This window comes from Dietzia sp. CH92 (assembly GCF_032248695.1).
Lineage (GTDB): Bacteria > Actinomycetota > Actinomycetes > Mycobacteriales > Mycobacteriaceae > Dietzia.
Genome location: NZ_JAVHXC010000004.1, coordinates 1 through 114,520, shown reverse-complemented (window position 1 = coordinate 114,520; position 114,520 = coordinate 1). Strand labels below are relative to the sequence as shown.

Genomic DNA, 114,520 nt, shown 5'->3' with positions numbered 1-114,520 from the left:
GTCCTCGTGCGGGGAGTCGGCCGACGCGCTCGAGGGGGAGCGAGAGCTCTTCGAGGCCGACGGCGTGTTCCCGGCCGCGTTCATCGACGCCGTGCTCGACGGCCTGCGCGACACCGACGACCCGGCGGAGGGGGAGGCCGCGCGCGACGAGCTCATCCGCCGTCACTGGCACGTCGGCTGACGTCGCCGTGGGCGGGCTCGCCACCTCCCGCTCACCGGAACCGGCTCGGCTGTGCCGTCCCGGCCCGCTCTAGGGTCGGCGTCCACGGGTGTGGAGCCCGCCGGACGTGCGCCCTGCTCACGGGCGCCGGGAGTGAGGAGACAGGCGATGGCGCAAACCGCAGCAGGCTTCGACGAGGTCGTGGACGTCCTGGTCGTCGGGTCCGGGGGCGGTGGTCTGTGCGGCACGTACACCGCCGCCCGCGAGGGCCTGACCGTCACGATGATCGAGGCCAGCGACCGGTTCGGCGGCACCACGGCCTACTCCGCCGGCGGCGGCGTCTGGTACCCGGTCAACCCCGTCTATCAGCGCGAGGGGATCGACGACACGATCGAGGACGCGCTCGAGTACTACCGGGCGGTCGTCGGTGACCGCACCCCGGCCGACCTCCAGGAGACCTACGTCCGCGGCGGCGCCCCGCTCATCGAGTACCTCGAGCAGGACCCGCACCTGTCCTTCATGGCCTACCCGTGGATCGACTACTTCGGCAGCGCCCCCAAGGCCCGGCTGGACGGCAAGCGGCACATCATCCCCACCCCGATGCCCGTCGCCGAGGCACCCCACCTGCGCGAGGTGATCCGCGGTCCGCTCGACACCGATCGCCTGGGCGCCGCGCATCCCGACGATCTGTTCATCGGGGGCCGGGCCATGGTCGCGCGGTTCCTCACCGCGATCGAGGCGTATGAGAACGCGACCGTGCACCTCAACACGACGCTGCGCGAGCTCCTCACCGACGACGCCGGCCGCGTCGTGGGCGCTGTGGTCGAGCGGGACGGTGCCCGACTGCGCATCCGCACCGACCGCGGCGTCCTACTCGCCGCCGGCGGCTTCGAGGCCAACCAGGACCTGCGCACCGAGTACGGCGTGCCGGGCGAGGCCAAGGACACCATGGGCCCGCCGACCAACGACGGGTCCGCGCTGCAGGCCGCCCTGGCGGTGGGCGCCGACACCGACCTGCTGGACCAGGCGTGGTGGTCTCCCGGACTCATGCACCCGGACGGCCGCGCCGCGTTCGCGCTGGGCATCGTCGGCGGGATGTTCGTCAACCAGGACGGGGAGCGCTTCGCCAACGAGTCCGCGCCCTACGACTCGCTCGCGCGCACCATGCTCGACCAGGTGGCGGCGGGAAAGCTGACCGCGCCGTACTGGCTGGTCTACGACAACACCGGAGACGGCAGGCCCCCCGTCCTGGCGCCCAACGTCTCGATGGTGGAGACGGAGAAGTACCAGGAGGCCGGGCTCTGGCGCAGCGGGGAGACCCTCGAGGACCTGGCCCGCGAGATCGGTGTGCCCGAGGAGTCCCTCGTCGCCTCGGTCCGCCGCTTCAACGAGTTCGTCGCCGCAGGCCAGGACGCGGACTTCGGGCGCGGCGACGAGGCCTACGACCGACTGTTCAGCGAGGGCGCCGCCCCGTTCGCGCCCATCGAGTCCGGCCCGTTCCACGCCGCGGCCTTCGGGTTCTCCGACCTCGGCACCAAGGGCGGCCTGCGGACCGACGTCCACGCCCGCGTCCTCGACGCCTCCGGTGAGCCGATCCCCGGCCTGTATGCGGCCGGCAACACGATGGCCGCGCCGAGCGGCGAGGTCTACCCCGGCGGTGGCAACCCGATCGGGACGTCCGTGCTGTTCAGCCACCTCGCCGCGCGGCACATGGCCGGCTGAACACGCCGCGCCGCCCCCTCGCGCACGCGTCGGCGGGCGCGCCGCGGAACTCCGGCGGCGCCGAGGTCGTTGAGCCCCCTGAGATCGATACCGGGAGGCGCGAAGTGGGCGAGGGGCACGGACGTAGGGCGGCGGCCGACGCCGCGATCAGCGGCGCGACGATGGCGGCCTGGTACGCCCTGCCGGACGTGGTGGGCTCGCGTCGGGCGCGCGGGTGGGTCAAGGCGGGTCTGCTGCTGGCCAACGTGGGAGTGGCGGTGTGGTCGGCCAGGTCTGACGACGATGACGACGACTCCGTGAGCTCCGGCCGGGACACGACGGATGCCGAGGTGGACCTCAGTGGGATCGCCCAACTGGCCGCCGTCGCTCCCGTCATCGACGCCGACGCCCTGGGGCTGACCACCGCGGAGCCGGGTCGGGCCGCGAGGATCAGGGCCACCATCACCGCGCTGGCCGCGGTGACCGTGCTGGGCGCGCTCGGAGTGGCCGGGACGGTCGCGGCCGAGCGGGCGATCTTCCGCTGGGGCGAGCGTCGCGCGGCGCGAGGCGTCCGTGGCGCCCATACCCGGACCGGGGTGGTCGCCGGCGTCGCGACGGGAGCCGCCATCTGGCTTCTGGAGCGAAAGGCCCGGTCGACGGGAGGGTAGCCGGCGAGGACGGTGCGCCGGCCCTCACCACGCCGCGGTCAGCAGCAGCTCGACCCGCCGGACGAGGTGAGGGTGATGAGCTGCGGTGCGGCGGGCGCGTCGCACGAGCCCCCGAGATCGGTCGAGCACACCCCGGTCTCGGGCAGTTCGAGTCTGACGTCATCGGCGGCCTCCCGGTCGCCCGCCAGCGCCGCGGCGATCGAACGCACCTGCTCGTAGCCGGTGGCCATGAGGAAGGTCGGTGCCCGCCCGTAGCTCTTCATGCCCACGATGTAGAAGCCCGGCTCCGGGTGGGCCAGGACGCGCTCGCCGTGCGGTTCGACGCTGCCGCAGGAGTGGAACTCCGGGTCGATGAGCGGGCCGAGCTGGTGGGGGGCTTCCACGGCCGGGTCCAGGGCGAGCCGGAGCTCGGACAGGATCGACAGGTCGGGGCGGAAGCCGGTGGCGGGGACCAGCAGGTCCACGGTCACCTCCTCCGGCCCGGAGGGGGTGTCGGCGTGAACGGTCAGCCCTGAGTCGGTGGACGTGAACGATGCGATAGTGAACGAGGTGAGCGCATCGATCACACCGGACTCCACCGCCTCGCGCAGGCGCGTCCCCAGCGCCCCGCGTGCGGCCAGCTCGTCGCGGTCACCTCCGCCGTAGACGCCGGACAGGTCCACCGAGCGCACTGCCCAGCTGATCCGGGTACCGGGCACCTCCCGGGCGAGGTCGACCAGTTCGAGCAAGGAGTTGGCCGCGGAGTGCCCGGCGCCGACGACCAGGACATGGCGGCCGGCGAAGTGGTCGCGGTCGGAGCCGGTGATGTCCGGGAGTGGTGCGGTGATCCGGCCGCGGGCGGCGGCCTCGAGCTCCCCGGGCGCGGGCAGACCCGAGCGCCCGAGGGGATTGGGCTGGCCCCACGTCCCGGAAGCGTCGATGACCGCCCGGGCGAACACGTCGGAGGCCGGCCCGTCGGCCCACTCGACGCGCACGAGGAACGGGGTCTGCTCGCGTCCCGCGGAGCGGGTCTTGTCCATCCCGGCGCGGGAGACCGCGACGACGCGGGCGCCGGTCCGGACGTCGGAGTTCAGAAGGCTGGCCAGCGGCTCGAGGTAGGCGTCGGCAAGCTCATGGCCGGTCGGCAGCGATTCCGGGTCGGGGGACTGCCACCCGGTCGGCTCGAGGAGCCGTCTCGCGGCGTCGTCGATGTTGTAGCGCCACGGGGAGAACAGGCGGGTGTGCCCCCACCGGCGGACGGCGGCCGCCGCCGTCGGACCGGCCTCGAGGACCAGTGGAGTGAGACCCCGCTCGCGCAGGTGGGCGGCGGTGGCCAGGCCGACGGGGCCCGCGCCGATGACGACGACGGGCAGATCAGTCGCAGCAGTGGTCACTGATGTGCCTCCGAGTCGACCAGTTCGGCGATCAGCGCGCGGACCCGGCGGTCGATGTCATCGCGGACCAGACGCATCCGCTCCAGCCCCTCGATGCCCCGGTCCGAGGGCTCATCGGTCCGCCACACATCGACAGCGGTGACCTCGTCGTCGTCGCCGATCTCCCCGGCGGCCTCGGCGCCGAGCACCACCACCCGGTCCACCCGGCGCATCAGTTCGGGGTCGAGCGCGGTGGGCGCCTCGCCCGACATGTCCGCACCCACCTCGGCCACCGCCTCCGCCGACAGCCCGTTGATCTTCGACCCGGGTTCGGTGCCGGCGGAGTGGACCTCGACCGCGTCGCCCGCGTGCAGGCGCATCAGCGCGGCGGCCATCTGGGACTTGCCGCCGTTGCGCACGCAGACGAACAGGACGCTGGGAGTGCGGGCGGATTCGCTCATGAGCCGGCTCCGGGGGTCGGGGTGGTGGAGTGGGGTGGCGTGGCGGAGGGTGTCGGCGTGGCGTGGCGGCCGGGGCGGTCAGGCAGCGTGGGGTCGCCGGGGAACAGGCGCGGGCCGAGCCACAGCGCGACGTAGACCAGCCCGACCAGGACGGGCACCTCGATGAGCGGGCCCACGACCCCGGCGAGCGCCTGGCCCGAGGCGATGCCGAACGTGCCGATCGACACCGCGATCGCGAGCTCGAAGTTGTTGCCCGACGCCGTGAACGCCACCGAGGTGGACTTGGCGTAGTTGAGGCGGACGGCCCGGGAGACGAACAGGCTGAAGAAGAACATCAGCACGAAGTACAGCAGCAGGGGTACCGCCATCCGCGCCACGTCCAGCGGCCGGGAGGTGATGGCCTCGCCCTGCATGGCGAACAGCAGGACGATCGTGAAGAGCAGCCCGTACAGCGCCCACGGTCCGATCCGCGGGAGGAAGGTCTCCTCGTACCAGGTGCGTCCGCGCGCGCGTTCGCCGAGGACGCGCGTGAGGAAGCCGGCCAGCAGGGGGATGCCGAGGAACACCAGCACCGACGCGACGATCGCCCACACGGAGAACTCCGCGGTGGTGGTTTCCAGGCCCAGCCAGCCGGGCAGGACCTGCAGATAGAACCAGCCCAGCGCCCCGAACGCGACCACCTGGAACACCGAGTTGATCGCGACCAGGACGGCCGCGGCCTCACGATCACCGCAGGCCAGGTCGTTCCAGATGAACACCATGGCGATGCAGCGGGCCAGGCCGACGATGATGAGGCCGGTGCGGTACTCCGGCAGGTCCGGCAGGAAGATCCACGCCAGCGCGAACATGAACGCCGGACCCAGGATCCAGTTGAGGATCAGCGAGAGGGTGAGCAGGCGGCGGTCCCCGGTCACCCGGTGGGTCTCGTCGTAGCGGACCTTGGCCAGGACCGGGTACATCATCACGAGCAGGCCGACGGCGATTGGGACGGAGATCCCGCCGACCTTCCCCGCGTCCAGCGCGCGGTCGAGGCCGGGGACGAACCGCCCCAGCAGGAGGCCGGCGGCCATCGCCACGAGGATCCACACCGCCAGATATCGGTCGAGGAAGGACATCTCCTTGGCGACCGGCGCGGCGGCGGGCGCAGTCGGGGGTGTGCTCATCAGCGCGGCGGATCCTTGGGTCGGCGAATGTCTACGGAGCGAGGCTAGGCTGACGTATCGAAGGGTGTCAATGTATGGCTCGGCCGGAAGGGGTGGCGATGACGGCGAGGGATCCGGGTGGGACGGTCGCGGTGCGCGACACCTGCTGCTCGATGTCAGCCGGACCGCTCGACGTGCCCACCGCGGAACGCATGGCGGTCAGGCTCAAGGCCCTGGCCGACCCGGCGCGCCTGCGGCTGCTCTCGCACATCGCAGCGCAGGGGTGCGAGTCGGTGTGCGCGTGCGACCTGATCGACGTGGTGGACCTCAGCCAGCCGACCGTCAGCCACCACCTCAAGAAGCTCGTGGACGCCGGCCTGCTGTCCCGCGAGCAGCGCGGGAAGTGGGCGCACTTCACCGTGGTGCGGGAGTCGTTCGACGAACTGCGCGGCTTCCTCGACCTCACCTGACGGTCATCGGCGGCGACCGTACGGGTCGGTGATGCCCGCCGCGCGGTGTGCCCGCATGGCGTGGAAATGCTCGACCGCGTCGACCACCGACAACGAGCCCAGAGTCGCGGACAGGTGCCCGTCGGCCATGTCGCCGGCGGGGTGGACGGCGCGACGGAGCAGGTCCGCCAGATAGTCGGGCCGCCCGTACACGGACATGTGGCGCGCGGCGTGCGCTGCGGTCGCGTCGACGTCCGACCAGTCGACCGCCCACCCGGCGTGGCGGAACATCTGGTCGAAGAACACTCGCTGGGTGCGACTGTTGCCGTCGCGGAAGGGGTGGACCAGCGTGAGCTCGGACCAGTGCGACGCGATCGTGTCGGTGGCGTCGTCGGGCTCGGTGGTGCTGGGCGGGTCGTCCGCGATCCGGCGGAACACCCGGTCGAGCTCGTCGGCCAGGAACTGCGGCCGGGCGTGGGGGATGCCGAGCGCGCGGGTGTCGACCGTCCGCAGCTCGCCGGCCCAGTCGTAGATGTCCTGGAGGATGTACCGGTGGATCGCCCGGAGGTGGGCGAAGTCGAAGCAGCCGTCGACGGGGTGGAGTTCCAGCTCCACGACCCGGAAGAAGGCGAGGTCGCGTTCGTACTCGGCGAGCACGGCGGGGTCGGTGACGCCGAGGAGGTTACGCAGGACCCCCGAGGGCTCCCGATACGGATCCCGGGAGGCCATGCGTGCTCACCACGATCGGATCAGGCGGTGGCCCCGGCGGTGCGCTCGCGCACCGCGGCGCGGATCGCGGCGAGGGCCTCGTCGCGGCTGAGCAGCCCGTCGGCGAAGCGGCGGGTGATGTCGGCGGCCTCCGGGGACGGCTCCATGCCGGCCATTAGATGGCCGGCGGTCGCCCCGGCGAGGGCCTGATCGGTGGTCGGGCGGATGCGGGTGGACAGGGTGTCCTCCTTGCGTCGACGTCGGTCCGATTCTACCGGCTCGCCCCGGTGGGGGCCGCGTGGTGAGCGGTGCGGATCAGCCCCGGGAGCAGGTCCGACCCGAACCACCCCGGCGCGCGACCGGTGAACTCCGCCGGCGACAGGCCACCCGCGCCGGAGGGGACCCGGCCGAGTAGCGGCACGCCGGTCAGGCGCGGGAGGTCCTCCAGGTTGCACCGTTCGGCCAGGCTGGGGTCGTAGGGCCACGACCCGAGCACGATCCCCGCGCACCGCAGGCCCGCCGACTCGATCGCGCGTACCGCCAGCTCGGTGTCCGACAGGGTGCCCAGGCCGGCGCGGGCCACCACGATCACCGGGGCGTCGAGCGCGGTGGCCAGGTCGAGCACGGTGAGGTCGGTGCCCAGGCGCACCAGCACGCCGCCGGCGCCCTCGACGAGGTCGAGCCGGCCGGGGGCGGGCGCGGCGCCCGCCGGCGCGGCGAGCCAGCCGCGGATCGGCTCGACCAGGTCCGCCAGCGTGGACTGCGGCGCCCCGGTCACGCGGGCGGCGGTCTCGGGCGCGAGCGGATCGGGGAGCCGCCGCACCTCCAGCACGCGCCGCGCCCCCGAGAGGCGGGCGGCCTCGTGGGCGTCGCCGGGCTCGTCCGGCCCGACCCCGGTCTGGATCGGCTTGCAGATGCCCACGTCCCACCCGGCGGCCCGGGCGGCGGCGGCCAGCGCCGCGGTGGCGACGGTCTTGCCGACGTCCGTGCCGGTGCCGGTGACCACGACCGCCGCGCCCGTCATGTCGAGGCCCCCTCGAGCCGAGCGGCGGGCCGTTCGAGCCGCGCGGCGGGCTCGTCGAGCTGCGCAGCCCGCGGGGCCCGGCGGCCGTGCCGGTGCCCGTGCCGGTGCCCGTGCTCGGCCAGCGCCTGCACCAGCACGTCACCCGCCCGTGCGAGGTCGGCCGCGGACAGGTCCGCGCGGGCGGTGAGCCGCAACCGGGCCGTGCCGTCGGGCACCGACGGCGGACGGAAGCAGCCCACGCGCACGCCCAGTTCGAGGCACCGTGCGGCCGCCGAGACCGCGCGGGCGGGGTCGCCGAGGATCACCGACACCACCGCCGAACACGGTTGATCGGCACCCGTCACGGCGGCCAGGTGCTCGGCCACCTCGAGCGCCCGGGCGGCGCGGGTGGGCTCCTCGCGCAGGACGCCCAGCGCCGCGCGCGCCGCGCCCACCGCGGACGGGGCGAGACCGGTGTCGAAGATGAAGGTCCGCGCGGTGTCCACCAGGTGGTCGCGCACCCGCCCGGAGGCCAGCACCACGCCACCCTGCGAGCCGAGAGCCTTGGACAGTGTCGCCGTCACCACCACGTCCTCGTGCCGATTAAGCCCCAGCTCCGCCACGAGGCCGCGGCCGCCGGCGCCGCGCACGCCCAGGCCGTGGGCCTCGTCGACCAGCAGCACCGCGCCGTGCGCCCTGCTCGCGCCGTGCAGGGCGAGCAGCGGGGCCAGCTCGCCGTCGGCGCTGTACACCGAGTCGGTCACCACCAGGGCGCGGTCCTCGCCGCGCGTGGCCAGGGCCTTGGCGACCGCCTCGACATCGCCGCGCTCGACCACCACGACCCGCGCCCGCGACAGCCGGCACGCGTCGACCAGCGAGGCGTGCGAGCCCCCGTCGGAGACGATGAGCGACCCCCGACCCGACAGCGCCACCACCGCGCCGAGGTTGGCCGTGTACCCGGAGGAGAACACCAGTCCGGCGGGCTGGCCGCAGAACTCGGCGAGCTCGGCCTCGAGCGCCAGGTGCTCCTCGGTGGTGCCGGTGACCAGGCGCGATCCGGTCGCACCCGCACCCCACCGGCGCGTCGCCGCCACGGCCGCCTCCACCACGCGCGGGTCGCGACCCAGCCCCAGGTAGTCGTTGGAGGCCAGGTCGATCACCCCGTCGTCCGCCGCGCGCGCGGTCAGGGCCCGACGCACGTGACGGGCGGCCCTGTCGGCGGCGGCGTCGTCCAGCCAGTCCAGTGCGGGGGAAAGCTGCGCGGTCATCGGCCCGCCCCCGCAGCCGCCGCCCCGGCCACAGCGGCCGCACAGATCCGGTCGATCTCGGCGTCCGTGCAGGTCAACGGCGGCATCGTGTAGACGAGGTCCCGGAAGGGGCGTAGCCACACGCCGTGGGAGGTGATCGCGCTCGTCGTCGTCGTCATCTCCACCGGCGCGTCCAGCTGGATCACCCCGATCGCCCCCAACACCCGCACGTCCGCCACGCCTCGCAGCTCCCGCGCGGGCGCCAGACCGCGGCGCAGGCCCGCCTCGATGCGCGGCACCCGCTCGCGCCACTCGCCGGCCTCCACCAGGTCCAGCGACGCGCACGCCACCGCGCACGCCAGGGGGTTGCCCATGAACGTCGGCCCGTGCGCCAGGCCCCCGGCCTCGCCGGCGCTGATCACCTCGGCCACGTGGTCGGTGGTGAGCGTCGCGGCGAGGGTGAGGTAGCCGCCGGTCAGGGCCTTGCCCACGCACATCACGTCGGGCGCGACGCCCGCGTGGTCGGCCGCCCACAGCTCGCCGGTGCGGCCGAACCCGGTGGCGATCTCGTCGAATATGAGCAGCGCGCCGGTCTCGTCGGCGATCCGCCGCAGGTCGCGCAGGTAGGCGGGGTGGTGGAAGCGCATCCCGCCGGCGCCCTGGACGATCGGTTCCACGATGATCCCGGCCAGCTCGCCGGCGTGCGCGCGGAGCACCCGCCCCAGCTCGGCGGCGTACGCCGGGTCGTAGTGGCCGGGCGGGGTGGGCGCGAACACCTGCTCGGTCACCACGCCGCGCCACATCGCGTGCATGCCACCGTCGGGGTCGCACACGCTCATCGGTGCCAGGGTGTCGCCGTGGTAGCCGCCGCGCCACGTGGCCAGGCGGGTGCGGCGCGGGTGGCCGAGCGAGCGCTGGTACTGGATCGCCATCTTCGCCGCGACCTCCACGGACACTGAGCCCGAGTCGGCGAGGAACACCTTGTTCAGCGCGCCGGGCGCCATCCGCGCGAGGCGCGTCGCGAGCTCGACGGCCGGCTCGTGGGTGAGTCCGCCGAACATCACGTGGCTCATGGTGTCGATCTGTCGGTGCGCGGCGGCGTCGAGGTGCGGGTGCCGATAGCCGTGGATGGCCGCCCACCACGAACTCATCCCGTCGATGAGTTCGCGCCCGTCGGCCAGCCGGAGCCGCACGCCCTCGGCGGAGACCACCGGGAGCGGGTCGGTGCTGGCGGGGAAGCCGCCGTAGGGGTGCCAGACGTGTTCGGCGTCGGCGGCCAGGAGCGCGTCGGTGCGCGCCCGCGCGGCGTCGGCGGCCAGGTGCGCGGCGGGGTGCGCGGTGGGGTGCGCGGCGCGGTGCGTGCCCTCGCCGCGGGTGGTCGGGGAGGTCGGGGTGTCGACGACGACGAGGTCGTGCGTGCCGGGGAGGTGGACCGAGGCCGACATGTCAGGCGTTCGCGGGCTCGCTCGTGCCGGCCCCGCGCGTGCGGATGGCCACCTTCTCGTCCCGCCTCGCGGGGGCCGCGACGGGCGCGGCGGTCGCCGGGTCGGCCTGCACACCGGCGTGGGCGGGCTGGTCCCGCTGCAGGACCTCGAGGCCGGCGTCGGCGATCATCTGCAGGTCCTCGCCGCCCGGCTGGCCCTCGCTGGTGAGGTAGTCGCCCAGGAACAGCGAGTTGGCGACGTACAGCGCGATGCCCTGCAGGTGGCCCAGGTGCCGCTCGCGGCCGGCGGCCACGCGGATCTCGGTGTCGGGGGCGATGAAGCGGACCATCGCGAGGATGCGCAGGCAGTCGCGGGGGGTGAGCGTGTCCACGCCCTCGAGCGGGGTGCCGTCGAAGGGCAGGAGGAAGTTCACCGGGATCGAGTCGACCTCCTTGGCGCGCAGGTCCAGCGCCAGCTCGACGAGCTGCTCGCGGGTCTCGCCCATGCCGGCGATGAAGCCGGAGCACGCCGACAGGCCCGCGCCGTGGGCCTGCGCGACGGTGTGCTCGCGGTCGGCGTAGGTGTGGGTCGTGCAGATCTCCTCGTAGTGGCTCTCGGCCGTGTTGAGGTTGTGGTTGTAGGCGTCGGCACCGCTCGCGCAGAGCTTCTCGGCCTGCCCGTCCTTCAGCGCGCCGAGGCACGCGCACACCTCGACGCCCGGGGTGTCGCTCTTGATGGCCTCGATGATGTCGGTGACCTTGCCGACCTCGCGGTTGCTGGGGCCGGTGCCGCTGGCGACCAGGCACACCCGCGAGGCGCCGGCCGCGATGCCCGCCCTGGCCGCGGTGACGGCCTCCTCGGTGTCGAGCCACGTGTAGCGCAGGATGCCGGCGGTGGAGTTGAGCCGCTGCGAGCAGTAGAAGCAGTCCTCGGGGCACAGGCCGGATTTGAGGTTGACCAGGTAGTTGACCTTGACGGTGTTGCCGAAGTGCGCGAAGCGCAGCCGGGACGCGGCCGCGACGACCTCCATGAGCTCGGAGTCCGGCGAGTCGAGCACCGCCAGGGCGTCCGCCGCGGTGATGGCGCCGCCGCCGAGTACGTGGTCCGCGAGCTCGTGCCAGCGGGGAGTCGTGGTGGGCATGGCTTCCTCCTGAACGCCGTTCATTGAACGCCGTTCAAGCTAGCCCAGGAGTGCGGACTTGTACAGCGTTCAGGAGAAGTGCCTGTACGGCGTTCAGGTCGGTGCGGCGGGACCGGTAGGATCGGCCCTCATGGCCCTGACCACGACGGCTGTCGTCGATACCGCGCTCGACCTGCTCCGCGAGGCGGGGCTGCCCGGCATGTCGATGCGCACGCTGGCGACCCGGCTGGGCGTGCAGCCGAGCGCGCTGTACTGGCACGTGCCGTCCAAGCAGGCGCTGCTCACCGCCGTCGCCGAGCGCATCCTCGCGGCGATGGGCCCGGTCGATCCCGGTGCGTCCGCCGCCGACGACCTGCGGGCGGTCGGCGCGGCGCTGCGGGCGGCGGTCACGGGGGTGCCGGACGGGGCGGAGATCGTCGCGCTGGGCCTCGCGGCGGGGGCCACGAACCCGGTCGCGGACGCCGTCGAGGGGGCGTGCGCCCGTCACGGGCTGGGGGAGCGGGCACCGGGACTCACCACCGCGCTCACGGCCTACGTCGTGGGGCTGAGCCTGGAGGAGCAGACCCACCACAACCTCACGGTGGCCGATCCCGCCACGCCGCCGGTCGAGTTCGACGCGCGGTTCGAGCAGGGGTTGGCCGCGCTGCTCGCGGGCGTACCCGCCTGACGCGCGCCACGGCGCGGGGCGGCCGGGCGGGGCGGCGTCAGTAGCGGGCGAACACCTGGGTCGCGTAGAGCTTGCCGTCCGCGGCCACGGCGGCGCCCATGCCCATCGAGGTGTGGCCCGGGTTGAGCAGATTGGCGCGGTGGCTGGGGGAGTTCATCCACTGGTCCACCAGCTGCTGCGGGGTGGCGTGGGCGTAGTTCTGCAGCACGTTCTCGCCGAAGTGGCGCCAGCCACCGGGGATCTCGCCGCGCACGTTCGGGTTGTGGAACATGCGGTTCTGAGTGGCCTGCACGCCGCTCCAGCGGACCGCGACGTCGGTCAGGCCACCGTGGCTCTGCAGCGGCGCGAGGCCGTGTGCGGTGCGCGCGGCGTTGGTGGCGGCCTCGAGCTGGGCGCGGTACTCGGCGGAGGCCGGATCCAGGGTGGGCGCGCCGCCGGTGGGTGCGGGGGCGAACCCGATCGTCAGGCCGGGCAGGTGGATCTGCGGCAGCTGGGCCTGGGGCGCCTCGGCCGAGGCCTGGGCCGACGCCTGGGGTCCCGCGCCGAGGGCGACGGTGGCGGACGCGGCGGCGACCAGGATCAGGCCGCGGCGCAGATGGTGGAGGGCTCGGGTCACGGGTGTGGGTGCCTTTCGCGTGCTGCGACCCGACGGTCGGATCGCCAGCCGGCACGCTAGGGCCGGGCGGGCGCCCTAAGCTAGCCGTCATCACCCGGTGACCGTCCTGACCTGCGCCCGACCGTGTGCGGGCGCACCCCCACTGGACGGGTGTGTGGGTCAGCCGCGGGCGTAGTCCTGGACGACGAGCACGGTGCCGTCCTCGGCGGTCGCCACTCCCACGCCGACCCGCGTGAAGCCGCCGTCGAGCATGCGCTCGCGCATCTCGGTGTCGGTGAGCATCGCGGACAGGGTCTTCTGCGGGGTGCCGCCGGCGGGCAGGTTGACCACCGTGCGGTCGGCGTCGGGGTCGGCCTCGGCGTCGGCGTCCCCGGTCGCCTCGCCGGCGGGGGTGCCGGTGGTCGGGGCGTCGGCGGGGGCGGGGGTCTCGTCGGCCTCGGGTCCGCCGGCGGCGAGCTCGGCGGCGCGCTCCCGGGCGGATGCCTCCAGGGCCGGGTCGGTGACGAGTCGGTCGGCGCCCACCACGAGGCGGGCCTCGTTGACGGCCGCCACGACGCTGCCCTCGAACGCCATGAGCCGGACCTCCTCGGGCAGGAGATCGCCGGACGGGTCGCCCGCGACCGCCGCTGCGGGCTCGGGCGCCGCCGCCGGGGCGAGCGAGGACAGGCCGGGGATCACCAGGCCGAACGGCAGCGTGAACTCGAGCGAGCCCTGTGCGGACGCGGAGCCAGCGCCGGAGACGAGAAGCAGGGTCGCGGCGCCCGCGGCGATGGCGGGGCGGAGGTGACGACGCACGCGTTGGTCCTTTCCTCGGGCCGCGGTGGGTGCCGCGGCCGGCGTGTAGGGGAACGACCGGGCCGGGGACGTGATGCCGCACCCGAGTCACTCCTGCATCTGTCGTCACTCTAGTCACAGGCGTTACATCGCGGCACCCCACCGGAGACGGTGCCGCCCCCGACTCCGGGTGGGACGGCGTCGCCCCCGGCCCCGCCGGAGACGGCGCCGCCCCCGACTCCGCATGGGACGGAGGCGGGGGCGGCAGGTGTGGAGCCGTCCGTGGCTCAGCGCAGGGCGACGAAGTTCTGGGTGGAGTACAGCTTCCGGCTGTCGGCGACGTCGACGCCCACACCGAGGTGGGTGTGCCGCGGGTCCAGTAGGTTCACGCGGTGGGGTGGGGAGTTCATCCACTGCTGGACAAGAGCGTCTCCGGAGACGCCGCACCAGTTCTGCAGGACGTTCTCGCCGTAACTGCGCCACTGCCCGGGGAACGCGGCGGTGATCTCGGCCCGCACGCGTGGGTTGTGGTACATCCGGTCCCCGGCGGCCATCCGCTCGCTCCAGTTCCGGGCGATCCCGTCGAGGGTGTCGAGACGGGCGACGGGGGCGACCTCGGCCTCGGCGCGTCGGAGGTTGGTGTGCTCGTGGATGTCCGCGACCACCTGCTCGAGCTCGGCGGCGGTGGCCTGCTCGCACGGGGCGGGTGCGGCGAGGGTGAATTCGAGGGACTGGGCCCAGGTGGCCGGGGCGGCCAGGACGGTGAAGGTCGCGGCCGCGAGCGCGACGGCGCGGATGCGGAGCCTGACGATGCGTGTCATGAGGGGTCCTGAGGGATATGGGGGATGTGGACGCGGCGAGGGGGGCCGCGGATCTGACGGTATGTCCACCTCGCCGCTGGCCACCCGCGGTCACCCCCGGTGCCCGGGCGGGCTCGAGCCCGGATTATCGCTGGTCAGCCGGGTGTCGCGCTGATGCATCACATATACGATCGTTCAGTTTCGGCGCGCGTCGCGGCCGGGAAGGGCCTTGAGGCCCCGTGATCGGCCCGCATCGGCGCGGCGGGTCCGCGGAATCTGTGAGGGAAAATTCCCCTACTGCCGAGTAAGTTCGGAGGCCCGGCGGGCACAATCAGCCCCATGAGCCCGAGCCACCCCCACCTCCTGAGCCCCCTCGCCGTCGGGCACCTCACCCTGCGCAACCGCGTGGTGATGGGCTCGATGCACACGGGGCTGGAGGACCGCACCCGCCACCTGCCCGAGCTCACCGCCTACTTCGCCGAACGGGCGCGCGGCGGCGCGGCCCTGCTCGTCACCGGCGGCTACGCGCCGAACGTCGAGGGCTGGCTGCTGCCGGCGGGGTCGATGATGGCCTCGCGGCGGGTGGCCGACGCGCACCGCGGGCTCACCGACGCCGTCCACGCCGAGGGCGCACACATCCTGCTGCAGGTCCTGCACGCCGGGCGCTACGGTTACCACCCGCTGGTCCGCTCGGCTTCGTCCACCAGGTCGCCCATCAGTTGGTTCGGCGCCCGGGCCCTGAGCTCCCGCGGCGTCGAGCGGACCATCGACCACTGGGTCCGGGCCGCGCGACTGGCCCGACGCGCGGGCTATGACGGCGTCGAGATCATGGGCTCCGAGGGCTACCTCATCAACCAGTTCCTCGCCGCGCGCACCAACCACCGCACCGACGCCTGGGGTGGCACGGCCGACAAGCGGATGCGCTTCCCCGAGGAGATCGTGCGCCGCATCCGGGCCGAGGTGGGGTCTGACTTCCTGGTGCAGTACCGGATCAGCCTGCTCGACCTGGTGGAGGACGGGCAGACCTGGGACGAGACGGCCGAGCTCGCCCAACGCCTCGAGGCCGCCGGTGTGGACGTGTTCAACACCGGCATCGGCTGGCACGAATCCCGGATCCCCACCATCGTCACCTCGGTCCCGCGCGCCGCTTTCGCCGACGTCACCGCGCGGCTCAAGGGCGCCGTCGGGGTGCCGGTGATCGCCTCCAACCGCATCAACACCCCGGAGGTGGCCGAGCGGATCCTCGCCGACGGCGCGGCCGACCTCGTCTCCATGGCACGTCCGCTGCTGGCCGACCCCGCGTTCCCCGCCAAGGTCGCCGAGGGGCGGGCCGACGAGATCAACGTCTGCATCGCCTGCAACCAGGCCTGCCTCGACCACACCTTCGCGGGCAAGCGCGCGTCGTGCCTGGTCAATCCGCGCGCGGGCAGGGAGACCGAGCTGGTGCTCACCCCGGCGCCGGCGGACAGCCGTCACTTGCGTCAGCGTTTCCCCAGGACGTCCGACAGAAAAACGTACACAAGCGACGGCTCGCGGAATGGGCGAGCCGGGGCGCTGGCCGGGGCGCGGGCCGGGGCTCAGGCTGCGTGGGCAGGGGCGCGGGCCGGGGGGAGGGTCGCCGTGGTGGGCGCGGGACCGGCGGGCCTGGCGTGCGCGGAGGCCGCGGCGTCGCGTGGGCTGGCGGTGGAGGTGTTCGAGGCCACCGGCGCGATCGGCGGCCAGTTCCGCTACGCGATGCGCGTGCCGGGCAAGGAGGAGTTCGCGGCGTCGTTGGCCTACTTCTCCCGGCGGCTCGACGTGCTGGGCGTGCCCGTCCGCCTGGGGCACGCGCCCACCGCGGCGGAGCTCGCGGGGTTCGACCACGTGGTGGTGGCGACCGGCGTCCGGCCGCGCGACATCACCATTCCCGGCGCCGGGCACCCGATGGTGATGACCTATCCTGAGCTGCTCACCGGCGCGCGCACTCCCGGCCGCCGCGTCGCGGTGATCGGCGCCGGCGGAATCGGCGTGGACGTGGCGCAGTTCCTCCTGGCCGGTGGGTCGGGGCTGGCACTCGACGGCTCCCGCGCCCACGGCCACTCCACGGATGTCGAGGCGTGGCGTCGGCACTGGGGCGTGGCCGACCCGGCGCAGGCGCGCGGGGGACTGGGGACCGCCGTGCGCGACGCCCCGGCGCACGAGGTGCACCTGCTCCAGCGCAAGACCACCCGCATCGGCCGCGGCCTCGGGAAGACCACCGGGTGGGTGCACCGCGCCGAGCTCGAGGCCGGGGGAGTCCTGCAGTACACGGGCGTGACGTATGTGAGGGTCGACGACGACGGGCTGCACATCCTCGACTCCGACGGCCGTCCCCGGGTCGTGCGGGTGGACTCGGTCGTGGTGTGCGCCGGCCAGGAATCCGTGCGGGACCTGGTCGATGAGTTGTCCGATCAGCCGGGCGGCGGGGTGGGCGGCCGCGTCCACGTGATCGGCGGGGCGGACGTGGCCGCGGAGCTGGACGCCGAGCGGGCGATCAGGCAGGGCGTCGAGCTCGCCGCCCGCCTCTGAGCCGGATCGGCCGGCGGAGGACACAGACCCTCCCGCGCCGCCGCGCCGTGACCGGGCCGGCAGCCCCCTCGTGGGCGTCGGCGGCTCCCGGCAGCCGGGTCACGTCCAGCCCCGACCACTCGACGTAGTCCGTCCACGCGTCCATCGTCCCCCCTTGTCGACCAGAACCGCCCGCTGGCGGCGGGATGCCTGGAGGCTAGTCGACGCAGAGCCCCACAAGCGCTCCGGAGCAGGGGTTTTGGCGGGTGAACCGAGGGTGAAAAAGGGGTGAGGGGCGCCCGTCACGTCTCGCGGATCTCGCGCCGCCGGTCGACGATGCTGAACGCCAGCGCGCCCGCCGCGAGGGCGGCGATGAGGCCGATCGCCACCCGGAACGCCAGCAGCCAGTCCCCCTGGGACTCGACGATCCAGAACAGCACGCCCGGCACGATCGCCGTGCCCACCGCTGTCCCCATGCGCTGGCCGAGCGAGATGATGCTGCCCGCCACCCCGCCGTACGCCGGGTCGACCGCGCGCAGGGTGAGCGTCTGGTTGGGGGAGATGGTCATGCCCTGCGCGGTGCCCATCATCGTGGCCGGGACCATGAAGATCAGGTAGCTCACCGCGCCCGACTCGACGACTCCCGCGAGCAGGATGAAGGTGAGCAGGGCCGTGATGGTGATGCAGAACCCGGTGATCACCATGCGCCGGCCCAGCCGCAGTACGAACCGTCCCGCCACCTGGGCCGAGACGGCGGCGCAGATCGAGGCGGGCAGGCTGATGAGCGCCGAGTCGATGGGCGCGTACCCCAGGTGGAACTGCAGGTACATCGGCATGACGATCCACAGGCTCGTCCCGCCGACGAAGTAGATCGACACGATCACCATGCCGTTGCGGAACGCCCGGTCGCGGAAGATGTCCGGGTTGACCAGCGGGGGCCGGCCGAGGCGCTCGTAGCGTCGTTCCCACCACACGAAGGCGGCCAGGAACCCCAGCCCGACCGGGACCAGTGCCCAGTAGGCGGGGGTCCCGCCGCGGGTGAGGAAGGGAAGCATCAGCGACAGCACGGCCGCGCCGAGCAGGACGATGCCGACCGGGTCGAGGTCCAGCCGTGCCCGCCGGCGCGCCCGGGGCGGTCTCGGCAGAGCTGCGTTCACCGCGGCTGTGATCCGCGAGGCGCGGCCGGCTTCGTCGTCGTCGTGGTCGTCGTCATCACCGTGGGCCCGGTCCCCGCGCCCGTCCTCGTCCCCGGCCCCGCCACGTCCGGCGCCCCCGCGCGCGGCCTCCTCCCGCTCGGCGGCGAGGCGGGCCATGTCCCCGGCGCGCGCGGCGGACCCGCCCACGTCGGGGCTCTCCTCGCCGGGCGGCAGGCGGCGGTCGTCGGGCAACCACCGCCACCCCAGCACCATCGCCAGCACGCCCAGCGGCACGTTGACCAGGAACATCGCCCGCCACCCCAGGTCGTCGCCCAGGGCCTCGATGAGCAGGCCGCCGACGAGCGGCCCCGACGCCGTCGCGACGGACACGGTCGTGGCGAGCGTCGCGAACGCGCGCGCCCGTGCCCCGCCGCGGAAGTACTTCTGGATCAGGCCGAACGTCTGCGGGTTGAGCATCCCCGAGCCCACACCCTGGATGAGGCGCGCCAGGTTGAGCATCTCGATGGACTGCGCGAACCCGGCGACCACCGCCCCGCCCACGAACACCGCGACACCCGCGAGGAACAGGCGCTTGCGCCCGGTCGCGTCGCCGAGGCGACCCGACGGCACCAACAACAGCCCGAACGCCAGCGCGTACCCCGACACCACCCACTGCAGGCCACGCGAGTCCGAGTCCAGGGCCGTGCCGATCACCGGCAGCGCCACGTTGATCACCGAGAGCGCGAGCAGCGCCATGAACATCGGCACCATGAGGGTGGTGAGGACCCGGGCCGTACTCACCGGCCGCCGGTCGGTCGTCTCAGGCACATCGGTCACTCCCGCGATGGTATCCGCGGCCCCCCGGTCACCCCCGGACCCACTGTCGCGCACCCAATGTCACAGCCCCACAACAACCCGGTCACCGAACCCACGGGACGCTGTGACGTGGGTAACGTCGGGTCATGGCTGATGTCACCCGTACCGCGCACGTCGATCCGATCCCGCTGACCGACCTCGCCGAGCTGGGCACCAGTACCGGCCGGGCCGTGTCGATCTTCCTGCCCACCGCCCGCGGAGGCGCCGAGGTCCGGGAGAACCCCATCCGGGCCAAGTCGCTCATCAAGGAGGCCGAGGGCCAGCTCTCCGCCCACGGCGCGTCGGCGGAGGAGGCGGCCGGCATCCTGGGGCCGCTGGTCGCGCTGCTCGAGGACGACACCTACTGGCAGCAGCTCTCCGACGGGCTCGCGCTGTTCGCGACCGACGGGCTGTGGCGCGCCTACCGCGTCGCCACCGCGCTGCCCGAGGCGGTCCACGTGAGCGACCGGTTCGCGGTCCGGCCGATCGTGCCGGCGGCGGTGTCGGACGGTGAGTTCCTGATCCTGGCGGGCAGTCAGAACAAGGTCCGGCTCTTCGAGGGCACCGCGTCGACGGTCCGCGAGCTGGACCTGGGTTCCATCCCGTCGTCGGTGGAGGACATGGCCGGCGACGAGCAGCCGCCCGCGCACCAGCAGCAGCGCTTCAGCGCGGGCCCCACCGGCAACGGCGGTGGCGCGGGCGTCCTGCACAGTCACGGCACGGGCGCCGAGGTCGGCGACGTGCAGCGCGACAAGTTCCTGCGCCAGGTCGCGCAGGGCCTGCGGGAGCAGCTGGAGCCCAACGACCGGCGCCCGGTGGTCCTGGCCGCCGTGGGTGAGCACCTGCCGAGGTTCCGCGAGTACCTGGGCTACGAGCACCTGGTGGACGAGGTGGTCGCCGGCAACCCCGACGCCCTGTCGGCGGGCGAGCTGCACGAGCGGGCGTGGGCGATCGTCGGGCCGGCCCTCGGGCGCCGCGCGGAGGGCGACGCCGAGCGGCTCGGTGACGCGATCGGAGCCGGCCGGGCGATCGTCGGCGGCGGTTCCGAGATCCTCAAGGCCGCCAAGGAGGCCCGCGTCGAGAGGCTGCTGGTGACGCGCCGGCGGTGCGCGGCCGACCACGGGCCCGACGACCTCGACGCGGCGATCGGGCACGTGTTGGCGACGTCCGGGTCGGTGGTCGTAGTGGACTCGCTGCCACAGGATGTCGCGGAGGGCGCGATCCTGCGGTTCTGACGCACCCGGCGGCGGGCGGCGCGGGTGAAGCGCCGCGCCGCGCGCCGCGCTGTTCGAGCCCCGGGCGCGCCGCGCGCACAGCTCCCGCCTAACTCCGGTGTGTACCGTCGGCGTCTTCACGCACACGGACAACGTGAGGAGATCGAGTGCGCGCACGGACATGGAGGGCGGCGGTCGCCGCCGTCGGGACCGTCCTGGTGGTCGCGGGCTGCGGTGCCGGGGGCGACGACGACGAGGCCAGCGCCTCCGGCACCCCGGCCGCGGCCGAGCAGTCCGAACCGGCGGACGGGCAGGAGCCGGGCGGTGAGCAGGCTCCCCCCGGCCCCGATACGTCGGACATCCCGGACCCGGTCGCCGAGGTGAACGGGACGGAGATCTCGCGCGACGAGTTCCTGTCGGTGTTCGAGAACCAGTACCAGCAGATGAGCATGCAGGCGCAGATGACGGGCCAGCCCGTCGACGAGGCGCAGCTCAGAACGCTCACCACCGACGGGCTGGTGGGCACCGAGCTGCTCACCCAGGAGGCGGGCAAGCGCGGCATCGACGTCTCCCAGGACGAGGTCCGGGCCGAGCTCGCGGAGTTCGCCGAGCGTAACCAGGTGAGCACCGACGAGTTCCTCTCGGCGATGGGGGAGCAGGGACTGGACCGCGAGGCGGTGCTCGAGCAGATCGACAAGCAGCTGCGCGTGGAGAAGCTCATCACGGCCGAGTTCGGCGAGTTCGAGGCGAGCGACGCCGAGGTCGAGGCCGCGTACGAGCAGATCGGTCAGCAACAGGCCATGGCCGGTGGCGGTGCCGGCGGTGGCGGGCTGCCGCCGCTGGAGCAGGTCCGCGGCGAGGTCGCCGAGCAGGTACGCGTCCAGAAGGAGGCGGCCGCGATGGAGGAGTTGTCGCAGAAGCTGCGCGCGGACGCGGACGTCACCGTCCACATCTGAGCCGTCTCCGGCGCTAGACGGTGACGTCGGTGTGCGGCAGCTGCTCGGCCACCCACGGGAACACGACCTCCATGAGCGTGAGGAACACCGCGGCCAGCAGGGCCACCGCGAGGAGGATCTTCACGGGCCGCGGGCCGGGCAGCGCCCGCCACAGGTAGGCGTACATCAGTCCTCCAGTGCGGCCGGGCGGCCGTCGGTCTTGGCGGTGGTCTCGGCGAGCATCGCGTGGACGATCAGTCGCTCCGCGGCGGAGTACATCGGGTGGCACGTGGTGAGGGTGAGCAGCCGCTCGGCCTCGCCCGCCGCCGGTGCCGGGCCCGGTTGCCCGGGGACGGGGGCGATGACCTCGACCGCACGGGGCGTGGTGATGTGCCGCCCGGCCACGTGTGAATAGTCGCCCGCGGCGACCCGCTCGACCTGCGGGGGCGCGAGGCAGGCGGCCGCGGTCGCCCGGCGCTCGGGTTCGTCGGCTCCCGTCGGCAGGACGCGGTAGGTCATCCACTGCGTGGCCGTCTCGACGACGATCGCGTCGCACGCCTCGAGCCGGTCCAGGTGCTCGAACACGGCGCCGGAGCCGTTGCGGTGCCCGGCGAGCGCGGCGTTGCCGGGTTCGCCGGGCATCTGCGTGCCGGGGTAGTGGCCGGGGCCGGTGCGCAGGTCCTCGGTGCGGGTGCCCTCGACCACCGCGTAGTCCGCGTCCTCGCCGAGCGTCGGCAGGTGGATGCGGGCGAAGGGGGCGCCCATCGGCGGCGCGGCCGGGGGGACGGGCTCGGCGGCCGCGGCCACGGCGGGGGCGTCGCTCCACCGCTCCTCGAGTCCCGCGGTCGCCTCGGCCTGCAGCCGCCCGGCGGCCAGATTGGTCCAGAACGCCTCGTAGAACACGTAGAGCAGCAGGATCGCGCCCACGGTGAGCAGGAGTTCCCCGGCGATCCGGGCGGCGCCCGGGCGGGTGTGGCCTGCGCTCATCTGCTCGATCTCCTCGTGGTGACGCCGCTGGGTCGATGGTCTCACGGGCGGGCCGTGGGGCGTTTCGACCGGAGACGGAGCGGGTCGATCAGAATAGGTCGAGGCTCCTCGCCTTGGCGACCGCGGCCTCCCTGGTGGAGACGCCGAGCTTGCGGTAGACCGCGCGGATCTGGGACTTGATGGTGTTGGGGCTGACGTATCCCCGGGCCGCGATCTGCTTGACGGAGGCGTCCGTCGCGAGTTCCAGGAGGACTTCGCGTTCGCGTTTCGTCAGCCGGGCCTCGACAGGGCGGGGCAGGGGTTCTTCTGAGGTCATGAACTGCCAGTCCGCGTGAAAGGTGAGGGTCCCGAACCCGGGTCCGGTCGCTCGCGGGGGCGTGGGGAGATCGGGAGCCAGGCTGCCGAGGCGGTCGCCGACCGCGGCGGGGAGGGTGCGGAACGGGGCGTCCAGGCCCGACACGCGGTGGGTGAGGACGGCAGCCGAGGCGTGGTGCCGGGCCCGGGGAACATCTCCCGTGGCCAGGCTCGCGGCGGCGGCCACCAGTTCGAGTTCGAGGGACACCCTCGTCGTGCTCGCCGGGTCTCGCAGCGCCTCACAGGCGAGATCCAGCGCGGAGCGGGGGTCGTCGGTGAGGAGCAGGAGCCGTGCCCGGGCCGCGGACGTGAGCGGGTGCACGGAGCCGGAGAGCGCCGCGGCGGCCTCGTCGGGCTGGTGGCACGCCAGGTGGAGGTCGGCCCGCACCGCCTGCAGGAGTGGCACGACGACGGCGCCGTCCGTGTGCAGAGGGGCGAAACGGGGCTGATGAGCGTCGAGGAATCGCAGTCCCTGCCCGGGGGTGCCGGCCGCCAGGTGGAACTGTCCCCAGGCGTAGAGGACGAAGCCCCAGAACTCCTCGTGGTCGCCGGGCGGTCCGAGATCGCCCAGCACCCCGCTCGCGGTGTCCAGGTCGAACCGCTCCAGCGCGAGGAGTGCGGCCGCGGCGTCCCCCGCCGGCCGGACGAGGATCTCGGTGGCCGCGGGCAATGCCGGGTGGCGGCGTTCCTCGGTCAGGTTCTCGCGGGCGTCGTGGAGATCGCCGAGGACGGTGTGGACCAGTGCGAGCTTGCCCGCCACGTCCCGGTGGACGAGGGACTCGGTGGTCACGCGAGGGGCACGGCGCAGGGCGGCGATGGCGTCGGTGAACCGCCCGGTCATGATGTAGCTGATCCCGATGTGGGTGTAGGCGAAGCCGAGTGGGTCCCGGTTCGCCTCGGGGATCGTCTCGGCCTCCGGGGTCGGCCGGGACACGAGGTCGTCACACAGTCGGACGGCCCCGGCGTAGTCGCCCTCGATCCGCAGCTCGAGTGCGCGGATGATGGTCGTGGTCCATTCCCGCGTCTGCCCGTCCTCGTCGCCGGTGGTGGCCTGCCCGTCCGGCGGCAGGGGGGCCGGCAGCCCGTCCCTCGACGTCACGTCCGGGGGGCCGGAGAACGTGTGGTGGACGCGGCGCAGGCGCTCGAGGTCGGGTTCATCGGCGAGGAGATGCGCGGGGACCCGGGCGAGGACCTCGTCCGTCATGGTGACCGCGTAGTGGCGGGTGTAGAGGACGTGTAGGTTCTCGCGGGCGATCCGCACCACCAGCGGCCAGTCCTCGAGATCCCCGGCCACCGTCAGGGCGTGCGCGGGTGAGTCGGAGTCCAGCAAGTGGCGGACCAGCTCGAGCCGGTAGTCGTGCAGCTCGGTAGGAGCTTCCTCGCGGCAGGTCCGCAGCAGGGAGGACCGCACGGGGCGGGGGAAACGCCATTCCGGATCCCTGGGGCTGCCGGTGGGATGGGCGAACCCGCTCGCGTCGAGGAGTGAGAGGAACGCCCCGGGGTCGTCGACGAGCGGTGCCGCGGACGCCGCGGTCAGTGGTGACGCCGCAGCGGAGAGCGCGAGCGACCGCCGCGCGGGTCCCGGTCCGAAGGCGGTGTCGAGGGCGCGGCGGACCTCATGGTGGATGACCGCCTCGACGTGCTCGTCGAGGTGGGTGGGGGCGGCCAGGGCCGATCCCGGGACGGAGGCGCACACAGCCGCGACCAGGCCGGGTAACCCCTCGGTGAGTTGGTGGATGATCTCCGTGCTGCGCCGGTCGATGGCGGAGCGGGTGGCGTCGAGCAGCCCCGCGACCTCCGTGGGCTCGAACACCACCTCGGGCGCGGTGATGACCTTCTGGCCGGGCACCCCGGCGCCGCGGGCCGCCCAGGGGGCGGCCGCCCGCGTCGTCCCGAGGATCCGGAGTCCGCCGGCAGGTGCCGCGGCGAGCAGGTCACCCGTCCGACCGACGGGGTCGGAGAGCAGGTGGAGGTCGTCGAGCAGCAGGGTGAGGGGGCGGGTTCCGTGGCGAAGTGCGTCCAGGACGAGGCCGAAGGCGGCGTCCGGATCGCCCGGGGAGTCCGCGGCCCCGCCCCGCCCCGAGAGGGAGGGGAGAGCCGGCCGCGCGGACGCCGCCGCGACGAGGGCCTCGTGCACGCAACTCCAGTAGTGGGCCTCGCCGGCGGCGGGGTCGGGACCGATCAGGTGGGCCACCACGTGACCGTCGGGGGACCGGGTGTCCAGCCAGGAGCGCAGCAGGGTGGTCGCGCCGCCGAAGCGACCGGCGTGGACGACGACCAGGTTCTCCTGTCCCGACATCTGGTCGAGCACGCGTGCGGGCGCGAACGCGTCTGTCGCACGCGGGTACGGCGAGGTCCGGTATCGCGGAGGGAAGGCTGGCCCCGCGTCCGACACCGTGTACTCCGTCCACTACCGAGGTCCGATAGGCCGGACCTCTCACGAACGGTCTATCTCGTTATCAGACGGTGATGTTACGGGCCACCGCTGATGACTGTGTTCGAGACGGGGGAGGCCGGGCGGTGGTGGAATCACGCCATGGGTGTGTCGGGTAGTGGTCTGGCCGCGCTGGCGGCGTCGCTCGTCGTGATGCTCGGGTCCGTGGTGACGCCGGGGGTGGCGTCGGCGCGGTCGGCGGTGTCCCCGTCCGGGTTCGGACCCGCGGGCACCGCCACCGTCCACGGTGACGCCGCCTCGACCGACACCCTGCCGGGGCGTGGGCCCGGTGCGAATCCGGCGATCGCCTCGGGGCTGACGGGGGCCACGTGTTCGACGGTGTTCGTGGGCTCCGACGGGATGCCGGTCGCCCTGTGCACCGCCTACCTCGGCCTCACCCCGCCCACGCCTCTCGCGCCGACGGTCAAGCTGTTCCATCCCGACACCGCGGCGGTGCTGGCGGAGGTCCAGCTGACCAAGGGCGCCCTGCTGGGCGGGGTGTACGGCTACCTGGACGACCGTGACCGGGTGGTGGTCGCCGACGGCGATCGTCGTCTCCTCGCCGTGGGGCATCACCGGGCGCCGGACGGGACGTGGCGCATGTCGGTCGACGTCCTCGCGGACCTGGCGCCGGCCGTCCCCCACGGGGACGCGATCACCGGCCTCATGCCCGCCTTCGACGGGCGGGTGTGGTTCGCGACGTCCGGCGGGGTGGTGGGGACGGTGCGGCCGCGCGACGCCGGTGCGGGTGTCGGTGACGGGGGCGACGACGACGAGCTCCGCCACCTCGCCCTGCCTGCAGGGGAGAGGATCTCCAACGGGCTGACGGTCCGGCCGGGGGGTGCGTCGGTGATCACCACCCGCGCGCTCTACGAGATCGACTCCTCGGCGGACGGTACGCCGACCGTGCGCTGGCGGCACGGCTACGAGGTGGGGCCGGGGCGGAAACCGGGCCTGCTGGCGCACGGGTCGGGGACCACGCCCACCTACTTCGGTCCCGGTGACTCGCTGGTGGCGTTCACCGATGACGCCGCCCATCCGGACCTCGTCGTCCTGCGGCGTGAGGACGGGTCGCCGGTGTGCCGGATGCCGGCGTTCGCCACCACATTGCGCCCCGACTCCGCCGCTCCTGACGGCGTCGTGATCGAGGGGCCGGCGGCCACGGAGAACTCGATCATCGCGGCCGGTGCTGTCCCGTCGACCGGTGACCCTGCCGGGGAGGCGTTGATCCTGGTCAACACCTACGGCTTCGAGTACCCGCCGTTCGCGGTGGACGGCCCCGCGGTGCCGGCGTCGGCGCCGTACACCGGAGGGATGACCAGGGTCGACGTCGGCGCGGACGGCTCCTGTTCGCGGGCGTGGACGTCCCTCGCGCGCACGGCGTCGCTACCCAAGGCGACGACCGGCGACGGGCTCATCCACGCGCTGGCCTACGGCCCGCTCCGGGATCCGGCGCCCGGGTCGGCCGCGGCTCCGCTCGACCAGGGGCTGGCACAGAAGTTCGGGCCGGTGGACGTGACCTCGACGGAGGTGACGACGGGTCGGGAAGTGGCCCGCACGTTCATCGGCCACGGCCCGCTCGACGAGCCGATGGAGCTCACCGGGACGATCGTCGCCCGCGGAGACGGCCCGGGCGTCATGTGGCAACCCACCCTCACCCGGATGCTGCGGATCGGCCCGCCCTGACTCGCCGGACCGCTCGCCGCCGCCCGGCCGCCGGGCCGGGGAGTTGCCAGCCGCCGGACCGGGGGCGGTCTGCCGGCCGGTCAGTGCGCGTGGCGCACGACCGCGACCGCGCAGGGGGCGGTCTGGAGCAGGCGGCGGCTGACCGAGCCCAGGAGCAGTCCCGCGAAGCCGCCGTGACCGCGCGACCCCGTGACCAGTATCGACGCCCCGTCGGCCTCGTCGGCGATGGTGACCGCCGGCTCGCCCACGACCAGGATGAGCTCCACGTCGACGTCCGGGTGACGGGCCTCGTGCGGGGCGAGGGAGTCGAGGACGGTCTTCTCGTCCTCGGCGATCACGCTCTCCGCCAGCCGGTCGAGGTCGAACTGGGAGCCCCCCGGGAGCCTGGGCATCTCGACGGAATGGACCGCACGCAGCCCGGTGCCGCGACGCTCGGCCTCCGCGAACGCGAACGCGACGGCCTCGTCGCTCGCGCGGGACCCGTCGGCGGCCAGCACGACCGGTCCTTGCGCCGGGCCCGAGGGTGTGCGTGGGGTGATGACGATGACCGGGCGGGGCGCGTGTTCGACGACGCCCGCCGAGGTCGAGCCCATCGCGAAATCCTCGCGCGCGGTGAGGCCCCGGCTGCCCACGACGATCGCCGACGCGTCGCGCCCGGCTTCCACCAGCGCCCCGACCGGACTGTCGGCGATCACCCGGTAGGTCGTCGGGACACCACGGACGAGGTCGTCGAGCTGGTCGCGCATGGCGCCCTCGACGTTGGCGCGGGCCGTCTCGTCGAACGCCACGACGCGGCCGACCGCGCGGTCGGCGGAGATCACCTCGAGGGGGACCCCAAGCTCACGGGCACGCCCGGCCGCCCACGCCACCGCCCGCCGCGAGTCCTGCGAGCCGTCATACCCACACACGATCGGTCCGTCGGCGGCCTGGGTCATGGCGTCCTCCTGCGTGTTCTCGGGTCTGCGTCCAGCCTAGTCCGCCGCCCGGTGCCCGGCCCTCACATGCCGAGAAGAGTTCCCAGAACGGAACCGATCTTTTTCTGGACTAGTTCCAGAAAGTGGGTTAGGGTGAGTGCCATGACGACAGCAGAGGAACACGGAGAACTGCTCCGCCAGGCCGGGTTGAGGGTCACCTCGCCGCGACTCGCGGTCCTCGACGTCGTCGCCGGTCGTCCCCACATCGCAGCGGAGGACGTCGCCTCCCTCGTCCGGGAACGGCTGGGCGCGGTGTCCACGCAGACCGTCTACGACGCGCTGCGGGTGTGCACCGACGTCGGTCTCATGCGTCGCATCGAGCCGGCCGGTTCCCCGGCCCGCTACGAGCGCCGCACGGGGGACAACCACCACCACCTCGTGTGCCGGCACTGCGGGCGCATCGAGGACGTCGAATGCGCGGTGGGGCACGCACCCTGCCTCGACGCCGAGAACGACCGCGGCTTCCGGATAGACGAAGCCGAGGTCAACTACTGGGGAACATGTCCCGATTGCCGGGCGGATCGCCCCGCTCTCGTCTAAGACTGAGACCCAGATCACTTCCACTCCACACCACCCACTCGAGGAGCATCCAGACGTGACCGTTCACCCCGCCGACCGCGGCGTACGCGACTTCCAGCCCGGCCAGCACACCACCACCGACAGCGGCCAGCCCGTCCCGAGTGACGAGTTCAGCGCACAGGTCGGCCCCCAGGGCCCCCAGGCGCTGCACGACTTCTACCTCATCGAGAAGCTGGCGCACTTCAACCGCGAGAACATCCCCGAGCGTCTTCCCCACGCCAAGGGCTCGGGCGCGTTCGGCGAGTTCGAGACCACCGAGGACATCTCGGACATCACCTGCGCCGGCCTGTTCCAGAAGGGCGTCAAGACCCCGATGCTCGCCCGCTTCTCCACCGTCGCCGGTGAGAAGGGCAGCCCGGACACCTGGCGCGACCCGCGCGGCTTCGCGCTGAAGTTCTACACCGAGGAGGGCAACTACGACCTCGTCGGCAACAACACCCCGATCTTCTTCATCCGCGACGCGATCAAGTTCCCGGACTTCATCCACTCGCAGCGCCGCAAGAACGCCTCGGGCCTGCGCAACCACGCCATGCAGTGGGACTTCTGGACCCTGAGCCCCGAGTCGACCCACCAGGTCACCTGGCTCATGGGCGACCGCGGCATCCCCAAGACCTGGCGTCACATGGACGGCTTCGGTTCGCACACCTACCAGTTCATCAACGCCGAGGGCGTGCGCCACTGGGTCAAGTTCCACTTCAAGACCAACCAGGGCATCGACTTCCTCACGCAGGCCGAGGCGGACAAGCTCGCCGGCGAGAACGCCGACTACCACCGTGAGGACCTGTACGAGTCCATCAAGAACGGTGACTTCCCGTCCTGGGACCTGCACGTGCAGGTCATGCCGGTCCACGAGGCGGAGACCTACCGCTACAACCCGTTCGACCTCACCAAGACGTGGTCGCAGAAGGACTACCCGCTGCGCAAGGTCGGCACCATGACGCTGAACCGCAACCCGCAGAACCACCACGCGCAGATCGAGCAGGCCGCGTTCGCGCCGACCAACATCGTCAAGGGCATCGGCTTCTCGCCCGACAAGATGCTGCTCGGCCGCGTCTTCGCCTACCCGGACATCCAGCGCTACCGCATCGGTGCCAACTACCAGCAGCTGCCGGTGAACAGCCCGATCTCGCCGGTGAACTCCTACTCCAAGGAGGGCGCCATGCAGTTCGAGTTCCCGCACCCCGCGCAGGCCGAGTACCACCCCAACACCATCGGCGGCCCGTCCGCCGACGCGTCCAAGGCGTTCGACATCGGCTCCTGGGACACCAAGGGGACGGACATCTACCGCGGTGACATCAGCCCCCACGCCGACGACACCGACCAGGTGCAGGCCACGATCCTGTACCGCGAGGTCATGGACGACGCGGCCCGCGAGCGGCTGGCGGCCAACATCGCCGGCCACGTCTCGGCCATCCACCCGGACGAGACCGAGCTGCTCGACCGCGTCTACGCCTACTGGGCCGCCGTCGACGAGGGCCTGTGCCAGGCCGTCAAGGCCGGCGTCGAGGCCAGCCCGCGCGGTAACCACCGTCTGCAGGACTGACGGCAGTCAACAGAACGGGCATACTGGGAAGGTCCAGTGCACGATCCGATTCACTTCCACGGCCCGCACACCGGGTCAGAAGGGAGCCATGATGGCTGCTGATTCGAATGGTCTGTTCACCTCGTTCGTCCCCGCCGAGGCGCAGGAGGCGGTGACGAACGCCCTGCAGGAGTCGCTCGTCGACCTCATCGACCTGTCGCTCGTCGCGAAGCAGGCGCACTGGTCGGTCGTCGGCCCGCGGTTCCGCAGCGTCCACCTCGCCCTCGACGAGGTCGTGGCCGACGCGCGCGGTTTCGTCGACGAGGTCGCCGAGCGTGCCACCGCCGTGGGCGTCAGCCCGGACGGCCGTTCGAAGACGGTCGCCGCCGGCAGCGCCCTCGACGAGGTCTCGGCCGAGTTCACCTCGGACGACAAGGTCGTCCTGGTCATGACCGAGGCGCTCGAGGCCGTCATCAAGCGGCTGCGGGCGAACATCGGCCGGGTCGGCGACGACCCGGTGACCGAGGACCTGCTGATCGGCATCAGCGCCCGGCTCGAGCAGCTGCACTGGATGTGGCAGGCCCAGGCCGTCTGATCCGGCCCGCCTGACCTCCCGCCCCCGAGATCTGCTACTCCGCCTACGGATCCGCGCCCCTCACACGGGTAGCGGATCCCGGGGCGGGGTAGCGGATTTCGTGCGTTGCGGGGCGCTCAGCCCGAGCGGGCCACCGCCAGGGCGTCGTGATCGGCGATCGCCCGGCACGCGCGCCGCATGAGCAGGGAGAACATCTCGTCCCCCCGCGCCGTGCGGGTGCCGTACATCCAGCCGAAGATCCCGAGCACGGGCGTCTGCAGCAGGCCGTAGACGTAGTCGTCCCAGCACTCCGCGAGGGGGTACCCCGCGACGCCGTGACCGAGCAGCGCACGGTGATAGGCCGCGACGATCCCGCGTTCGGCCGCCCGGCGATCGCTCACCGTCAGACTCGACCCGAGGAACCCTCCCAGGTCCCGGCCAGGGAGCCCCACCGCCAGCGTCTGCCAGTCGCACGCCAGGGAGGGACGGTTCCCGGCGGGGTCGACCAACATGTTGTCGGCCCGGTAGTCGGCGTGCAGCAACGCGAACCGCTCGGCCCGCCCGTTGGCCCAGCCGGCGATCAGCGGGGCGATCCCCTCCATGATGCGGCGCTCGTCGTCGTCGAGCCCTCCCCCGAGTTCCCCGAGGAACGCCTCCAACGCCGGCCCGCCGAGTTCCTGCAGCGTGACGTTGTCCTCGACCGTCGGTGCCGACAGGCCCTCGATGTGGCGCAGTCCCGGATCACACCACCGGAGCCCGTGCAGGCCCGCCAGGTTGATCGCGCAGTCGCGCGCCTGCTCGACGGTCAGGCCCGTGAGCTGGTCACCCTGGATGAGCGGCGCGACATCGTCCAGCACGAGGGTGAACTCACCGTCGCGGTCACCGAGTGCGGCGAACCGGGCCCGCGGCACCCGCACCGCCACCGTCGGCGCGAGATCGCGGTAGAACAGCACCTCGCTGCGGTACACGCCGTGCAGCAGCGGACGCATGCCCTCGTCGGGGTTCGGCAGCTTAACGAACAGTGTCGGCGGGAGCCCGTCGCCGTCCACGTGGGCCCGCACGCAGCACCCGATCTGCCCCGTGCCCACGGGTTCCGTGCGCACCGAGCGGACCGGGGTCCCGAGCGCCTCGGACAGCCACCCGGCGGTGACCTCCTCCGGGGTGCCCACGACGGTGGCGTCGGGTCGGGTGCTGGTCATGATCGTGATTCCTCCTGCAGGTGGGGGAGGGCTCGGCCGGCCCGGGGGACGGCGTCGACGCGGGCGAACCGGCCGGGGTTGGTCCCCAGATGGGCGAAGCGCACCGGGTCCCGTCGGTCGCGCCACTCGGTGAGCACCGGCGCGAGCTCGTCCGGGGTCGCGCCGTGCAGCACCACCGAGTCCGCGCCCAGCGCGAACTGGCCCTCGATGCGGTCCGCGCAGTGGGCGGCGTCGCCCACCGCGGCGGTCGCGAGCCACTCGTCGGGCAGGACCCCGGCCGCGTGGCGCAGGAGATCGAGATCGTCGGTCGCGTCGAGCGCGCCGGCGTGGGCCGCCAGCCGCTCGTCGGACCGGACACGCTCGAGGCCGGCCGGGTCCCACCCGTTCACACGGACCAGCACGTCGCCGTACCCGGTGAGGTACGTCGCCAGGCGCCCGACCAGCTTGCGCAGGCGCGCCGCCTCGTCGAGGGAGTCCTCGATCGTGGCCATCACCGACCAGACCCGCACCCCGGCGGGATCCCGCCCGGCCTCCTCGGCCGAGTCGCGGACCAGCCGTACACACCGCTCGACCGCCGCGTCCGACATGAAGGTGTGCAGCACGACCCCGTCGGCGATCCGCCCGGCCAGCCGGAGCTGGTTGTCGCCCATCGCCATGAGCAGGATCGGGATGTCCTCGTCGAAGGACGCGTCCTGCACCAGGTAGGGGTACCGGCCGGCCGGGCCGTCGTGCCCGATCACCGCGCCGCCCGACCACAGCGTGCGCAGGATGCCGATCGCGTCCTCGAGCTGGGCCGAGGTGATGTGCGGCAGTCCCATGATGTCGAAGAGCATCGGGATGCCGCGCCCCAGTCCCAGCGCGTACCGGCCACCGGACATGCGGTGCAACGTCGCGGCCATGGTCGCGGTGACCAGTGGGTGACGGGTGTTGTGATTGGTCGCCGCCGTGCCCACGCCGATGCGGCTCGTCGCCGCCACCGCGGCGCCCGCCATGACGCCCGCGTCCTTGAGCGCGAACCGCTCGGACAGCAGCATCGACCCCAGACCCAGCTCCTCCGCCCGGCGCGCCTCCGCGATGAGGTCGGCGGGCGTGGCGCTGTGCCCGGCGAGGCCGTAGCAGGCGAGCTCGGGCATGAGCTCCGCGGCGGCGGGGATGTGGGCCATGGGCACCTCGGGGGTGGTGGACACGCCGGCCCGTCCGGCTGTGATGTTCGTCACCCTAGCGGGTGGGCGGCCCGGGCGGTTGCAGCGCGAGTCAGTCGCCGACGATCCGCGAGATCCTCCTGGTGAGTTCCCGCCACGCCGCCTCGGTGTCGAGGTCATCGGACAGGACGTGCAGAGCCGCCCAGCCCTCGCCCTCGTCAACCACCAGGGAACCCGGCATGAGGTTGACCATCCACAACGCCAACCGGCGCCCGGCCGGATGCCTGACACCGATCCGAACCCGGGTCACGTGCGGTGCGATCGGCATCGACGGGGCGAACGCCCGGCGCGCGACGTCGACGCCTCCACGGAGCGCCGACCAGAGGAACCACACGACGAGCGCCGGGATCTCCCACGGACGCGCGCGTCGCGCGCGCTCCGGGCGCTCCGCGCCGCGACGTCGGGCCGGTGGGAGGACGCGGACGCTCAGGGCGGTGGCCACGGCAGCCGCCCCCAGGCCGTAGTACCAGTAGGCGGGATCCCCGCCGGCCATGACCCACCACAACAGCAGGAAGCCAAGGAAACGCCAGATCGCGGACACGGCCCGGGTCATGACAGCACCCCGGCGAGGGCCAGCACGAGACCGAACAGCACCACGACGGCGCCACCGCCCGCCCGGGAGGACAGGCCCGACTCGAGGGCGTCGTAGGCACGGCCCGCCGCGGCGGACGGGATGACCCGCCGCACGTCGCGGTCGGCGCGCTCGCGGAGGCGGCCCCCGGAGACGACCGCCGACCGGGCCGCCGAACCAACCATGCGGGCCATGTGCTCCTCCGGCACGACGATGTCCCCCGGAGGGATGGCCCTCCCGTCCGCGCGCCGGACCCACCCCGGCAGGGACCCGCGGCGTCCCAGCGCGAGCGCCACCGCGGTGATCGCCAGCCCGAGCAGCACGGGCCAGGTGGCGTCCCACAGCGTCACGGGATCGAGGCCGGGGACCTCGGTCAGCGGGAGCCACCGGTCGGTGACCACCCAGGGCACGACGATCCCGGCGGCGACCAACACGAGCCACGCCCCGAGTTCGGCGTCGGCTCGCGAGCGGACGTCCGGCTCCCGCCGGACGAGCAGCCAGCCGGCGCGCAGCAACAGGATCGTGGAGCCGGTGGCGACCAGAGGGAGCAGGTCCACGAGGTCGACCCCACCCAGCTCCACGCCCTCCACGGCGTTCTTGGCCGCGTACTTGCCCACAGACCCCGAGGTGAACGGCGCGCCCGCGACCGCCAGCGCCGCCCCGCCGAGCCCGACGGCCACGACCCACCGGCGGGCCCCGTGTGCGTGATGCGACCACACCGGCACCCCGAGGAACAACGCCCCCTTGGCCAGCGCGTGGTGGACCGCATACGCCACCGCCGCCGGGACCACGGCCGCGGCGAGCTCGGGGGACGCCATCGCCACGCCCACGAGAGCGGCGAGGAACCCCATCTGGCTGATGGTCGAGTAGGCGAGGACCACCTTGGGCTCGCTCTGCAGTTCGCCGGCGGGCACGGCCAGGAACGCCCCCGCCAGGGCCACAACGACCAGGGTCAGGCCCCATCCGGGCAGCTCCGCCTCACCCAGGGGCAGGAACCGCAGCCAACCCATGAGTCCGGCCTTGACCATCGCACCGGACAGCACGGCGCTGGCGGCGGGCGGGGCGGCCGGGTGGGCGAGCGGCAGCCACACGTGCAGGGGAAGGGTGCCCGCCTTGACGCCGAAACCGACGAGCAGCAGCGCCACGATGAGCGCGGTGTGGTCGGATTCCGCGACGGCGCGCGGCGCGTCCTCGATCAGTGTCCCGCCAGCGGCGGTCACCAGCAGGAGCGCGGCCAGGACGGCGCCCTCGCTGAACACCGCCAGCACGATGTACACCCGACCGGCGCGCAGCGCCTCCGCGGTCCGCGAGTTCACCACCAGGCCGTACGCGGCGAAGCTCATGAGGCCGTAGCCGAGGTAGAACGTCGCCGTGTCGCCGGCGGTGAACACCACCGTGGTACCGACGTGGCACACCAGCAGGAACGCGACCAGGCCACGCCCGCCCCGGAAACCGGCCCAGGCGACCGCGGCGAGGGCGGCGGAATAGAGGAGCGCCGAGACCAGGACGAGGGGGCGGGCAAGGCCGTCGACCTGCAGGTGGGTGCCCACGAGTAACCACGGCACCGTCAGCGATGCGCCGGGGATCGCGGTGAGGGCCAGGGCCGGCAGCGCGGTGAGCGGTGCGATCAGGAGCACCAGGCGGCGGATCGGTGTGTCGGGCGCGGGCAGTGAGGTGTCGACCGCCGGGCGTGGGGGAGTGGCCGCCATGCCGATGAGCGCGGCGATCGTCAGCGGCAGGACGAGCGCCAGGATCCACAGTGTGGTGGTCACGAGGGGAACACCCCCCGGGCGATGAAGGTGGCCATCGCCATCGGCGAGTACGGGGCCGCGGCGATGATCCCCACGATCAGCGAGGCCGCCGCGGTGAGGACCGCCGGAAGGAGGAGGGCCGGCGGCGCCTCCGCCCTCCGACGTGCGCGCCCCGGGGCGCCCTCGTCCGGGTGGCCCCCGTCGGGTCGGCCGCCGTCCGGTTCGTCACCGTCCGGCCGCTCGACGAACCACATCGAGTACACGAGCGGCAGGAAGTAGGCGCTGTTGAGCAGGGCGCTGGCGACGAAGATCCCCACCACCCACGCGTGATCGGAGTCGAGGGCGCCCAACCCGAGCTGCCACTTGGAGACGAACCCCGCGATCGGCGGCAGACCGATCATCCCGAACGCGCCCACCGTGAACGCCGCACACGTCCACGGCATCCGCCGTCCGAGCCCCGCGAGCCCGGAGACCGTTTTGACCCCCAGGACCTCGGCGAACAACCCGGCGCAGAAGAACAGGGTGATCTTCATCAGCCCCTGGTGTACGAGGTGGGTGAGGCCGCCGGCGGTGCCGACCTCGGAGACCAACGCGATCCCGATCGTGACGTAGGAGACCTGGCTGACCGTGGAGTACGCGAGGCGCTTCTTGAGGTCGTCCTGCATCAACGCGCGCACCGAGCCGTAGATCACGGTGAACGACGCCACGACCAGCAGTGGCAGCAGCACCCCGAGCTCGTCCGCGACGCGGACGCCGTAGACGTCGTCCACCAGCCGGACCAGCCCGAACACCCCGGCCTTGACCACCGCGACGGCGTGGAGCAGCGCGCTGACCGGCGCGGGCGCGACCATCGCGCGCGGCAGCCAGCCGTGGAGGGGGAACAGGGCGGCCTTGACCCCGAGGCCGCAGGCGATGAGCGCGAAGATCGCCGTCGCGGTGGCGGGGTCGGTCGCGGCCAGCTCTGCCACCGCCGCCACGCCACCCGGTGCGAACTCCACGTCGCCGACCAGCGCGGTCAGCCAGGCCACACCCATCAGGACCGCGAGCCCTCCGCTCAGCGCGTACCGCAGGTACAACCGGCCCGAGGCGAAGGCCGCCGCCGTGCCGTTGTGCACGATCAGCGGGTAGGTCACCAGGGTGAGCAGTTCGAAGAAGAGCAGGAACGTCACGAGGTTCCCGGAGAACGAGATGCCCACGGTGGCCGTGACGCACAGGGAGAAGAATCCGAAGAACCGGGCGCGGTGCGGCCGCCCCTCGAGGTAGCCGATCGCGTAGATGGTGGTGAGCAGCCACAACAGCGAACTCAACCCGGCGAAGAGCAGGGACAGCGGTTCCACGCGCAGGATCAGGTCGACGCCGGGCAGCAGCGCGCTGCGCCACTCGGGGCGGGCGCCCCCGACGACGGCCGGGACGAGCGCGGCCACGATGAGGAGCTTGACCGCCGCGCCGGTGACGTTGACGGCGGTGCGCGGCCGGGTGCGGGGGTCGGGGATGAGGAAGACGACGACGGCGACGAGCGCCGACAGGACGAGGGGGGCCACGGCGAGCACGGAGGACTCGCCGACCCAGGACGGCGGGGTCATGACGCGCCTCCGAGGCTCATCCCGAGGACCGCGAGATCGGCCAACGGTCCGGATGCGACGATCGCGAGGGTGGCGAGCAGGGCTCCCGTGAGGGGCACGAGGGTGGCGGCGCGAGGGGCGGACCGGACGCCAGTGCGGTCGTCATCGCCGGGCCGGCGTCCGCTCGATTCCCCGGACAACAACGTCTGGACCGGCCGCAGCAGATACGTGGCCGCGACCAGGGTGCCCGCCACGGCGACCGCCGCCACCCACCACAGCGCGGTGTCGACGGCGGCGAGGAGGAGGTGCCACTTGCCGGCGAAGCCCAGCGTGATCGGCAGACCGGCGAGGCTGACCCCGGCGACCGCGACGGCCATGGTGACGATCGGCATGCGCGAGCCCTGGTCGGTCATCGCCGCGATCTCGTCGGTCCCGAGCCGGTCCTTGACCAGTCCCGCCGACAGGAACAGCGACGACTTGGCCAACCCGTGCGCGAACGCCAGCAGCGCCACGGCCACCCACGCGGCGCGCTGCTGCTCGGCCGTCTGCGCCGCGGCCGACAGTGGGAAGTACAGGAACAGATAGCCGATCTGCGAGACGGTCGAGTACCCGACCAGGCGCTTGAACCGCGGGGTCCGCGCGGCGGCCACCCCGGCCCACAGCACCGAGCCGGCCGCGGCGACGCCCAACGCCGTCCCCACCACGGGGTCGGGGCCGGTGACCTCGGTCCACACCCGGAACAGCACGACGAAGGACGACTTCACCACGAGAGCGGACAGCAGGGGGCTCACCGCGCCCGGCGCGCCGCCGTGGGCGTCCGGCAGCCACCCGTGCAGCGGGAAGAGCGCCGATTTGAAAGCCATGCCCGTCGCGGCGAGCGTGAGGATCACCGTCACGTGCAGGCCCGGCTCACCGGCGGCCAGCCGCTCGCCGGCCAGCCGCAGGTCCAGCGTCCCGGCCGCGGCGTAGACCAGCGTGAGCGCGATCAGGAACAGCAGCGACCCGGTGACCGTGACGATGAGATAGCGGAACGCCGCACGCCACGCGCCGCGCCCGCCGAGCGCCACCAGCACCACCGCGGCGAGCCCGACGATCTCGATGGCCACGTACAGGTTGAACAGGTCCGCGGAGAGGAAGACCGCCGCCAGTCCCGACCAGAGCAGGAGCCAGGCGGGCCAGAACCAGTCGCGGGCGCCCTCGTCGCCGGTCGAGCGGGGGTGTATCGCGGCGAACAGCGAGACCAGAGCGCCGACGACCGAGGTCAACAGCAGGAACAGAGCGGCCGGCCCGTCCGCGCGCACCGCGATCCCCAGCGGCGGGAGCCGGCCGGCCAGCGCCGCCTCGACCGGGCCCACGGTGGCGACGGCGACGGTGATCGCGATCCCCACCGCCGCGGCCGTCACGGCGCCGGCGAGGCCGACCGCCGCACGCGCCCGAGCGGGCGCGAGAACGCACAGCACGGCCCACGCCAACGGCACCAGCACGGCGGACGGCAACAGGACGGCGGCCCAGGCGGGCGAGGGGGTCACGACGGACCACCTCCGTCGGCGTCCGCGGAGTCGGCCGGCCCGGTGTCCGCGGCCTCGCCGTCGGCGACCTCGTCGTCGATCCGACGGGCGAGCACCACCCCGAACCCGGTGAACGCCACGGTGATGACGATCCCCGTCAACGCGAGGGCGTGGAGCACCGGGTCGGCGGTCTCCTCCCGCCCGGCGACGGACAGCAGCATGACCAGCGAACCGGCGGCGGCGACGTTGAGCGCCACCAGGCGGCGGAACCGGTCCGCGGCCACGAGCATCGTCACCAGGCCGAGCGCGAACAGGGCCGCTCCGACCGCGGCATACCAGGCGAGGGTGCTCACGGGCGGTCACCGCCGAGGACCTGACGCGGGCGCCGTCGGACGGTGAGGAACAGGGTCGCGAGCGCGGCGCCGATCGAGACCGCCAACACGGTCTCGACGGCAACGGTGGCCGGGGTCTCGATCCCGGCCGGCATGTGCAGCCAGTGACCCACCGATAGCACACCCGCACCGCCGGCGGCGAGGAACGCGAGGGGCCCGACCGTGACCATGGCCCGGCCGGGGAGTCCCTCGAGCAGCGCCGGGGCGGCCCCGGCCCCGGCTGCGAGGATCGCGGTGCCGGCGAGCATCGCCCCGCCCTGGAACGCGCCGCCGGGCTGGTAGGCGCCGGCGAACAGCAACCAGGCGGCCAGCAGGAGCAGGACGGGGGAGGCCACGCGGAGGAAGGCCACGAGCGTCGCGGGCGGGTGGGTGGCGGGCTCGGCGCCGAGCGGCGCCGGTGATGTACGCCCCGGTGCCGGCCGTGCGCCGGGCGCGGCTGCCGAGGCGAGCGCGTAGGCCCCCACCACAGCCACGAGCAGGACCGCCACCTCGAGCAGCGTGTCGTAGGCGCGGAAGTCCAGCAGCACCGCGGTGATGTCGTGTCCGACCGCGGCCGAGGGCATGGCCTCGTCGACGGTGGCGGTGAGCGGAGCGGCGTCACCGGAGACGTCGGCGGCGAGGACGCCCGCGACGAGCACGACGACGAGGCCGGCCCCGCCGGTGGCGGCCGCGGCCCACGCGACGACCCGTCCCCGGCCCCGCCCCAGACTCACGCGGGAGGACCGGCGATCGGCGAGGGCGTCGACGAGCAGGGCCGAGGTGACCCCGGTCCCGATCGCCGCCTCGGCCAGCGCCACGTCCGGTGCCCGCACCGACGTCCACAGAGCCGCCAGTAGTCCCCCGAGCAGGATGAACGTCACGACCGAGGCGAGCCGGTCACGCACGACGAGCGCCACCGCGGCGGCCACGACGACCGCGCAGCCCACGAGGAGTTCGAGGATCCCCGGGGCGCTCACGGTGACGCCTCGGGGTCGGAGCCGAGCAACGTCGCCGCGACCGCGGCCGCACCCATTCCAAGGACCCACACCAGCAGGAACGTCGCGGCGGCCCAGAGGCTGTCGGAGGCGAGAGCGAGGGCGAGCATCACGAACCCGAGGCCGAGCGTGTCGGCCTTGGTCACGGCGTGCAGTCGGCTGCGCAGGTCGGGGAACCGGAGCAGTCCGACGGTCCCGGCGGTGAAGAACACCAGTCCGGCCGCGGCCGACAGGACCACCGCGACGTCACGGACCACCTGCAGCGCGTCGGTCATCGCCGTCCCGACTCCGCCGTGACGATCGTGACCGTGACGACGAGCGCGAGCGCGACGAGGGCCAGCGCCGCTGAACGGACCGCGGGGGCGCCGGTCAGGACGGAGAGGGTGCACAGCAGCGCCGCGCCGGTGGTGCCCGCCAACACCACGCCCGTCACCCGGTCGCGGGGCGAGGGACCACGCACGACCCGCACGAGGCACGCCAGGATGTTGACGACGAGAGCGACGACGAGGAGTTGCAGAGCGACCTGCACACCGTCCACTGCTCGCGTCACCTCCCTCTCTCTCCTGCTTACAGCCCCAGGACCGCCCGCGCTATGAGGAAGTAGACGACCAGCCCCGTCGCGTCGACGAACGTCGTGATGAACGGGTTGGAGAACACCGCCGGGTCCGCGCGGACGGCCTGGGCGAGCAGCGGCATGAGCCCGCCGACCGTCGCGGCGATCGTGCACAATGCCAGCAGCGTGAGACCGATGACCAGGCCGAGGTCGGTGTCGTAGACGAACCCCGTGACCGCGAAGCCCACGGCACCCAGGATGAGCCCGAGGGTGAACCCGGCGCGGATCTCCTGACCGAGCACCCGCAGGGCGTCGCGGGGCCGGACGTCGCCGAGGGCGAGCGCGCGGGTCACGGTGGTGGCGGCCTGGTTGCCGGTGTTGCCGCCCGTGCCGATGATGAGCGGCACGAACAGGGACAGCGCCACCACCTGCTCGATGGTCGCCTCGAACACCTCGAGCACCTGCACCGTCAGGGCGGCGCCGAACGCCAGGACGAGCAGCCACACCACGCGCGAGCGCACCAGCGTTCGCACCGGTGTCGCCAGGTACGGCTGGCGCAGCGGCTCGGATCCGCCGGACCGGGCGGTGTCCTCGGTCTCGGCGTCCTCGAGCACGCGCAGGGCGTCGTCGAAGGTGAGGATCCCGACGAGGCGGTCCTCGTCGTCGACCACCGGCATCACGATGAGCCGCTCGTCGGCCGACCGGCGCGCGGCGGCCTCGGCGGACTCGCGGGCGCGGGCCGAGATCGCGTCGTTCATCAGCTCCCGCACCGGGGTGTCCGGCTCGGCACGCATGATCGCACGCAGCCCCACGATCCCGACGAGTCGCCGCTGGTCGTCGGTGACCGGGATCGCGTAGATGGTCTCCGCCTCGTCGATCCGCTGGCGGACCCGCTCGAGGGTCTGCCCGGCCGTCACGTCGGGGTGGGTGGAGATGTACTCGGGGCTCATCCGCCGCCCGACGGACCCGGTCGGGTAGTCGAGCACCGCGGCGGTGAGGGCCTGCTCGTCGCCGGACAGGTCGCGCATCAGCCGGGTGGCGACGTGGGCGGGGAGTTCGTCGATGAGGCCCGCGCGGTCGTCCGGATCCAGATCGGTGAAGATCTGGTTGACGCGGTCGGCGTGCAGGGCCCGGATCAGTTCGGACTGCAGCGGCGGGTCGAGGGCCTCGAAGACGACGTGCGCCGACCCCTTGGACAGCAGCCGGAACAGGACCGCGCGGTCCTTGGCGCCGCTGCGTTCGAGGACGTCCACGACGAGCCCCGGCGGCATCTGGTCGACCATGGCCGACGCGGCGTGCAGGTCGCCGGTGTTGATGAGGGAGTCGAGCCGCCGGGCGGCCTCGGCCGGGTCGCGGACGGTCACCGCTCCCGGCGAGCGCGCGTCGTCTGACCCGGTCATGTCACCCCTCCTCGGCGATGTCGTCGTAGGCGGTACGCGGGTCGAGCCGGCCGTCGGCGCGGTAGGCGGCCCGGGCGAGAGTGATGGAGGCGACCGTGGTGACCACCACCGTCGCGCCGAACGCCACCAACGCCATGAGCGTCGCCATCCAGCTGAACCCGGTGGACAGCTCGTGCACGTACGCGGACAGGATGAACAGCATCATCCCCAGGCCGGTGGCCACGGACAGGATGTTGATGCGGGTCAGGGCGTCGCCGGCGCGGGCCATGGTCACCGCGGCCACCAGGAAGCACAGTGAGCCGAGCAGGGCCAGACCGCCGATGAGCAGATCCGTGATCATCGAGGTCTCCATCGCGGTCACCGCTGTCCCCGGGAGAGCAACCGCGCGAGCGCGACGGTCGAGAGGATGCCGATGAGGGAGCCGAGCATGACCACGTCCAGCGCCACGGCGGACCCCTGGCGGATGACGAACAGGACGAAGAGCGCCACCGCACAGAAGTAGCTCAGATCGGCCATGACGGCACGGTTGGCGTCCCCGGGCCCGCGTACCGCCCGCACGGCAGCGACGACCATGCTCGCGACGACGATCACGGTCGACCCGGCCAGGAGGGAGGTCAGCAGCGGACTCACGCGTCATCACCTCGCAGCACGGACAGCACCCGGTCCTCCGTCTGGCCGAGCAACTCGATCATCTCCTCCCGGGGGCCGCCGAGCACGACGTGGACCCACAGCTCGTCGTCGCCGATGACCGTCACGAGCGTTCCGGGGGTGACGGTGATGGCCCAGGCGAGCGCGGTGATCTCCACGTCCGTCCGGCAGCGCATGGGGTACCGCACCAGCACCGGGGTCCCGATCGGACCGGGGGTGACGGCCTCCTTGGCGAGGGCCCACGAGGAGAGGACGACGTTCCACAGCAGCCAGCCCAGGACACGCGGGGCGCGGAGCACACGACGGATCACGGCCGCCCCCCGATCGTCGAGCCGGTCACGGCGTTCGGCCCGTCGAGGACGGTGGCGACGTACGCGTCGGGGTCCACGAGTCCGGCGACCGCACGGTCCACCTCCGGGGCGACGCCGCCGTAGCCGAGGAAGAGCGCCACCGACACGGCCGCGAGGGCGCCGCCGGGCACGAGTAGCGCCGCCGGCACGCGGGGGGTCGGGCGCTCCTCGTCGTCATCGTCTCCGCCCCACATGGTGCCGCGCCACAGTCGGAGCATCGCGACGAGGCCGATGAGCGAGGCGGCGAGGACGACCACGACGGTGCCGACCCCCCATGCGCCGCCCGTCCCCGTGGCGGCGTCGATGACCTCGAGTTTCCCGATCAGGCCCGAGGTGGGGGGCAGACCGACCAGCGCCGCGATGGCGATCACGATCAGCACGGCCAGCGGCCGCTCGCGGTACCAGAGCCCGGACAGCCCTCCGAGTTGGCCGCTGCGGTACACGTGCTCGGCCGCACCGAACAGCGTCACCAACGCGCCGATGGTCACCATGTGGTGGATCATGTAGACGATCGCGCCGCCGGGGGCCTGCGCGACGGCCAGGGCGGCGAGGATGACGCCGACCCCGGAGATCATCTGCCACGCGAGGATCTCGCGGGCCCCGACAGGGGACGCCGAGGCGATGGCACCCCACAGGGTGGTCACGAGGGCTACCACCAGCAGGACCCGACCCCACGCCGGGTCGAGGTCGAACACGGTCGCCCAGATGCGGATCACCGCGTAGAGGGCGACCTTGGTGTGCAGTGCCGAGAACAGCGCCATGACCCCGGATGAGGTCCCGGGGTAGGCCCGGGGGAGCCACCCGTGGACCGGGACGGCGCCGGCCTTGATGCACAGGGCGACCAGCACCACGCCCACCGCGGCGGCGACGCGTCCGTCCTCCTGTGCGGCCCCGGCGAGCACGGCGAGGTTGACGCTCCCGGCGGCCGCGTACACGAACCCGACACCGGCGAGCAGCAGCGTGGACGTGAGGAGGTTGATGACCACGAACAGTCGGCCCACGCCGAGGCGCCGCCACGTGCCCGTCATGGCGATGAGCGCGTACGAGGGCAGCAGCATGACCTCGACGAACACGAAGAGGTTGAACAGGTCGCCGGTGAGCAGGGCGCCGTTGGCGCCGGCGAGGAGCAGCAGGGCCAGGGGGGCGAAGTAGCGGCTGCGACCGAACTCCCCGGTCAGGTCGCAGAAGATCAGCGACGCCAGCGCGACCACACCCGTGGCGACGAGCATGAGGGCGGTGAAGGAGTCCGAGACGAACGGGATCGCGACGCCGGGGACGAACCCGCCGACCGAGCCGGCGATGACGGGCTCGGACCGGTGCTGCAGAAGGAGCGCGACACCCGCGACCGCGGTGGCCGCGGGGACGGTCAGGGTCACGAGTCGGCCGGCCGTGCGCGACGGCAGGATCGCGGTCACGGCGGCGGCCATCACCGGGATGGCGGCCAGCAGCGGCAGCAACAGGGCGGTCACGGCGCGGGCTCCTCACCGGTCGGCGGGACGTTGTGGGTGTCGTCGTCGCGACTCACCACGGCGAGGGAGAGCATGAAGACGGTCACCGCGAGGGTGATGACGATCGCGGTGAGGACGAACGCCTGGGGGAGCGGGTCGGCGGAGACGTCGAGTCCGTTGACGCCCTCCAGCGGCTCGGCACGCCACGCGGCGACCCCGGCGCTGAGCAGGGTGAGGTTGACGGCGTGGCTGATGAGCGCGAGCCCGAAGACGACGCGGACCATCCCGCGCTGCATCATCAGGTAGACGCCGCCCGCGGTGAGGACGCCGATCATGATCGCGATGGTCACGAGGTGACCTCCTCGGCGCAATGGCTGGCGTCGTCCTCAGCGTCGCGGCTCTCACCGCGGCCCCCGTCGACGCCCGCGCCGACGCCCGCCTCTCGCCGGGCCCGGCGCCCGCGCGCGCCCGCGCGCCGACCGGTGTCGGGGTCATCCGGGCCGGGGACGACCTCGATGGGCGCGCGTCCCGCCCCGAGCGTGTTAAACGCGGTCATGACGAGTCCGAGCACGCCGGCGAAGACACCGAGGTCGAAGATGAGAGCGCTCGACAGGTGCTGCCCGGCCACGTACCAGTGGGCGGGCTGGAGGAACTGCCCGAGCGCGTACCCGCCGATGCCGGTGAGGCCCGCGATCACGAGTCCGCCGCCGATGAGCGCGACCGGGGTGGACGGCCGGCTCACCGGGCGGTCCGACTCGCGGGCGAGATAGATCAGCGCGAACGCGCAGGCGGCGACGAGGGCCGCGATGAATCCGCCGCCGGGCTCGTTGTGGCCGCGCCACAGCAGCATGATCGAGACCACGGCGAGGATCGGGGTCACGCCCCGCGCCAGCAGCTTCAGCGGCACGGTGTTGCGGGTGGCGTCCTCGAGCGCCTCCGCGGCCGTCCCTGTGCTCTGCACGGTGCCCGGCAGCGGCTCGTCGGCGGGCGGCGGGTCGATGGCCAGGGCGGTGGCCCGGACCGAGCCGAGGACCCCGAGGATCGCGATGCCGGCGACGCCGAGCACGGCGACCTCGCCGAAGGTGTCGAGCGCACGGAACTCCACGAGGATCGTGTTGACCACGTTGCTGCCGCCGGTGATCTCCGGCCCGTTCTCCAATAGGTACATGCCGACCGGGGATCGTTCCCGGCGCCCGGTGAAGACGAGGACACCGATGGTGGCGGTGACGCCGGTGAGCACGGCCAGGACGATGGCCGCGGTGTTCCTGGGACGCGAGGCGGCGATGAAATCGCGGGGCAGGCGCCGCAGGACCAGCACGAACATGATGACGGTGAGGGCCTCGACCAGGAGCTGGGTCATGCCGACGTCGGGTGCCCCGAGGCCGAAGATCTGTATGGTCACCGCGATGCCCACCGCGGACAGCAGCACGGCCGCGGCCAGACGGGAGTGCGCGGCGCACAGCCCGAGGACGCCGACGATCACGACGATGAGCAGGACGACGTCGATCGACCTGTCGAGCCCACCGACGCGTGGTGGGATCGTCGTGCCGGTGGCCAGTGCCCATCCGCCGACCCCGACCGCGTAGACGGTGAGGACGGCCAGCAGCGCGCCGGCGTGACGAGCGGGTGAATCCGAGGCGGTCGGGCGGACGAGGGCGCGGCCTGCGCGGGTGAGTGCCGAGGTCAGGGACTCCAGCACGGAGGCGCCGGCGAACGGCAGCAACTCGCGGTCCAGCATCCGGTCGACCGCGCGGCGCCTCCACACCAGTAGGGCCCCGACCACGAGGATCAGGGCGGTGAGCCCGACCTCGAGGGTGAGCCCGTGCCACAAGACGAAGTGGGCCTCGTGGGTGAGATCGTCGATCGTCCCGGCGGGCGGGGTGCCATAGACGACGCCGACGCCCGGCTCGTGTGGCGGCCAGCCGAACGGCCCGGCCGCGGCCTCCGCCACCGCGGACATCGGCACGTCGAAGATCCACACCACCAGCGCGAGCGGCAGCCCGATCGCGGCGGGCAGGGCCGCGGGCAGCCACAGGCGGACCGGCGCCTCGTGGACCTCGTCCACGTCCTTCGCGGGACGGGAGGGATCGCGGTAGGCGCCGAGCAAGCCGCCCAGGACGATGCGCGCGCAGTAGAGGAAGGTGAGGATCGCCCCGATGACCGCGCCGGCCAGCAGCGCGGTCACCGCGACGGGCTGCCCGCCGGCGACGTCGCCGAACGCGATGAGCATGGACTCCTTGGACACGAAGCCCAGCGTCGGCGGGACGGCGGCCATGGCGGCCGCGCCCAGCACGGTGGCGCCGAACGCCCACGGCATGCGCCGCCACAGCGGGCCCAGGTCGCGGATGTCGCGCGCGCCGGCCTCGTGGTCGATCACGCCGACCAGCATGAACAGGCCGGACTTGAACAGGGCGTGGGCGACGGTGTGCAGCGCGGCGGCGGCGAGCGCCTCCTGTGTTCCCACGCCGATCGCCGCGGTGATCCAGCCGAGCTGGCTCACGGTGGAGTACGCCATGAGCTGCTTGAGGTCGGTCTTCTGCAGCGCGAACACGGCCGCCATCACGGCCGTGCCCATGCCCACGGACACGAGCAGGGCGTTCCAGACGGGGACGTCGTGGAAGGCGGGGGAGAAGCGCATGAACAGGAAGATGCCGGCCTTCACGACCGCCGCGGCGTGGAGATACGCGCTCACGGGGGTCGCCGCGGCCATGGCGTCGGGCAGCCAGAAGTGGAACGGGAACTGCGCGGACTTGGTGAACGCGGCCACCGCGACCGCCACGGCGACCGCCGCGGTGAACCCGGGATCGGTGTACCAGACGTCGTGGGACAGGGCCTCGGAGATCGAGGTGGTGCCGGTGCGGATCCACATGGCCACGAGCGCGCCCAGCAGCACCAGCCCGCCGACGACCGTCACGGTGAGCGTGCGGAAGGCGGAGGCGTACGCGGGGCGGCCCGAGTTGGCGATCAGCGCGAACGACGCGAGCGACGTGAGCTCCCAGCACACGTACAGCAGCACCATGGAGTCGGTGAGCACGAGTCCCAGCATCGAGACCGTGAACAGGGTCATGAGCTGGAAGAAGCCGTAGTGCTGTGGGCCGCGCGTCCGGGCCCGGCCGTCGCCGTGCGCCTCACCGCCGGACAGGTACGACGACGAGTAGATCAACACCACAGCGCCGATCACCAGCGCGAGCATCGCGAAGAGCAGCCCCGTGGGATCGGCGAACAGATCCAGGGTCCAGTCGCGGGCCGGCACCCAGGGGATGCGCACGACCTCGGTGGGCATCCCAGACAGGGCCAGCGAGAGCGGCGACAGCAGGGCGAACGCACCCAGGAGGTAGAGCACCGCGAGCGGCCATCCCGCGCCACGTCCTAGCCACCTCGTGAGCGGCCACGCGAGGAGCGTCGCCAGACCTGCCGAAGCGATCGCGAGGACGGGGCTCATGGCTCCTTCCTGCGCGGCGCGGTAGAGGTCGCTGTGCGGCGGGGTGTGCGTGAGGGCTGCGGTGGGCTCTCGGGTGAACTCTCGGGTGAGGTCCACCGTGAGGGGGACGCGGTTTCCCGGGGAATCCTACCAACCGCCTCGGACACCGATACGGGGGCATGCCGAGTGACCTGCGGGAACCCGCGCGCCACCGGATTACGATCCGGCCATGACCACCTCGGATTCCCCCTCCGGCCCCTCAGCGGACACCGACGTCCTCCCCCCGGTCGGTGACCCCCCGTCCGCCGACGGGCGCGGGCCGGGCGGCGCCGCCGAGCCCGAGGCCGTACCCGCCCCCGCGCCCGCGACCGGGCCTGCGCGCGGGCCGGGTCCGTTCCGCCGGCTCGCGGGCCTGGTGCTCGTCATCGCACCACTGGTGCTCGCGGCGCTGTGGGCGGTGGTCGGCCCGACGCCCCAGCAGGACGAGGCCGCGCCCGGCGCCGGCGGGCCCCTGCGCTCCGCGCTGTCCGAGGCGTCGGCCAACTCGTCCTTCACCGTCGCCGGTGCCGAACAGCTGCGCTCCGGCTCCGCCGAACTCGCCGACGGGGCCGGGCAGCTCCGCGACGGCTCGGCCGAGCTGGCCGCCGGCATGGAGCAGCTCCAGGCCGGCATGGGGCAGGCCGGAACCGGCGCCGACGAGGTCGCCGGCGGCGTCAGCCAGGTCGTCGGCGCCGTCCGCGGCGTCGCCGTGATCCAGGGGCAGGTCTCCACCGCCATCGAGGACGCCCTCACCCGCCTGCAGGGCGACGCCCCCGAGGTCGTCCAGGCCCGCAACGCCCTCATCGGCCTGCGCGACCAGCTCGCCGCCCAGGGGCTCGACCAGAACACCCTGAGCAACCTCGACCGGCTCGACTCCGGCGCCGCCGAACTCGCCCGCCAGCTCTCCCAACCCGGGGCGGACCTACGCGACGGCGTCTACGAGGCCACCCGCGGCGCCCGCGAGCTCGCCACCGGGGCCGGCGAGCTCTCCACCGGCGCCGACGCCCTGCGCGACGGCGCCTCGAGCGTCGCCGACTCCGCCGGCCGCACCCAGGACGCCATCGGCAGGACCGGGCGCGCGCTGGCCGCCGAGCAGGGCGAGGCCGCACCGGCGGCAGCCGCGGCCGCCGACGACGCCCAGCGGCGCACCTCCGCCGGGATCCTCGGCGTCGCCGCCGCGGCCGTCCTCGGGGCCCTGCTCGTCCAGCTCGTCCGCCGGCCCGGCTCGTCGCGGGCCGAGTCCGTCCTCGCCCTGACCCTGCTCACCGCGGGCCTGTCCGCGTGGGCGCTGGCCACCGCGGACGGCCTCTCCGCGGCCGGGGTGGCCGCGGTCGTGGCGGTGGTCGCCCTCGTCGTCGTCGCCTCTTCCGCCCTGTGGCGCGCACTGGTCGCCGTGCTCGGCGCGTGGCCCGGACGCATCGTGGCGGCCCTCCTCGCCGCCGCGGCGGCCGGCGCGGCGTGGTGGGTGTGGGTCGCTGGGGGCGCGCCCTCCGCGCTCGTCACGGCGACCTCCGCCACCACCACGGGGCAGGCCACCGCCGCGCTCGACGCGCTGCTGCTGGCCGGACCCGCGTCGGTGGCGTGGACCGGCGCGGCTGTCCTGGCGGCCGTCGCGGTGTGCTCGCTGCTCGCGGTGCGCCTCGCCGGACGGCCCCGGGCCCGCCGGTAGCTCTCGCGCCTGGCCGCGCCGACCGACGTCCGCCTCCGGCCGGGTGGCGTCCGGCCGGACCGTCCTGCCGCGGCGGACCCGGGCCCGCCGCAACGAGAAGAGCGTTCCGCACACCTCCCTCTCGGGAAACGTGTGCGGACCGCTCTTCTCGATGAAGGGGTCGCGCGAGGTCAGTCGGCCAGACCGGCGACCTCGTGCTCGTCGGCGGGCTCATCGCTCAACGTGTCCACGCCGCCGTCGGTGAGCATCGGCACCTCGAACACGAACTCGGGGATCGCGAACGCGTCGACCAGCGTGCGCGCGCGACCGGCGAGCTTCGTGCACAGGCGGTTGCGGGCCGCCGTCGCCGCCTTCGTCCGCTCCGTCGTGAGGCGGTTGTGCTCGAGGAACCACCCCTTGTCCTGGTCGACGATGTCCAGCACGTACAGGTCGCACAGCATCCCCAGGACCTCCCTGGCCTCCGGGTCCTCGCACGCGTCCACGGCCTCGGCGAAGCGGGCGAACACCCAGCTGTCCATGTGCGCGCGCCCCGCCTGCAGCAGGTGGTCCTGCGCCGAGTTGAACACCTTGAACGCCGCCGAGCCGTCCTTGCCCTGCGCCTTGCGCAGCCGGCGGGCGACCGTCTCGAGCAGGTGCTGTTCGCGGTCCACCAGCAGCTCGAGCTGGTTGCCCCGGTCGAGCAGGTCCGTGTGCTCGCGGTCGGTCACCGCGTCGACGAGCTTCTGCCACAGCGTCGAGGCGCGCGCCTTCTCCTGCACCACGTCGACCGCGGTGTTCAGCGCGAACGCCACCGTCTCCCGCTGGTCCATGTCGCCGAACTCCGCCGCGTACGCGGAGAGCAGCTCCTTGCCCACGAGCTGCGTGAGCACCACGTTGTCGCCCTCGAACGTCGAGAAGACGTCACAGTCCTTGCGCAGCTCGGTGATCCGGTTTTCCGCCATGTACCCGGCGCCGCCGCATGCCAGGCGGGCCTCGACGATCGTGTCGTTGGCGAACGCGGTGACCGTGGCCTTGATGCCCGCGGCGTGGGTCTCCATCTCCCGACGCTTGACCTCGTCGAACGCCTCCGGGTTCCGCTCGAACTCGTCGAGCTCGGCGATGATCGCGTTCTGCGCGCACGCGTAGGCGTAGGCGCGGGCGACCCGCGGCATGAGACGCCGCTGGTGCTCGCGGTACTCCAGCAGCGGGATGCCCTTGCCCGTCTCCGGGTGGTCGAACTGGCGGCGGACCAGCGAGTACCGCACGGCCATCGCCAACGCCGTCCGCGCCGCCGCACCCGAGGCCGCGCCCACGGACACGCGCCCACGGATGAGCGTGCCCAGCATGGTGAAGAAGCGGGCCCCCACGGAGTCGATGGGGGAGGAGTACCGGCCGTCGACGTCGACGGCGCCGAAGCGATCGAGCAGCGCCTCCCGCGGCACGCGCACGTCGTCGAACCAGATGCGGCCGTTGTCGACGCCCTGCAGGCCGCCCTTGTGGCCGTGGTCCGTGGTCCGCACGCCCGGCAGGTCGTTGCCCGCCTCGTCCCGGATCGGCACCAGCAGGCAGTGCACGCCGTGGCGCAGCTCCTCGCCGTCCTCGTGGGTGATGAGCTGAGCGAACACGGCGGCCATCCGCCCGTCGCGGGCGGCGTTGCCGATGTAGGCCTTCTCCGCGCTGGGCGTGGGGGTGGTGACGACGAACTCGCCGGTCTCCCTGTCGTACGTCGCCGTGGTCTCCAGGTTCTGCACGTCGGAGCCGCCGCCGATCTCGGTCATGGCGAAGCAGCCGAGCAGGTCCAGTGACATGACGTCCGGCAGGTACTTCTTCCGCGTCTCGGCGTTGCCGAGGTTGGCGATCGCGCCGCCGAACAGGCCCCACTGCACGCCCGACTTGACCATGAGCGACAGATCGAGGTGACCGAGCATCTCGAACGACGTCAGCGCGCCGCCGGTGTCGCCGGTGCCGCCGTCCTCCTCGCGGAACCCGAGCTTGGGCATGCCCGCGTCGGCGAGTCGCTGGAGCTGCGCCAGGACGTGGTCGCGGTGCTCCTCCATGGACAGCCCGACGGGGTTGAGCATGTCCGGGGTCATGGAGTCCCGGGTGAACTCGCGGGCGTCCGCCCAGGCCCCGTCGAGGACCTTCTGGAGCGCGGCCGCGAGCGCCGGGTCCCCGGCGCCGGTGGTGGTGATGCGGCCGAAGTCAGGGTGCACGGGTGTGTCGTTCCCGGGCGTGGAATCCCCGGAAGTGGCGGCGTTCTGGACGTCGGTCTCGGAGGTCATGCCACGAGAATACGGAGACCGGGCGCCGCTGTGCACCGGTAGCCGGGCGGCCGGAGATGAGCGGAGGGCCCGGACCACTGACGTGATCCGGGCCCTCCCATTGTCGGGGTGGCGGGATTTGAACCCACGGCCTCTTCGTCCCGAACGAAGCGCGCTACCAAGCTGCGCCACACCCCGGTCGACAACGAGGGATACTCTAGCGCCCCGTCGCCGGAATCGCGAAACCGGGTCAGGCGGGCAGGGGTATCCGCTCCCGCCGAGGGGGCACCGGGACGCCCTGATCCTCGCCCCCACCACCGGGAACGGCGACCAGTTCGAGCAGCGTGGCCTCCGGCCGGCAGAACGTCCGGATCGGCACATACGGGGAGGTCCCGAGGCCGGCGGACACGTGCAGGACGAGGTCCCGGCCCCACGCGGAGAGCCCCTGCGCGCGCGAGCGGTCGATACCGCAGTTGGTGATGATCGGGCCGGTCGGCAGCCGGAGCTGACCGCCGTGCGTGTGCCCGGCCAGGGCCAGGTCGTACCCGTCGGCGTCGAAGCGGTCCAGCACGCGGGGCTCCGGCGAGTGCAGCAGCCCGAGCCGCAGGTCGAACGCCGGACCCGCGGGCCCGGCGATCTCGTCGTAGCGGTCGCGCCCGATGTGCGGGTCGTCGACTCCGGCGACGAGCACGCGACGCCCGTCCACGGCGACCTCGGCGCGGCGGTGGGTGGCGTCGACCCAGCCACGCTCGGTGAAGGCGGCCTTGAGGTCGCGCCACGGCAGGGGGACGGCGGAGTGCTTCTTCGCGCCGATCCCGAGGTACGACAGGGGGTTCTTGGGCACGGGTGCGAAGTAGTCGTTCGAGCCGAACACGAACGCGCCCGGCCGGTCCAGCAGCGGGCCGAGGGCCTGGACCACCGAGGGCACCGCCTTGTCGCTCGACAGGTTGTCGCCGGTGTTGACGACCATGTCCGGCTTCAGGGCGGCGAGCGAGGCGACGAACTGCTGTTTGCGCTTCTGGCCCGGCATCATGTGCAGGTCCGAGACGTGCAGGACGGACAGGGGCTCGGAGCCGGGGGCGAGCAGCGGCACGGTGTGGCGGCGCAGCGTGAAGGCGTTGCGCTCCCAGCCGCTGGCGTAGACGGTGCCGGCCACGGCGGCGCCGGCGAGGACGGCGGCCGCACGGGCGGGGGAAGCCGGCGACACCTGATTCTTCCGTGGGGGACGACGCATCGCCCCAGACTACCGACGACCGCAGGGGACGCCGCCCCGCGCGAGGGCGCCGTGAGGGTCGCTACCGCGGCGGCGAGATGGTGATGGGTGCCAGGCCGGGGACGTTGATGACGAGGGGCTGGTCGCCGATCGCGGCGCCGGGCCCGGAGGCGCCCTGCCCCGGGGCGCCCGTCGTGCCGCCGCGATCGCCGGATCCGTCGGAGACGCGCAGGGTCACCTGCGAACCGGGGATGCCGGTGCCGCCGTCGAGCCCGATGACCGTGCCGTACGGGCGGCCGGTGCCGGAGACGAACTGGGTGTTGACGACGAAGCCCGCGTTGGTGAGCAGGGAGGTGGCGGCGGACTGGCTCATACCCTCGACGTCCGGGACCGACTCCCCGCTGGTCCCGGCCTCGTACGCGGGGTCGGGGGCGGGCAGCTGGACCGGACCGTAGACCTCGGCGATGGGGGAGAAGGCCGAGAACCAGGTCTGGGCGGGCTCGAGGCCGCCGAAGAGGTTGCCGTACGAACACTGCCGCAGCGGGCTGGTGCACAGCTCGGTGGTGGTGGTGCCGTCGTTGAAGGCGTAGACGGCCGCCGAGTAGTTGTTGGTGAACCCGAGGAACGCCGACGAGCGGTTGGCCTCGGTGGTACCGGTCTTGCCGGACACGGGCAGGTTCCAGCCCGCGCCCGCCGCGGCACCGGCGGCGGTGCCGGCGCCGACGGCGTCCTTGGACATGGCGACGGCGAGGGTGTTGGCGAGCCCCTCCTCGACCACCTGCTCGCACTGCGGCTCGTTCAGCTCGACGGGCTTGCCGGTGCGGTCGGTGATGGACTCGACGGGACTGGGCGGGCACCACACGCCTCCGGACGCGAGGGTGGCGCCGACGTTGGACAGCTCCAGCGCGTTGACGGCGGTGGGGCCGAGCGTGAACGAACCGAGGTTGTTCTTCTTGATGAACCCGCTGATCGAGTCGCCCCCGGCCGCGGTGCCCTTGCGCTCGTAGGAGCGCATGCCCAGGCGGACCGCCATGTCGACGGTCGGGGAGACCCCGACGTCCTTGATGAGGTTGACGAAGGTCGTGTTGGGCGACTGGGCGAGCGCGTCGGGGACGCGGAGCGAGGCGGGGTAGGAGCCGGCGTTCTCCACGCAGTACTGGCCGGCCGGGCACCCGGCCGCGCCGCCGGAGCCGAGGCCGGCCACCTGCACCCGGCGCGGGACCGGCAGGGAGGTGTTGGTGCCCATGCCCTTCTCCATCGCCGCCGCCACGGTGAAGACCTTGAACACCGAGCCCGCGCCGTCGCCCACCAGCGAGAACGGCTGCGGCTGGACGGTCTGGCTGTCGCCGAGTTCGAGCCCGTACTGCCGGCTCGACGCCATGGCGACGACCTTGTGGGCGTCCCTGCCCGGCCGGACGACGCTCATCACCTCGGCCACCCCCTGCGCGGTGGGGTTGCCGTAGGTGTCGACCGCGCGCTGGACGTTGTCCTGCACGGTGGGGTCGAGCGTGGTCCGGATCGTGTACCCGCCCTGTTCGACCATCTCGCGGCTGAGCCCGCTCTGGTCGAGGTACTGCATCACGTAGTCGCAGAAGAACCCGCTGTCCCCCGCGGTGATGCAGCCCCGGGGCAGCGAGTTCGCGCGGTCCAGCACCCCGAGGGGTTCGGCCATGTACCGCGCGCCCTCGGCGGCGGTGACGGCCCCCGTCTGGATCATGGTGTCGATCACCGTGTCGCGGCGCTGCCGCGTGTCCTCGGGGTTGGTGAACGGGTTGAAGCGGCTGGTCGACTGCACCATCCCGGCGAGCATCGCCGCCTGCGGGACGGTGAGGTCCGCGGCGTCGACGCCGAAGTAGGTCTGGGCGGCGACCTGGACCCCGAAGGCGCCGTTGCCGAACGAGACCAGGTTGAGGTACTTGGTGAGGATCTCGTCCTTGCTCAACTCCTTGTCCAGGGTGAGCGCCATCCGGATCTCTTTGATCTTGCGGGCGGGCGTGGTCTCGACGGCGGCGCGGCGTTCCGCGTCGTTCTCCGCGGAGACGAGGAACTGGTAGTTCTTCACCAGCTGCTGGTCGATGGTCGAGGCGCCCTGCTCGACCTCCCCGGAGGTGGCGTTGGTCAGGGCGGCGCGCACGGTGCCGCGCCAGTCCACGCCGCTGTGGTCGGCGAAGCGCCGGTCCTCGATCGCGATGATCGCCAGCTTCATGTTCGGTGAGATCTGCTCGCTGGGCACGATGACGCGCTGCTGGTCGTAGAGCCACGCGATGGGCTCGCCGGCGGCGTCGGTGACCGTGGAGATCGAGGGCAGGTCACCCTTGATGAGGTCCGCGGACGTCCCGGCCAGGGAGTCGGCCATCTTGTTGGACGCGAGTCCGGCTGCTCCGGCGATGGGGAACAGCGAGCCCGCCGCCACCACTCCGGCGGCCACACAGGTCGCGACCAGCTTTCCCAGCGAACTCATAGCCGACACGGGCCCAGAGTACGTGACGACCCCGTCGGCCCACCCCCTCGCAGAGGTTCCGCTGTCAACTCTTTACTTCTGTTGTGTGACTACGGTAACAATATGGGGGAACGCGGGACGTTTCGGACCGAAGCTGGTCGAACCCTCCGGCCCCGGTACGGGCGCACCGCGGACACAGTGGGTCCGCCGCGCCGGGCGGACCCAGAAGGCCGGAGGCGTGAGCGGGGAACCCGTCCACGCCTCCACACAGATTAGGGGTTTTTCGATGACGGCCACGCTTCCCGGGACCACCCGCACCTCCGGTAACGGGGTCCGCCCCGGTTCAAGCAATCCCCTCGGCTCCGAAGAGGTCATCATCGGGGAGGGGCGTCAGGAATGGGTCGCCCAGGCCCGGTGCAAGGACATCGACCCGGACGAGTTGTTCGTCCGCGGGGCCGCGCAGCGCAAGGCCGCCTCCATCTGCCGCCACTGCCCCGTGCTGCTGCAGTGCCGCGCCGACGCGCTGGACAACCGCGTCGAGTTCGGCGTGTGGGGCGGCATGACCGAGCGTCAGCGGCGGGCCCTTCTCAAGCAGCATCCCGAGGTGCGGTCCTGGGCCGACTTCTTCGCCCAGCAGATCGAGCGGCACACCGCCGTCTACTGAGCCCGTCGCGCGCCGGGTGATCCCGGCCGACGAGCGTCCACACCCTCCCCGACGTCCCGACGCGGTCCGCGGCCTCTCCGCCGCGGGCCGCGTTCGCCTTGTCGGCGACGGTGCGGATCAGCCGCAGAGCTGGTCGCCCACCGAGCGCAGCGCCTCGAGGTTGGAGATCTCGAACGGCAGGGACGGTACGCCGACGATCCGCACGTCGGGGTGGGTGTCGGTGAACGACTCGAGCAGCCGTAGTTCCTGCCTGGCCGTGCCGGCCCGGTCGGCGTGGATGCGCAGCACCGCCTCGGCCTCGGTGTTCTCGCCCGCCAGGCGGTCGGCGGCCGCGCAGGCCTGCTCGGCGCTGAGGTCGGTCAGGCGCGGGTGGGTGCGGTTCACGACGACGCCCGCGAGCGGCATGCCCTCCTCGGCGAGGCGCTCGGCGAAGTAGGCGGCCTCCCGCAGGGCGGGGCGTTCCGCGGAGGAGACCACGAGGAACTCGGTGCCCTTGCGGCGCAGGATCGCCTGGGTGCGGGCGGCGCGAGTGGTGAACCCGCCGAAGGTGGAGTCCAGTGCCACGACGACCTCGGAGGCGTCCTTGAGCATCGACGACCCCACCACGGCGGAGACACCGCGCATGGCGGTGCTCATCGCGCCGGAGACCAGGCGACCCACGCCGCGGCCGGGGGTCGACAGCAGGCGCATGAGACGGCTGTCGAGGAACGCGCCGAGGCGACGCGGGGCGTCGAGGAAGTCCAGGGCGTTGCGGGAGGGAGGGGTGTCGACGACGACGAGGTCCCACGCCGAGTCGTCGAGCAGCTGCCCGAGCTTCTCCATGGCCATGTACTCCTGGGTCCCCGCGAACGAGGTGACCATGGTCTTGTAGAAGCGGTTGTCGAGGATCGCGCGGGCGTTCTCGGGCGACGTGTTGGCCACGACGAGCTCGTCGAAGGTGCGACGCATGTCGAGCATCATCGCGTGCAGCGACCCGGCGTCGGCGGGGGTGTCCGGTCCCAGCCGGACGGGGGCGGGCTCGTTGGAGAGCTCGTCGATGCCGAGGGCCTGGGCGAGTCGGCGGGCGGGGTCGATCGTCAGCACGACCGTGTCGCGGCCGAGTTCGGCGGCCCGCAGCGCGACCGCGGCGGCGGTGGTGGTCTTGCCCACGCCGCCGGCGCCCGTGCACACCACCACCCGCGTCGCGGGGTCGGTGAGCATGGCCGTGATGTCGAGGCGACGTGTCATATCAGTGCACTCCCTGGTCGACGAGGGCGGAGGCGAGGTCGTACAGGTCGGCGACCTCCACGCCGTGGGGCAGGGCCGGCAGGACGAGGGTCGGGCAGGCGGCCGACGTGAGGGTCTCGCCCGCCCGGAGCTGACCGCGGGCGACGCGGGCGTGCTCGATCGCCTGGACGAGCAGGCCCTCGAAGCCCTCGTCGTCGACCTCCACCCCGGTCGCGTCGAGTCCGGTGCGCACGGCCTGGGCGTCGATGTCCTCGTCGGCGATCCGCGCCAGCGCCTCGTCGTCCAGGTGCCGCGTCTCGGCGCGGTTGATGAACACCTGCCCCATGCGCAGGCCGTGGCCCTTGAGCTCGTCGATCGCCTCGAGGGTCTCCTGCACGGGCAGCGACTCGAGCAGGGTCACCAGGTGCACGACCGTCCGCGGCGAGTGCACGAGCTCGGCGACGGCCTCGGCCTGCCGCCGGATGGGCCCGCCACCGCCGGCGAGGTCGGCCATCGCGGTGGTGACGTCGAGGAACTTGCCGATCCGGCCGGTCGGCGGTGCGTCCACGACCACCGCGTCGTAGACGGATTCCCGCTTGGCGTGTTCGCGCGTGACGACCTCGTAGATCTTGCCGGTGAGCAGGACATCCTTCAATCCGGGCGCGATGGTGGTGGCGAACTCGATGGCGCCCACCGACTTCATCACCTTGCCCACCACGCCGAGGCGGTAGAAGGTGTCGAGGTAGTCGAGCATCGCCGCCTCGATGTCGATCGCCAGCGCGTACACCTTGCCGCCCCCGTCGACGCGGGCGACGAGTTCCTCGCTGTAGGGCAGCGGTTCACGGTCGAAGGTCCGGGCGATGCCCTGACGCTCCTCGACCTCCACCAGCAGCACGCGTTTGCCGGTCGAGGCCAGGGCCAGGGCGAGGGACGTGGCGACGGTGGTCTTACCGGTCCCGCCCTTCCCGGAGACGTAGTGCAGGTCGGCGCGCGTCGAGCTCTCGGACCACCCCGTGGACAGCGCATCGGCGATGGTCGCCCGCGTCGACGGCGTTCCCTGACTTGTCGTGGACGGCATGGCCTCCACCCTAAGCGCTCGCACCACCGCGCGCGGGACGCTCCTGACTTACCTAGAGTGGGGTCCATGAGCGAATCCACCGGAGCAGACCGGTTCGAATACGTCACCGTGCCGTTGCTGACGCACGCCACCAAGCAGATCCTCGACCAGTGGGGTGGCGACGGATGGGAGCTGGTCTCCGTGCTGCCCGGCCCCACGGGCGAGCAGCATGTCGCCTACATGAAGCGTCGGCTCTGATGACGGAGCCGGAGCCCACCGGCTACTGGAGCCGCAAGCTCGAGCAGCTCGGTGTGGAGCTGCCGACGGTCGTCCCGCCGGTCGCGAACTACGTCCCCGCCGTGCGGGCCGGCACGTTCGTCTACACCTCGGGCCAGCTGCCCATGGTCGACGGTGCGTTGGCCGCCACGGGCAAGGTGGACTCCGAGGTCAGCCCGGAGCAGGCCGCGGACCTGGCGCGCACGTGTGCGCTCAACGCGCTGGCGGCCGTCGACGCGCTCGTCGGTATCGACGCCGTGGTGCGGGTCGTCAAGGTCGTCGGGTTCGTCGCCTCCGCGCCCGGGTTCAACGGCCAGCCCGCGGTGATTAACGGTGCGTCCGACGTGCTCGGCGAGATCTTCGGCGACGCCGGGGTGCACGCCCGTTCGGCCGTCGGCGTGTCGGAGCTGCCGCTCGACGCGCCGGTCGAGGTCGAGCTCATCGTCGAGGTCGAGGTCTAGCAGCGGTGTCCGCCGGCCTGACCCCGATCAGTTTCCCCGCCTACGAGACGCTCCGGCCCGTCACGGAGCTGTCCGGGGTCATCCTCTGCGACAACCCCTCGGAAATGACCTTCGAGGGGACCAACACGGTCGTGCTGAGGGCGCCGGGGTCGCCCACCTGTGTGGTGGTGGATCCCGGGCCCGACGACCGCGCGCACGCCGAGCGGATCGCGGCGATCGTGGGGGAGATCGAGCTCGTCGTCGTCACCCATCGCCACGGCGACCACACCGACGGCATCGATCACCTGCGCGCCTTCACCTCCGCCCCGGTCCGGGCCGTGGAGGAACGGTTCTGCCGCGACGCCGCACCGTTGGTGACCGGGGGTGACGACGACGAGGTGATCCACGCCGCCGGACTGGACATCACCGTGCTGGGCACCCCGGGGCACACGGCCGACTCGGTCAGTCTCGAGGTGCGGCCCGCAGGCGCCGGGTTCACCGCCCGGCCCGACTGCGTGGTCCTCGGGGACACGATCCTCGGCAGGGATTCGACCGTGCTCGACTCGACCGACGGCGATCTCGGCGACTACCTCGGCAGCATGGACCTGCTCGCCGCGCGGGCCGACGGCGTGATCGGCATCCCCGGCCACGGGCCCGACGTCGAGAACACCGGCCGCGCCGCGCAGGTCCTCGGGCAGCACCGGCGCGATCGGCTCGAACAGATCGTGGCCGCCCGGGCCGAGCTGGGCCGCGATGCCTCCGCCGAGGCGATCACGCAGCACATCTACCGCGACGTGACGCCGTTCCTGCTGAAGGTGGCCGAGCAGTCGACCGAGGTGGCGCTGCGCTACCTCGACCGCCTCGACCGCCCTGACGCGGACGCCTGAGCCGGGACGGCGCCGGCCCCGGCCGGCCCGCCCTGACCAGCCCCGCCCCGCCCCGCCCTGCCCAGCCCCGCACAGCCCGAATCCGCTACTCCCGCTCGGGATCCGCTACCCGCACAGGAGTAGCGGATCCCGAGCGGGAGTAGCGGATCTCGGTGGGGGGCGGGGTCGTAGGCCCAGCCGTGGGATCCGGACCGGTCATGACGACGGGGTTCTCCACAGGGGCCGTGCGCCTCCACAAGCAGCCTGCCCGCGAGGCCCTGAACCACCGGGGTGTGCCGGCACCGGCGGGATGATCCCGGCATGAGCACCTCGAAACCCGCCGAGAACCGCCCCGCCCGCCTGTCGACGTACGCCGATCTGGCGCGCGGAGGGTTGACCCACGACGACATCGCGCGACTGATCGCGAGTGGCGAGCTCAGACGCGTCCGCACCGGGGTCTACGCCCACGCAGCGGATGAGGGCGCGGGCGGCGGGCGGCCCGGCGAGCCGACCTACGAAAGACGTCGTCGGTTATTCGTCGAACGCACGGTGGCCGCAGCACACACCGTGGAGGCGGGGACCGTCTTCTCGCACGCCTCAGCACTCGCCCTGCACGGTCTGCCGCTCCACGGGTTGGATCTCGAGCGTCCCACCGCCACGCGTCACCGCGCGGGCGGGGGGAGCCGCCGCAGCTCCGCGCTCACCGTTGCCAACCTGCCGCTCGACGGGGTGGTGCAGATGCTCGACGGGATCCCCGTGACCGCACCGGCCCGGTCGATCATCGACGTGGCACGGACGGCCGGCCTGGAGAGCGGGGTGTGCGCGGCGGACCAGGCGATCCGTCGTGGACTGTGCACGCGGCGCGACCTGCAGGCGGAGGCGGACGCCGCGAAGGGCAGGACGGGCGTGGCCCGGGCGCGGGCCCTACCCGAGCGGACCTCCGGATTGTCCGAGTCGGTGCTCGAGACGCTGATTCGGCTCATCGTGGTCATGGCGGGGCTGCCGGAACCTGAGCTGCAGGTGCGGCTGGAGGTACGCGGCGGGAGCAGATTCAGGGTGGACTTCTACTGGCCGCGGTGGCGCCTGGTCGGAGAGGCGGACGGCTTCGGCAAGTACGGAACCGGACCGGACGAGATCCGCGAGAACTGGGTGGCCGAGCGGCGCCGCCAAGCCCAACTGGAGGAGGCCGGGTACGTCGTGATCCGGTGGACGTGGGCGGATCTCGAGGACCCGGGCCGTATCGTCCGGCGCGTCCGCGAGGAGATGCGACGGCAGGAACGGCTCGGCCTGGGCCCGGCCGCCGCCTGAACCAGGAAATCCGCTACTCCGCCTCCGGATCCGCTACGCCCACTGGGGTAGCGGATCCGGAGGGAGAGTAGCGGATTTGGGGAGGTGCTGGACGGGGGAGCGGACTCGGGGAGCTCGGCGCGGGGAGGTGCTGGACGGGGCGGTTGAGTCGCGGAGTCCGGCCGGCGTCAGCGGGCGCGGCGGGCCAGGCGCTCGGTGTCCGAGATGATGACGCTCTTGCCCTCGAGCCGCAGCCAGCCACGGTGCGCGAACTCGGCCAGCGCCTTGTTGACCGTCTCGCGGGAGGCGCCGACGAGCTGGGCGATCTCCTCCTGCGTGAGGTCGTGCGTCACGCGGATGTTGCCGCCCTCCTGCGTGCCGAAGCGCTGGGCCAGCTGCAGCAGGGCCTTGGCGACGCGACCGGGCACGTCGGTGAAGATCAGGTCGGCCAGGTTGTTGTTGGTGCGGCGCAGGCGGCGGGCCAGCACGCGGAGCAGCTGGTCGGAGATCTCGGGCCGCTCGGCGATCCACCGCTTGAGCGCGGACCGGTCCATGGCCTGGACGGTGACGTCGGTGACGCACACGGCCGACGAGGTCCGCGGGCCCGGGTCGAAGATCGACAGCTCGCCGAACATGTCCGACGGACCGAGGATGGACAGCAGGTTCTCGCGACCGTCGGGCGCCTTGCGGGACAGCTTCACCTTGCCGGAGGTGACGATGTACAGGCTGTCGCCCTGCTCGCCCTCACGGATGATCACGTCACCCTTCGAGTACTCCTCACGGGTCAGATCGTCACGCAGAGCGGAGACGGCGGACGGCTCCACACCCTGGAAGATTCCGGCTCTGGTGAGGACGTCGTCGGCAGACTGGTCCGTGCGGCGATCAATCGTCACAGTCTGTGACCCTCCGTTCGGGGCGGGGACATGCTCGTCCGCGCCATGGCGTGCGTGTGGCGAAAGCCACTGTAGTCGTTCACGCGTCGAGGTGGGGTCGACGCGCGGTCAGCGGGTTGGTTCAGGTGTCGATCTGTTCCGGCTCCGCCAGGATGGCGTTCTCGAATCGGTCCATGAGAAGCGCGAACCCGGCCAGGAGGACCGGCACCAGGACGACGAGGATTCCCTGCATGCCACGATTATCCACCGTCGTGCGTGCGCGCGCACACGAGCCCGCCGTGGTGGTGCACCCGCCCCCACCCGGAGCGGTTGGAGTGCGGTGTCCGCGGGTAGCCGTAATGTGGACTCATGCCCGACCCCGCTCCAGCCGTGACGCGCCGCAGACGAGGGGTGGCCGCGAGGGGGGTGGAAACCGACCTCGGGCGCACCCGCCGCGCCAGGCGCATGCTGCGCACCCTCGAGACGGCGTTCCCGCACGTCTACTGCGAGCTCGACTTCAGCAACCCCCTCGAACTCTCCGTCGCGACGATCCTGTCGGCGCAGTGCACGGACAAACGCGTGAACGAGGTCACCCCGGCGCTGTTCGCCCGCTACAGGACGGCCGCGGACTACGCGGGGTCCGACCGCGCTGAGCTGGAGGAGTTCATCCGCCCCACGGGCTTCTACCGCAACAAGGCGCGGAGCATCCAGGGCCTCGGGGCGGCCCTGGTGGAGAGGTTCGACGGCGAGGTGCCCCCGCGGCTCGAGGACCTGGTCACCCTCCCGGGATTCGGGCGGAAGACGGCGAACGTCGTGCTCGGCAACGCCTTCGGGGTGCCGGGGCTGCCCGTCGACACCCACTTCATCCGCCTGGTCAACCGGTGGAGGTGGACCGAGGCCACCGACGCGGTCCGCATCGAGCGGGAGGTCTCCCAGATGATCCCGCGCGCCGGCTGGACCGACGCCAGCCACCGGATCATCTTCCACGGCCGCCGGGTGTGCCACGCGCGGACCGCGGCCTGCGGGGCGTGCGTCCTGGCCGACGACTGCCCGTCCGCGGGGGAGGCCGGCCCGCTCGACCCGGTCGCGGCCGCGCGCCTCGTGGCGGGACCCGAGCGCGAACACCTGCTCCAGCTGGTGGGACTGGGGGATCTCGCGTGAGCGCGTCAACCCGGTGGTCGCTCGTCGCCCTCGTGGCGTTGGTCGGCGTCGTCGTCGCCCTCCTCTCCACCTTCGGGGACTCGGGCGACGGTTCCGGCGATCCCACCGCTGCCCCCGGCGCGCCCCCCGCCGGGGCCCCCGGCGCGCCCCCCGTGGGCGGCCCGGCCGCCGACGAGCCGCACACGGTCGTGGACGCCGACACCCGCGCCACCGCCGACCTGCCCGCCTGCCGCGACAGCGCCGCACCCGCCACCACCTCCGGGCCCGTCGCCGGCCTCATGGTCCGGTGCATGGACGACGGCTCCACCACCACGCTCGGCAAGATCCAGGCCGGCAAGCCCATGGTCGTCAACATGTGGGCCTACTGGTGCGAACCGTGCCGGCGCGAACTCCCCGCGATCCGCGACGCGGCCGCCACGCTCGGCGACGACGTGCGGGTGGTCATCTCCCACACCGACCCGTCCGAGACCAAGGGCTTCGACACCCTCGCCGCGCTCGGCATCGACGAACTCGTCTCGGTCTCCGACCACGACGAGGAGCTGCCCACCGTCCTCGGCGCCCCGCCCGTGCTGCCGCTCACGCTGTTCGTGCGCCCCGACGGCACGGTCGCCCACGTGCTGGTGCAGCCCATGGACAGCGAACAGGACGTGCTGGACGCCGTCGCCGAACACCTGGGGGTGACCGCGTGAGCCCGACCGCGCACGACCCGGCGGACCGGCCCGTGCCACGCCCCGGTGACATCACCGGGGTGCCGCATCCCGGGTGGATGGACCCGCTGATGTCGGCGTGCACGGACGGCAGCTTCGACGGGCTCCTGCCCCAGCGCAAGCCGCCCGCCCACCGCGGACCAGACGAGGCCGGTCGACCGCACCGCGACGCCGCCGTGCTGGTGCTACTCTCCGGCTCGCCCGACGCCCCCGGGCCGCAGCCGCCCGAGGACGCCCGCGTGCTGCTCACCCACCGCGCGCCGACCCTGCGCAACCACTCCGGGCAGATCTCCTTCCCCGGCGGCGGGGTCGACGACACCGACAGCGGGCCCGTCGAGGCCGCTCTGCGCGAGGCGTGGGAGGAGACCGGCCTGGACCCGGCCGGCGTAGACGTCCTGGCGGTGCTGCCGGAGCTGTACATCCCCGTGTCGAACTACTCGGTCGCGCCCGTCCTGGGGTACTGGCGTGAGCCGATGGAGGTCGGCGTGGTGGACCCGGGCGAGACCGCGCGTGTGATGACCGTGCCGGTCAGCGAACTGCTCGACCCCGCCAACCGCTTCCTGCTGCGGCACACCACCGGCTGGACCGGTCCCGCGTTCCAGCACGACGATCTGGTGGTGTGGGGCTTCACCGCCGGAATCCTCGCCGCGATGTTCCACTCCGCCGGCTGGGATCTGGAATGGGACACCACCGACATCCGTGACCTCGAGAAGACCCTGGCGGCCTCCGGCAACGGCGAACAGCACCGCATGTCGGCCGAGGAGGCCCGCCGCGAGTCCGCTGATCCGCTGGCCGACCGCACCGTCGCCGGCGTGCCCGGACTGAGCGCCGGAGCCGGCACCGCCGAGCCCGCGGACACCCGTGACGCCGGTGACGCGGCACCCGACGGCGAGGAGCCCCTCGACCTGCCCGCCGACAATCCGCGGAGGGGGCTTCGGTGACGGGGTCGCAGTGGCTCGACCTCGCCCTGTTCGCCCTGGCCGCCGCCGCTGCGATCTCCGGCTGGATCAACGGCGCCGCCGCCTCCGGGTTCGCCCTCCTCGGCGTGGGGATCGGCGCGACCTCCGGGTTGCTGGTGGCTCCACACCTGGTGCGCGAGGTCGACGAGCCCCTGGGCCGCCTGGTGGCCGGACTGGCGATCATCGCCGTGATGGTCATCATCGGGCAGGTCGCCGGGGTGACGATCGGTCGGGCCGCCCGGCGCTACATCTCCGGCACCGGCGCGAGGCTTCTCGACAGCACCCTGGGCGCGGTGTTCCAGTCCGCCGCCATGCTGCTGGTGGCATGGCTGGTCGCCGTGCCCATCGCCGCCCAGGAGGGCCCCGGGCCCGGCAAGGCGGTGCGGGGCTCGACGGTGCTGGCCAAGATCGACGACGTCGCACCCGAGCAGCTGCAGCGCATCCCGGCGGCGTTCACCCAGGTCCTCGGCACGACCGGGTTCCCGGACATCCTCGGCCCGTTCGGCACCACCCCGCTCCAGGAGGTCCCGCCGCCCGACCCGGTGCTGGCGGGGTCGGAGGTCGTGGCGCGGGTGAAGCCGTCGGTGCTGAAGATCCGCGGCCGCGCCGAGTCGTGTAGTCGGGCCCTGGAGGGCTCCGGCTTCGTGGCCGCCCCGGGCCTGGTCATGACCAACGCGCACGTGGTGGCCGGCACCGGCTCGGTCACCGTGGTCGCCGGCGACGGCGAACTCGACGCCGAGGTCGTGGTCTACGACTCCTCGGTGGACGTGGCAGTGTTGCGCGTGCCCGGGCTGCAGGCGCCGGTCCTGCCCTTCGCCGAGAACCGCGCCCGTACCGGCGACGACGCGATCGTCGTGGGCTATCCCGGCAACGGTCCCTACCGGCCGGACGCGGCCCGGATCCGCGAGCGGGTGACCCTGCGCGGACCCGACATCTACCGTCAGCAGACCGTGGAGCGCGAGGTCTACATCCTGCGGGGCAGCGTCCGCGAGGGGAACTCCGGCGGCCCGCTGATCACACCCGACGGGAAGGTCGTGGGCGTGGTGTTCGGTGCCGCGATGGACGCCGCCGACACGGGTTACGCGCTCACCGTCGAGCAGGTCCTGCCGCAGCTGCAGGCGGCGGTCGACGCGCCGGGCGCGGTGCCGACCGGCCCCTGCGTCGGCGTCCGCTGACCGGACCGGGGCCCCGCAGCGCCGGGGGTCCGGTACCCGCCGTCGGTGGGGGCCGGTGCCTGCTGTGCGCGGGCGGCGCGGGGCGGCCCCGGTCAGGCCGGGGTGACGCGGCGCGCGAAGTCGACGATGAGGCGGGACGTCTCCGCCGGGGCCTCCATCGCCGGGAAGTGACCGGCGCCAGGGACGAGCGCGGTGGTGAAGTCGCCGGCCCAGGCCGAGGACGCGCGGACGGTCGCCGGCAGGATGAAGCGGTCCTCGGCACCGCTGATGCCGAGCACGGGCTGCGGCAGGACGCCGGAGACCGCGCGGCGGAAATCGCGCCCGTCCGGCCGGAGCTGGCTGCGCACCATCCAGCGGCGGCTCTCCAGCGACAGGTGGGCCACCTTGGGGATGAGCATCGCCCGCCGGAGCAGGTCGACGGTCTCGCGGAAGTCGTCGGTGCCCGGCCACGCGGGGCCCGAGCGACTGCGCAGCATCTCCTCGACGTCCGCGGCCCCGTCGCGGGTGAGGCGCCTCTCGGGTAGGCGCGGAACCTGGTCCGCGAGTAGGCGGGGCACGAGCGCCCGCCGTTGGTGTCGGTCGAACAGTGCGGCGCGACGCGTGGCGAGCGGGTGGGGGGACCCGACGACGACGAGGCCCCGCACCGCGCGGGGCCGGCGGTACGCGGCGGTCCAGGCGATGAACCCGCCCTCGCCCTGTCCCACGATGACGGCGGAGGAGTGCCCCAGCGCCCGCACGAGGTTCGTGATGTCCGAGGCGAGGGTCCACGCGTCGTAACCGCGCGGGGGCTTGTCGGAATCGCCGTGCCCGCGCAGGTCGACGGCCACCGCGTGGAAGCCCGCCTCGGCGAGGGCGAGCATCGGCGCCCGCATCGTCCACCAGATCCCGCTGAGCCCGTGCACGAGCAGGGCCAGCGGCGGCAATTCGCCGGCGACGACGTCGGCGGGGAGGGCCTCGGCCACGTGCAGCCGGATGCCGTTGGCCGAGACGTCACGATGCCGCCACGACCCGTCGATCCTGACGATCGACGGGTCGGGCGGCCTGTGAGCGGGCGTTCTCAGTCGCGCGTTCAGTTGCGCACGGGGGGTTCGGGCGTGCTGGTGATCCGCACCGTGTGGGGACGCTGCGGCTCGGAACCCTTCGGCATGGCCAGCTTGAGATCCGACACCGAGTCGATGGTGCGCTGCGGCTTACGGATCTTCTTGACCTTGCGGTACCCGAGCAGGCCACACACCGCGGCCAGCAGGACCAGGACCACGAACACGATGAGGAAGCCCATCCAGTCCCAGGTCTTGGTGCCGAACCACAGTGAGATGAGCTTGGCCCACATGAACACGAACGGGAAGAAGGACATCAGGAGGAACACGAGCGCGGCCACGAAGAACCCGGACCCGGTGGCCGCCTTCTTCACCTGCTCGGTGATCTCGGTCTTGGCCAGTTCGATCTCCGCGCGCATGAGCGTCGAGACATGGGTCGAGGCGTTCTTGACGAGGGTGCCGATGCTGGCGTCGCCCCGGCCGATCGAGTCCGCGTCGTGCAGCGGGATCGAGGCCTCGGTCGGCTTGTGCGTTCCCTGGGCGTGGCTCACGGTTGTTCCTCCATTGTCCGGCGACGGCTGCACCGTCGTCCATCGTGCCACGACACGTGGCGGCCTTCACCCGCTACCCGGTCATCCGCGCGTCCCCTTCTCGCGGATCTGGTCCATGATCGTCGGGTCCGCCAGGGTCGACGTGTCGCCGCCCTCGCGGCCCTCGGCCATGTCCTTGAGCAGTCGGCGCATGATCTTGCCGGAACGGGTCTTGGGCAGTTCCGGCACGATCGTGATGTCGCGCGGCTTGGCGATCGGGGAGATCTCCCGCGACACCTCGGCCCGCAGTTCGTCGATGAGCTTCTGGCGGTCCTCCTCGGCGTCCACGTTGCCGCGCAGGATCACGTAGGCGACGATCGCCTGCCCGGTGGTCTCGTCGTTGGCCCCGACCACGGCCGCCTCGGCGACCGCCCGGTGGCCGACGAGCGCCGACTCGACCTCGGAGGTCGAGATGCGGTGGCCGGAGATGTTCATGACGTCGTCGACGCGGCCGAGCACCCACAGGGCGCCGTCAGAGTCCCACTTGGCGCCGTCACCGGCGAAGTAGTACCCCTCCTCGGCGAAGCGCGACCAGTAGGTGTCGCGGTAGCGCTCCATGTCGCCCCAGATGCCGCGGAGCATCGCCGGCCACGGCTCGGTGAGGACCAGGAAGCCCTGCTCGTCCGCGGGGACCTCCTTGGCGTCCCCGTCGACGATGGCGGCCGAGATCCCGGGGAGCGGCCGCATGGCCGACCCCGGCTTGGTCTCGGTGACGCCCGGCAGCGGCGAGATCATGATCGCGCCGGTCTCGGTCTGCCACCAGGTGTCGACGATGGGGGCCTTCCCGCCGCCGATGTTCTCGCGGTACCAGCGCCACGCCTCCGGGTTGATCGGCTCACCGACCGAACCGAGGAGACGGATCGACGACAGGTCGTGGGCGGCCGGGATCTCCTTGCCCCACTTCATGAACGTGCGGATGAGGGTCGGCGCGGAGTAGTAGATGGTGACGCCGTACTTCTCGATGATCTGGAAGTGGCGGTGCTCGTCGGGGGAGTTGGGCGTGCCCTCGTAGACGATGCACTCGGCGCCGTTGGCCAGCGGGGCGTACACGCCGTAGGTGTGGCCGGTGACCCAGCCGACGTCCGCGGTGCACCAGTAGACGTCCTCGCCGGGCTTGTGGTCGAGGACGTTGTGGTGCGTGTAGGCGGCCTGCGTGAGGTAGCCGCCGGAGGTGTGGACGATGCCCTTGGGCTTGCCGGTGGTGCCGGAGGTGTAGAGCAGGAACAGCGGGTGCTCCGAGTCGAACGCCTCCGGGGTGTGCTCGGTGGACTGCTCGGGGATGACCTCGTCCCACCAGACGTCGCGGCCCTCGGTCCACTCGACGTCGAGGCCGGTGCGACGCACGACGAGCACCTTCTGCACGGACTCCGCGCGGCCGTCGACGCCCTCGAGGTTCCCGGCCAGGGCGTCGTCGACGCCGGCCTTGAGCGGGGCGGGCTTACCGCGGCGGAACTGGCCGTCGGCGGTGATGACGAGCTTGGCCTCCGCGTCGTCGACCCGCGAACGCAGCGCCGCGGGCGAGAAGCCGGCGAAGACGACGGAGTGGGTCAGTCCCAGCCGGGCGCACGCGAGCATCGCGATGTAGACCTCGGGCAGCAGCGGCATGTAGATCGCCACCCGGTCGCCGGCCACCAGGCCGAGCGTGCTCAGGTAGTTGGCGGCCCGGCTGACCTCGTCCTTCAGTTCGGCGTAGGTGATGTCGCGGGAGTCGTCGGTGGGCTCACCGATCCAGTGGATCGCCACCCGGTCGCCGTTGCCCGCCTCCACGTGCCGGTCGACACAGTTGTAGGCGACGTTGAGCTTGCCCCCGACGAACCACTTGGCGACGGGGGCGTCCGACCAGTCGAGCACCTCGGACCACTCGGTGTCCCAGTCGAGGCGACGGGCCTGGTCCTCCCAGAACGCCAGTCGGTCGGCCTCGGCGCTGTCGTACAGATCTGCCTGCGCGTTGGCGTTGGCGGCGAAGTCGGGATCGGGCGCGAAAGACGGGGTGTGCTCGGGAGCGGTCATCAGCGGCTCTCTCTCGGGGATGAGTTTCACGGACGGCCGGGATCGCCGCGGCGGACGTGTCCGGACCGATGCATGTGAGCGTAGTCACATGGGGCCGACCGTGTTCGGCAACCCACCCGTGGGGGTGCGACGGGGGAGTCCGGCCCACCCGGCCTCAGTCGCGGCGCGGCGCGGGGTCCTTTCCGCCGGCCTCGTCGGACGGACCGGCAGCCGGGGTCGCGGGTCCCGGGCCGGAGGACTTCGCGGGTGCGGGGGAGTCGGCCGCCGTGTCGCCGTCTGTCGACTTCGTCGTCGTCGTCGCTCCCTTCCCGTCCCCGCGCGCCGCCTGCGCCGCCGCGGCGGAGGCCTGCGCTGCGGCGCCGGACGTCGGCGCCCCGCCGTCGCCGCCCCTGTCGTCCTCGTCGTCCTTGCCCGGGGTCTCCCCGGCCGCGGCGCGCGTCGCGTCCTTCGGCGCGGCGGAGGGCGTGCGCGTCGCACCCGCCGGCCCGGGCTTTCGAGGCCCGGCGTCCTTCGGGGCGGACGGCTGGGGTCCCCCGTCCTGCGGCGCCCGCGGCGACGGTGACGGCGCGGGATCCTGCGCGGCGGTGCCCCGGAGCCGCGCGGGGGTCTCGATGCCGTAGTACTCGAGCAGCTTCGCCTCCTGCTCGGGGGTGAGGCCGTCCTCGGTGTCGTCCGGGCGCGGGGAGTCGCGGATGACGGCGCGGGTGTGGTCGACGTGCAGCTCGTCGTCGAGGAGCCGCGCGCCGTGCAGCGGGACGATCGCGTCGGCGGAGAAGAGCCCGGTCGATACGGTCGCGAAGGTGATCTTGCCGCTGGCGTCGTCCACGAACACCTGGCGCACCGCGCCGATCTTGGCCCCCGTCGAGTCGAAGGCGGTCGCGTCGAGCAGAGCGTCGAGCTGTTCCTTGAGGTTCACGTGGATCTCCGGAGGTCGAGGGTGGGCGGGCGGAGACGGCGCGGGCCCCGACCGGTTGGGGTGATTACACCAGCTCGACACCGGTTGAGGCAGCTGAAAATCGCCTGTGTCGGCCGATTGTGGGCGGGTGGGTAACCTCGACCCGTGACCCCCGCAGCTGCCGACCCGCTCGCCCCGCTGACCGCCCTGCCCGGCGTGGCCGAGGCCGCGGACACCGCCCGCGACGCCCTGGCCGCGGTGCACCGACACCCGGCCAACCGCCGCGGATGGCCCACCACCGCCGCCGAATCCGTGCTGCGTGGCGCCCGCGCGTCCGCCGGCGTCGAGGGCGCCTCCGTCCGGTTGGACGGCGACGGTGAGCCCGACGAGACCCTCGCCGGCGCCCTGCGCGTCGCGGGCGAGCTCACGGGCGAGTCCCTCGACCGCGCCGTGGCCGTGTGGACCCGCTCGCCGCTGCAGGAGCTCGCCCACTTGCACCTGCTCGCCGCCTCCGGTCCCGGCGTCGACCCGCAGACGCTCGGGCGGCCGCGGTCGGAGCAGGGGGTCGCCGAACGGCTCCAGGGGCTGGCCGGGCTGGTCACCGGAGGCACCCGCGTGCCCGCGCCGGTGGTCGCCTCGGTCGTGTTGGGCGAACTCTCCGGACTGGCGCCGTTCGGCTCGGCGGACGGGATCGTCGCCCGCGCCGCGTTCCGCCTGGTCGCCGTGTCCACCGGCCTCGATCCTCACTGCCTGGGGGTGCCCGAGGTGACCTTCTACCGCGATCCGGACGCCTACCGCTCCACACTCGCCGGCTACATGACGGGCGGCGCGGACGGTGTCGCGGCGTGGATCCTCTACTGCTGTCGGGCCCTCGAGGCGGGCGCGCGGGAGGCCACCTCGATCGCCGACGCCGCCGGGGCCTGAACGCGTGAATGGCGGGCCGGCCAGAGCCGACCCGCCAACTCACTGCGGTCCATCGAGAGATCCGGGTCCCAGGCGTCCTGTGGTCCGCCGTGTCGCCGGCCCGGGACAACCGTCGGTGACGGCTGGCGCGGACCCACGGCTGGTATGCCTCTCGGGCGTTATCCGTCGCGTGGAGTTCCGAATGTCGATGACGGTGGTGGGGGCGGGGGGCCGTGACTTCTCTTCCGTCCCGGTCCTGGCGTCCTCGCCACCGTGCCTAGAGCATGCCGTGGATCACAGTCCCGGTGCGATGGTGGGAACCCCCAAATAACGCGGCGGGTCGTAGGTGGGTCCGGCTATCGCCTCCGGTGCTGGCCGCGGCCGAGGATGGACGATTGGGCGCGCACCGCCGGCCGGTGTCTACAGCCCCGGCGTTGGCGACACGAACACTGTCGACCGGCGTCCCAGCTCCGGCCGATGCCGTCAGCGCGCCGCTCGCCGGGCGCCGCGCGCGAACGACACCGCGGCCGCCCCCATGGCCAGGACGATCGCCCCGACCCCCACGATCGGCCCGGTGGCGCGCTCGAGGGTCGGCAGCAGCGGCGTGGGGTTGGAGAAGGTGAGGATCGGCCAGCCGCGCTCGAGTGCCTCGCGGCGCAGCGCGCGGTCGGGGTTGATGACCGTGGGATGGCCCACGAGTTCGAGCATCGGCATGTCCGTGGACGAGTCGGAGTAGGCGTAGGACGCCTCGAGGTCGTAGCCGTAGCGTTCGGCGAACGCGCGGATCGCCTCCGCCTTGCCGGGGCCCTGGCAGTAGAACTCGATCTCTCCGCCGTACCGGCCGTTCTCGTCCCTGTTCATGCGGGTGCCGGCGTAGTGGTCGACGCCGAGCATGCGGGCGATCGGCGCGACCAGTTCCTCCCCGGACGCGGACACGATCACCAGGTCGTGGCCCAGCGCGCGATGCTCGGCCAGCAGATCCTGTGCCTCCGCGTACACGGTCGGGGAGACGGTCTCGGTGAGCGCCTCGGTGACGATCCGCTCCACCTGCTCGGGGGCCCACCCCTTGGTGGCGGTCGCCATGGCCTGCCGGACCTTCTGCATCTGCTCGTCGTCGGCGTCGGAGAGGCTGAAGGCCAGCTGCGTATAGGCGAGGTCGATCACCGAGCGCCGGGACAGCAGACCCTCGCCGAGGAACGACTTGTTGAACGCGAACACGGACGAGGTCGCGATGATCGTCTTGTCGAGGTCGAAGAACGCGGCGACGCGGCGCGGACGGTGCGAGATCCTGGGGCCCGGTGGGCGGGGGGCGGACACGGTCCCCACGATACGGTTCTTGTGCTGGGATCGCAGATGGGTGATACTGACTGTGCCCTTAACGGGGCATCCCCCTATAGGTGCTCAGTTCATCCCCCCCGAGAACTGACGCTTTGAGAAACCGCGGCACCCCCTGCCGCGGTTTCTCGCATTTGTGCCACGACCGCGGTCCCGCCGAGGGGTGTCCCGCAGCCGCTCCCGGGCCTGGCGTCTCGCCCCCGCGGATGTACGGCGAATCCGCAGTCGCTCCCGACGATGGCGTCTCGCCCCCGCCGCGGTGCGCGCGAGACGCCATGTCGGCGTGCGGCTGTGGCGGGGCGGGGCGGGGCGGGCGGATGTGGCGGGCCTCGCCCGTTCTCCACAGCCGCCGTCCTCCTCCACAGGCCTGCCGCGGTGGGCCGTCGTCGAGCCGGGTGACGCCGGGTGCGTGGGCCAGGGTGGGCGGCGTGGACACGACTACGAGAGCGCGCACCGTCGCGGTGGAGATCACCGATCCCGACCTGGACGCCGACGTGCGCGCGGTGCTGGCCGCCCTGGCGATGGAGCCGGGCGACGGGCCGGCCGACGTGACGGTCACCGACCGCGACAGCGCGGCCGGCGGCGGGGGCGCGGCGACATCACCGGGGCTCGGCCCCGCACGCGTCGTGCGGGTCGGTGCGGACGGAGACGGTGCCGGTGGCGACGACGACGACGTGATCCGCCTGCCGTCCGGGACCGGCGACCTCGTGGGCGCGCTGCTCGCACCGGTGCCCGCGCGGTCGGGTGCGTCGGTGGTGGTCGTGGGCGCGGTCGGCGGGTGCGGGGCCAGTACCCTCGCGGCGGCTCTGGCGGTGCGGGCCGCTCCGTCCCACCGGACGCTGCTCGTGGAGACGGACCCGCGCGGGACGGGTGTCGACCTGATCCTCGGCACGGAGGACCGCCCGGGCCTGCGGATCGAGGACGTGCGCGCCGATCTCGGCGGTCCCGACCCGGACGCCCTGTGGGGCGCCGCCCCCGAGGTGCTGCCGGGGCTGCGGGTCCTCGCGCGATCCCGCACCGGTCCCGCGGACGCCGACCCCGCCCGCGTCCCCGATGGCGGTCCGGGCGCCGTGCGGGCCCACCGGGCGGGTGGCGGCCTCGCGGTGAGCGATCGCGGTGGCGTCGACGACCGCGGGCCGGCGTGCGGGGAGGCGGATCTCGTCGTCGTCGTCACCAGGGCCGACCTCCAGGGCGCGGTGGCCGCGGGCCGCGTGGTGCGACGGTCTCCCGGCGCGGTGCTGGTGGTCCGCACCGGGCGCGGAGACCCGCTGCACGCGGCCGACATCGCCGGATCGGTGGGGGCCGGTCGGTGGCACGTCCTGCCCGACCTCCCCGGCGTGCGACGCGCGACCGGCGCCGGCGAGCTCGCCGAGGCGTTGCGACGCGGACGATCCGGCGGGATGCGGCGCCTGTGCGCGCTCGCCGACACCCTCGTGGACGAGGTGGTCTCCCGTGAGCGCTGACGAGACCGCCCCGCCGGCCCCGCCGCCCGACCTCGTGGACCGCGTCCGCGCGCGGCTGGCCGGCCTGGGCGTCGATCCGGAACCCGACGAGGTGGTCCGTGCCGTGCGCGCCGAGTCCGGTGTCCTGCACGGGCACCTCGACCTGCTGCGCACCGCCCGCCTCGTCCGCGAGCACCTCGCCGGAGCCGGGCCGCTCGAGGCGCTGCTCGCGAGCCCCGGCGTGACCGACGTGGTGGTCGACGGGCCCGGCCCCGCCCTGGTCGACCGCGGCCGCGGGTTGGAGGAGACCGACGTCGTGGTGCCGACCGAGGCCGAACTGCGCGCGCTCGCGGTGCGGCTCGCCGGGCGGGCGGGGCAGCGACTCGACGACGCGCGGCCCTGGGCGGACGGTGTGGTGCGCTCCCGCGACGGGATGGCGTGGCGGCTGCACGCGGTGCTCCCGCCCGTCGCCGTGGACGGGACCTGCCTGTCGCTACGGGTGTCGAGGCCCGCGCAGTCGACGTTCGACCGACTCGTGGCGGCGGGCACCGTGCCCGGCGACGCCGAACCGCTGCTGCGGGCGCTCGTCGCCGCCCGGGTGGGCTATCTCGTCGTGGGCGGCACCGGCTCGGGCAAGACGACGCTGCTCGCCGCCCTGCTCGGGCTGGTGCCGTCGTCCGAGCGGGTGCTGTGTGTGGAGGATTCGCCCGAACTGCGGCCCGCCCACCCGCACGTGGTGCGGCTCGTGGTGCGGCACGGCAACGTCGAGGGCGCCGGCGAGGTGACGATGGCCGATCTCGTCCGGCAGGCGTTGCGGATGCGGCCCGACCGGATCGCCGTCGGTGAGGTCCGCGGCGGCGAGGTCGCCGACCTGCTCGCCGCCCTCAACACCGGGCACGACGGAAGCGCCGGGACCGTCCACGCCAACTCGCCCACGGAACTGCCCGCCCGGCTCGAGGCCCTGGGCGCGCTCGGCGGCCTCGACCGCTCCGCCCTGTCCGCGCAGGTCGCCGCGTCGCTGCGGGTCGTGGTGGGGATGCGCCGCCTGCCCGACGGTCGCCGTGAGGTCGAGTCGATCGGGGTCGTGCGACGCGCTGAGCACGGGATAGTCGTGGACCCGGCGTGGCGTGCTGACGGGGGAGCGGTCCGCGGCCGGGCCGCCCTGGACGCGATGTTCGCGGAGCGGGTCCGGTGACGGCGGCGGTGCTGCTGGTGGCGGTCGCGGTGCTGCTGTGGCCGGGCGGCGCGGCGAGCGCACGGTTGCGCGCGCTCGGCGGTCCGGAGTCCGGCGCGCACGGCGGCCGGGGCCGCGGCGGAGCGGCCGCCCACCCCTCCGGGGCGTCCGCCGCGCGCACGCCCGGGGTCGTCTCGCGTGTCGGTGCGCTGGGCGGTCTCGTCCTGCGGGTCCCGGCGGGCGTGCTGTGGCCGCTCGTGGGGGCGGTCGTCGGACTGCTCGGAGCCGGGCCGCTGCACGCCTGCGCGGGCGGGGTGCTCGGGGGCGTCGCGGCTGACCTCTACGCCCGCGCCGGCGGACGCCGCCATCGGCTCACCCGGCTGGGGGCGTGGGAGCGCGCACTGGACGACGCCGCGTCCGCCCTCCGCGCGGGTGCCGACCCCGGCGCGGCTCTCGGCCGGGCCGCGGAGGCGGCCGCCGCCCACGACGCGCAGGTCGCCGCGCTCCTCGCCGCCGCGGGGTCACACGCCCGCCTGGGCGGCGACGTCACTGCGGCCCTGCGCCCGGTCCCGGCCGGAACGGTCCCGGCCGGCATGACCCCGGCCGGAACGGCCCCGACCAGCATGACCCCGGCGGCCGACCCGATCTGGGCGGCAGCCGCCGCGGGCAGTCAGGGCGACCGGGTCCCCGGCGAGCTCGCCGGCGCCTGGCTCCTCGCGACGCGCCACGGCGTCGAGCTGGCGGAGGTCGTGGACGGGCTCCGCGCCGACGTGGCCTCGCGCCGCGAGCGCGCGGTCCGGGTGCACGCCACGCTCGCCGGCCCGCGTGCGACCGCCGTCATCCTCACCGCGCTGCCCGCGCTCGGGGTCCTGCTGGGCTCGGGCTTCGGCGCCGACCCCCTCGGCGTCCTTCTGGGCGGGGCGCTCGGAGGTGTCCTGTGCCTGGCCGGTGCGGTGCTCCTCGCGGCCGGACTGCTCTGGACCGACCGGATCGCGGGCGGGGCCGACCGATGACATCGACCCTCCTCGTGCTCGCGGTCGCGCTGTGCATCGCGCCGTGGCGGCCCCGGGCCGCGGAGAGGCTCCACGCGCTGCCGCCCGCCCCCGGTACGCCGACCCGCCCGGCACCCGGCCCGCTGTCGCCGCCCGGACACCTCGCCGCCGTGCTCACCGCGCTCGCCGCGCTCGCCGCGCTCGCCGCGCTCGCCGCCCCGCTCGCCCGACTGTCGGTCCCGCTGTCCCGCCGGGGCGACGCCCCCGCTGACACCGAGGCGCTCGCGCACCTGCTCGACCTGCTCGCGGTGGCCCTGCTCGCCGGTCTGCCCACGCCGGACGCCCTGGCCGCGGTCGCCGAGGCGATCGAGCACACCGACCCCGCCCTCGCCGAGCCGCTGCGGGCGGCCGCGTCCCGGATGCGGCTCGGTGCCACCCCGGCGGAGGCCTGGCGGGACATCCCCGGAGCGACCCGGCTCGCCCCCGTCGCGTCGGTGCTCGCCCGCGCGACTGACGGGGGCGGCTCGGTCCGGGCCGCCCTGGGCCATGCCGCCGCGCGGATGCGGTCGGAGGCCGATGCCGCCGCCACCGCCCGCGCCGAACGCGCGTCCGTGCTGGTCGCCGGGCCCCTCGGGCTGTGCTTCCTGCCCGCGTTCATCTGCCTGGGCGTCCTGCCCGTCGTGATCGGCCTGGCCGACGGGATGCTGCCGGGGGTCCTGCCGTGAGCGGCCTCCCCGGCCCCACCGATTCCGGGGCGGAGACGCCGTCCCGGTCACCGAAGAAGGAGAACCCACATGAGCACCCACATCACCTCCCGCATCGCGGCGCGGACCCTCACCACCTCGGCCACGCTCGTGAGACGGTCCCGGGCCGTCCTCGCGCGTCCGTTCAGGGCCCCGGCCGGCGCGGATGCCGGAATGTCGACAGTGGAATACGCCGTGGGCACGATCGCTGCCGCGGCGTTCGGCGCCGTGCTCTACACGGTCGTCAGCGGCGACTCGATCCCCGACGCGCTGGGCGGGATCATCGAGCAGGCCCTCAACACCTCGGTGTGACGATGTCGCGGAGGGTCCGCGCGGCGGTGGCCCGCGACGACGGGTCGGTGACGGTGGAGGCGGCCCTGGGGATCGCGTCCCTGGTGGTGGTCGTGGCCGTCGCCGCCGCGGGGGCCGCCGCGGCGCTCACGCAGATCGGGGTGGTCGACGCGGCGCGGGAGGCCGCGCGAGTGGCGGCGATGTCCGGGCCGGGGGAGGGGATCTCCGCAGGTCAGCAAGTGGCGTCGGGGGCGCAGGTCACGGTCACCGGCGCGGGGTCGTATGTCACGGCGGTGGTGGTCGCGCCGGCGCGGGGCCTTCCGGGCGTGGAGCTGACGGGTCGGGCGGTCGCGCGCACCGAGCCGGGGGCGACGGGGTGACCGGGCCCGCGCCGCGGGGCCCCGGTCGCGAGGGCCCGTGCCGCCCGGGGCCTGTCCGCCGCGACGGGTCGCCTCTCCGGCGCGGCGGGTCGCCTCGTCGCGCGGTGGGGCGGCGGATGGTCGACGACGACGACGGGTTCATGACCGTCTCCACCGCCTTCGCCGTGGCCGCCGTTCTCGCACTGACCGTGGCGGTGCTGTTGGTCGGGAGGGCGGCGGTGGCCGCGCATTCGGCCAGGTCGGCGGCGGACCTGTCGGCGCTGGCCGGCGCGCACGCCCTGCGCGCGGGCGAGGACCCGTGTGCGGTGGCGTCCGGGATCGCCGGGGCGAACCGGGCCACGCTGGCGTCGTGCCGGGTGGACGGACTCGACGTGGTCACGCGGGCGGAGGTGAGCATCGATCTCGGCGTGCTGGGCGCCCGGTCGGCGTCGGCCGTGGCGCGGGCGGGGCCGGTGTGAGGAGGCGGCCGCGGCCTGTACCCGGCCGCGGCCGCGCGCTGGCCGGCAGGGCCGCTACCGGGCCGCTACCCGGCGGCGCCCGCGAGCTGCCCGACGACCTCGGTGAGCAGCGCGATCGCCCCCGGCTTGGAGAGGGGGTCGTTGCCGTTGCCGCACTTGGGCGACTGGATGCACGAGGGGCACCCGGTCTCGCACTCGCAGGCACGGATGGCGTCGAGCGTGGCGCGCAGCCACGAGGTCGCGCGCCGGAACCCGCGCTCGGCGAAGCCCGCCCCGCCCGCGTAACCGTCGTAGACGAACACGGTCGGCAGTCCGGTGTCGGGGTGCAGTGCGGTGGACACGCCGCCGATGTCCCAGCGGTCGCACGTGGCGACCAGGGGCAGCAGGCCGATCGCGGCGTGCTCGGCGGCGTGCAGCGCCCCGGGCCAGTCGGCCTCCTCGAGCCCGGCGACGCGCAGGAGCTGCGGGGTGAGCGTGTAGACCACCGCCCGGGTCGCCAGCGTCGTCTCGGGCAGGTCCAGAGGGGGCACGTCGAGGATCTCCCCGCCACGCAGTCGCCGCTGGTAGCCGGTGACCCGGGTGGTGACCTCCACGTCCGCGAGCGACAGCGTGACCGGCCCCGCCGGCACGGTCTCGAGCGTGGAGATGAGGTCGATCGACACCTGCTCGCGCGCGGAGGTCGTCCACTCCGGAACCTCCGGGTGGCACAGCGCCAGTCCCTCGTCGAGGTCGAGTTCGTCGACGATGAACGACTCGCCCTGGTGCAGGTAGAGCGCACCGGGGTGGACCTGGGAGCGGGCGCGGACCGAGTCGATCGTGCCGAGCATCCGGCCGTCCACGGCGTCCACGATCACCACCTCGGCCCCGCCCGTGCCGCGAATGTCGACCTCGGCGTGGGGGGTGTGGTCGTCGGCGGCCGGGTACCAGCCCGCGGGCCGGCGCCGGACGAGTCCGCGGGCGGCGAGGTCCTCGAGCACCCCGGTCGCGCCCCAGGCGCGGGCCTCGTCGTGGGTCATCGGGCGTTCGCTCACCGCGCACCGCAGTTGACCGGCCAGCAGGACGGGGTTGCGGGGGTCGGTGACGGTGGCCTCGACCGGTCGGCCGAGCAGGGCCTCGGGGTGGTGGACGAGGTACGTGTCGAGGGGGTCGTCGCGGGCGACCAGCATGACCAGCGCGCCCTGGCCGCGGCGTCCGGCGCGGCCGGCCTGTTGCCAGAAGGAGGCGATGGTGCCGGGGAAGCCCGCGCTGACCACCGCGTCGAGGCCGGAGATGTCCACGCCCAGTTCGAGAGCGGACGTCGAGGCGACGCCGACCAGCTCCCCCTCGGCGAGGCCGCGTTCGAGTGCGCGACGGTCGTCGGCGAGGTAGCCGGCGCGGTAGGCGGCGATCCGGCCGGCGAGTTCGCGGCCGCGCGCCCCGTGTTCGGACTCGAGGCGTTCGCGCGCCCGGAGGGCGGTGGATTCGGCGCCGGCACGGGAGCGCACGAACGTCAGCGTGCGGGCGCCCTCGGCGACGAGGGAGGCCATGAGTCCCGATGCCTCGACCGGGGCGGGCCGGCGCACGGGCGCGCCGTGCTCGCCGGCGAGGCCCTCCATCAACGGGGGTTCCCACAGGGCGACGGTGCGGCCGCCCTGCGGCGAGGCGTCGTCGGTGACCTCGACGCACTCCCGGCCGACGAGGGTGGTGGCGGCGGCCGCGGCGTCGGAGGTGGTGGCGGAGGCCAGGACGAAGGTCGGCGCGGCGCCGAGCGCCCGCGCGAGCCGGTCGAGCCGGCGCAGGACGAGCGCGACGTTGGAGCCGAACACACCGCGGTAGGAGTGACATTCGTCGACGACGACAAAGCGGAGCCCCCGCAGGATGCGTGTCCACTGCCGGGCTCTGCCGAGGATCGACAGGTGGAGCATGTCCGGATTGGTGACGATCCACCGGGAGTTCTCCCGGATGAAGGGTCGGGCGTCGGTCGGGGTGTCGCCGTCGTAGGAGGCGGGTGCGACGTGCTCCAGCCCGGGCACGGAGTCCACCAGCGAGACGACGGACGACAGCTGGTCCTGCCCGAGCGCCTTGGTGGGGGAGAGGTAGAGCACGCAGGCGTTGCGGTCCTCGGCGAGGGCGCTCAGGGCGGGCAGCTGGTAGCCGAGTGACTTGCCGGAGGCGGTGCCGGTGGCCACCACGACGTTCCGGCCCGCGTGGGCGTGGTCGGCGGTGGCGACCTGGTGGGCCCACGGGCGGTCGACGCCGCGGGCGCGGAGCTCGTCCACGAGCCCGGGGTGGGCCCAGGTCGGCCAGTCGGCGTGGCGCGCCTCGCGGGCGGGCAGGTCCACGGCGTGGGTCAGCGGCGACGGCCCGGTGGGCTGCTGCTCCAGCAGGTGTCCCAGTAGTTCGCGTCCGTACGTCGTCACCCCTCGACCGTAGACAGTCGCGGCGGGTCGGTCCCATCCGCGGCCGGACGGGGTGCGGCTGGCGCCATCGGCGGCCGGCGGGCCGGGCTGTCCAAGATCTGTTCTCCTCCCGCTGTTGTCGTGGTGTACTGGACCCGGTCGTCATCGCCGCACCGGGCAACCGGTGACCGGGGCGTCGGCCCGACACGCGTGGCCATCCCGCGAGTCGCACCTGGCAGTACGGAAAAGGAACGCAGTAAACATGGCACAGGGCACCGTCAAGTGGTTCAACGCGGAGAAGGGCTACGGGTTCATCGCCCCGGAGGACGGCTCGGCCGACCTCTTCGTCCACTACTCCTCCATCGAGGGCACCGGCTTCAAGTCGCTCGAGGAGAACCAGCGCGTCGAGTTCGAGGTCGGCGAGGGTCAGAAGGGGCCGCAGGCGCAGGAGGTCCGCGCCCTCTGACCGATCCGGTCCGTCACGCACGAGGCCCCCACCGCACCGCGCGGTGGGGGCCTCGCGCCGTCACGGGGCGGGCGTCCCGCGGTGACGGGGCGGGGCGGGTCTAGCCGGCATCGCCGGCGGCGGGATCTCGGTGTCGGGGTTGTCGGAGATCGGTCGTAGGCTCGTGACCGTGACGCAGCTGTCGTTCTTCGCCGCGGACGACCATGTCCCCGACCCCGCCGACCTCGAGGGCGTCCTCGCCGCGCGTGGGCAGTCCACCCTGGCCGGGGACGTGGCCCAGGTGTCGGTCGCGTTGGACGCCGCGTGGCGGGCGGACGCGTTCGAGGCGATCCTCTCGCAGGCCGGCCTCGATCCCGTGCGCTCCGATTCAGGTCCCGACGGCCGGTGCACCGTCTCGACGGCGCGGACCCCCGCGCTGGTGCCGGTCGTCCGCCGCTGGCGCAGGGGCGCCGTCACGGCGGTGCCCGAGCGGTGGACCCCGTCGGCCGGGGCCCTGCGGGTCTGGATGCTCACCGCCGGCCACATCACGGACACCGGCGTCGTCGAGCTGGGGATCGACGCCGGCATCGAACATCACGCCCCGCGGAGGGACGCCCTCCGGGCGGCGCTGGAGCGGGTCGGCATCCGTACGACGTACGTCGGATCCAAGGGCGGCGGCCCGCTGCTCCGGCTGGGCACCGCCAAGGCGCGCGCCCGGCTGGCGCAGAACATCGGCGAGCCGCCCGCCGGGGTGCCCGCCGGGTACTGGCCCGGCTGACGGCCGCGCCGCCCCCGCGCGCGCCGGGTCACCCCGCGTCCGCGCTGGCCCGCCGCAGGTCGACGTACCGTGGGGGTATGTGCATGCTCGTGGTCGCCCGCCGGGCCCACCCCCGCTACCCGCTCATCGTGGTGGCCAACCGGGACGAGGTCCTCGCCCGCCCCACGGAACCGCTCCACGAGTGGACCCTGGAGCAGGAAGGTGCCACGGGCATCGTCGCCGGCCGGGACGTCACGGCCGGCGGCACGTGGATGGCGCTCGCCCCGGGCGGGAGGTTCGCCGCGGTCACCAACGTGCGCGAGCCCGGGCCGGTGCTCCCCGCGCCCGCGTCCCGCGGCGAGCTGCCGGTCGACGCGCTCACCGGGCCGGTGCCGGCGACGGAGTTCGCCCGCCACGTGGTCGACGGCCTCGACGCCTACGGCGGCGTCAACCTGCTGGCCGGCGACCTCGACGAGATGTGGTGGGCGTCCAACCGGTCCACGCGTGGCCCGCTGCCGCTGGACGACGGGGTGCACGGGCTGTCGAACGCGGCCCTGAACACCCCGTGGCCGAAGGTCGTCGGCGCGGCCCGCGACGTCCGGTCGCTACTGGGCACCGACGTGCTGGAGAGCCCGGACTGGTCCCGCGCGCTGCTGGACGTGCTGGCGGACCGCCGCCCGGCCGCACCATGGGCGATGCCGCGCACCGGCGTGCCCCTGACCCACGAGTGGCGGCTGTCGTCCAGGTTCGTCCGGATCGGCGGGCACTACGGCACCCGGTCGACGACGGCCGTCCGCATCGACCACCACGGCGTCGCCGACGTGGTCGAGCGGACGTGGAACCCCGCCGGACGCGTCACGGGGACGGTCACCCGGCGCGTGTGAGCCGGTGACCGCCCCCGTGAGCGGTGGAGCGTGCGCCGTCGGCCTCGCGGGACGCGGCGCGGGCGGTGCGACGGCCTACTCGACGGTCCAGGTGTTGGAGCCGTCGAGGAGGGACTGCAGGTCGTGGGTGGCGGTGTTCTTGGCGTGCTCGACCTGGCCGCGGGCGAGGTCGTCGTAGGTGTCGCGGGTGACCTGGCGGATGATGCCGGTGACCGTGTACTCGAGGTCCTGGCTGGACAGGTTGGCCAGGGCGTGGGCGTAGGTCGGGTCGTCGGTGTGGGCGTCGTGGACGACGATGTCGGCCTCGTCGACGTCGGCGGTGGCGGCGACGGCCAGGGAGAAGCCGCGGCGGATGACGCAGTGCTGGCCTTCGTCGCCGAAGATGATCTTCTCGCCGTGACGCACCGGGATGAGGTGGTCGGCGGCGTCCTCCTTGCGCAGCAGGTCGAAGGAGCCGTCGTTGAAGATCGGGCAGTCCTGCATGATCTCCACGAAGCTGGTGCCGCGGTGGTGGGCGGCGGCCTCGAGGACCTCGGTCAGGCCCTTGCGGTCGGAGTCCAGGGCGCGGGCCACGAAGGTGCCCTGCGCGCCCACGGCCAGGGACAGGGTGTTGAACGGGTGGTCCACCGAGCCCATGGGGCTGGACTTGGTGACCTTGCCGGTCTCGGAGGTGGGCGAGTACTGGCCCTTGGTCAGCCCGTAGATCCGGTTGTTGAACAGCAGGATGTTCATGTTCACGTTGCGGCGCAGCGTGTGGATCAGGTGGTTGCCGCCGATGGACATGGCGTCGCCGTCACCGGTGACGACCCACACGGACTGGTCGGGGCGGGCGGTGGCCAGGCCGGTGGCGATCGCCGGGGCGCGGCCGTGGATCGAGTGCATGCCGTACGTCTCGAGGTAGTACGGGAAGCGGCTCGAGCAGCCGATGCCGGAGACGAAGGTGATGTTCTCGCGCTTGAGGCCGAGCTTGGGCAGCAGTGCGCGGATGGTGGCCAGGATGACGTAGTCGCCACAGCCGGGGCACCAGCGCACCTCCTGGTCGGAGGTGTAGTCCTTGGGCTTCTGGGGGGCGTCGGTCTTGGGCACCGAGGACAGCGCGTCCAGCGGCAGCGGGCTGCCGACGAGTCCGGGTTCGGTCGTGGTCATGGGGATCCTCTCCTCGCTCGAACAGTCAGCGGGTTCGGTTGGCGGTGGCGGTGCCGGTGGCGGTGTGGCCGATCTGCCGGGCGCGGGCCGCGGGCTCACCGGTCGTGGTGATCACACCGTCGAGCGCGACGCGGTACTTGTCGTGCTCGGCGTGGGTGAGGCGGCCGGCGAACTCGGCTTCGATCGCGTTCTGCAGCTCCTCGGCCGAGAACGCCATCCCGTGCACCTTGGTGATGGGCTGGATGTCGGCGGGGAAGCGGGCCTTGAGCAGCATCGACAGCTGGCCCAGGTTCATCTCCGGGACCAGCACGCGGCGGTAGCGGCCGAGCACCTCACCGATGTTGTGGGGCAGCGGGTTGAGATGACGCACGTGCGCGCGGGCCACGCGGTGCCCGTTGGCGCGGGCGCGGCGCACGGCCTCGCCGATCGGGCCGTAGGACGAGCCCCAGCCCACGACGAGCACCTCGGCCTCGCCCGACGGGTCGTCGACCTCCAGGTCCGGCACGTCGATGCGCGCGATGCGCAGGGCGCGCGTGCGGGTCATCAGGTCGTGGTTGTCGGCGGTGTAGGAGATGTTGCCGGTGCCGTTGGCCTTCTCCAGCCCACCGATGCGGTGCTCGAGCCCCGGGGTGCCGGGCACCGCCCAGTCACGGGCGAGGGTCTGCGGATCGCGGGCATAGGGCAGGTACCCGGGCGCGGCGGCGCCCTCCTGGTCGGCCTCGGGCGCGGTGGCCAGGTTCTTGTCGATCGGCGCCAGCGCCTCGACCTCGGGCAGCAGCCACGGCTCCGAGCCGTTGGCGATCGCCCCGTCCGAGAGCAGGATCACCGGGGTGCGGTAGGTCACCGCGATGCGGGCGGCCTCGCGGGCGGCGTCGAAGCAGTCCGCGGGGGACTGCGGCGCCACCACGGCCACCGGCGACTCGCCGTTGCGGCCGAACAGGGCCTGCAGCAGGTCGGACTGCTCGGTCTTGGTCGGCAGACCCGTGGACGGGCCACCACGCTGGACGTCGATGACCACCAGCGGAAGCTCGGTCATCACGGCCAGGCCGATCGCCTCGGACTTCAGCGCCAGACCCGGCCCGGAGGTCGAGGTCACCCCCAGCGCGCCGCCGTAGGAGGCGCCGATCGCCGAGGCGATCCCGGCGATCTCGTCCTCGGCCTGGAACGTGGTGACGTCGAACTGCTTGAGCTTGCTCAGCTCGTGCAGGATGTCCGAGGCCGGGGTGATGGGGTAGGTGCCCAGGAACACCGGCATCTCGGCCGAGACACCGGCGGTGACCAGGCCGTAGGCCAGGGCCGTGTTACCGGTGACCTGGCGGTACCGGCCCGCCGGCAGCTTGGCCGGGGCGATCTCGTACTCCGAGGCGAACGCCTCGGTCGTCTCGCCGTAGTTCCAGCCCGCCCGCAGCGCCAGGACGTTGGCCTCCAGGATGGTCGGCTTCTTGCCGAACTTGTCCGACAGGAACGTCTCGATCGAGTCGACCGTGCGCCCGTACATCCACATCAGCAGACCGAGCGCGAACATGTTCTTGCACCGCTCGGCGTCCTTCTTGCCGATGTCCACCGACTCCACCGCACCGATGGTCAGCGTGCTCATCGCCACCTCGTGCACCTGAAAGGCCTCGAACGCCGGCGAACCCAGCGGGTTGGACTCGTAGCCCACCTTGGTCAGGTTGCGCTTGGTGAACTCGTCGGAGTTGACGATGAGGATCCCGCCCGAGGGCAGGTCCCCGATATTGGCCTTCAGCGCCGCCGGGTTCATCGCCACCAGCACGTCCGGGCGATCACCCGCGGTGAGGATGTCATAGTCCGCGATCTGGATCTGGAAGCTCGAGACACCATGGATGGTGCCCTGAGGGGCCCGGATCTCGGCCGGGTAGTTGGGCTGGGTCGCCAGGTCGTTACCGAACGCTGCGGCCTCGGAGGTGAACTGGTCACCGGCGAGCTGCATGCCGTCACCCGAGTCACCCGCGATGCGGATGACCACCTTGTCCAGCTTGGTCTTGGACGCATTGCGCACCGCTGCTGACCTCCAGAAAGTCGTGATGGTGGGGACTCGTCGTGGCTCCCGTACGGCCATCGACGGTACGCCGCTTCCGGCGCAGCCCGCGGCCACGACCGATGTGCCGGAACTGTAACAGGTTGCAATCCGCGGTCGTGGATGTTCCTTCTCATCATAGACCGACCTGTCTATTGCTGCCACATCCGCAGCGCGGCGCCGATCGCCGAGGCGATGACCAGCGGGTTTTCAACGACGATCACCATGCGACCCACCCCGCCCGCCGCTGTCCACTCCGCGATCGCCGATCTCGTCGTCGTCGCCCCTGTTCCCTCCCGGCCGGTGCCCCCGCACCCGCCCCCTCCCCGGCGCCCGGGCCCACACCGAGCAGACCCGCCACCGCCCCTGCCCGCCCTCCGCGGTGGCGCCGCCCGTCGGGTCCGCGAGAAGGGCGCGCCCCGGCCCGACCCGACACCCATATATAGGCATCACCGCGGTCCGTACGGCGGCGTCACCCCGGGCCGGACGCGTGCCCGGGCCCGCCGCCCCCGACCGGTCACCCGGCCGTCCGCGTTTCTCGTCGGCCGCGGGGCGCCTGGTATGAATTCCTATGAGAAGGGGCGCCGGTGCACGTACGGTGGCCGGAACCGGACGTCGGACATCCACACGTCCACACGTCAGCGCAGGTTGGGAGCACTCCAGTGGCGAGCAAGAAGACAGCATCGGGCGGCAAGCGGAGCCTGGTGATCGTCGAGTCCGCCACCAAGGCGCGCAAGATCCAGCCCTACCTGGGGTCCGACTACGTGGTCGAGGCGTCCGTCGGGCACATCCGCGACCTGCCCAAGGGCGCCGCCGACATCCCCACCAAGTACAAGAAGGAACCGTGGGCCCGCCTCGGCGTCAACCCGGACGACGACTTCGAGCCCATCTACGTCGTCAGCGCTGACAAGAAGAAGAAGGTCGCCGACCTCAAGAAGGAGCTCGCCGGGGTCGACCAGCTGCTGCTCGCGACGGACCCCGACCGCGAGGGCGAGGCGATCGCGTGGCACCTGCTCGAGGTGCTCAAGCCCAAGGTCCCCGTCAAGCGGATGGTCTTCCACGAGATCACCAAGCCCGCCATCCTCGCCGCCGCCGAGAACACCCGCGAGCTGGACACCGACCTCGTCGACGCCCAGGAGACCCGCCGCATCCTCGACCGCCTCTACGGCTACGAGGTCTCGCCGGTGCTGTGGAAGAAGGTCATGCCGCGTCTGTCCGCCGGGCGCGTGCAGTCGGTGGCCACCCGGGTCATCGTCGAGCGGGAACGCGAACGCATGGCGTTCGTCGCCGCCGACTACTGGGACATCACCGCCACCCTGGCCACCCAGCGTCCCACCGGCGGCGACGCCGGTGAACCCCGCAGCTTCACCGCCAAGCTGTCCGCCGTCGACGGTGCCCGCGTGGCCCGCGGCAGCGACTTCGGCCAGGACGGCAGGCTGAAGACCACGGGCGCGGCCAAGGACTCCGTCGTCCTGGCCGAATCCGCGGCCCGGGCGCTCGCCGACGCCCTCGACGGCGCCGACTTCGTCGTCGACTCCGTCGAGTCCAAGCCCTACACACGGCGCCCCTACGCGCCGTTCATGACCTCGACCCTCCAACAGGAGGCCGGCCGCAAGCTCCGGTACACCTCCGAGCGCACCATGCGCATCGCACAGCGGCTGTACGAGAACGGCTACATCACCTACATGCGAACGGACTCCACCACCCTGTCCGAGGGCGGCATCGCCGCCGCCCGCGCACAGGCCACGGAGCTCTACGGCAGCGAGTACGTCTCGCCCACACCGCGGCAGTACACGCGCAAGGTCAAGAACTCGCAGGAGGCACACGAGGCCATCCGCCCCGCCGGCGAGACCTTCGCCACCCCCGGCCAGCTGCACAGCGTGCTGGACGCCGAGGAGTACCGCCTCTACGAGTTGATCTGGCAGCGCACCGTCGCCTCCCAGATGGCCGACGCCCGCGGCACCTCGGTGAGCATCCGGATCAGCGGCGAGGCCGGGGCCAACGACTCCGGATACTCCCGCGCCACCTTCTCCGCGTCCGGCCGCACCATCACGTTCCCCGGCTTCCTCAAGGCCTACGTCGAGGCCGCCGACGATGCCGCCGAGTCCTCCGACAAGCCCATGGCCGACGACGCCGAACGGCGCCTGCCGCAGCTGTCCGAGGGGCAGCATCTCACCGGCTCGGACCTCCTGCCCGAGGGCCACACCACCAGCCCGCCCGCCCGCTACACCGAGGCCAGCCTCGTCAAGGCGATGGAGGAGATGGGCATCGGACGCCCCTCCACCTACGCCAGTATCATCCGCACCATCCAGGACCGAGGCTACGTCTACTCGCGCGGTAACGCCCTCGTACCCAGCTGGGTGGCGTTCGCCGTGGTCGGGCTGCTCGAGCAGAACTTCGGCCGGCTCGTCGACTACGACTTCACCTCCCTCATGGAGGACGAGCTCGACGCGATCGCCGAGGGTCGGGAGAACCGCGGCGACTGGCTGCGACGGTTCTACTTCGGGGCCGGCGACCGCGCCGACGCCGAGACCGCCGCCAACTACGCCGTCGGCCTGAAGAACCTCGTCGACGTCAACCTCGAGGCCATCGACGCCCGCAGCATCAACTCCATCCGCGTGTTCGACGACGCCGAGGGGCGACCCGTGTACGTCAGGGTCGGCCGTTACGGCCCCTACCTCGAGCGCACGGTGAAGGGGGAGTCGGGCGAGGACGAGTCGCAGCGCGCCAACCTCCCCGAGGGGATGAGCCCCGACGAGCTCACCCTCGAGGTGGCCGAGAAGCTCTTCGCCACCCCCCAGGACGGGCGGCCCCTGGGCGTGGATCCCGAGACCGGGCACGAGATCGTCGTCAAGGACGGGCGCTACGGGCCCTACGTGACCGAGAAGCTGCCCGAGCCCAGCGACGCCGAGAAGGCCGCCTGGGCGAAGAAGGTGCTCGCCGACGCCGAGGCGGAGAAGAAGCGGATCGACGCCGAGCGCGAGGCCGCGATCGCCGCCGCGAAGAACGACGACGAGATCGCCGAGGCCAAGAAGGCCGCCACCAAGGCCAAGTCCGCGGTGACGCGGAAGGCGAAGAAGGACGCGGAGAACCCCACCGGGCCCAAGCCGCGGACCGGGTCGCTCATGCAGTCCATGGACCCGGCGACCGTCACGCTCGAGGACGCGCTCAAGCTGCTCTCGCTGCCGCGCGTGGTGGGCGTGGACCCCGCCAGCGGCGAGGAGATCACCGCCCAGCTCGGCCGGTACGGGCCGTACCTCAAGAAGGGCACCGACTCGCGGACCCTCGAGTCCGAGGACGCGGTGTTCACCACGACCCTCGAGCAGGCGCTGAAGATCTACTCGGAGCCCAAGCGGCGCGGACGTCAGGCCGCCGCCCCCAAGGCGCTGCGCGAGATGGGCATCGACGAGGTGTCCGGGAAGCAGATGCTGGTCAAGGACGGTCGCTTCGGTCCGTATGTGACCGACGGCGAGTCGAACGCCTCACTGCGCAAGGGCGACACCGTCGAGAGCCTGACCGACGCCCGCGCCTCCGAGTTGCTGTCGGAGCGGCGCGCCAAGTCGCCGCCGGCCAAGAAGGCGCCGGCCAAGAAGGCGGGCGCGCGCAAGGCGCCGGCGAAGAAGGCGGCCGGCTCGCGGCGGTGACGCCGGCGGGTCGGGCGGCCTGCTGCTCGGGCCGTCGGGCGGCCTGGTGCCAGGGCCGGTCAGCGGGCAGCGTCGTCGACGACCACGTCGCCCGCCGGTACCGCATCGCCCGCCGGCACCGTGTCGCCCGCCTGCCACCGGTCGGCGAGGGTCGGACGGAGGGGGCGGGCGAGCTGGGTCATGATGCCCCGACCCCGCAACTCCACGCTCTGGCCGAGGACCCACCGGGCCGCCTCCGGCTCGTCCGCGCGGTGGATGGTGGCGGCCGAGGCCAACACGTGCCCCTGCTCCATCTTGGCCAGCGTGGTCAGTCGCGCGGCCTCGTTGACCGGGTCGCCGATGACGGTGTACTCGAACCGCTTGGCGTGGCCGATGTGCCCGGCGATGACGGTTCCGGAGGACACGCCGATGCCCGCCGACAGCGGTGACAGTTCGGCCAGGCGACTCTGCAGGGCCCGGGCCGCCCGGAGCGCGCGCCCGGCCTCGTTGTCCACCTCCAGCGGGGCCCCGAAGACCGCGAGTAGCGCGTCACCCTGGAACTTGTTGATGTACCCGCCGTTGGAGTCGACCGCCTCGACCGCGATCCGGAAGAACTCGTTGAGCACCGACACGACCTCGGCCGGCTCGTGGGCCGCCGCGAACTCGGTCGACCCGGTGAGGTCGACGAACAACACGGCGACGTCGCGTTCCTGCCCACCGAGCTCGGTGCCCCGTTCGAGCGCGTTGCGGGCGACGTCCTCGCCCACGTAGCGGCCGAACAGGTCCTGGATGGCCTCGCGCTCCTGAAGGCCGGTCACCATCTCGTTGAACCCCTGCGCGAGTCGGCCGATCTCGGAGCTGTCATAGATCGTCACGCGGGTCTCGAGGTCGCCCTGCTTGACGCGGCTCACGCCCGCCTGCATCTCCCGCACGGGGTCGGCGATCGAATCCGAGACCAGGCCCATGCCGATCGCCCCGGCGATCACGGCCACGCTGGCCAGGACCGCCAGCGAGACCAGGATGAGTCCGGGGTCGTCACCGAACAGGCCGAACCAGTGCCCGATGAGGATGAGCAGAACTCCGGCGATCGGCACGACCGTGGTCAGGGACCAGCCCAGGAAGATGCGTCGACGCACGCCGGGGACGTGGCGGCTGTCCGGCACGCCGCGGGCCAGGGCGCGGACCGTGATGGGGCGCATGATGCGCTCCGCCTGCAGGTACGAGATCAGGCAGGTCACGATCCCGCCGAGGATGCTCGTCACGGCCACGATGAGGGCGAGTCTGGGGGAGCGCCCCACGTTGACGGCGATGAACAACAGGGTGCCGATCACCCACATCGCGCCGGAGATGAGCGCCTGGTGGAACGGGAGGCGCAACGTGCGCTGACGGACGGGCCCGTCGAACTCCCCGCCCGCCCGGTCCACCCGGAGCACGGGCAGCAGGAGCAGGGTCGAGGCGATGACACCGCCGACGAAGGCCAGCCCCAGGTACCCGATGAACAGGTACTGGTTGAGGAATCGGAACTGGTCCAGATTGAGGAACCGGTCCATCGGCAGGACGAAGCGCAGGAAGGAGAACACGAAGACCGCGCCGATGATGTTGGCCTGCACCATCGTCAGCGCATACACGGGCCAGGGGGTGGCCCACAGCCACCTGAACAACCTGACCCAGCGCTCCATCGGTCCAAGCCTAGTTCGCCCCGGGGCCGCCGGGAACGCAGGTGTGTCGGTGAGCGGGGATAAGGTGGGGTCCATGCCCGGGGTGTTCGAACGGTTGGCCGGACAGGCCGACGTCGTGGCGGAGCTGACCGCTGCCGCCACGGCCGCCCGTGCCCGGGTGCCGGGGCAGGGGTGGGACGAGTCCGATCCGCGCATGGTCCACGCGTGGCTGTTCACCGGCCCACCGGGCAGTGGCCGGAGCGTGGCGGCCATGGCGTTCGCGGCCGCGCTGCAGTGCGAGCACCCCGAGGTGGTGGGGTGCGGGGAGTGCCGGGCGTGCCACACCGTCATGGCGGGGACCCACGCCGATGTCCACCTGCTCGCCCCGCAGGGCGTCAACATCCTGCTGAAGGACGTCAAGGAGACCATTCATCGCGCGGCCAGCCGCCCCGGGACCGGGCGGTGGCAGATCGTCGTGGTCGAGGAGGCGGACCGCCTCACCGAGCAGTCCGGCAACGCCCTGCTCAAGGTGGTCGAGGAGCCGCCCAGCAGAACCGTGTTCCTCCTGTGTTCGCCCACCACCGATCCGATGGACATCATGGTCACGCTGCGGTCGCGGTCGCGGAACGTGGCGCTGCGTCAGCCGGACGCCGCGGCGGTCGAGCGGGCCCTGCTGGTGGACGGGGCGGAGATCGACCCGGAGCGCGCCCGGTGGGCCGCCTCGGTCTCCTCGGGTCACGTGGGGCGCGCGCGGTGGTTGGCGACCGACGAGGCGACCAGGGAGCGGCGGGACGTCGTCCTGGAGCTCCCGATGGTTATGCACAATCCCGGACGGGCCTTCCCGCTCGCCAGCCGGCTCGTCAGTTCCGCCGAGCAGGAGGCGCTCGCCCGCAACAGTGAGTCCGACGAGCGGGAGGTCGAGGAGCTGCGGACGGCGCTCGGAGCCGGCGGCACCGGGAAGGGCACCGCCTCGGCCGGGCGCGGCGCCACGGGGGCGGTCAAGGAACTCGAACGGGCGCAGAAGTCGCGGCGGACCCGTTCCACCCGCGATTCGCTCGACCTCGCGCTGGTGGATCTGGCCGGCTTCTACCGTGACGCGCTCATGGTGGCGCTCGGCGCGAGTGACGTCCCCGCCGTGCACCCGGACAAGTCCGCCGAGTCCGCGCGGCTGGGTGGTCATTACCCGGCCGCGTCGATCCTTAAGGCGATCGAGGCGGTGCAGGACTGCCGCGCGGCGATCGAGGTCAACGTCAAGCCCAAGTTCGCGGTGTCCGCGATGGTCGGTGCCATCCGGGCGGCGCTCGGCTCCTGATTACGACGCCGTCCGCACCGGCCCCGGCGGGGCGCGACAGGGCCGGTCCGCGCCGCAGAACCCTCCCGTTTTTTCTGTGGCGGGTCACGTCGGATATAGTTGCCTCGCCCCACAAGGGCTCGCCGCGTTAGCTCAGTCGGTAGAGCATTTCACTCGTAATGAAAAGGTCGTCGGTTCGATTCCGACACGCGGCTCCACCACGATCGTCACGAAACCCCGGACCTGCCGTCCGGGGTTTCGTCGTCTCCGGCCGGGGATCGCGGCTGGTGTCACCCCCGGAACGCACCGTTGACCCCCGCGGGCCATGCGAATAGTGTTAGGTAACTCTTTACGTAGTTACATATTCGCCGCTCACGGGATCCGACGGAAGAAGCCCCTCATGACCTCAACGCCCCTGCTCGTCGAACGAGCCGACCACATCGAGACGTGGACCCTCAACCTGCCGGACTCCCGCAATCCCATCTCGGACCCGGCGATCGTCGACGCCCTCTGTGAGCAGGTCGCGGTGGTCAACGCGGATCACGATGTACGGGCCGTCGTGCTCACCGGCGCGGGTTCGGCGTTCTCGGCGGGCGGGAACGTCAAGGACATGGTGGACAGGTCCGGCATGTTCGGCGGCTCCCCGTATCAGCTGCGTGACGGGTACCGTCAGGGGATCCAGCGGATCCCGCGCGCGCTGTACCACTGCGAGGTGCCGGTGATCGCCGCCGTCAACGGTCCCGCCGTCGGCGCGGGATGCGACCTGGCGGTGATGTGCGACCTGCGGGTGGCATCCACCAGGGCGTGGTTCGCCGAGAGCTTCGTGCAGCTGGGCATCATCCCGGGCGACGGCGGCGCCTGGCTCCTCACCAAGGCGATCGGGCCCGCCCGGGCCGCGGAGATGGCGCTCACCGGGGACCGGGTGAAGGCGGAGCAGGCCGCCGAATGGGGGCTGGTCAACCAGGTCGTCGAGCCTGACGAGCTGATGGGCGCCGCCCGGGAGCTCGCGGCGCGGGTGGCGAAGAACCCGCCGCACTCCGTCCGCATGGCCAAGCGGCTGCTCCGGGAGTCGCAGCACCAGTCCCTCGAGTCCCTGCTCGAGCTGTCCGCGGCCATGCAGGCCCTGGCGCACCACACCGAGGATCACCGGGAGGCGCTCGCCGCGTTCGGGGACAAGCGCCCCGGCCGCTACGAGGGGCGCTGACCGGGTCCGGTCACAGCCGGCCGCGGCTAGGCGGGCGGGGCTGTCACCGGAGCCCCCACGAGGTCGCGTGGTCGAGGCAGGCGGCGGCGAGTTCGTCTCTCCGGGTGACGATCTCGGCCCGGCTGCCGATCACGCCGACCGTCGCGATGGTGCGGCCGCGTTCGCGCAGGGCCACCGAGACACCGTCCCCGCCGTCGACGGCCACCCCGGGCGCGAGACAGACCCCGGTGTCGATCAGGTCGTCGAGTGCGGCGAGGAAGCGGTCGACGTACTCGGTGTCCTCGCGGGGCCGAGAGTTGAGGTAGGCCCACACGTCCCGCCGCTCGCGGTCCGCGAGGAGAAGCCACCCGGACGAGGTCCGCAGCAGGGAGCGGCGCAGTTTGTTCTCCGCGAGGTAGGCGTAGTGCGGGTCGGAGGAGACGAAGTCCACGTAGAACAGGTCGTCGCCGACATCCGTCGACAGGGTCGTCGTGAGCCCGGTCTGTGAGTGCAGCGCCTCTAGCTGCTCGTGGCTCACCGAGGTGACAGGCGGCCGCCCGGCGATGACGTTGAGCAGGTAGGGGGCCGTCCCGAGCGTGTACACGCGGTTCCGCTCGTCGAGATACCCCACGGCGACCAGCCCGTTGAGGAGTCCCTGGGTCGAGCTGACGGGGGCGTCGAGGGCCTTGGCCACCGCGGTGAGCGTGAGCCCCGAGCCCGAGCGTGCGATCAGTTCCATGATCGCCGCGACCCGGTCGACCATCCGGTGTCGGGGGCGCTCGGCCGCGCGCTCACGGGAGCCCGCCCGGCCGGCGTTCGGCATGTCGCGTTCCGTCATGAGGTAACAGTATCCGCCCGTGCGCAGTTCGCCGGACCTGTTCAGTTACACGTATTGAGTTCCGCCATTGCGTAATTCGGGCCAACGTGCGATGCTGTTCGCGTGGCGCCGATCACCATCCGGAGGCCGCAGTTCCCCGCCCGGTTCGTCCGCCTGGCGTCTCGAGTTCCCGAGGAGTTCCGATGAGGTCCGCGCTCGCCCCACCCACGACCCTGGCGTCGGAGGAGATGACCGCCTTGCGGGCGGAGGTCCGCGCCTTCCTCGCCGACGAGATCGCCTCGGGGCGTCTGACCCCGTGGATCGACACGTGGCTGACCAGGTGGGACGAGGCCTTCACCCGCCGGCTGGCCGAGCGCGGCTGGGTCGGGATGACGATCCCCACCGAGTACGGCGGGCGCGGCCGCACGTTCCTCGAGCGGTTCGTGGTGACCGAGGAGTTGCTCTCCGTGGGCGCGCCGGTCGCCGCGCAATGGGTCGCGGACCGCCAGATCGCGCCGTCGCTGCTGCGTTACGGGACAGAGGAGCAGAAGCGCGAGTACCTGCCCCGGATCGCGGCGGGGGAGTGCTGCTTCGGCATCGGGATGAGCGAGCCCGATTCCGGGTCCGACCTCGCGAGCGTCCGGACGAAGGGGGTCAGGGTCGACGGCGGGTGGTCTGTCACCGGGACCAAGGTGTGGACCTCCGGCGCCCAGCACGCCGAGGCGTTCTTCGCCCTGTGCAGGACCGAGCCGTTGGACACGTCCGACCGACACGCGGGCCTGAGCCAGTTCATCGTCGACCTGCGCAGCGAGGGTGTGACGATCCGGCCGATCGTCTCGCTGTCCGGTGACCACCACTTCAACGAGGTGATCCTCGACGAGGTGTTCGTTCCCGACGCCATGGTGTTCGGCACCCTCGGCAACGGCTGGGAGCAGGTCAATTCCGAGCTGGCGTTCGAGCGCAGCGGCCCCGAGCGGTTCCTGTCCTCCTTCCGGGTGTTCGCCGCGGAGATCGGTGCGGTCGCCGAGGGCGCCCTGCCCGCGCGCGCGGACCTGGGCCGGTCGGTGGCGCGGATGTCCGGACTGCACGCGCTGAGCCAGAACATCGCAGGCGCGCTGCAGCGAGGTGAACCGGCCGACACCGCCGCCGCGCTGGTCAAGCTGCTCGGCACCACCACGGAGGGGGACCTCGTCGACGCGGTGTCCGCCCGCCTCGGCGACGAGTTCCGGGCGGGTACGGACGACCGGGCGGCGGCCGAGCTGGCCGACCTGGTGCGCGCCGGACTCCATCAGCGCCCCGGCTTCACGCTGCGTGGCGGGACCAACGAGATTCTGCGCGGCGTCATCGCGCGGGGACTGGGGATGAGATGAGCCACTCCACCACCGACGCGCAGGCCGCGACCGCCGACCTCGCCGTCGACGCCGACCTGCTCGCGATGATGCGCGATGTCCTGTCGGGGCACGCCGGACCGGACGTCGAGCCCGTTCCCGGGGCCGCGTGGGGCACCTTGGCCGAGGTCGGGCTGGCCCGGCTCACCGCCCCGGAGGCGACCGGCGGTAGCGGCGCCGGCTGGGCGGAAGCGGCTGCCCTGCTCCGCCTGTCGGCGTCCACGGGGGTCGCCGTCCCCTACGCCGAGACCGACCTCGTCGTCGGCCCCCTCCGCCGGGACGTCGGGCTCGACGACACCGCGACGGGGACGGCGACCCTCGCGGTGCTCGGCCCCGACGGCCACGCGCGGCGCGTGGCCTGGGCGGGCGCGACCGACACCGTCCTGTTCGTACGCCGGGCGGGAGGGGACGACGACGAGGTGGGCGACCGCGCGGCCGGCGGATACGAGGTCGCCGAGGTGCCGACCGACCGAACCGGTGTCACGACCGTTCGCGGGGTGTCCGCGGTCCCGCTGGGGGACGTGACCCCGCCGGAGGACGCGGAGTGGACCGCCGTCGAGCCGGGCCCGGTCGAGGCCGCCGTTCTGCGGGGAGCGCTGGCGCGGGCGGTGCAGTGTGTGGGCGCCGCGGAGGGGATGCTCGACTCGGCCGTCGCGCACACCACCGAGCGGACTCAGTTCGGCCGCGCACTGGCGAAGTTCCAGTCGGTGCAGAACCTCGTCGTCGACATCGCCGCGGAGACGGTCCTCGCCCGGGCGGCGGTCGACCAGGCCGTCGCCGACGCCCTCGCCACCGACCTCGCAGGGCCGCTGTCCGGTTTCCGGGTCGCGGTGGCGCGAAGCGTCGTCTCGCAGGCCCTGGCGGTCGCGGTCCGCAACGCCCACCAGGTCCACGGCGCGATCGGCACGACCCACGAACACACGCTGCACCGCCTGACCCTGCCCGCCCTGCAGTGGCGCGGCGAGTTCGGCTCGGCCGAGTTCTGGGACTCGCTGCTCGCGGACGTCGCGGTCGCCGGCGGCATGGACGGCGCGTGGCCCCTGATCGTCGAGGGCGCCACGGTCGGGGGAGCCGCCGCCGCGTGGCTCGACCGCGTGACGGGAGCCTGAACGATGACCGACATGCCGCGCACCGGCGCGCTCACCGACATCAGGGTGGTGGATCTGTCCCGCGTCCTCGCCGGACCCCTGTGCGGGCAGATGCTCGCCGACCACGGCGCCGACGTCGTCAAGGTCGAGCCGCCGGACGGGGACGAGACCCGCGGGTGGGGGCCGCCGTTCGTGCGGGCCGACCACAGTGCCTACTTCGACGGGCTCAACCGCAACAAGCGCAATGTGAGCATCGACCTGCGCACCGAGGACGGGCAGGCCCTGCTGCGGCGGATGCTCGAGGACGCGGACGTGGTGATCGAGAACTTCAAGGCCGGGACCCTGGAGCGCTGGGGGCTGGCGGACGAGGTGATCGCCGAGCGGTTCCCGCGACTGATCCACTGCCGCATCACCGGGTACGGCGTCGACGGTCCGCTCGGCGGCGCGCCGGGGTACGACGCGGTCCTTCAGGCGCTGTCCGGGCTGATGAGCATCAATGGTGAACCCGACGGCCCGGCGATGCGGATCGGCATCCCGCTGGTCGACATCGTCACCAGTCTCAACGCGATGAACGGGATCCTGCTGGCGCTGCACGCCCGCGAGTCCACCGGGCGCGGGCAGTTGATCGATCTCGCCCTGCTCGACAACGCCGTGTCGATCCTGCACCCGCACGCCGGGAAGTGGTTCGCGAGCGGCGAGCAGCCGGTCAGGACCGGGGTCGCCCACCCGACGATCTGCCCCTACGAGACCTTCGAGTGCGTGGACGGGCCGTTCTTCATCGGGGCCGGCAACGACCGGCAGTTCCGCTCCCTCGTCGCCGCGCTGGGCGCCTCTGGTCTGGTCGAGGATCCTCGATTCCACACCAACGCCGACCGGCTCGCGCACGCGGAGGAGCTCCGGGTGATCCTCGGCGACCTCGTCGGCGCGATCAGCCGTGACGATCTCGCCGGACGGCTCCGGGCCGCGGGCGTGCCCTCCGGCGCGGTGAACCATGTCGGCGAGGCGCTCGCGATGCCACAGGTGCTGCACCGCGAGATGGTGGTCGAGCGCGACGGGTACCGGAGCGTCGGGATCCCGGTCAAGATGTCCGCCACGCCCGGATCGGTCCGCTTCGGCCCGCGCCCCCGCGGCGCGGACACCGACGAGGTGCTCACCGGGTTCGGGATCGATCCGGTCGAGGTGGCCCGCCTGCGTGACGCGGGCGTGGTGAGCAGTCCGGACGGCCGCCCCTGAGCTCGCCCCTGACCCCCGCGGACGGCGCGCCCGGCCCCGCGATCTCGGTACCCTCGTAACCAGTACCGAGAAAGGTCGTGTCGTGGAATTCCTCCTCATCGCCGCAGTGATCGCGGTGGCCGTCGCTGTGATCTCCCGCAGCCAGAACAAGGGCCAGACGCAGCTGGAGGCGCACCACAACCGCCATCTCGAGGACTACCGTGCCGAGGCGTCCCGCTGGATCGAGCGGCTGGGTGGTCAGGTCTTCAATCTCGACGGCACCGACGAGGCGTCCAAGCAGGCGATGGCCGACGCCTCGGAGCGCTACACGGCCGCTGTGGCCGAGCTGGAGAAGGCGCGCACGCCCGTGCAGGCCCAGCTGGCCAAGGACACCGCGCTGGAGGGGTTGTACTACGTGCGGGCCGCCCGCTCGGCGATGGGCCTCGACCCCGGCCCGGAGCTGCCGCCGACCCCGGGTCAGGATCGCGCGGGCCGGGTGACCGAGGACCGCGAGGTCGAGGTCGAGGGTCGCACGATGAAGGCCGCCACCGACCCGAGCGACGAGACCCCGCACTACTACCCGGGTGGTGTCGTGGCCGGGCGTCCCGTGCCCGCGGGCTGGTACTCGGAGCCCTGGTGGGCGTCCGCGCTGGCCACGGGCGTGTGGATGATGGGCTCGATGATGATGTTCAACATGATGTTCGCCGGCATGGCGGGCGTCGGCTACTCCGGTGAGGACTTCGCGGCCGGGGTCGGCGAGGGCGGCGCCGACGTCGGTGACATGGGCGGCGGTGACGGCGGCGACGGCGAGGGCTTCTTCGACGGCGGGCTGTTCGGCGGCGACGGTGGCGAGGGCGGCGACGCCGGCGGTGACGGCGGCGGCTTCTTCGACGGCGGGCTCTTCGGGGGCGACGGCGGCGGGGGAGACGGCGGCGGCGGGTTCTTCGACGGCGGGCTCTTCGGCGGCGACGGCGGCGGCTTCTTCGACTTCTGAGCGGCCGGCGGGCGGCGGGTCAGTCGGCCCGCCGCCCGCCCGCTCCGCAGTCGGCCCGCCGCGCGGCCACTCAGCAGTCGGCCAGGATCCGGTCCATCGCGTCGCGCTCGGCGGTCGTCACCCACAGCCCGTAGCGCTCCTTGACCAGCACCTGCCGCGACACGTACGAGCAGCGGAACTCGCGACGGGGCGGTAGCCAGGTGGCGGTGTCGCCGTCGCCCTTCTGCTGATTGGCCCACCCCGCCACCGCCATGAGGTTGAGGGGGTCGTTGGCGAGGTCGCGCCGCTGCTGTTCGGTGAGCTGCTGGGCGCCCTTCTGCCACGCGTCCGACAGCGCCACGACGTGGTCGATCTGCACTGCCGACGACGTGTCCTGCCCGCGCGTGAACTCGATGCGTTCGCCGGTGTAGGGGCCCTCGAGGACGCCGGTCAGCACCACGCAGTCGCGGGTACCCGGCCGGAAGGTGAGGTCGGTCAGGTCTCTCTTGAGGATGTCGTTGCGGGTGTCGCAGCCGTTGTGGCCGAACTCGACGGACACGTCGTCGGTCCAGGCCTGCCCGAACAGGTCGCGGTCGTAACCCGTCCGGGGCGCGCGGCCCTTCACCTCGAGCTGCGGCAACGCCACCTTCGCGGCGCTGACCAGCGGGTCGCCCGACGGATCCGCCGGCGGGACGGCCGGGGGCGCGGGTGCGATCGGGCTGCCCGGGTCCGGCGCCGGGGCCGCGGGGGGGATCGACGACGACGACGAGACGGCTCCACCCGGATCGACCTGCGAACTCGGGGGAGTGCCGATCGTGCCGGGAGCGCCGTCCCCGGTCTCGGCGCACCATCCGATCCCCGCCAGCATGGCCACACCGAGGACAACAGCACCGATTGCACGAGGGGTTCCGGAACTCATGCGGGGCACCCTAGCGACGGCCTCGGACATCCCCGCCCGCGGCAGGGCATCGGCAGTCGCGGCCGCGCATGAGCGGGAGCGCGTGCACCCTCGCCCGAGCCTGCGCGCATCTGCATCCGATCCAGCCCGCGCCAGCATCGAGCCAACCCGCATCTGCATCGAGCCAGCCCGCGCCCGTCCGGATCCGCGAGTGCACAGGTTCGGCGGGCGCCGGGCTCGCAGGCGCTCCCGGCGTTGGCGTCTCGCTCTCGGGCTTGGCGCCTCGCCCCTGGGGATGTTCGCGGATTTCGTCGTCGCTCCTGTCCATGGCGTCTGGCCTGCGCAGGGGGGCGCGCGAGACGCCATGGCCGCGCGCGGCTGTGAACGAGGCGGCAGATGCGGGCGCGTCGGGCCCCTAGCCGCTCCCAGAGTTGGCGTCTCGCTCTCGGGCCTGGCGCCTTGCTCCTGTCGGCGCTCGGGCAATGCGCCCGGCCGGCCCACAACCGCTCCTGCACCTGGCGTCTCGCTCTCGGGCCTGGCGTCTCGCCCCTGGGGATGTGCGCAAAATTGATCGTCGCTCCTGTCGATGGCGTCTGGCCTGCGCAGGGGGGCGCGCGAGACGCCATGGCCGCGCGCGGCTGTGAACGAGACGACAGATGCGGGCATCTCCGGCCGGCGCATATCCGCTCGGCCGGCGCATATCCGCTCGGCCGGCGCATATCCGCTCGGCCGGCGCACACCCGCCGGGCACACACCCGGCCGGCGGCCGAGTCGCTGTGAGCAGCGGCGCGCGCGGACATCGAGGGCACCGGGGCCCGGGATCCGGCTAGCCTTGCGCCCGATGCCGCCCACCCCTGACCGCAGACCCGCCCCCACCGCGTCGGCTCCGCATGCCGAGCCGGCTCAGCCCGCCGAGGCCGATCCGCGCACCGGGTCTGCGCCCGCGCCCTCCCGCCCTGCGCTCGGCCGCCGCCGACTGCTCCTGGCCTGCGCGTTCGTGGTGGGGGCGGCCACCGGGGTGCGGCTGTGGGTCGCGGCGGCGGGCTGGTTCTACTGGGACGACCTCATCCTCCACGGCCTGGCCGCCCGGCACTCCTGGCCGGATCCGGGCCTGCTGTTCACCGATCACGACGGTCACCTCATGCCCGGCGGGATGGCGATGGTCTGGCTGGCCGCCCACCTCGCGCCGCTGGACTTCCGGATACCGCTGGTGCAGATCGCCCTGCTCCAGCTGGTCTCCGGCGCGGCGCTGGCCCGCATGCTGTGGGTGCTGTTGTCCGGGCGGGCGGTCCTGCTCGTCCCGCTGGCGGCGGCGCTGGCGATCCCGCTGGGCCTGCCCGCCGCCACGTGGTGGGCGGCGGCGCTCAACGCGCTCCCGCTCACCGCCGCGATGGCATGGGGCGTCGCATCGATGGTCCTCCTCGGGCGCACGGGCAGGACGCGGCACGCGGTGGGCGCGGCGGTGGCCACCGCGTCGGGGCTGCTGTTCGTGGAGAAGGCACTCCTCGTTCCGGTGGTCGCGGCCCTCGTGGTGCTGGGCGGGTGGTGGACGACGAGCGGAACGCGCGCCGACCTGCTCATACTGTGGGGGCGGACCCGCGTCGCCTGGTCCGCGCAGGCCGCGATCGTGGCGATGTGGGCGGTGGTGTTCCTCGTCGTCGTCGGCCGTCTCGGCGGGGGCACGCTCGAACCGGACCCGACAGGCGCGACGACAGGCGCGGCGGGTGACGCAACAGGCGCGACGACCGGCGCGGCGGGAGGCGGTGGCGCACCATTGCGGTTCGCGGCGCTGGCCGACCACGCCTACCGGCTGGCCGTCGTGCCGACGCTCGGCGGAGGGCCGTGGCGGTGGGACCGCTGGCACCCCGGCCCGCCGATGGCCGACCCGCCCCTCGCCGCGGTTATCGCGGGCGTCCTCGCGTGCGCGGCGGTCCTGGCGTGGTCCCTGGCCACCCGGCGACGCACCGCCGCGATCTGGGCGGGCGCGGCGCTGTACCCGCTGGTGTCGGTGGTTCTCGTGGCGGTCGGCCGCGCGGGCCCGGACACCGCGGCGGAGATCGTGCAGACGCTGCGCTATCACGCCGAGGTGCCGGTCGTCCTCGCGTCGGCGGCCGCCCTCGCGCTGGCGGCGCCGCGACGCGGAGACGGACCGGCCACACCCGCGGCGGCCATCCCCGCGGGGACCACACCCGCGGCGGCGGGGCGCCCTGGCCCACCGCCGCGTCGCTGGTGGCCGGCGGCCGGTGCCCTCGCCCTCGCTGCGCTGCTCGCCTCCTCGGCCGCCTCCACGGTCACCTACCGGCAGGCCTGGGCCGACCAGCCGTCCCGCGACTACCTCCAGCCGCTGCTCGCCGCCCTGCGCGATCGGTCCGAGCCGCTGCTGGACAAGGACGTCCCGCCCGAGGTCCTCCTGCCCGTCACCGCCCCCGCCCACCGGTTGTCGTGGCTGCTGACGGGCGTGCCCGGCGTGCCGGAGGTGGGGGCGTGGACGCGTGAGCCGGTGGTGATCGACGCGGCGGGCGCGCTCCGGCCCGCGGATGTCGTGCCGGGGCGCACGATCCCGCAAGGCCCCGAGCCGGGCTGCGGGCACCTGATCGGCGCGGACGGCGCGCGGATCGAGCTGGACGGGCCGCTGCTCGGGCGCGACTGGGTGGTGCGGCTCCACGTGTTCGCCGAGACAGCCGGGCACGTCGCGGTGCGGCTCGACGACGGCGCCCCCGCGACCGTCCCCGTCGAGGCCGGTCTGGACACGGTGTACGTGCGGCTCGTCGGCGGCGGCAGCGGACTGACGCTCACCCCGTCGGGGACGCTCCCGGGGCTGTGTCTGGGCAGCGGTCCGGTGGGTGTCCTCGTGCCGCGCTGAGGATCGTCGCCGCCGTGGACCATAATGGGCGGGTCGGACGGCGCGGCGCTCGCGGAGCCCGCGGGCCGGAGCGCGACGCTCACAGGGCTAGGGACGGAGGCGGGTCATCGACATCGCGATGGTCATGGTGACCCTCCTCGCCCTGCTGGTGGTGCCCGGCGTGATCGTCGGCGCCGCCGCCCAGCTGCCCCTGCGGCTGTCGGTGGCCACGTCGATCCCCGTCTCGTTCGGTATCGCCGCGATCGCCGGGTACGTGTACGGGCGGATCGGGGTGCCGTGGTCGCTCGGCGCGTACGCGGTGGCCACGGCCGCCACCGCCGCCGTCGTGGGTGTGGTGGGGTTGGCGATCACCGGGATCCTCTGGGTGGGACGACGACGACGAGCGCGCCGATCCCGGCCGGCGGACGGGCCCGGCGACAGCGCGGCGGGCGGAACCGGTGACGTGCGGCGGCGTGGCCGGGTGCGCGGTACGCGGGCGCGGCGCGCGCGGTGGTGGCTCCTGCCGGGGGCGGCGGTGCTGGTCAGTGCCTGGCTGATCGGCCAGATGATCATCACGGAGCTGTCGGCGACGGCCGGCGGCACCGGGAACATCTTCCAGGGCTGGGACGCACACTGGCACGCCAACTACATCCGCTTCATCCACGACGTGGGGCTGGCCTCGCCGGATCAGGCCGGCGAGCTGCGGTATCCGGAGAACGGCGCGACGCTGTACTACCCGAGCACGTGGCACGCGATCGCCGCGCTCGTGATGGGCCTGCGCGGCATCGGGGCGGTCGCGACGTACAACCTCGTGCAGGTCGGCAGCGTCGCGTTGGTCTTCCCGCTGGGCGTGGCGGCGTTGGCGTGGCTCATCACGCACCGGCGGTTCTCCCGGCCGGTCGCGGCGACGTCGGCGGCGGTCGCGGCGATGGCCACGCCGCTGTTCCCGGGGCTGCCGTTCGTCGAGGTGATGGTGGCCGCGACCCCGTCGGCGGTGGCCAACGGGTTGGCCGGCCTCGGTGCGGCGGTCGTGGTGGCGGCCCTGGCGGATCGGCGGCTCATCCCGGCGGCAGCGTTGGGGCTGGTCGGCATCGGCGGCGTGCACCCCTCGGCGATGGTCACGGCGGGCGTGATCGTGGTCTTCTGGTGGCTCTTCGACGGGCTGTGGAGGCCGGTGCGCGGCCGGGTGCGCGACTTCCTGGTGCTGGCGGGCGTGGCGCTGGCGGGGGTGCTGACCCTGCTGCCGCAGGTGCTGACGGTGTCCGAGGAGGCCGACGACATCTCGGCGTTCGAGTTCGAGATCGATGCCGACCGCGCCGCCGTGTGGGGCAAGGCCGTGGCACTGCAGGTCCGGCACGTCGAGGACTGGGGCGTGCGGTGGGTGTTGCTGTCGCTGGCGATCCTGGGGCTGCTCGTGATGCTGCGTCGCGGTGTGGTGTGGCCGCTGCTGCTGTGGGGCGGCACCCTCGTGGTGTGCGTCAACGCCATGAGCGTGTTCGGGAACTGGACCGGGGGTGTGCTCCGGGGGATCGGCAGCATCTACTACAACGACCCGCGCCGGATCGGGGTGGTGCTGGCCGTGGTGGTGGCGGCCGCCGTCGGCGTGGGGGTGGGCGCCACCGTGCAGACGCTCGCGGGGTGGCTGGGACGGCTGATGGACCCGGTCACCGACCCCGACGGCCACGGTGTGGGACCGGCGCGGGTGGCCGTGGCGCTGGCGGCGCTGGTGGGTGTGGGCTCGTGGGTCGTGCAGGCCTCCCCTGAGTACGCCTCCGCCGCCGGGACCAGCCAGCGCTGGGGCCGCATGGTCGACCAGCACGACCTGCGCGCGTTCTCGTGGCTGTCCGAGCAGCCGCAGGCCTATTCGGGGCTGATCTACACCAACCCCGACGAGGGGTCGGGATGGATGTATGCCACCGATGGGCTGCCCTCCACCGCGCGGCATTACCTGCAGCCGGGCGCGACCGCCCCGCTGACGACCTACCTGTTCTCGCGGATGGACCGGGCGGGCGTGGACCCGCAGGTCGACCGGGCACTGGCCGAGCTGGGCGTGACCTACGTGTACGTCAGCCCGCCGAACTACTGGGGGTTCCAGCAGCCCAACACCCATCTGTTGGAGCTGGCCGCCACGCCCGGTCTGGTCACCGTGTACGCGGATTCGCAGGTGCGGATCCACGCCGTGCGGGCGGCGTTCACCGACGCCGAGTTGGCCCAGATCCTGGCGGACTCCCCGTTCCCGCCCGAGCGGCGGACCCCGCTCACCCGGGCCACGGGGATCTACGGGCCGGAGTGATCCCGCGGGCCCGCTGCCGGGTCGGCCCGAGTGGGCGCGCGACGGGACCGGCGGTCGTATCGTGAACACTGTCCTCCGGCAGGGGGAGGCGGCGGCCAGGGCCCGCCGCACGAGGGAGGGAATCGTATGCGTGCACTGGTGACGGGCGGGGCCGGCTTCATCGGCTCGACCCTGGTGGACAGGCTGCTCGGTGAGGGCCACGACGTGACGGTGGTGGACAACCTGTCGCGGGGGCGGCTGGAGAACCTCGCCGCCGCGCGCGAGTCCGGCGACCGCTTCGAGTTCCACCAGCTGGATCTCACCGACCCGGCCGTCGAGGACGTGGTCACGCGGTCCCGCCCGGAGGTCGTCTTCCACCTGGCCGCCCAGATCGACGTGCGACTGTCGGTCGAGGATCCGGTGTACGACGCGGAGGTCAACGTCGTCGGCACCGTGCGCCTGGCGGAGGCCGCGCGCAAGGCCGGCGTCCGCCGGATCGTCTTCACCTCCTCCGGCGGGTCGATCTACGGTCCCGTCACCGAGCTGCCCGTCGCGGAGACCCGCCCGGTGGATCCGCTGAGCCCGTACGCGGCCGGCAAGGTCGCCGGGGAGATCTACCTCGAGATGTTCTCGCGGCTGTACGGCATCGAGTGGGCGGGCGTGGCGCCGGCGAACGTGTACGGGCCGCGGCAGGACCCGCACGGTGAGGCCGGGGTCGTGGCGATCTTCTCGCAGCGTCTGCTGGCCGGGCAGCCGACCCGGGTGTTCGGCGACGGCGGGAACACCCGTGACTACGTGTTCGTCGACGACGTGGTGGACGCCTTCGTCCGCGCCGCCGAGGTCCCGGCCGCCGCCGGCCTGCGGTTCAACGTCGGCACCGGGGTGGAGACCACCGACCGGGGGCTGCACACCCTGGTCGCGGAGGCCGCGGGCGCTCCCGACGATCCCGAGTACGCGCCCGCCCGCCTGGGCGATGTCGCCCGCTCGGCGCTCGATGCCGGGCGCGCGGCCGAGGTGCTGGGCTGGGTGCCCAAGGTGACGATCCGCGAGGGCGTGGCCCGCACGGTCGACTACTTCCGCGACTGACGCCGCCCGCGGCGCGCGTCCGCAGCCCCGCGGCCGCGCGCGGCTGACGCCGCCCGCGGCTCGCTCCCGCGCGCGGGCCTGCCCCGGGAATGCCCCTCCGAGGGGAGCTACTCGCCGTCCGCGGGCGTGTCCGCCCCGCCGGTGCGGGCATCGCCGTTAGCACCGGCGCCGTTCGCACCGGCGTCGTGCGAGTCGTCGGAGGCCCGCTCGGTGGTCGTCGTCGCGCCGACCGCCGCGGCGCCCACGGTGTCCGGCTGCGGCAGGACGTTCGGGCGGGGCAGGAACGGGCGGAGCAGGTCGGGGAAGCCCGGCAGCGGGCCCGCCCCGTCCGGGCGCGTGACCTCGAGGTCGCCCTGGCCGCCCTGCTCGTCCGGTCCGTTCTCCCCGCCGGTGCCCTGGCCGGTGTCGCCGGTCTCGGCACCTGTTCCCGCGTCGCCTCCCGGGGCGCCGCCGCCGGTGCCGGTGCCGGCCTCAGCCCCCGCGCCCTGGCCGGCGCCCCGGACGGGCGCGGGCTGAGCGGGGGCGACGGGGACGACCGGCACCTGACGGACCGGCTGGACGGTGGCGGCCCGCTGGACGGCGGTCGCGGTGGGCACCGTGGTCGCGGGGGCCTGCGCGGCCGAGGTCTCGGTCGTCTCCTCGGGCGTGGTCGTCTCGGCGGGCGGCTCGCTGGTCTCCTCCGAGGTGGGCTCGGTGGTGGTCTCGGAGGTGGTGCTCGCGACGGGCTCGGCGTTGGGGCCGCCGGACTGGGACGCCTCCACCTGGGCGCGGGCCCGCTCGACGGCCTCGGCGCTGCGGTGGGAGTCGTACCAGAGGCCGGTGCCGATGAGTCCCACGGAGACGACCCCCAGGGCACTCATCCCCATCGCGGTGAGAGACGGTCGGGTGAACCGGGTGCCGAGCGAAGCCATGGGCCCCAGTATCAGACAGCCCGAGCGCTAACGCCAATACCTTCCCCCGCCGCGCGCGTCGGCGGCGGGACGATCGTGAGGCGTTCGGGCGCTTCCCAGATGACCTCGGGATCGCCGTAGGGTTCGTCGTCGCGGCGTAGCCAGAGACCCGTGGCGTGCCGGCGGAGGACGGACAGCATGCGGCCGTCGTCGCCCCGGCGGACGGCGGTGTGGCGGGCGCGGATCTCCCGTTCGCGCCACAGGGGGACGGGCCCGCCGAGCATCACGGCGAGCATCGCGCGGAACGCGCCGCAGTCGCGGTCGAACACGCCGCCGTGGCCGCGCGTGCCGTAGACCGGGGTGCCGTCGGCGAAGTAGCCGGTGTCGAGGCGTACGCCGCCGTCGCCGAGGTCGGAGTGGGACCACCTGCGCCGCAGTCCGAAGCGGACCTGCAGCAGTTCGACGGGGTCGCCGGGCGCGGTGAGGGTGTATCGGCGCACGGGTCCGGGGGCGCGCCAGTCCGACGGCCCGGACACGCCCACGCCGAGGTCGGGTGATTCGGCGTAGATGACCCGGTCGGCGCGCAGGCCGAGGCGTTCGGCGGTGCCGACGATCCGGCCTCCGTAGGAGTGGCCGACCACGGTCAGGGCGGCGCCGGGGCACTCGATCTCGATGACGCGGTCGACCTCGCGGCAGAAGCGGACGAGCCGCGGGGCCATGGTCTCGGCGTAGCGCGGGTTGCCGGCGTCGGCCATGATGTCCTGCGGGAACTCGCCGTCGAGGAACGCGATCACGGCCAGGCGGCCGTCGGCGGCGGCGACGAGGTCCACGGCGACGTCGGTGTTGACGTGGGACATGTCGAGGTTGGTGCCGGTGCCGGGCACGTAGACCGCCACGGCCTCGGTGCGCGGCCCGAGGTCGCCGACCACCTCGATCATCCGGCCACCGCGATGCGCGGAGAAGGCGGGGAAGGAGCGACGACGACGAGCTTCTCGTCGCGTCATCGTCTCCAGTCGCCCGATGCGCGGAGACCACGGGGTGCCGGCGAGTTGCTCGCGGTGGAGCGCGGCCCGGACGGCTATGGAGTTGGAGCGGGCCCGCATCTGCCAGGGCACGCCGTAGGTCCCGCCGACGGGCCCGGGCTCGGCGAGGGTGAGCAGGCGCCTGTCGGCGACGGGCAGGTGCTCGATCCGCGAGTAGACGTCCTCGGGCTCGGCCGACCCCCACCCGGCCACCGTCGCGGCGGTGTCGATGCCGCCGCCCGCCGCGGGCCCGCCGACGGTGGCCGCGCCCGGCCCGGCGCGCGCGTCCGGCGCCGCCGCGCGGGGCGAGCCCGAGAGCCTGGCCATGTCGGCGAGCGCGTGGGCCCGGGCCCGGCCCAACCGCTCGCGCCGCCGGGCGCGGTCGGGCTCGGGCAGGGGGTCGGGGCCGTCGAGGTCGTCCCAGGTGTCCTCGGCGAGCTCGACCAGCCGGTAGACGCCGGCGAGGAGTTCGGAGAGACCGCGGGCCTCGCCGTCGACCGCGTCCGCGAGAGCGTCCAGGGTGGGGGAGTCGGTGGGGGAGGAGAGGAGGGCGTCGCGGGCGGTGGCGAGGGCGTCCCGTGCCGCGAGCAGGTCGGCGGCCAGCTCGAGCAGCGCGACCACCCGGGCCGGTGGCGGGTTCTCCGGAAGCGCCCCGGTCATCGGGACCGGCGGTGTGGTTGGGAGTCGGCCACGGCGCGGGCCGCGGTCCCGGCCGCGTCCTCTGTCAGCGTCCCGTCCGCCAGGGCGCCCGTCAGCTCGGCCAGTCGCGCGATCCGGGCCGCGGCGGGGCCCAGGAGTGCGCGGACCTCGTCGTCGTCGTCGACCCCGGACCCTTCCGCCGCCCCGGATCCGCGGCGGTCACGGGCGCGGTCCAGGTGGCCGCGCGCCCCCTCCAGGCGCCGGAGCAGTCGCGCGGCCTCGCCCCGCACGGCGTCGGCCCGCGCGGTCTCGCGCGGCACGGCTTCGGCGCGCGCCGTCTCGGGCCGCACGGCGTCGTCCATGTCCGGGGTCAGGACCGCATCGGGTCGTCGTCGGCCGGCGGCTTCATCGCGCGGACGTCCACCCGGTCGTCGGGGCGCACGGCGTTCTGCAGCGCGATCGTCCGGGCCAGCCGCGAATAGCGCAGCTCCTGCTCGCGGAACCGCACGTAGGTGGAGACGGTGACAAACGCGAAGCCCATGACCAGCGCGTACAACACCAGGTCGGTGCCGCGCTGTACGCCGAGGGCGTTGGCGATCACCGTGAGGTCGTCGGGGCGGATCACGGCGTACACCATGAACACCACGAACAGGACGAACCCGATCTTCACGCCCGCCTTGGCCCGCGCCTTCCGGCGGTTGGCGAGGAAGAACAGCACCAGCGCGGCGCCGGCCAGCAGGAGCAGGACCTTGATCATCGGGGCAGCCTCCGTCCCACGAAGCCGTCGGAGAGGATGTTGATGCCGTTGAGCAGCGACTGCCCCTTGGACATGGAGTATTCGGTGTAGAGGATGTCCACCGGCTGCTCGGCGACCCGCCAGCCGTGCGAGTCCATGAGCTCCACGAACTCGCTGGCGTGGCTCATGCCGTTCATGCGCAGGTTGAGGTCCTCGGCGACGCGGCGGTTGAACACGCGCAGCCCGTTGTGGGCGTCGGTCAGGCCGAGCCGCCGGGTGCGGGGGCTGAGCAGCACCACCGTCCGCAGGACCAGGCGTTTGATGAGCGGCACCTGGTCGGCCTCACCGCGCGGGCGACCGAAGCGGGTGCCCACGATGATGTCCACCGGCTCGCTGCGCAGCCGCTCGACCATCGCCTGGACGTCCTTGACCTGGTGCTGACCGTCGGCGTCGAAGGTGACGAAGTAGCGGGCGCCGGGCTGGGCGCGGGCGTACTCCACGCCGGTCTGGATGGCCGCACCCTGGCCGAGGTTCACCGGATGCCGCACCAGGTGCGCGCCGGCGCGGTGGATCGCCGAGGCCGAGTCGTCACCCGACCCGTCGTCCACCGCGACGATGTTGGGGAACGTCTCGCGCGCACTGCGCAGTACGTCCTCGATCACGGTGCCCTCGTTGAAACAGGGCACGATGAGCCACACATCGCGGTTGCCGACGGGGCCGTGGCCGCCCGCCGGTCCGTCCGCCGTTCCCGGCTCGCTGTCCCGCACTCTGTCACCCGTCATCGCGGGTCGATACTATGCGATCAGTCGGACAACCCGGTGATGAGAAGGACGGCGGTTCCCCTGATGGCCATTGACGTGATGCTCCCGTACTACGGGGACGTCGACCACTTCAAGAAGGCCGTGGACAGTGTCCTCGCCCAGACCTACCGGGATTTCCGCCTCGTCGTGGTGGACGACGGCTACCCGGATCCCGAGCCGGCCCGCTACATGGGCGAGATCACCGCGCGCGACGAGCGGGTCTCGTACGAGAAGAACGAGGTCAACCTCGGCGCGAACGGCAACTACCGCAAGTGCGTGGAGATGGTCACCGCGCCGATCGTGGTGATCATGGGTGCCGACGACGTCATGCTGCCCAACTACCTCCAGGTGGTGGCCGACGGGTTCGCCGCCGTGCCCGACGCCGCCGTGATGGAGGTCGGCGTCAGCGTGATCGACGAGAACGGTGCGCCCGTGCGCGGCCTGTCCGACTCGGTCAAGGCGTTCACGCAGCCCAAGACCCAGGGCCGGACGGTGCTGCACGGCGAGAAGCTCATGACCTCGCTCATGCACGGCAACTGGACCTACTTCCCGTCCCTGGCGTGGAACTCCGAGTGGGTCAAGCGGATCGGCTTCCGCGAGGGCCTGGACGTGGTGCAGGATCTCGCCCTGCTGGTGGACGTCATCACCGGCGGCGGCCACATGATCTACGACCCGACGCTGGCGTTCCTCTACCGGCGTCACTCCGCGTCCGACTCGTCGGTGCGCGCGTTGGACGGGCGCCGGTTCGACGAGGAGGCCCGCTTCTTCGGCGGCGAGGCCGACGCCTTCGCCGCCCGCGGGTGGAAGAGTGCGGAGCGCGCGGCGCGGCTGCACGTCACGTCGCGGCTCAACGCGCTGTCGCTGCTGCCGACCGCCGCGAAGGCCGGCAAGCTCGCCGAGGGCGGGAAGAAGCTGCTCGGGCACACGTTCCGCAAGTTCTGAGCCGATGGGGGCGACCCCGGTCGTGTCAGTGGTGGCGTTCCTGGTGATGGAGGCGGTGGTCACCGCATGACCGGGGTGGTGGGCCCGGTGGGGTCGTTGTGATACCCGCGTCGTGGGTGCCGCACCGGCGTGACGACGGCGAGGTGGTCGGCTGGATCGACATGGCGGTCGCCGAGCCGCTGTGCGTGCCGATCGACAGGTTGGGCCGGCCGCTGGACCCGGTCGACGACTGGCACGAGGCCGAGCAGGTCCTCGAGGGCGTGGGCCTGCGGTTCCTCATGGACCGGTATGTCATCGACGAGGGCGACCGCGAGACGGTGGTCCGCATCGCGCATGTCTACGAGGACCGCATCGTGCTCTCCACCGCGCTCACCGACGCGATCGAGGAGGTCGGCCGCGAGATCGTGGTGCCGTTCCCGGCGCCGGCGACGTTGCGCGTGCTGAGCTGAGCCGGGTCGGTCTCCCGGCTACGGTCCCTGCGCTACGGGTTTTTGGCGCCGCCGCCGGTGTAGTCGCGGCCGAGGGTGCGGCCGCGGTACGGCGCGGCGCCGTCCTGGCCACCCTCCTGTGCCGGTTCCTCGACGGTCCGCCCGAGCACCGCGGGTGCGACCTTGACGGGGTCGCCGATGATGGCGGTGGTGTTGGTGGCGTTGGTCAGGTAGCCGGCCGGGGTGTGGCCGCGACGGTCCGAATTCTGTCCGGCCCCGGCCGCGCCCATCATCGCGCCCATCGGCATCGCCCCTGCTCGCGGCGCGGTGGCCGTACTGGTCGACGACGACGAGCCCATCGTCCCCGGGCCCGGTCCCGCCGTCCCTCCGGGGGCGGAACCGGTGCCGGGCGCGCTGGCGGTCGGGCCGCCCGTCCCGGGTCCGGCTGGCCCGCCGGCTGCGTATCCCGCCAGCGTGCCGGCGCCGCCCATCCGCGAGGCCCCCGCACCCGCGGCGGCGGCGCCACCGCCGCCGACCAGCCCGGCGGTGGAGCCGAACGCGCGATCACGGCCCCGGTTCTCACCAGTGGTCCCGCCGCGCAGGCCCCGGATCCCACCGGCCCCCGCGCCCCCGGCGGGCTGCTGGCCGGCCGTGCCGGGGAGCGGGGCCATGGGCGCCGCCGCCGCGGTCGTGGCCGCGTTGATCCCACCGCCTACGCCCGCCTGACCCGCGCCGGGCTGTCCGGCGACGGCGGCGGCTGGCCCACCGCCGTCCGCGGCGCCCGAGCGGGCGGCCAGCAACGCCTGGTCGGTGGCGGCATCGCGCGCCGTGCTCGGCAGGCTCGTCGTCGCCCCCGCGCCACCGGCGGCCCCGCCCGTCGGACCGCTCGCCTCGGCGGCGGTTGCGCCGGTGACGCCAGTGAAGGCCGCGAGCGTGGCCGGGTCGGGCGCGGCCGGCTGCGCCGGGCGCGTGATGCCCTCGGTGTTCCAGATCCGCGCCATGTCGATCCCGCCGGGACCGCCCAGTGCGGAGGTCGATACCACCCGGTACGCCGCGGTGAAGTCCAGGTCGTCGAGGTTGGCGTCCATCACCGCGGGGCTGTACTCGGTGTTGACGATCGCCCGCGCCTGGTCCTCGGCGGCGTGCCGGGCGGCCTCGACGTCCGCCTTGACCGACGGCGCCACCGGGCCCGCGAGCCGGCCGAATCCCGGGGTGCGGTTCTCGGCGAGGGCGACGTCGGCGGCCTCCGACGCGATCCGCTGGCGGGTGGTGGCGAACCCGCGCTGTGCCCCGTCGGCTTTCTCGGCGACTGCAGTGAGCTGGCCGGCGAGGGCCACCGCGGAGTCTGCCAGTCGGTGGGTGGAGAAGGTCGCCTGGCCGGCGAACTCGCCCTGCCAGGCGTGGCCGAGGATGTTGCCGAGTCCGGACCGCAGGGTGGTCGCGGCGTCGTCGAGCACGGTCGCCGCCTGGGTCATCCGCGCGGCGATGGTCGCGAACTGCTCGGGCTCCAGGGCTTGCGCGGCCTCGGCCATCCGCTCCAGCGGCGAGGTTGACACGTCCTCGGGGCCGACGCGGCCGTAGCCCCCGAGCGTGGTGGTGCCATCGGCCGCGTCGAGCAGCGCGGTGGTCGACCCGAGCGATCCCATCAGCCCGAGGCTCTGCAACCCGACGGGCTCTTCGGCGGCCTTACCCAGCGCGGCGGCGACGGCCTCGTCCTGCGCCTCGATCAGACCTCCCGCAGCGGCGAACAACATCGACATCGCCCGCGCCTGGTTGATGTAGCCCTCAATCAGAGTCTGGAGATCCGCGCCGACGAAGAGGGAATAGACCGTCCCGATCTGGCGCGCCGTGTCGAAAGCGCCGGGGCTGGGAACCTGGCTCATTTGCCACTCGTCGGCCATGGAAATTTCCAGGGCTTTCACAAAAGAATCACAAAGCTTCACACATTCCTGTGCGACGCTTGGCCCCAAGTTAACCGTCATCGGAAATCTCCAGGTGGTAAGAACTCGACTAAGGTGGTGGCGGTTTCTTGCAGGACGTCGCATGCGTCCGCGAAACGATGCCCTCGGAAGGTTTTGAAAGTTGTAGCCAGACTGACGGACAGCGCGACCGTGCCTCGTCCGGTGAAGAACAAGTATCGACAGGTATTGGGCTCGTTCTCTTGGTCAACTAGCCGCAGCGCATTTCGGCCACCGACGGGATGCCCATCGCCGTCAACGACGCCTGTGGGGTCCGCGAGATAGTCAGAATGTGACTTCCAAGTCGCGACTAGATCAAGAACTACCTCGTCGGAAGTCCAGCCGCATGCTTGTAATTGTCCCGGTTCACTCTTAGTGAGACGTTCCTCTGGTCGAATGGGGGCTCCTACGGCCTGTTCGACAGCGTCAGCAGGGATGTCCGCACACGGGTCGAAGAGGGCTGGCCTCTGCTCGATCGGCAGATCCCACGGGTTGCCCGACTCCTCGGCCGAGGCGAAGCTCGTCGTCGTCGCCGTCGGTTCTTCTTCACCGCCTGCCGATGCGCACCCGGACAGCCCCACGCCCACAGCGACCAGCGCGGCGCCCACAGCTCTACTTCTTCCCACACCCGGTACGACGCCCCGCCGCGCCGAACGGTTCCGCAGCGGCGCAGATTCCTGCCACCGGACCCGCGGCGCCGGGGCGTTTGACTGAATGTGGAGGCGGAGAGCGGTCACGACCAGAGATCCTCGCACCTGACCGGCGCCCGCTGGGGAGTCATCGCGCGCGGCAGGGCGTGAAATGGATGGAACCGGTCAGCGCGCCCGCCCGTCGTTCTAGACAGCCGAGGAAAGGAATCGTCATGGCAGCCGGTCAGACGGGTGGGTCTTCAACAGCGAACTGGGCCGCCAGCGTGGCGGTCACCCTTCTATTAGGACTGTGGGGGTCCTGGCTCGCGTGGTCCGCTGCCTCGCCGCTCGGGAATGGGCCGACGCCGCGCGAGCTACCGCAGGAGTACATCCTGCTCACGTGCAGTCTGCTCGCCCTTTACGGCGCCGCGCTGATGGGCGGATGGCTGATCTTGCGCGGGCCAGGTGTGGGGCGGTGGAAGCGATCGCCGCTCACAGTCCTGTCTGCGCTGGTCACGGGCTACGGCCTGATCGCCACTGCCGTGTTCGCGATCTCCACTTCGTCGGAGTGGTCTCTCGCGGCAGTGCTCCCGCTCGCACTGATGGCGTCCATGCACTTCCACTTGTTCAGGTCGGCCCGCGGAGAAGCAGTCCCGGTCCCAGGCGACGAGCCGGCTGAGGCGGTTAGCGGAGTCGACTAGCCCAACCGCGCTGACCTGCGGTGAGGGGGTTCGTGTCGTACCCGGATGATCTAATCGAACACATGAGCGACAGGGTAAGAGGTGCCAGCGCAGCGGCCGCCCCGGGCGAGGAGCTGACCGCCGTGCTGCGCGCGCTCGACGCGCACCTGGCCCGGGACTGGTCTAAGGTCCCGGCCGCCGAGCTGCACGCCGAGGTGGTCGCGCTGG

The 114,520-nt window shown here is 73.1% G+C and carries 103 protein-coding genes and 2 tRNA genes (1 of these 105 cut by a window edge); 46 read left to right on the top strand and 59 right to left on the bottom strand.

Annotated elements, in window-relative coordinates; all coding sequences use genetic code 11:
- The 3 genes from RWK90_RS09870 to RWK90_RS09860 all read left to right on the top strand — a co-directional run.
- Positions 1–181, top strand: partial view of a glutamine synthetase family protein gene (locus RWK90_RS09870; protein ID WP_314037312.1) — the 3' end only. The gene continues 1,301 nt to the left of window position 1, outside the view; the window shows 181 of its 1,482 coding nt (coding positions 1,302–1,482); its start codon lies beyond the left edge, outside the window; its stop codon occupies positions 179–181.
- A 147-nt stretch (positions 182–328) separates the two neighbouring features.
- On the top strand, positions 329–1,882 hold the full coding sequence (locus tag RWK90_RS09865; RefSeq protein ID WP_314037310.1) for an FAD-binding protein: 1,554 nt from the start codon (positions 329–331) through the stop codon (positions 1,880–1,882).
- Positions 1,883–1,986: 104 nt separating this feature from the next.
- On the top strand, positions 1,987–2,529 hold the full coding sequence (locus tag RWK90_RS09860; protein WP_314037308.1) for a hypothetical protein: 543 nt from the start codon (positions 1,987–1,989) through the stop codon (positions 2,527–2,529).
- A 38-nt stretch (positions 2,530–2,567) separates the two neighbouring features.
- Here RWK90_RS09860 and RWK90_RS09855 read toward each other — a convergent pair whose 3' ends face one another.
- The 3 genes from RWK90_RS09855 to arsB are packed head-to-tail and all read right to left on the bottom strand — an operon-like array spanning position 2,568 to position 5,505.
- A complete protein-coding gene (locus RWK90_RS09855) occupies positions 2,568–3,902 on the bottom strand; it encodes an FAD-dependent oxidoreductase (protein ID WP_314037306.1) in 1,335 nt (444 codons plus the stop codon).
- Positions 3,899–4,342, bottom strand: coding sequence for a low molecular weight phosphatase family protein (locus RWK90_RS09850; RefSeq protein WP_314037304.1), 444 nt, complete (start codon positions 4,340–4,342; stop codon positions 3,899–3,901). Before RWK90_RS09850 ends, RWK90_RS09855 begins: the two co-directional genes overlap by 4 nt.
- A complete protein-coding gene (gene arsB / locus RWK90_RS09845) occupies positions 4,339–5,505 on the bottom strand; it encodes an ACR3 family arsenite efflux transporter (RefSeq protein ID WP_314037302.1) in 1,167 nt (388 codons plus the stop codon). Before arsB ends, RWK90_RS09850 begins: the two co-directional genes overlap by 4 nt.
- Positions 5,506–5,603: 98 nt before the next feature.
- Here arsB and RWK90_RS09840 point away from each other — a divergent pair, with 98 nt between their 5' ends.
- Entirely contained in the window at positions 5,604–5,954 is a 351-nt protein-coding gene (locus RWK90_RS09840) for a metalloregulator ArsR/SmtB family transcription factor (RefSeq protein WP_396230312.1), read from the top strand.
- 3 nt (positions 5,955–5,957) lie between these two features.
- Here RWK90_RS09840 and RWK90_RS09835 read toward each other — a convergent pair whose 3' ends face one another.
- From RWK90_RS09835 to bioB, 6 genes are all read right to left on the bottom strand, one after another.
- A complete protein-coding gene (locus RWK90_RS09835) occupies positions 5,958–6,662 on the bottom strand; it encodes a Fic family protein (RefSeq protein ID WP_314037300.1) in 705 nt (234 codons plus the stop codon).
- Positions 6,663–6,682: 20 nt separating this feature from the next.
- Positions 6,683–6,808 (bottom strand): hypothetical protein, encoded by a 126-nt coding sequence (locus tag RWK90_RS09830; RefSeq protein ID WP_314037298.1) that lies wholly within the window; start codon positions 6,806–6,808, stop codon positions 6,683–6,685.
- Positions 6,809–6,912: 104 nt separating this feature from the next.
- The gene (gene bioD / locus RWK90_RS09825) at positions 6,913–7,665 is read right to left on the bottom strand and encodes a dethiobiotin synthase (RefSeq protein WP_314037296.1); all 753 of its coding nucleotides are present in this window, start codon (positions 7,663–7,665) and stop codon (positions 6,913–6,915) included.
- Positions 7,662–8,912: an 8-amino-7-oxononanoate synthase gene (locus RWK90_RS09820; RefSeq protein ID WP_314037294.1), complete on the bottom strand. Its 1,251-nt coding sequence runs from the start codon at positions 8,910–8,912 to the stop codon at positions 7,662–7,664. The genes bioD and RWK90_RS09820 overlap by 4 nt, the downstream gene beginning before the upstream one ends.
- A complete protein-coding gene (locus tag RWK90_RS09815; RefSeq protein ID WP_314037293.1) occupies positions 8,909–10,336 on the bottom strand; it encodes an adenosylmethionine--8-amino-7-oxononanoate transaminase in 1,428 nt (475 codons plus the stop codon). Before RWK90_RS09815 ends, RWK90_RS09820 begins: the two co-directional genes overlap by 4 nt.
- A 1-nt stretch (position 10,337) precedes the next feature.
- The gene (gene bioB / locus RWK90_RS09810; RefSeq protein ID WP_314037291.1) at positions 10,338–11,456 is read right to left on the bottom strand and encodes a biotin synthase BioB; all 1,119 of its coding nucleotides are present in this window, start codon (positions 11,454–11,456) and stop codon (positions 10,338–10,340) included.
- A gap of 130 nt (positions 11,457–11,586) precedes the next feature.
- On the opposite strand from bioB, the gene RWK90_RS09805 reads away from it, so the two are divergent.
- Complete coding sequence (locus RWK90_RS09805) at positions 11,587–12,123, top strand: TetR family transcriptional regulator (protein WP_314037289.1); 537 nt, start codon at positions 11,587–11,589, stop codon at positions 12,121–12,123.
- 37 nt (positions 12,124–12,160) lie between these two features.
- On the opposite strand, the gene RWK90_RS09800 is transcribed toward RWK90_RS09805, so the two are convergent.
- From RWK90_RS09800 to RWK90_RS09790, 3 genes are all read right to left on the bottom strand, one after another.
- Positions 12,161–12,739, bottom strand: coding sequence for a CAP domain-containing protein (locus tag RWK90_RS09800; protein WP_314037286.1), 579 nt, complete (start codon positions 12,737–12,739; stop codon positions 12,161–12,163).
- A 159-nt stretch (positions 12,740–12,898) separates the two neighbouring features.
- Positions 12,899–13,534: a CAP domain-containing protein gene (locus RWK90_RS09795; protein WP_314037284.1), complete on the bottom strand. Its 636-nt coding sequence runs from the start codon at positions 13,532–13,534 to the stop codon at positions 12,899–12,901.
- A gap of 266 nt (positions 13,535–13,800) precedes the next feature.
- Entirely contained in the window at positions 13,801–14,334 is a 534-nt protein-coding gene (locus RWK90_RS09790; protein ID WP_314037282.1) for a CAP domain-containing protein, read from the bottom strand.
- 318 nt (positions 14,335–14,652) lie between these two features.
- Here RWK90_RS09790 and RWK90_RS09785 point away from each other — a divergent pair, with 318 nt between their 5' ends.
- On the top strand, positions 14,653–16,860 hold the full coding sequence (locus tag RWK90_RS09785) for an NADPH-dependent 2,4-dienoyl-CoA reductase (protein WP_314037280.1): 2,208 nt from the start codon (positions 14,653–14,655) through the stop codon (positions 16,858–16,860).
- 281 nt (positions 16,861–17,141) lie between these two features.
- Here RWK90_RS09785 and RWK90_RS09780 read toward each other — a convergent pair whose 3' ends face one another.
- Positions 17,142–18,812, bottom strand: a complete 1,671-nt coding sequence (locus tag RWK90_RS09780) for an MFS transporter (protein ID WP_314037278.1) — start codon at positions 18,810–18,812, stop codon at positions 17,142–17,144.
- A 125-nt stretch (positions 18,813–18,937) separates the two neighbouring features.
- Here RWK90_RS09780 and RWK90_RS09775 point away from each other — a divergent pair, with 125 nt between their 5' ends.
- Together RWK90_RS09775 and RWK90_RS09770 are read left to right on the top strand one after the other, a co-directional pair.
- A complete protein-coding gene (locus RWK90_RS09775) occupies positions 18,938–20,065 on the top strand; it encodes a hypothetical protein (RefSeq protein WP_314037277.1) in 1,128 nt (375 codons plus the stop codon).
- Between the two features lie 146 nt (positions 20,066–20,211).
- Positions 20,212–21,000, top strand: coding sequence for a SurA N-terminal domain-containing protein (locus RWK90_RS09770; RefSeq protein WP_314037275.1), 789 nt, complete (start codon positions 20,212–20,214; stop codon positions 20,998–21,000).
- A gap of 13 nt (positions 21,001–21,013) precedes the next feature.
- On the opposite strand, the gene RWK90_RS09765 is transcribed toward RWK90_RS09770, so the two are convergent.
- From RWK90_RS09765 to RWK90_RS09755, 3 genes are all read right to left on the bottom strand, one after another.
- A complete protein-coding gene (locus tag RWK90_RS09765; RefSeq protein ID WP_314037273.1) occupies positions 21,014–21,166 on the bottom strand; it encodes a hypothetical protein in 153 nt (50 codons plus the stop codon).
- On the bottom strand, positions 21,166–21,966 hold the full coding sequence (locus RWK90_RS09760) for a class E sortase (protein WP_314037271.1): 801 nt from the start codon (positions 21,964–21,966) through the stop codon (positions 21,166–21,168). Before RWK90_RS09760 ends, RWK90_RS09765 begins: the two co-directional genes overlap by 1 nt.
- Before the next feature lie 88 nt (positions 21,967–22,054).
- Positions 22,055–24,619: a helix-turn-helix transcriptional regulator gene (locus tag RWK90_RS09755; RefSeq protein ID WP_314037269.1), complete on the bottom strand. Its 2,565-nt coding sequence runs from the start codon at positions 24,617–24,619 to the stop codon at positions 22,055–22,057.
- A 237-nt stretch (positions 24,620–24,856) separates the two neighbouring features.
- Here RWK90_RS09755 and RWK90_RS09750 point away from each other — a divergent pair, with 237 nt between their 5' ends.
- Positions 24,857–26,440 carry a hypothetical protein gene (locus RWK90_RS09750; RefSeq protein WP_314037267.1) on the top strand — a complete coding sequence of 528 codons (1,584 nt, stop codon included), beginning with the start codon at positions 24,857–24,859 and terminating at the stop codon, positions 26,438–26,440.
- Between the two features lie 80 nt (positions 26,441–26,520).
- On the opposite strand, the gene RWK90_RS09745 is transcribed toward RWK90_RS09750, so the two are convergent.
- Entirely contained in the window at positions 26,521–27,375 is an 855-nt protein-coding gene (locus RWK90_RS09745) for a universal stress protein (protein WP_314037265.1), read from the bottom strand.
- A 141-nt stretch (positions 27,376–27,516) separates the two neighbouring features.
- On the opposite strand from RWK90_RS09745, the gene RWK90_RS09740 reads away from it, so the two are divergent.
- From RWK90_RS09740 to RWK90_RS09730, 3 genes are all read left to right on the top strand, one after another.
- A complete protein-coding gene (locus RWK90_RS09740) occupies positions 27,517–27,954 on the top strand; it encodes a Fur family transcriptional regulator (RefSeq protein ID WP_314037263.1) in 438 nt (145 codons plus the stop codon).
- A 55-nt stretch (positions 27,955–28,009) separates the two neighbouring features.
- Positions 28,010–29,536 carry a catalase gene (locus tag RWK90_RS09735; protein ID WP_314037261.1) on the top strand — a complete coding sequence of 509 codons (1,527 nt, stop codon included), beginning with the start codon at positions 28,010–28,012 and terminating at the stop codon, positions 29,534–29,536.
- A gap of 88 nt (positions 29,537–29,624) precedes the next feature.
- Complete coding sequence (locus RWK90_RS09730; RefSeq protein ID WP_396230311.1) at positions 29,625–30,110, top strand: Dps family protein; 486 nt, start codon at positions 29,625–29,627, stop codon at positions 30,108–30,110.
- Between the two features lie 116 nt (positions 30,111–30,226).
- Here the strand turns inward: RWK90_RS09730 and RWK90_RS09725 are convergent, their stop codons facing one another.
- From RWK90_RS09725 to mbhE, 17 genes are all read right to left on the bottom strand, one after another.
- Positions 30,227–31,288 carry a phosphotransferase gene (locus RWK90_RS09725; RefSeq protein ID WP_314037257.1) on the bottom strand — a complete coding sequence of 354 codons (1,062 nt, stop codon included), beginning with the start codon at positions 31,286–31,288 and terminating at the stop codon, positions 30,227–30,229.
- Positions 31,285–32,451 (bottom strand): TIGR03857 family LLM class F420-dependent oxidoreductase, encoded by a 1,167-nt coding sequence (locus RWK90_RS09720; RefSeq protein WP_314037716.1) that lies wholly within the window; start codon positions 32,449–32,451, stop codon positions 31,285–31,287. The genes RWK90_RS09725 and RWK90_RS09720 overlap by 4 nt, the downstream gene beginning before the upstream one ends.
- A 91-nt stretch (positions 32,452–32,542) precedes the next feature.
- The gene (locus RWK90_RS09715; protein ID WP_314037255.1) at positions 32,543–33,043 is read right to left on the bottom strand and encodes a Na+/H+ antiporter subunit E; all 501 of its coding nucleotides are present in this window, start codon (positions 33,041–33,043) and stop codon (positions 32,543–32,545) included.
- Entirely contained in the window at positions 33,040–34,833 is a 1,794-nt protein-coding gene (locus tag RWK90_RS09710) for a proton-conducting transporter membrane subunit (RefSeq protein ID WP_314037253.1), read from the bottom strand. Before RWK90_RS09710 ends, RWK90_RS09715 begins: the two co-directional genes overlap by 4 nt.
- On the bottom strand, positions 34,830–36,395 hold the full coding sequence (locus tag RWK90_RS09705; RefSeq protein WP_314037251.1) for a proton-conducting transporter membrane subunit: 1,566 nt from the start codon (positions 36,393–36,395) through the stop codon (positions 34,830–34,832). The genes RWK90_RS09710 and RWK90_RS09705 overlap by 4 nt, the downstream gene beginning before the upstream one ends.
- The gene (locus RWK90_RS09700; protein ID WP_314037250.1) at positions 36,392–37,903 is read right to left on the bottom strand and encodes a proton-conducting transporter membrane subunit; all 1,512 of its coding nucleotides are present in this window, start codon (positions 37,901–37,903) and stop codon (positions 36,392–36,394) included. The genes RWK90_RS09705 and RWK90_RS09700 overlap by 4 nt, the downstream gene beginning before the upstream one ends.
- Complete coding sequence (locus tag RWK90_RS09695) at positions 37,900–38,235, bottom strand: NADH-quinone oxidoreductase subunit K (protein ID WP_314037248.1); 336 nt, start codon at positions 38,233–38,235, stop codon at positions 37,900–37,902. The genes RWK90_RS09700 and RWK90_RS09695 overlap by 4 nt, the downstream gene beginning before the upstream one ends.
- The gene (locus RWK90_RS09690; RefSeq protein ID WP_314037246.1) at positions 38,232–39,230 is read right to left on the bottom strand and encodes a hydrogenase subunit MbhD domain-containing protein; all 999 of its coding nucleotides are present in this window, start codon (positions 39,228–39,230) and stop codon (positions 38,232–38,234) included. Before RWK90_RS09690 ends, RWK90_RS09695 begins: the two co-directional genes overlap by 4 nt.
- On the bottom strand, positions 39,227–39,523 hold the full coding sequence (locus tag RWK90_RS09685; RefSeq protein ID WP_314037244.1) for a monovalent cation/H(+) antiporter subunit G: 297 nt from the start codon (positions 39,521–39,523) through the stop codon (positions 39,227–39,229). Before RWK90_RS09685 ends, RWK90_RS09690 begins: the two co-directional genes overlap by 4 nt.
- Positions 39,520–39,798: a hypothetical protein gene (locus RWK90_RS09680; protein ID WP_314037242.1), complete on the bottom strand. Its 279-nt coding sequence runs from the start codon at positions 39,796–39,798 to the stop codon at positions 39,520–39,522. The genes RWK90_RS09685 and RWK90_RS09680 overlap by 4 nt, the downstream gene beginning before the upstream one ends.
- A 17-nt stretch (positions 39,799–39,815) precedes the next feature.
- Complete coding sequence (mgtE, locus tag RWK90_RS09675) at positions 39,816–41,201, bottom strand: magnesium transporter (protein ID WP_314037240.1); 1,386 nt, start codon at positions 41,199–41,201, stop codon at positions 39,816–39,818.
- Between the two features lies 1 nt (position 41,202).
- Positions 41,203–41,553 (bottom strand): monovalent cation/H(+) antiporter subunit G, encoded by a 351-nt coding sequence (locus tag RWK90_RS09670; RefSeq protein ID WP_314037715.1) that lies wholly within the window; start codon positions 41,551–41,553, stop codon positions 41,203–41,205.
- A gap of 5 nt (positions 41,554–41,558) precedes the next feature.
- The gene (locus RWK90_RS09665) at positions 41,559–41,831 is read right to left on the bottom strand and encodes a monovalent cation/H+ antiporter complex subunit F (RefSeq protein WP_314037238.1); all 273 of its coding nucleotides are present in this window, start codon (positions 41,829–41,831) and stop codon (positions 41,559–41,561) included.
- Positions 41,828–42,160, bottom strand: coding sequence for a Na+/H+ antiporter subunit E (locus RWK90_RS09660; RefSeq protein WP_314037236.1), 333 nt, complete (start codon positions 42,158–42,160; stop codon positions 41,828–41,830). Before RWK90_RS09660 ends, RWK90_RS09665 begins: the two co-directional genes overlap by 4 nt.
- Positions 42,157–43,668 (bottom strand): proton-conducting transporter membrane subunit, encoded by a 1,512-nt coding sequence (locus tag RWK90_RS09655; protein WP_314037234.1) that lies wholly within the window; start codon positions 43,666–43,668, stop codon positions 42,157–42,159. Before RWK90_RS09655 ends, RWK90_RS09660 begins: the two co-directional genes overlap by 4 nt.
- Entirely contained in the window at positions 43,665–43,997 is a 333-nt protein-coding gene (locus RWK90_RS09650) for a sodium:proton antiporter (protein WP_131885802.1), read from the bottom strand. Before RWK90_RS09650 ends, RWK90_RS09655 begins: the two co-directional genes overlap by 4 nt.
- Positions 43,994–47,089 (bottom strand): hydrogen gas-evolving membrane-bound hydrogenase subunit E, encoded by a 3,096-nt coding sequence (mbhE, locus tag RWK90_RS09645; protein ID WP_314037231.1) that lies wholly within the window; start codon positions 47,087–47,089, stop codon positions 43,994–43,996. The genes RWK90_RS09650 and mbhE overlap by 4 nt, the downstream gene beginning before the upstream one ends.
- 208 nt (positions 47,090–47,297) lie before the next feature.
- On the opposite strand from mbhE, the gene RWK90_RS09640 reads away from it, so the two are divergent.
- Positions 47,298–48,776, top strand: coding sequence for a hypothetical protein (locus tag RWK90_RS09640; RefSeq protein WP_314037229.1), 1,479 nt, complete (start codon positions 47,298–47,300; stop codon positions 48,774–48,776).
- A 170-nt stretch (positions 48,777–48,946) separates the two neighbouring features.
- Here RWK90_RS09640 and RWK90_RS09635 read toward each other — a convergent pair whose 3' ends face one another.
- The 4 genes from RWK90_RS09635 to RWK90_RS09620 form a co-directional block, all read right to left on the bottom strand.
- A complete protein-coding gene (locus tag RWK90_RS09635; protein WP_314037227.1) occupies positions 48,947–51,037 on the bottom strand; it encodes an acyl-CoA dehydrogenase in 2,091 nt (696 codons plus the stop codon).
- A 103-nt stretch (positions 51,038–51,140) separates the two neighbouring features.
- A tRNA-Pro gene (locus RWK90_RS09630) sits at positions 51,141–51,214 on the bottom strand.
- A gap of 52 nt (positions 51,215–51,266) precedes the next feature.
- Positions 51,267–52,250 carry a metallophosphoesterase gene (locus RWK90_RS09625; protein WP_314037225.1) on the bottom strand — a complete coding sequence of 328 codons (984 nt, stop codon included), beginning with the start codon at positions 52,248–52,250 and terminating at the stop codon, positions 51,267–51,269.
- Between the two features lie 61 nt (positions 52,251–52,311).
- Positions 52,312–54,690 (bottom strand): transglycosylase domain-containing protein, encoded by a 2,379-nt coding sequence (locus RWK90_RS09620; protein ID WP_314037714.1) that lies wholly within the window; start codon positions 54,688–54,690, stop codon positions 52,312–52,314.
- 265 nt (positions 54,691–54,955) lie between these two features.
- Between RWK90_RS09620 and RWK90_RS09615 the strand changes: the two genes are divergently transcribed.
- A complete protein-coding gene (locus tag RWK90_RS09615) occupies positions 54,956–55,333 on the top strand; it encodes a WhiB family transcriptional regulator (protein WP_314037223.1) in 378 nt (125 codons plus the stop codon).
- Between the two features lie 117 nt (positions 55,334–55,450).
- On the opposite strand, the gene RWK90_RS09610 is transcribed toward RWK90_RS09615, so the two are convergent.
- Together RWK90_RS09610 and RWK90_RS09605 are read right to left on the bottom strand one after the other, a co-directional pair.
- Positions 55,451–56,560 carry an ArsA family ATPase gene (locus RWK90_RS09610; protein ID WP_314037221.1) on the bottom strand — a complete coding sequence of 370 codons (1,110 nt, stop codon included), beginning with the start codon at positions 56,558–56,560 and terminating at the stop codon, positions 55,451–55,453.
- Position 56,561: 1 nt separating this feature from the next.
- Positions 56,562–57,617: an ArsA-related P-loop ATPase gene (locus RWK90_RS09605; protein WP_314037219.1), complete on the bottom strand. Its 1,056-nt coding sequence runs from the start codon at positions 57,615–57,617 to the stop codon at positions 56,562–56,564.
- 66 nt (positions 57,618–57,683) lie between these two features.
- Between RWK90_RS09605 and RWK90_RS09600 the strand changes: the two genes are divergently transcribed.
- The 4 genes from RWK90_RS09600 (at position 57,684) to RWK90_RS09585 (ending at position 60,486) form a co-directional block, all read left to right on the top strand.
- Positions 57,684–57,854 (top strand): hypothetical protein, encoded by a 171-nt coding sequence (locus tag RWK90_RS09600; protein ID WP_314037217.1) that lies wholly within the window; start codon positions 57,684–57,686, stop codon positions 57,852–57,854.
- Complete coding sequence (locus tag RWK90_RS09595) at positions 57,854–58,333, top strand: RidA family protein (RefSeq protein ID WP_314037215.1); 480 nt, start codon at positions 57,854–57,856, stop codon at positions 58,331–58,333. Before RWK90_RS09600 ends, RWK90_RS09595 begins: the two co-directional genes overlap by 1 nt.
- Positions 58,334–58,338: 5 nt before the next feature.
- On the top strand, positions 58,339–59,199 hold the full coding sequence (locus RWK90_RS09590) for an MBL fold metallo-hydrolase (protein WP_314037212.1): 861 nt from the start codon (positions 58,339–58,341) through the stop codon (positions 59,197–59,199).
- A 300-nt stretch (positions 59,200–59,499) separates the two neighbouring features.
- Positions 59,500–60,486, top strand: coding sequence for a hypothetical protein (locus RWK90_RS09585; RefSeq protein WP_314037210.1), 987 nt, complete (start codon positions 59,500–59,502; stop codon positions 60,484–60,486).
- A gap of 167 nt (positions 60,487–60,653) precedes the next feature.
- Here RWK90_RS09585 and RWK90_RS09580 read toward each other — a convergent pair whose 3' ends face one another.
- Positions 60,654–61,358 (bottom strand): Crp/Fnr family transcriptional regulator, encoded by a 705-nt coding sequence (locus RWK90_RS09580; protein WP_314037208.1) that lies wholly within the window; start codon positions 61,356–61,358, stop codon positions 60,654–60,656.
- 348 nt (positions 61,359–61,706) lie between these two features.
- Between RWK90_RS09580 and nth the strand changes: the two genes are divergently transcribed.
- Genes nth through RWK90_RS09560 form a run of 4 tightly spaced genes read left to right on the top strand, consistent with a single transcriptional unit; the run spans position 61,707 to position 65,339 of the window.
- Positions 61,707–62,498, top strand: coding sequence for an endonuclease III (nth, locus tag RWK90_RS09575; RefSeq protein WP_396230310.1), 792 nt, complete (start codon positions 61,707–61,709; stop codon positions 62,496–62,498).
- A complete protein-coding gene (locus tag RWK90_RS09570) occupies positions 62,495–63,187 on the top strand; it encodes a redoxin family protein (protein WP_314037204.1) in 693 nt (230 codons plus the stop codon). The genes nth and RWK90_RS09570 overlap by 4 nt, the downstream gene beginning before the upstream one ends.
- The gene (locus RWK90_RS09565; protein ID WP_314037202.1) at positions 63,184–64,146 is read left to right on the top strand and encodes a CoA pyrophosphatase; all 963 of its coding nucleotides are present in this window, start codon (positions 63,184–63,186) and stop codon (positions 64,144–64,146) included. The genes RWK90_RS09570 and RWK90_RS09565 overlap by 4 nt, the downstream gene beginning before the upstream one ends.
- Complete coding sequence (locus RWK90_RS09560; protein ID WP_314037201.1) at positions 64,143–65,339, top strand: MarP family serine protease; 1,197 nt, start codon at positions 64,143–64,145, stop codon at positions 65,337–65,339. The genes RWK90_RS09565 and RWK90_RS09560 overlap by 4 nt, the downstream gene beginning before the upstream one ends.
- Before the next feature lie 92 nt (positions 65,340–65,431).
- On the opposite strand, the gene RWK90_RS09555 is transcribed toward RWK90_RS09560, so the two are convergent.
- From RWK90_RS09555 to RWK90_RS09540, 4 genes are all read right to left on the bottom strand, one after another.
- Positions 65,432–66,301, bottom strand: a complete 870-nt coding sequence (locus RWK90_RS09555; protein WP_314037200.1) for an alpha/beta hydrolase — start codon at positions 66,299–66,301, stop codon at positions 65,432–65,434.
- 107 nt (positions 66,302–66,408) lie between these two features.
- Positions 66,409–66,927 (bottom strand): phage holin family protein, encoded by a 519-nt coding sequence (locus RWK90_RS09550; protein WP_314037198.1) that lies wholly within the window; start codon positions 66,925–66,927, stop codon positions 66,409–66,411.
- A gap of 81 nt (positions 66,928–67,008) precedes the next feature.
- On the bottom strand, positions 67,009–68,976 hold the full coding sequence (acs, locus tag RWK90_RS09545) for an acetate--CoA ligase (protein ID WP_314037196.1): 1,968 nt from the start codon (positions 68,974–68,976) through the stop codon (positions 67,009–67,011).
- A gap of 154 nt (positions 68,977–69,130) precedes the next feature.
- Positions 69,131–69,892 carry a PRC-barrel domain-containing protein gene (locus tag RWK90_RS09540; RefSeq protein ID WP_314037194.1) on the bottom strand — a complete coding sequence of 254 codons (762 nt, stop codon included), beginning with the start codon at positions 69,890–69,892 and terminating at the stop codon, positions 69,131–69,133.
- A 144-nt stretch (positions 69,893–70,036) separates the two neighbouring features.
- On the opposite strand from RWK90_RS09540, the gene RWK90_RS09535 reads away from it, so the two are divergent.
- Positions 70,037–70,795, top strand: a complete 759-nt coding sequence (locus RWK90_RS09535) for an oxidoreductase (protein WP_314037192.1) — start codon at positions 70,037–70,039, stop codon at positions 70,793–70,795.
- 462 nt (positions 70,796–71,257) lie between these two features.
- Here RWK90_RS09535 and RWK90_RS09530 read toward each other — a convergent pair whose 3' ends face one another.
- A complete protein-coding gene (locus RWK90_RS09530; protein ID WP_314037190.1) occupies positions 71,258–72,091 on the bottom strand; it encodes an HAD-IB family hydrolase in 834 nt (277 codons plus the stop codon).
- Between the two features lie 446 nt (positions 72,092–72,537).
- Here RWK90_RS09530 and RWK90_RS09525 point away from each other — a divergent pair, with 446 nt between their 5' ends.
- The 7 genes from RWK90_RS09525 (at position 72,538) to RWK90_RS09495 (ending at position 77,589) form a co-directional block, all read left to right on the top strand.
- Positions 72,538–73,572: a chromosome partitioning protein gene (locus RWK90_RS09525; protein ID WP_314037188.1), complete on the top strand. Its 1,035-nt coding sequence runs from the start codon at positions 72,538–72,540 to the stop codon at positions 73,570–73,572.
- Positions 73,562–74,746 carry a TadA family conjugal transfer-associated ATPase gene (locus tag RWK90_RS09520; protein ID WP_314037186.1) on the top strand — a complete coding sequence of 395 codons (1,185 nt, stop codon included), beginning with the start codon at positions 73,562–73,564 and terminating at the stop codon, positions 74,744–74,746. Before RWK90_RS09525 ends, RWK90_RS09520 begins: the two co-directional genes overlap by 11 nt.
- Positions 74,743–75,738 carry a hypothetical protein gene (locus RWK90_RS09515; RefSeq protein WP_314037183.1) on the top strand — a complete coding sequence of 332 codons (996 nt, stop codon included), beginning with the start codon at positions 74,743–74,745 and terminating at the stop codon, positions 75,736–75,738. The genes RWK90_RS09520 and RWK90_RS09515 overlap by 4 nt, the downstream gene beginning before the upstream one ends.
- Positions 75,735–76,442 (top strand): type II secretion system F family protein, encoded by a 708-nt coding sequence (locus tag RWK90_RS09510; RefSeq protein WP_314037181.1) that lies wholly within the window; start codon positions 75,735–75,737, stop codon positions 76,440–76,442. Before RWK90_RS09515 ends, RWK90_RS09510 begins: the two co-directional genes overlap by 4 nt.
- A gap of 69 nt (positions 76,443–76,511) precedes the next feature.
- A complete protein-coding gene (locus RWK90_RS09505) occupies positions 76,512–76,772 on the top strand; it encodes a DUF4244 domain-containing protein (protein WP_396230309.1) in 261 nt (86 codons plus the stop codon).
- Between the two features lie 2 nt (positions 76,773–76,774).
- On the top strand, positions 76,775–77,131 hold the full coding sequence (locus tag RWK90_RS09500) for a TadE family type IV pilus minor pilin (protein WP_314037179.1): 357 nt from the start codon (positions 76,775–76,777) through the stop codon (positions 77,129–77,131).
- Positions 77,132–77,247: 116 nt separating this feature from the next.
- A complete protein-coding gene (locus tag RWK90_RS09495; protein ID WP_314037178.1) occupies positions 77,248–77,589 on the top strand; it encodes an Rv3654c family TadE-like protein in 342 nt (113 codons plus the stop codon).
- A gap of 65 nt (positions 77,590–77,654) precedes the next feature.
- Here RWK90_RS09495 and RWK90_RS09490 read toward each other — a convergent pair whose 3' ends face one another.
- Entirely contained in the window at positions 77,655–79,988 is a 2,334-nt protein-coding gene (locus RWK90_RS09490) for a DEAD/DEAH box helicase (protein ID WP_314037176.1), read from the bottom strand.
- Between the two features lie 241 nt (positions 79,989–80,229).
- Here RWK90_RS09490 and RWK90_RS09485 point away from each other — a divergent pair, with 241 nt between their 5' ends.
- The 3 genes from RWK90_RS09485 (at position 80,230) to RWK90_RS09475 (ending at position 82,053) form a co-directional block, all read left to right on the top strand.
- Positions 80,230–80,433, top strand: a complete 204-nt coding sequence (locus RWK90_RS09485; RefSeq protein ID WP_007628711.1) for a cold-shock protein — start codon at positions 80,230–80,232, stop codon at positions 80,431–80,433.
- 169 nt (positions 80,434–80,602) lie between these two features.
- Positions 80,603–81,190, top strand: coding sequence for a hypothetical protein (locus tag RWK90_RS09480; protein ID WP_314037172.1), 588 nt, complete (start codon positions 80,603–80,605; stop codon positions 81,188–81,190).
- Between the two features lie 77 nt (positions 81,191–81,267).
- Entirely contained in the window at positions 81,268–82,053 is a 786-nt protein-coding gene (locus tag RWK90_RS09475) for an NRDE family protein (protein WP_314037170.1), read from the top strand.
- A gap of 75 nt (positions 82,054–82,128) precedes the next feature.
- Here the strand turns inward: RWK90_RS09475 and RWK90_RS09470 are convergent, their stop codons facing one another.
- Positions 82,129–83,199: a 2-oxoacid:ferredoxin oxidoreductase subunit beta gene (locus tag RWK90_RS09470; RefSeq protein ID WP_314037168.1), complete on the bottom strand. Its 1,071-nt coding sequence runs from the start codon at positions 83,197–83,199 to the stop codon at positions 82,129–82,131.
- A gap of 25 nt (positions 83,200–83,224) precedes the next feature.
- Positions 83,225–85,219 (bottom strand): 2-oxoacid:acceptor oxidoreductase subunit alpha, encoded by a 1,995-nt coding sequence (locus tag RWK90_RS09465; RefSeq protein ID WP_314037166.1) that lies wholly within the window; start codon positions 85,217–85,219, stop codon positions 83,225–83,227.
- 722 nt (positions 85,220–85,941) lie between these two features.
- Between RWK90_RS09465 and topA the strand changes: the two genes are divergently transcribed.
- The gene (gene topA, locus RWK90_RS09460; RefSeq protein WP_314037712.1) at positions 85,942–88,881 is read left to right on the top strand and encodes a type I DNA topoisomerase; all 2,940 of its coding nucleotides are present in this window, start codon (positions 85,942–85,944) and stop codon (positions 88,879–88,881) included.
- Positions 88,882–88,940: 59 nt separating this feature from the next.
- Here the strand turns inward: topA and RWK90_RS09455 are convergent, their stop codons facing one another.
- Positions 88,941–90,539: an adenylate/guanylate cyclase domain-containing protein gene (locus tag RWK90_RS09455; RefSeq protein WP_314037164.1), complete on the bottom strand. Its 1,599-nt coding sequence runs from the start codon at positions 90,537–90,539 to the stop codon at positions 88,941–88,943.
- A gap of 73 nt (positions 90,540–90,612) precedes the next feature.
- On the opposite strand from RWK90_RS09455, the gene RWK90_RS09450 reads away from it, so the two are divergent.
- The 3 genes from RWK90_RS09450 to RWK90_RS09440 all read left to right on the top strand — a co-directional run bounded on the left by RWK90_RS09450 (position 90,613) and on the right by RWK90_RS09440 (position 93,013).
- On the top strand, positions 90,613–91,830 hold the full coding sequence (locus RWK90_RS09450) for a DNA polymerase III subunit delta' (RefSeq protein WP_314037711.1): 1,218 nt from the start codon (positions 90,613–90,615) through the stop codon (positions 91,828–91,830).
- A gap of 121 nt (positions 91,831–91,951) precedes the next feature.
- Positions 91,952–92,027 (top strand) — tRNA-Thr (locus RWK90_RS09445).
- Between the two features lie 182 nt (positions 92,028–92,209).
- On the top strand, positions 92,210–93,013 hold the full coding sequence (locus RWK90_RS09440) for a crotonase/enoyl-CoA hydratase family protein (protein WP_314037162.1): 804 nt from the start codon (positions 92,210–92,212) through the stop codon (positions 93,011–93,013).
- Positions 93,014–93,056: 43 nt separating this feature from the next.
- Here the strand turns inward: RWK90_RS09440 and RWK90_RS09435 are convergent, their stop codons facing one another.
- Complete coding sequence (locus RWK90_RS09435) at positions 93,057–93,830, bottom strand: IclR family transcriptional regulator (RefSeq protein ID WP_396230308.1); 774 nt, start codon at positions 93,828–93,830, stop codon at positions 93,057–93,059.
- 182 nt (positions 93,831–94,012) lie between these two features.
- On the opposite strand from RWK90_RS09435, the gene RWK90_RS09430 reads away from it, so the two are divergent.
- The 4 genes from RWK90_RS09430 to RWK90_RS09415 all read left to right on the top strand — a co-directional run bounded on the left by RWK90_RS09430 (position 94,013) and on the right by RWK90_RS09415 (position 98,491).
- Positions 94,013–95,179 carry an acyl-CoA dehydrogenase family protein gene (locus RWK90_RS09430; RefSeq protein ID WP_314037160.1) on the top strand — a complete coding sequence of 389 codons (1,167 nt, stop codon included), beginning with the start codon at positions 94,013–94,015 and terminating at the stop codon, positions 95,177–95,179.
- On the top strand, positions 95,176–96,306 hold the full coding sequence (locus RWK90_RS09425; RefSeq protein WP_314037158.1) for an acyl-CoA dehydrogenase family protein: 1,131 nt from the start codon (positions 95,176–95,178) through the stop codon (positions 96,304–96,306). Before RWK90_RS09430 ends, RWK90_RS09425 begins: the two co-directional genes overlap by 4 nt.
- A 3-nt stretch (positions 96,307–96,309) precedes the next feature.
- The gene (locus RWK90_RS09420) at positions 96,310–97,518 is read left to right on the top strand and encodes a CaiB/BaiF CoA-transferase family protein (RefSeq protein WP_314037156.1); all 1,209 of its coding nucleotides are present in this window, start codon (positions 96,310–96,312) and stop codon (positions 97,516–97,518) included.
- 82 nt (positions 97,519–97,600) lie between these two features.
- Entirely contained in the window at positions 97,601–98,491 is an 891-nt protein-coding gene (locus tag RWK90_RS09415; RefSeq protein WP_314037154.1) for a DUF1542 domain-containing protein, read from the top strand.
- A gap of 70 nt (positions 98,492–98,561) precedes the next feature.
- On the opposite strand, the gene RWK90_RS09410 is transcribed toward RWK90_RS09415, so the two are convergent.
- On the bottom strand, positions 98,562–99,389 hold the full coding sequence (locus RWK90_RS09410) for an HNH endonuclease family protein (protein ID WP_314037152.1): 828 nt from the start codon (positions 99,387–99,389) through the stop codon (positions 98,562–98,564).
- An 820-nt stretch (positions 99,390–100,209) separates the two neighbouring features.
- Here RWK90_RS09410 and RWK90_RS09405 point away from each other — a divergent pair.
- The 3 genes from RWK90_RS09405 (at position 100,210) to RWK90_RS09395 (ending at position 105,568) form a co-directional block, all read left to right on the top strand.
- Entirely contained in the window at positions 100,210–102,231 is a 2,022-nt protein-coding gene (locus tag RWK90_RS09405; protein WP_314037151.1) for a hypothetical protein, read from the top strand.
- A 118-nt stretch (positions 102,232–102,349) separates the two neighbouring features.
- Positions 102,350–104,503 carry a DUF6541 family protein gene (locus RWK90_RS09400; RefSeq protein WP_314037148.1) on the top strand — a complete coding sequence of 718 codons (2,154 nt, stop codon included), beginning with the start codon at positions 102,350–102,352 and terminating at the stop codon, positions 104,501–104,503.
- A gap of 126 nt (positions 104,504–104,629) precedes the next feature.
- Entirely contained in the window at positions 104,630–105,568 is a 939-nt protein-coding gene (locus RWK90_RS09395; protein ID WP_314037146.1) for an SDR family NAD(P)-dependent oxidoreductase, read from the top strand.
- Between the two features lie 107 nt (positions 105,569–105,675).
- On the opposite strand, the gene RWK90_RS09390 is transcribed toward RWK90_RS09395, so the two are convergent.
- From RWK90_RS09390 to RWK90_RS09370, 5 genes are read right to left on the bottom strand one after another with little or no spacing between them, the layout of a single operon-like run.
- The gene (locus tag RWK90_RS09390; protein ID WP_314037144.1) at positions 105,676–106,479 is read right to left on the bottom strand and encodes a hypothetical protein; all 804 of its coding nucleotides are present in this window, start codon (positions 106,477–106,479) and stop codon (positions 105,676–105,678) included.
- An 11-nt stretch (positions 106,480–106,490) separates the two neighbouring features.
- Entirely contained in the window at positions 106,491–108,140 is a 1,650-nt protein-coding gene (locus RWK90_RS09385) for an alpha/beta hydrolase (protein ID WP_314037142.1), read from the bottom strand.
- Positions 108,137–108,481, bottom strand: a complete 345-nt coding sequence (locus RWK90_RS09380) for a hypothetical protein (protein ID WP_314037140.1) — start codon at positions 108,479–108,481, stop codon at positions 108,137–108,139. The genes RWK90_RS09385 and RWK90_RS09380 overlap by 4 nt, the downstream gene beginning before the upstream one ends.
- An 8-nt stretch (positions 108,482–108,489) precedes the next feature.
- The gene (locus RWK90_RS09375) at positions 108,490–108,876 is read right to left on the bottom strand and encodes a DUF2304 domain-containing protein (protein WP_314037138.1); all 387 of its coding nucleotides are present in this window, start codon (positions 108,874–108,876) and stop codon (positions 108,490–108,492) included.
- Positions 108,873–109,637: a glycosyltransferase family 2 protein gene (locus RWK90_RS09370; protein ID WP_314037136.1), complete on the bottom strand. Its 765-nt coding sequence runs from the start codon at positions 109,635–109,637 to the stop codon at positions 108,873–108,875. Before RWK90_RS09370 ends, RWK90_RS09375 begins: the two co-directional genes overlap by 4 nt.
- A gap of 63 nt (positions 109,638–109,700) precedes the next feature.
- On the opposite strand from RWK90_RS09370, the gene RWK90_RS09365 reads away from it, so the two are divergent.
- Positions 109,701–110,597 carry a glycosyltransferase family 2 protein gene (locus RWK90_RS09365; RefSeq protein WP_061227500.1) on the top strand — a complete coding sequence of 299 codons (897 nt, stop codon included), beginning with the start codon at positions 109,701–109,703 and terminating at the stop codon, positions 110,595–110,597.
- A 116-nt stretch (positions 110,598–110,713) separates the two neighbouring features.
- Complete coding sequence (locus RWK90_RS09360; RefSeq protein WP_314037133.1) at positions 110,714–111,046, top strand: hypothetical protein; 333 nt, start codon at positions 110,714–110,716, stop codon at positions 111,044–111,046.
- 32 nt (positions 111,047–111,078) lie between these two features.
- On the opposite strand, the gene RWK90_RS09355 is transcribed toward RWK90_RS09360, so the two are convergent.
- Both RWK90_RS09355 and RWK90_RS17375 read right to left on the bottom strand, forming a co-directional pair.
- Positions 111,079–112,908: a hypothetical protein gene (locus RWK90_RS09355; protein ID WP_314037131.1), complete on the bottom strand. Its 1,830-nt coding sequence runs from the start codon at positions 112,906–112,908 to the stop codon at positions 111,079–111,081.
- A 95-nt stretch (positions 112,909–113,003) separates the two neighbouring features.
- A complete protein-coding gene (locus tag RWK90_RS17375; protein ID WP_396230319.1) occupies positions 113,004–113,564 on the bottom strand; it encodes a DUF3558 family protein in 561 nt (186 codons plus the stop codon).
- Between the last annotated feature and the right edge of the window lie 956 nt (positions 113,565–114,520).

Coding starts and splice junctions, on each gene's coding strand:
- RWK90_RS09865 (WP_314037310.1), top strand. CDS start 329: ATGGCGCAAACCGCAGCAGGCTTCGACGAGGTCGTGGACGTCCTGGTC.
- RWK90_RS09850 (WP_314037304.1), bottom strand. CDS start 4,342: ATGAGCGAATCCGCCCGCACTCCCAGCGTCCTGTTCGTCTGCGTGCGC.
- arsB (WP_314037302.1), bottom strand. CDS start 5,505: ATGAGCACACCCCCGACTGCGCCCGCCGCCGCGCCGGTCGCCAAGGAG.
- RWK90_RS09840 (WP_396230312.1), top strand. CDS start 5,604: ATGACGGCGAGGGATCCGGGTGGGACGGTCGCGGTGCGCGACACCTGC.
- RWK90_RS09835 (WP_314037300.1), bottom strand. CDS start 6,662: ATGGCCTCCCGGGATCCGTATCGGGAGCCCTCGGGGGTCCTGCGTAAC.
- RWK90_RS09830 (WP_314037298.1), bottom strand. CDS start 6,808: ATGGAGCCGTCCCCGGAGGCCGCCGACATCACCCGCCGCTTCGCCGAC.
- bioD (WP_314037296.1), bottom strand. CDS start 7,665: ATGACGGGCGCGGCGGTCGTGGTCACCGGCACCGGCACGGACGTCGGC.
- RWK90_RS09820 (WP_314037294.1), bottom strand. CDS start 8,912: ATGACCGCGCAGCTTTCCCCCGCACTGGACTGGCTGGACGACGCCGCC.
- RWK90_RS09815 (WP_314037293.1), bottom strand. CDS start 10,336: ATGTCGGCCTCGGTCCACCTCCCCGGCACGCACGACCTCGTCGTCGTC.
- bioB (WP_314037291.1), bottom strand. CDS start 11,456: ATGCCCACCACGACTCCCCGCTGGCACGAGCTCGCGGACCACGTACTC.
- RWK90_RS09805 (WP_314037289.1), top strand. CDS start 11,587: ATGGCCCTGACCACGACGGCTGTCGTCGATACCGCGCTCGACCTGCTC.
- RWK90_RS09790 (WP_314037282.1), bottom strand. CDS start 14,334: ATGACACGCATCGTCAGGCTCCGCATCCGCGCCGTCGCGCTCGCGGCC.
- RWK90_RS09785 (WP_314037280.1), top strand. CDS start 14,653: ATGAGCCCGAGCCACCCCCACCTCCTGAGCCCCCTCGCCGTCGGGCAC.
- RWK90_RS09775 (WP_314037277.1), top strand. CDS start 18,938: ATGGCTGATGTCACCCGTACCGCGCACGTCGATCCGATCCCGCTGACC.
- RWK90_RS09765 (WP_314037273.1), bottom strand. CDS start 21,166: ATGTACGCCTACCTGTGGCGGGCGCTGCCCGGCCCGCGGCCCGTGAAG.
- RWK90_RS09760 (WP_314037271.1), bottom strand. CDS start 21,966: ATGAGCGCAGGCCACACCCGCCCGGGCGCCGCCCGGATCGCCGGGGAA.
- RWK90_RS09755 (WP_314037269.1), bottom strand. CDS start 24,619: ATGTCGGGACAGGAGAACCTGGTCGTCGTCCACGCCGGTCGCTTCGGC.
- RWK90_RS09750 (WP_314037267.1), top strand. CDS start 24,857: ATGGGTGTGTCGGGTAGTGGTCTGGCCGCGCTGGCGGCGTCGCTCGTC.
- RWK90_RS09745 (WP_314037265.1), bottom strand. CDS start 27,375: ATGACCCAGGCCGCCGACGGACCGATCGTGTGTGGGTATGACGGCTCG.
- RWK90_RS09740 (WP_314037263.1), top strand. CDS start 27,517: ATGACGACAGCAGAGGAACACGGAGAACTGCTCCGCCAGGCCGGGTTG.
- RWK90_RS09730 (WP_396230311.1), top strand. CDS start 29,625: ATGATGGCTGCTGATTCGAATGGTCTGTTCACCTCGTTCGTCCCCGCC.
- RWK90_RS09725 (WP_314037257.1), bottom strand. CDS start 31,288: ATGACCAGCACCCGACCCGACGCCACCGTCGTGGGCACCCCGGAGGAG.
- RWK90_RS09720 (WP_314037716.1), bottom strand. CDS start 32,451: ATGGCCCACATCCCCGCCGCCGCGGAGCTCATGCCCGAGCTCGCCTGC.
- RWK90_RS09715 (WP_314037255.1), bottom strand. CDS start 33,043: ATGACCCGGGCCGTGTCCGCGATCTGGCGTTTCCTTGGCTTCCTGCTG.
- RWK90_RS09705 (WP_314037251.1), bottom strand. CDS start 36,395: ATGACCCCGCCGTCCTGGGTCGGCGAGTCCTCCGTGCTCGCCGTGGCC.
- RWK90_RS09685 (WP_314037244.1), bottom strand. CDS start 39,523: ATGACCGACGCGCTGCAGGTGGTCCGTGACGTCGCGGTGGTCCTGTCG.
- mgtE (WP_314037240.1), bottom strand. CDS start 41,201: ATGACCGGGTCAGACGACGCGCGCTCGCCGGGAGCGGTGACCGTCCGC.
- RWK90_RS09670 (WP_314037715.1), bottom strand. CDS start 41,553: ATGGAGACCTCGATGATCACGGATCTGCTCATCGGCGGTCTGGCCCTG.
- mbhE (WP_314037231.1), bottom strand. CDS start 47,089: ATGAGCCCCGTCCTCGCGATCGCTTCGGCAGGTCTGGCGACGCTCCTC.
- RWK90_RS09640 (WP_314037229.1), top strand. CDS start 47,298: ATGACCACCTCGGATTCCCCCTCCGGCCCCTCAGCGGACACCGACGTC.
- RWK90_RS09635 (WP_314037227.1), bottom strand. CDS start 51,037: ATGACCTCCGAGACCGACGTCCAGAACGCCGCCACTTCCGGGGATTCC.
- RWK90_RS09625 (WP_314037225.1), bottom strand. CDS start 52,250: ATGCGTCGTCCCCCACGGAAGAATCAGGTGTCGCCGGCTTCCCCCGCC.
- RWK90_RS09620 (WP_314037714.1), bottom strand. CDS start 54,690: ATGAGTTCGCTGGGAAAGCTGGTCGCGACCTGTGTGGCCGCCGGAGTG.
- RWK90_RS09615 (WP_314037223.1), top strand. CDS start 54,956: ATGACGGCCACGCTTCCCGGGACCACCCGCACCTCCGGTAACGGGGTC.
- RWK90_RS09610 (WP_314037221.1), bottom strand. CDS start 56,560: ATGACACGTCGCCTCGACATCACGGCCATGCTCACCGACCCCGCGACG.
- RWK90_RS09605 (WP_314037219.1), bottom strand. CDS start 57,617: ATGCCGTCCACGACAAGTCAGGGAACGCCGTCGACGCGGGCGACCATC.
- RWK90_RS09600 (WP_314037217.1), top strand. CDS start 57,684: ATGAGCGAATCCACCGGAGCAGACCGGTTCGAATACGTCACCGTGCCG.
- RWK90_RS09595 (WP_314037215.1), top strand. CDS start 57,854: ATGACGGAGCCGGAGCCCACCGGCTACTGGAGCCGCAAGCTCGAGCAG.
- RWK90_RS09585 (WP_314037210.1), top strand. CDS start 59,500: ATGAGCACCTCGAAACCCGCCGAGAACCGCCCCGCCCGCCTGTCGACG.
- nth (WP_396230310.1), top strand. CDS start 61,707: ATGCCCGACCCCGCTCCAGCCGTGACGCGCCGCAGACGAGGGGTGGCC.
- acs (WP_314037196.1), bottom strand. CDS start 68,976: ATGACCGCTCCCGAGCACACCCCGTCTTTCGCGCCCGATCCCGACTTC.
- RWK90_RS09510 (WP_314037181.1), top strand. CDS start 75,735: ATGACATCGACCCTCCTCGTGCTCGCGGTCGCGCTGTGCATCGCGCCG.
- RWK90_RS09505 (WP_396230309.1), top strand. CDS start 76,512: ATGAGCACCCACATCACCTCCCGCATCGCGGCGCGGACCCTCACCACC.
- RWK90_RS09500 (WP_314037179.1), top strand. CDS start 76,775: ATGTCGCGGAGGGTCCGCGCGGCGGTGGCCCGCGACGACGGGTCGGTG.
- RWK90_RS09495 (WP_314037178.1), top strand. CDS start 77,248: ATGGTCGACGACGACGACGGGTTCATGACCGTCTCCACCGCCTTCGCC.
- RWK90_RS09485 (WP_007628711.1), top strand. CDS start 80,230: ATGGCACAGGGCACCGTCAAGTGGTTCAACGCGGAGAAGGGCTACGGG.
- RWK90_RS09475 (WP_314037170.1), top strand. CDS start 81,268: ATGTGCATGCTCGTGGTCGCCCGCCGGGCCCACCCCCGCTACCCGCTC.
- RWK90_RS09470 (WP_314037168.1), bottom strand. CDS start 83,199: ATGACCACGACCGAACCCGGACTCGTCGGCAGCCCGCTGCCGCTGGAC.
- RWK90_RS09455 (WP_314037164.1), bottom strand. CDS start 90,539: ATGGAGCGCTGGGTCAGGTTGTTCAGGTGGCTGTGGGCCACCCCCTGG.
- RWK90_RS09450 (WP_314037711.1), top strand. CDS start 90,613: ATGCCCGGGGTGTTCGAACGGTTGGCCGGACAGGCCGACGTCGTGGCG.
- RWK90_RS09440 (WP_314037162.1), top strand. CDS start 92,210: ATGACCTCAACGCCCCTGCTCGTCGAACGAGCCGACCACATCGAGACG.
- RWK90_RS09435 (WP_396230308.1), bottom strand. CDS start 93,830: ATGACGGAACGCGACATGCCGAACGCCGGCCGGGCGGGCTCCCGTGAG.
- RWK90_RS09430 (WP_314037160.1), top strand. CDS start 94,013: ATGAGGTCCGCGCTCGCCCCACCCACGACCCTGGCGTCGGAGGAGATG.
- RWK90_RS09425 (WP_314037158.1), top strand. CDS start 95,176: ATGAGCCACTCCACCACCGACGCGCAGGCCGCGACCGCCGACCTCGCC.
- RWK90_RS09420 (WP_314037156.1), top strand. CDS start 96,310: ATGACCGACATGCCGCGCACCGGCGCGCTCACCGACATCAGGGTGGTG.
- RWK90_RS09410 (WP_314037152.1), bottom strand. CDS start 99,389: ATGAGTTCCGGAACCCCTCGTGCAATCGGTGCTGTTGTCCTCGGTGTG.
- RWK90_RS09405 (WP_314037151.1), top strand. CDS start 100,210: ATGCCGCCCACCCCTGACCGCAGACCCGCCCCCACCGCGTCGGCTCCG.
- RWK90_RS09400 (WP_314037148.1), top strand. CDS start 102,350: ATGGTCATGGTGACCCTCCTCGCCCTGCTGGTGGTGCCCGGCGTGATC.
- RWK90_RS09395 (WP_314037146.1), top strand. CDS start 104,630: ATGCGTGCACTGGTGACGGGCGGGGCCGGCTTCATCGGCTCGACCCTG.
- RWK90_RS09390 (WP_314037144.1), bottom strand. CDS start 106,479: ATGGCTTCGCTCGGCACCCGGTTCACCCGACCGTCTCTCACCGCGATG.
- RWK90_RS09385 (WP_314037142.1), bottom strand. CDS start 108,140: ATGACCGGGGCGCTTCCGGAGAACCCGCCACCGGCCCGGGTGGTCGCG.
- RWK90_RS09380 (WP_314037140.1), bottom strand. CDS start 108,481: ATGGACGACGCCGTGCGGCCCGAGACGGCGCGCGCCGAAGCCGTGCCG.
- RWK90_RS09375 (WP_314037138.1), bottom strand. CDS start 108,876: ATGATCAAGGTCCTGCTCCTGCTGGCCGGCGCCGCGCTGGTGCTGTTC.
- RWK90_RS09370 (WP_314037136.1), bottom strand. CDS start 109,637: ATGACGGGTGACAGAGTGCGGGACAGCGAGCCGGGAACGGCGGACGGA.
- RWK90_RS09365 (WP_061227500.1), top strand. CDS start 109,701: ATGGCCATTGACGTGATGCTCCCGTACTACGGGGACGTCGACCACTTC.
- RWK90_RS09355 (WP_314037131.1), bottom strand. CDS start 112,908: ATGAGCCAGGTTCCCAGCCCCGGCGCTTTCGACACGGCGCGCCAGATC.